The organism is Actinomadura fulvescens (genome assembly GCF_039533225.1).
Lineage (GTDB): Bacteria > Actinomycetota > Actinomycetes > Streptosporangiales > Streptosporangiaceae > Spirillospora > Spirillospora fulvescens.
Genome location: NZ_BAAATD010000004.1, coordinates 172,544 through 282,841, shown reverse-complemented (window position 1 = coordinate 282,841; position 110,298 = coordinate 172,544). Strand labels below are relative to the sequence as shown.

Here is a 110,298-nt window from a genome sequence, read left to right as displayed (position 1 = left end):
CTGCGGCAGGGCGACCGGTTCCAGCGCGGCCCCTGGCACCTCGGCAGGTGGGGGCGGCCGGTCGGGATCGTCGCGGTGGCCTGGGTGGTGTTCATCGCGGTGCTCTTCATGCTGCCGCCCGCCAATCCGGTCACCAGGGACACCTTCAACTACTCGCCGGTCGCCGTGCTCGTGGTGCTGGGCGGCGCGGGCCTGTGGTGGCTGGTTTCGGCACGCCGCTGGTTCACGGGCCCGAAGGTGCAGGGCAGCGCGGCCGAGTTGGCCGCGATCGAGGAAGACCTGAAATCCGTCGGCTAGTCCGGCCAACCGAAAGGCGATTCCGTGCCCCCACCGGTCACCCTGGAACAACTGCGGGTCGACGCCGAGGCCGGTCACCTCGACACCGTCATCATCGCGATCACCGACATGCAGGGCCGTCTGCAGGGCAAGCGGCTGTCGGCGCGCTACTTCCTGGAGGAGGTCGCCGGGCACGGCTCGGAGGGGTGCGACTACCTGCTCGCGGTGGACGTCGACATGAACACGGTGGACGGCTACGAGATGTCGTCCTGGGACCGGGGTTACGGCGACTTCGTCATGCGGCCAGACCTGAGCACCCTGCGCCGCCTCCCCTGGCAGGAGGGCGCGGCGCTGGTCTTCGCCGACCTGGTCTGGGCGGACGGCGCCCCGGTCGTCGCCTCGCCGCGGCAGATCCTGCGGCGCCAGCTCGACCGGCTGGAGGAACGCGGCTGGGGCGCGTACGCCGGGACGGAGCTGGAGTTCATCGTCTACCGGGACTCCTACGAGCAGGCCTGGGACAAGGCGTACCGGGACCTCACCCCGGCCAACCAGTACAACGTCGACTACTCGCTGCTCGGCGGCGCGCGGGTCGAGCCGCTGCTCCGCAGGATTCGCCACGGCATGACGGGCGCCGGGATGTACGTGGAGTCGGCCAAGGGCGAGTGCAACTTCGGGCAGCACGAGATCGCGTTCCGCTACACCGGCGCGCTGTCCACCTGCGACAACCACGTGCTCTACAAGACCGGCGCCAAGGAGATCGCCGCCCAGGAGGGCATGTCGATCACGTTCATGGCCAAGCCGGACGAGCGGGAGGGCAACTCCTGCCACATCCACCTCTCGCTGAGGGAGGCCGACGGCACGCCGGTGATGGCGGGCGACGGCCCGTACGGGCTCTCCAAGATCGGCGAACACTTCATCGCCGGGCAGCAGGCGGCCCTGCGCGACTTCACCCTGCTGTACGCGCCCAACATCAACTCCTACAAGCGCTACCAGCCGGGCTCGTTCGCGCCGACGGCGATCAAGTGGGGGGTGGACAACCGCACCTGCGCGCTCCGGCTCGTCGGCCACGGCCCGTCGCTGCGCGTCGAGAACCGTGTCCCAGGCGGCGACGTCAACCCCTACCTCGCGGTCGCCGGGCTGATCGCCGCCGGGCTGCACGGCATCGACAACGAGCTGCCGCTTGAGGAGCCGTACACCGGCAACGCCTACACAGCGCCTCAGAGTGAAAGTGAAGCGGAGACCGTCGCCGGCACGCTCCGCCATGCGGCCGACGACTGGAACCGCAGCCCCTTGGCCCGGGAGGCGTTCGGCAAGGAGGTCGTCGACCACTACGCCAACTACGCCCGGGTCGAGCTGGACGCCTACGACCGCGCGGTCACCGACTGGGAGCTGCGCCGCGGCTTCGAGCGCCTGTGACCGGGATTCGAACGCCCGTGACCGAAGGAGGCGTACCGGGGACCATGACGGACTTCGATGTGATCAACCCGGCGACCGAGAAGGTCGTCGAGACCGTCCGGCTGGCGTCGGCGGAGGAGACGGACGCGGCCGTGGCACGCGCCGCACGGGCGTTCCAGGTGTGGCGGTCGGTGGCACCGGGCGACCGGGCCCGGCTTCTGCGCGCGTTCGCCGCGGCGGTGGACGCTCATGCCGGCGAGCTCGCCGCGCTGGAGGTCGCCAACGCAGGCCACCCAGTCGGCCAGGCCCGCTGGGAGGCGGGCAACGTGCGCGACGTCCTCACGTACTACGCGGCGGCGCCGGAACGGCAGTTCGGACGGCAGATCCCGGTGCCGGGAGGGCTGGACGTGACGTTCGCCGAGCCGCTCGGCGTCGTCGGCGTGATCGTGCCGTGGAACTTCCCGATGCCGGTCCTCGCGTGGGGCGTGGCCCCCGCGCTCGCGGCGGGCAACGCCGTCATCGTCAAGCCCGCCGAGCTGACGCCGCTGACCGCGCTGCGGATCGGCGAGCTGGCCCTGGCGGCGGGCCTCCCCGAAGGCGTGCTCCAGATCCTGCCCGGCGCGGGCCCGGTGGCCGGAGCCCGGCTGGTCGGGCATCCGGACGTACGGAAGATCGTCTTCACCGGCTCGACCCGGGTGGGCACGCAGATCATGGCGGCCGCCGGACGGCAGGTGAAGCGGGTGACGCTGGAGCTCGGGGGCAAGAGCGCCAACATCGTCTTCGCCGACGCGGACCTGGAGAGGGCCGCGGCCACGGCGCCGTACGCCGTCTTCGACAACGCGGGCCAGGACTGCTGCGCCCGGTCCCGCATCCTCGTCGAGCGCACGGCCTACGACCGCTTCATGGAACTCCTCGAACCGGCCGTCCAGAACGTCGTCGTCGGCGATCCGGCCGATCCGCATACCGAGGTCGGGCCCCTCATCAGCGCCGCCCACCGGGACAAGGTCGCCGCGTACGTCCCCGAGGAGGCGGTGGCCTTCCGGGGAACGGCGCCGGACGGCCCCGGCTTCTGGTTCCCGCCGACCGTCCTCGCCACGTCCGCGTACGAGGACCTCCCGGCCTGGCACGAGGAGGTCTTCGGCCCGGTCGTGACCGTCGTCCCGTTCGACGACGAGGCCGACGCCGTACGGATCGCCAACGACACCCCGTACGGCCTGGCTGGCTCCATCTGGACCCGCGACCTCAGCCGGGGCATCCGCATGGCCCGCGGCGTCGAGGCGGGCAACCTCTCGGTCAACTCGCACTCGTCCGTCCGCTACTGGACCCCGTTCGGCGGATTCAAGCAGTCCGGCCTCGGCCGCGAACTCGGCCCGGACGCCCTGGACGCGTTCACCGAGACCAAGAACGTCTTCATCGCCACCGACTGAGGAGAGAGATGCAGCGTTTGCAGGACCGGGTGGCCGTCGTGACCGGCGGGGCGGGCGGCATCGGCCTCGCCACCGCGCGGCGGTTCGCCGCGGAGGGCGCCAAGGTCGTCGTCGCCGACATCGACGAGGCCGGGGGCAAGGCCGCCGCCGCCGAGGCCGGCGGGCGCTTCGTCAGGACGGACGTCACCTCCGAGGACGAGGTCGAGGCGCTCTACCGGGCGGCCCACGACGCCTACGGGCGCATCGACGTCGCGTTCAACAACGCCGGCGTCTCCCCGCCCGACGACGGCTCGATCCTGGAGACCGGCCTGGACGCCTGGCGGCGCGTCCAGGACGTCAACCTCACGAGCGTCTACCTGTGCTGCAAGCACGTGCTGCCCTACATGCGCGCCCAGGGCAGGGGTTCGATCATCAACACCGCCTCGTTCGTGGCGGTCATGGGCGCGGCCACCTCGCAGATCTCCTACACCGCCTCCAAGGGCGGCGTGCTGGCCATGTCCCGCGAGCTGGGCGTCCAGTTCGCCCGCGAGGGCATCCGCGTGAACGCGCTCTGCCCGGGCCCGGTCAACACCCCCCTTCTCCGGGAGCTGTTCGCCAAGGACCCCGAACGCGCCGCGCGCCGCCTGGTCCACGTGCCCGCCGGCCGGTTCGCCGAGGCCACCGAGATCGCCGCCGCGGTGGCCTTCCTCGCCTCCGACGACGCCTCGTTCGTCACCGCCGCCGAGTTCCTCGTGGACGGCGGCATCTCGGGCGCCTACGTGACCCCGCTCTGATCGGGCGGGTCCGGCCGGTGGTCGGGCGGTGTCGGCGCTGCTAGCCTGGGGCGAGCCGATGATCCCGTGCGGGAGAGTGCCCTGGCAGCCGGCCAGGGACGCCGAAGGAGCAAATCCTCCCCGGAACCTCTCAGGCCCACGGACCGCACGGACCAGGCGACCTCTGGAAAGCGGGGACCAAGCGTCCCCCGCCGAAGGTGAAAGCCCTCCGGGGTGAAGCTCTCAGGCGCCGATGACAGAGGGGGAGGCCCCGACGAGCCCGGTGCGCGGGTGGGACCATGGAGATCACGCGCGCCCGCCAACAAGGAGCCGACCCATGTCCGTCGATCCCAAGAAGACGCCGCTGTACGACGTCCATGAGGACCTCGGGGCCAACCTCGTCGACTTCGCCGGCCATCTGATGCCGCTGCGGTACGCGAGCGAGACCGCCGAGCACACCGCGGTGCGCACCGGTGCCGGGCTCTTCGACCTCTCCCACATGGGCGAGATCTTCCTCAACGGCCCCCAGGCCGGGGCCGCCCTCGACCACGCGCTCGTCGGCAACCTGTCGCCGATGGCGGTGGGCAAGGCCCGCTACACCATGATCTGCGCGCCGGACGGCGGCGTCCTCGACGACCTGATCGTCTACCGGCTGGCCGACGAGACCTGGATGGTCGTGGCCAACGCGGCCAACGTCGCGGTCGTGCGGGACGCCCTGGTCGAGCGGGTGGCGGGATTCGAGGCGCGGGTCGACGACCGGTCGGCCGAGTACGCGCTGATCGCCCTGCAAGGACCGCGGGCGCAGGAGATCCTCGCCGGGTTCACCGACGCGCCGCTGCCGGAGCTGCGCTACTACGCGATCTTCGCGGCCAAGGTGGCGGGGATCGACGCGCTGCTCGCGCGGACGGGCTACACCGGCGAGGACGGCTTCGAGCTGTTCGTCGACTCCGGCGACGCCGTGGCGATGTGGCGGGCGCTCGCCGAGGTCGACGGTGTCGTGCCGTGCGGGCTCTCCTCGCGCGACACGCTCCGGCTTGAGGCGGGCATGCCTCTGTACGGCAACGAGCTGACCGCCGAGACCTCGCCGTACGAGGCGGGCCTCGGCCGCGTCGTGAAGCTGGACAAGCCGGGCGACTTCGTCGGCAAGGCGGCCCTGGCGGCGCAGGCCCAGACCCCTCCTGGCCGTAGGCTCGTGGGACTGGTCGCGCGCGGCAGGCGGGCGCCCAGGAAGGGCTACGAGGTCGTCACGTCCGACGGCACGCCGTGCGGAGTGGTGACGAGCGGCGCCCCGTCGCCCACACTGGGCAAGCCGATCGCCATGGCGTACGTCGACAGCGGCGTCACGGAGACCGAACTCGCGGTGGACGTCCGCGGCCGGCGGGAGCCCGTCGACGTGGTCACCCTGCCGTTCTACAAGCGTTCCTGAGACGTGTAGACCTGAGTCCTCACTGAGACCTGAATCTGGGAGAGAGAAACATCGTGAGCGTTCCGGAGCAGCTCCGTTACAGCGAAGAGCACGAGTGGGTGTCCGGCCTCGAGAACGAGGGCGGCGTCGTCACGGTCGGCATCACCCAGCACGCGGCCGACGCTCTCGGCGAGATCGTCTACCTGGAGCTGAGCTCCGGCGAGGGCGACACCGTCGAGGCGGGCGAGACCTGCGGCGAGGTCGAGTCGACCAAGTCGGTCAGCGACCTGTACTCCCCCGTCAGCGGCGAGATCACCGCGATCAACTCCGCCGTGATCGACGAGCCCAAGGTCATCAACGACGACCCGTACGGCGAGGGCTGGATCTTCAAGGTCCGGGTCAGCGACGAGCCGGGCGACCTGCTCAACGCCGAGGCTTACACCAAGCTGATCGAGGAGAGCTGAGCATGACGATCCTGAACGATCCGCTGGCGGCGGTCGACCCCGAGGTCGCCGAGGCGGTCGCCCAGGAACTGAACCGGCAGCAGTCGACGCTCGAGATGATCGCCTCGGAGAACTTCGCCCCGGTCTCCGTCCTCGAAGCCCAAGGCTCCGTTCTCACCAACAAGTACGCCGAGGGTTACCCCGGCCGGCGCTACTACGGCGGCTGCGAGTACGTGGACGTCACCGAGCAGCTGGCCATCGACCGGGCCAAGGAGCTGTTCGGGGCCGAGCACGCCAACGTCCAGCCGCACAGCGGGGCGCAGGCCAACACCGCGGTCTATTTCGCGCTGCTCCAGCACGGCGACACGATCCTCGGCCTCGATCTCGCGCACGGCGGGCACCTCACGCACGGCATGCGGCTCAATTACTCGGGCAAGACGCTGAACGTGGTGCCCTATCACGTGCGCGCCGAGGACGGCCTGGTCGACATGGACGAGGTGGCCGCCCTCGCGGCCGAGCACCGGCCCAAGATGATCGTCGCGGGCTGGTCGGCCTACCCCCGGCAGCTCGACTTCGCCGCGTTCCGTGAGATCGCCGACTCGGTGGGCGCCCTCCTGATGGTCGACATGGCGCACTTCGCCGGCCTCGTCGCCGCCGGGCTGCACCCGTCGCCCGTCCCGCACGCCGACATCGTGACGACGACCACGCACAAGACGCTCGGCGGTCCGCGCGGCGGCCTGATCCTCGCCCGCGAGGAGTACGGCAAGAAGATCAACTCCGCGGTCTTCCCCGGCATGCAGGGCGGCCCGCTGGAGCACGTGATCGCCGCCAAGGCCGTGGCCCTCAAGGTCGCCGCGTCGCCGGAGTTCAAGGCGCGTCAGCAGCGCACCATCGACGGCGCGCGCGTCCTGGCCGAACGCCTCCTCGCCGAGGACTCGGCCAAGGCGGGCGTGAAGGTCCTCACCGGCGGCACCGACGTCCATCTCGTGCTGGTCGACCTGGTCGACTCGGAGCTGACCGGCCGCGACGCCGAGGACCGCCTCCACTCGATCGGCATCACCGTCAACCGCAACGCGGTGCCCAACGACCCGCGCCCGCCGATGGTGACCTCCGGTCTGCGGATCGGGACGCCCGCGCTGGCCACCCGGGGCTTCCAGGAGGACGACTTCCGCGAGGTGGCGGACGTCATCGCCCTGGCGCTCCAGCCGTCCTTCGACTCCGCGGCGCTCGCGGCCCGCGTCAAGGCGCTGGCCGACCAGCACCCCCTGTACCCCAACCTGTAGTGCCCGGACTCCCCGCCGGGGCCGACCCGGCGGGGAGCCGCTACAACGAGGTAGCACCCATGGCGATCAGCGTTTTCGATCTCTTCAAGATAGGGATCGGCCCGTCCTCCTCCCACACCGGCGGGCCGATGGCCGCCGCCCACCGTTTCGCCCGCGGCCTGGACCGCGACGGCGTTCTGGAGAAGACGGCGACCGTGCAGGTCGTCCTCTACGGTTCCCTGGGCCTGACCGGCAAGGGCCACGGCAGCGACAAGGCCGTCATCCTGGGCCTCGAAGGCGACAAGCCCGAACTGGTGGACGTCGACACGGTAGAAGACCGCCTGAAGAAGATCCGCGAATCCGGCGCCCTCACCCTCTTCGGCCACCACGAGATCCCGTTCGTGGTCAACGAGCACCTGATCTTCGAACGCAAGGAGTCGCTGCCCGGCCACCCGAACGGCATGCGCTTCACCGCCCACTCCGAGGACGGCACCGAGCTGCGCAGCAAGGTCTTCTACTCGGTCGGCGGCGGCTTCATCGTGGACGAGAACGCCACCGGCGCCGACCGCATCAAGGCCGACGACACGGTCCTGCCCCACCCGTTCGACACCGCCGCCGAGCTCCTCGACCGCTGCCACGAGACCGGCCTGTCCATCTCCGCCCTGATGCTGGAGAACGAGAAGGCCTTCGGCCGCACCGAGACCGAGATCAAACAGAAGCTCATCGAGCTCTGGCACGTGATGCAGGCCTGCGTGAGCCGGGGCTGCGCCAGCGAGGGCCTCCTGCCCGGCGGCCTCAAGGTCCGCCGCCGCGCCCCCCAGCTGCACCGCCAGCTGACCTCCGAGACGCCCTCGGACCCCCTGCACGCCATGGACTGGGTGACCCTCTTCGCCCTGGCCGTGAACGAGGAGAACGCCGCCGGCGGCCGCATCGTCACCGCGCCCACCAACGGCGCCGCCGGGATCATCCCGTCGGTCCTGCACTACTACGCCAAGTTCGTCCCCGGCGCGTCCGACGAGGGAGCCGTCCGCTTCCTCCTCACCGCCGGCGCCATCGGCGTCCTGTTCAAACAGAACGCCAGCATCTCCGGCGCCGAGGTCGGCTGCCAGGGCGAGGTGGGCAGTGCCTGCTCCATGGCCGCCGCGGGCCTCACCGAGGTGATGGGGGGCACCCCCGGGCAGGTGGAGAACGCCGCCGAGATCGGCATCGAGCACAACCTGGGCCTGACCTGCGACCCCATCGGCGGCCTGGTCCAGATCCCCTGCATCGAACGCAACGCGGTGGGCGCCACCAAGGCCATCAGCGCCACCCGCATAGCCCTCCGCGGCGACGGCAGCCACTTCGTGTCCCTGGACAAGGCCATCAAGACCATGCGCGACACCGGCCGCGACATGCTCGACAAGTACAAGGAGACCTCACGAGGCGGCCTGGCCGTCAACGTCATCGAGTGCTGACAGGCGTCGGGCGCCGCTCAGCGGAGGGCGAGCGTTGTGAGCTGGGCGGCGACGGCATCGCCTGAGCGCAGCAGCGGTGGTGTCAGCAGGCGGGCGTCTCCGCGGCGGTAGAGGCCGGCGGGGCGCCCGATGTCCGGCGTGCGGTGCGCGCCCGTGGCCACCAGGAAGCCCCGCGCTTTGGTGACCTTACGGCGGAAGTTGCTGGCGTCCAGCTTGAGGCCCCAGACGACCTCGTACACCTGCCGCAGTTCGGCGATGGTGAACGGCTCTCGGCAGAACGTCGCGGCGACCGTGGTGTATTCGAGCTGGGAACGGGCTCGTTCCAGGCCTTCGCGCAGGATCGCGCCGTGGTCGAAGGCCAGGTCGATCCGGCCGTCGAGGACGGCGTCCACCGGCTCCCAGCCGGCGGCGCGGGCGTCCGTCCCCGCACGGGCCACGGGCATGTCGGGGCCGAGAGCGAGATAGGCCACGGTGATGACGCGTCCGCGAGGGTCGCGTTCGGGGTCGCCATAGGTGCGGAACTGTTCCAGGTGCATCTGGCCGGCGTCCACGCCGGTCTCCTCGACGAGCTCGCGCCGGGCCGCCGCGTCCAGGTGCTCGCCGGCCCGGACGTAGCCGCCCGGCAGCGCGTGCCGTCCCTCGAAAGGCTCCTTGCCGCGTTCGATGAGCAGGACGTGCAGGCGTTCGTCGCGGACGGTGAAGATGACCAGGTCAACGGTCACGGCGACGCGCTCGCGATCGTGAGAGTGGCGCATACCGGCCAGCCTACCTGTTAAAGGTCCTATTGACCTTAACTCGTTCGCCCACTTAAGGTCATATCGACTTTAATCGGCTTCGTTGCGGGGGCGACGACATGCTCACTGCGCCCATCTCCAGGAACGACCCCGCTCAGTGCCCGCCGGACGGCACGCCGCGGGTGCCCGCGGTCTCCCTGACCAAGGCGCCCGACGATCTCGCCAACCGCGATACGCGGGCGACCAGGCATCTGTGTGCGGCCACCTATCTCGACCGGGCATTTCGCACCATCGTCCTGCGACAGATCTACGGCGACCCGTACCGCCGGGTCGCACCGTCCTACGGGTTCGACCTGGTGCCGGTCGTCGCGCACGCCTGGCGTTCGTGGGCCCTGGCGAGCCTCCAGCAGGTCGCCGTCCTGCTCGTCGTCCTCGTCGGATGCGCCATCCGGCCGGCCACCGTGGTCACGATGCTGTGCTGGCTCGGGATCTTCTTCGCTCTGCGCACCTTCGTGCGTGCCGTCCCCGATGTCTTCCGGCTGAAGCTGCGGCAGTGGGCCGACCGGCTGCTCCAGCGCATCTGGAGGGACAGGCGGCGGATCGAGGAGGACGAGCATCTGCGGCGGCAGTTCTGGGTGGTGCGGATCGGGTTCTGGACCTCGCTCGTCCTGCTGGTCGCTTCGCAGGTGGCGGCCGGTTGGGCGGGTACCTCACCGTCCACCGGCAGCCAGGCCGCCGCCGCGCTGCTGATCCCGATCGCCCTGGCCGTCATGGCGACGGCGGCGGTGCGCCAGGTGTCGCTGAACGGCCTTCATCACGCGTCCGAGCTCAGGCGAGCCGACCTCACGCGCCGGGAAGCCGTCATCGATCGCCAGCAGTCCTATCCCGTCGTCGTCTACCACCGGCCCGCCCCCGAGAAGGCCGACGAGAAGTGGGCCGAGTTCGATCCGTTCGAACGGGAACCCACGATCTTCGTGGGCAGCGGCCAGCTCGTGCACCGATGGCTGCCGCCGCTGGTGATCCAGCTGATGCGTCCCGGCGAGGAGGGCATGAGTGAACGCGAGTACGAGCGGCCTCCGTTCCGGACACACCAGCTCGTGGATCACCTGCGCAACGCCATGCGCCGCGTCTCCACGCCCGAGGACCCGCGCCGTCTGAAGCTCCTGGTCCAGGACCGCGTCTTCATCAACGAAAGGGACGTGTCAGCCGAACCCGACCTGCTGAGCGAACGGCCCGGACGGGCACGGCTGCGGCAGATCATCGATGACCCGCACCACGTCGCCCACCATTTTCTCCAGCTGCAGGTCACCACCGACGGCGAACTGGTGACCACGGTCTTCCTGCGAGCCGGTGTGCGCGGCCGTTCGCTCAGCCTCGACTTCGCGGCCTGTGCGCTGACCCGCACACCACCCGGCTACCACGACATCGATCTCTACGGCGAGAGCGGTGCCGGAGCCGTCGTCCGGGCGGTGCTGCGGGCCCTGTGGCGGCTCCCCGAGGAGACCGCGCAGGTCGTCTGGCTGTGCCAGGCGCCCTTCATCCTGAAAGGCGTCGCGCTCGCGGGCAAGGACCGCACTCTGGTCCCGCGCCGCCGGATCCTGGTCGGGAGCCGGGTCAGCGTACGGGAGCACGCCTCCCTGTCCTGGAAGGACTCGCGGTTCGACGAGACCAGGGTGCACGACGACATCAAGCTCGTCGAGCAGCGCCTCCTCAAGGCCACCGAGGACTTTCTCGACCAGCACAAGATCGACACCTCCACGTTCAAGAAGAAGGCCAGCAACATCATCAACAACAGCGGCGTGCTCAACATGGGCGGACGACTGGAGATGAGCCAGACGTCGGTCGGCGCCGGCGCCCAGACGCAGATTCAGGTACAGGCCCAGGCGAAGGCGGGCGGCACCGACAAGGGAGACGGCTGACCATGGAACGAGGACCGGTGCACAACGAGGGCGTCGCCACGTTCGGCGGCACGACCACGGTGCGGGAGTCGGCCGTGGGCTCGGGGGCGACCGTGACGGTCACGACGGCGCCCGGTGCCGGCGCCCGCCACGACGAACCCCGGCGCAAGGCCGATATCGGGATCATCACCGTCCTGGCCGTGGAGGCCAACGCCGTCCGCCTCGCTCTCGGCCTGCGCCGCGAGAACGCCGGTGGGCTCGCCTTCGATCTGGGTGAGGTGGATCTTCGAAGCGGGCGGCCCGCACGGATCGCGGCGACCAGGGCACTGGCCCAGGGACAGCGCTCCACCGTCATCGCCTTCGACAACCTTCGCCGTCACCATGATCCCGACGTGGTCGTCCTTGTCGGCATCGGCGGAGCGATCCAGCCGAAGACCGGCATCGGAGACGTCGTCGTCGCGACCCGGGTGGTCTACTACGACCTCCGTAAGGAACTGCCGCAGCAAACCCGGCACCGAGGCGAGGAGAAGGAGGCACCGGCCGCCGTCGGCCACGCCGTCAACAGCTTCTTCACCGACCACGGCGAGCCGGCCGAGCTCACCATCACCGATCCGGCGGGCGTCCGGCGCGACACCAGGGTCTTCAGCGGGCTCATCGGCTCCGGAGACGCGGTGATCGCCGACGCCGACTCCGAGATCGTGGCTTATCTCTCCCGGTTCAATGACAAGATCCTCGCCGTCGACATGGAGGCGGGCGGGCTCAGCCAGGCCTGCCACGAGCACTCCGCCGCCGCCGGCCGTTCCCAGAACTGGGTGGTCGTCCGCGGCATCTCCGACAACGCCGACCCCGGCAAGAACGACGACCACCAAGCCGTCGCCGCGTGGCACGCGGCGACGGTCGTCCACCGCGCACTGCCCTATCTGATCGGCCTCGGCGGCACCGCGACCTCGCGCACCTGACGATCGCCGACCCGGCCTCAGGACAGCGGAAGCCGGGACGCGGCGCAGTGGGCGTGAGGGCTAGACCGTGAGGGCCCGGAGCTCGCGGGCGGCGGGGAGGTTTCGATCCGTGTCGGGCAGGCACCTCAAGATCTGGCCAGACAGGTGGCGCCGGGTGGCGGGATCGATGTAGTGCGCCCGGCCAAGGGTCGTGAGGGCACTGTCGAGCCCTGCGCCGACCTCCCGCCGCGTGACCAGGCCCATGCTCCTGATCAAGTGAAGACTGCCGCCACTGGATCTGCCGGATGCCCCACCACGGCTGTGCGACAGGAGGTCGAGTCCACGATCGAGCGAACGGTCAGCCTCCTCATCTCCCAGGAGGGCATAGACGTAGGCCTCGTGCCACCGCAGGAAGGCTTCCCCGACGTGGCCTGACGGGTCAGCTGTCACATCCTCCGGCACCCGCTCCAGGACGTAGGCGAGATCGCGCAGTGCGGCGCGGGCGTTGTTCCTGTCTCCCTGCTCTGCCGCGAGATCCGCGCGGACCGTGTGCGCGCGGGCGAGTCCGTGGGATGGACGCCCCTGGGCCGCTGTGATCGCTTCGTTGACCAAGGCCGCGACGATCGGGAGTGGCGCCCCAGCCCACAGAGCCCCGTCGGCTTCCTTGGCGCGCACCCACACCGCCAGGTCGCGATCACCGGAGGCGTCGGCGGCTCGGGCGGCGGCGCCCCAGGCGGTACGTGCGGCCCGCCGCTCGCCCATGGCGTTGAACTCCATCGCCAGCAGACCCGAGAGCCCGGCGCTGACGCGCAACAGGCCTGCCGCCATCAGCGGGGGTTGTGCCCGGCTCAGCAGGCGGCCGATGGCGATGATGTCGGCGGTCAGGTCGTCGACCATACTCCCGGCCGGTCGACTGATATAGCTCTGTCCGTACTCCCAGACGGCCTGGTCCCACCGGCCGAGGTCCACCCGGCCATCGCCGAGGGCAGCGTGCTCGATATCGGCAAGGACCTCGTCCAGGGCGACGGTCGAGATGGCCGTTCCGGCACTGAGTGCGGCAAGGAGTTGAAGGGCGGCGCGGCGTTTCACATCGTCGTCCACTTCTCTGGACTGCTCCGACTCATCCACGCTACCCCGGCGCAGCTCGGGGAACAGCTCCGCCTCGTCCATCTCGAAGGCGGTGGCGTACGCGGAGGCCCACTGCTCGGGGTAGTGCTTGCCCTTCTCCCATTCGAGCATCTGGCGGTCCAGGGAGTCGACGCGCTTGCGCTCGGGCGGGGCGCCGATGGCCTTGAGCAGCTCACGCGCCATCCGGCGCTTGCCCCAGCCTCGTTTCTCGCGCTCCTCGCGCAGGCGCTGCCCCGTCCGGACTCTGTCCTCGGCGGTCGTCATTTCGGCACCTCGTCCCGCAGAGATTCGGATAACGCGAGCATTGCGCACTCTTCTGGATTATCCGGCTGCGCCGGACGGCAGATGACTGAGTGGACTGACTGTAACCAGGTCGCTACACCGCCGTAGTGGTCACCGCGGCCCGGACCGCCTGATTCGCGCTCCCGAGGGTTTACGGTGGGCGCCATGCGGTGCCAATTTCAGGCGGTCCTGCTCGTCACGTGCCTTGGCGTCCTGGGCTGTTCGGGCGAGAGCGGGACTGTGGCCACGCCACAGTCCGCGCCCGCCGCCTCGGTCCCCGCCACGACGGCACCTGCGACCTCGGCGCCTGCCACTCCTGGAACGGCCTCGCCGACGAGCACCGTGCTTACCGAACGGGACAGCGGGCGGGAGGCGACCGTACGGGGGGCCGGGCTAAGCATCCGGCTGGGCCACGGGTGGGTCTGGCAGGAGCCGAGGGTGCTAGGCGGCTCCGTACGGCTCAACCAGGTCAACTACATCGTCGATCCCGGCTACACCGAGTGGATCGTGGCTCCCGTACGGGCAGGCACGGCGACGGTCCACATCCAAGGACTGCCGAAGACCACGGGCGCCGCCAAGGATGTGACCTTCAGCTTCCATGTGAACTGAGCCAGATCGCGGTGTCCGGGGGCAGTTCACCGTTCCGCAGCGGGCCACTGGCCAGGAGCGTCTCGCCCGCGGGGACCGGATACGGGTGCTCGCCCAGGTTGACCACGCAGGTGAACGTGTCGCCTCGGTCGAACGCCAGGACGCCGTCTGGGGTGGCCCGCCAGGTGAACGACGCCGGGAGTTCGCGGCGAAGGCGCAGGGCCTGGCGGTAGAGGGTGAGCATCGAGCCGGGATCGTCGGACTGGGCCTCCGCGGTGAGCGTTCGCCAGTGGGCCGGTTGGGGCAGCCAAGAGTCGGCGCCGAAGCCGAACGGCGGCTCGTCGCCCGACCACGGAAGCGGCACGCGGCAGCCGTCGCGGCCCCGGTCGGTGTGGCCGGAACGGCGCCAGATCGGGTCCTGGAGCTTGTCGAGCGGTAGGTCTTCGACCTCTTCGAGACCGAGTTCCTCGCCCTGGTAGACGTAAACACTGCCGGGCAGCGCCATGGCCAGGAGCGCGGCGGCCCGGGCGCGGCGGGTGCCGAGGGCCAGGTCGGTCGGGGCACCGTGGTTGCGTTCGGCGAGGGAGAACCCGGTGTCGGCGCGGCCGAAGCGGGTCGGCGGGCGCGTCACGTCGTGGTTGGAGAGCACCCAGGTCGGCGGGGCGTTGAGCGGCGTGTGCGTGGCGAGGGTCTCCTCGATCGTCCGGCGGAGCGCCGGCGCCTCCCACGGACTGCTCAGGAAGTCGAAGTTGAACGCGGTGTGCAGCTCGCCCGGCGCCAGGTAGGCGGCGAACCGGTCCTGGTCGGGCAGCCAGATCTCACCGATCAGCGCCCGGCCGCCGTACTCGTCGGCGACCCGGCGCCACTCGCGGTAGATCTCGTGGACGCCGTCGCGGTCGGTGTAGGGGTCCAGGCCGTCGGGCGCCGCGTCCGGGTCCTTGACGAGCACGGCCGCCGAGTCGATCCGGATGCCGTCCGCGCCGCGGTCGAACCAGAAGCGCAGGATGTCGAGGAACTCCTCGCGGACCAGCGGGTCGCTCCAGTTGAAGTCGGGCTGCTCGGGCGCGAAGAGGTGCAGGTACCACTCGCCGTCGGGCACCTGCGTCCAGGCCGGGCCTCCGAAGATCGACTGCCAGTCGTTCGGCGGGCCGCCGTCCCGCCCGGGCCGGAACCAGAAACGGTCACGGAACGGCGAGCCCGGGCCCTCGCGGAGCGCCCGCCGGAACCACGCGTGCTGGTCCGAGCAGTGGTTGGGCACGACGTCGATGATGATGCGCAGGCCGAGCCCGTGCGCCTCCGCGATGAGCTTCTCCGCCTCGGCCAGCGTGCCGAAGACGGGGTCGATGTCGCGGTAGTCGGCGACGTCGTAGCCGCCGTCGGCCATGGGAGACGGGTACCAGGGGTTGATCCAGAGCGCGTCGACGCCCAGCTCCACCAGGTAGGGCAGCCGGGCGCGCAACCCGCCGAGATCGCCGATGCCGTCACCGGTGCCGTCCGCGAAGCTGCGCGGGTAGACCTGGTAGATCGCGGCGTCGCGCCACCACTCGGGGAAAGTCTCGGGCATGTCGAACTGACTCCTTCACGATGGGCCGCGGTCAGCCCTTGAGGCCGCCGGCGGTGAGGCCGGCCATGATGTGCCGCTGGAAGAGGAAGAACAGGACGATCGCCGGGATGCTGGAGATGACCAGCGCGGCGAGCAGGATGTTGTCGGGCGTCTGCTTCGAGAGCGAGGAGATCGCCACGGCCACGGTCATCTTGTCGGTGTCGGGCAGGACGAGCAGGGGCCAGATGAAGTCCTTCCACACTCCCACCACGGCGAAGATCGACACCACCGCGAGGATCGGCCGCGAGACGGGCATGATGACCGACCAGAGCACGCGCACCGAGGAGGCGCCGTCCAGCTGCGCCGCCTCCAGCAGCTCGGTCGGGATCGAGTCGAAGAACCGTTTGAGCAGGAAGACGCTGAACGCGTTCGCCGCCGCCGGAAACCAGATCGCCATCGGGGTGTTCAGCCAGTTGACGTGGAGGATCGGCACGTCCCGCACGGTCAGGTACATCGGCACCAGCAGGACCGTCGGCGGCACCATCAACGTCGCCAGCATCATGCCGAGCACCGCCCGGCCCAGCAGCGGCCGCAGTTTCGACAGGGCGTACGCCGCCGGCACGCACACCGCCATCTGCAACGCCCACGCGCCCGCCGCGTACCACAGCGTGTTGAGCAGGAAACGGCCGAGGTCGAGCCGGTCCCAGGCGTCCTTGTACACGCCGGGGTCGGGGTCTCGCGGGAAGAGGGTCGGCGGCGTCCTCGCCAGTTCGCCGGACGACTTCATCGCGCCGGTCACCATCCAGTAGAGCGGGAAGACGAACACCGCCGTGAACAGCACCAGCACGAAGATGAGAACGGTCCAATAGATGAGGCGGCCGCGCGGCGTGTTGAGCTGCCGGGGCGAGATGAGCGTGCGCGGCCCCGCCTGGCGCGCTTTCAGCGGCTTCATCGGTTTCATCGGCTTCATCGACGTGCTCCTCCCGCTCATGCTCGCTCGTCCCGGGTGACGCGGAGGTACGCGGCGGAGAAGACCATGAGGACGACCATCAGCATCAGCCCGAGGGCACTGCCACCGCCGTAGCTGTTGAAGTTGAAGGCGTACTGGTACATCAGGTAGACCACCGAGACCGTGGCGTCCTCGGGGCCGCCGCCGGTGAGCAGGTACGGCTCGACGAACACCTGCATGGTGGCCACGACCTGCAAGAGCAGCATCACCAGCAGGATCAGCCGCGTCTGCGGGATCGTGACGTGCCAGATCCGCCGCAGCAGCCCGGCCCCGTCCAGCTCGGCCGCCTCGTACAGCTCGCCGCGGACGCTCTGCAGCGCGGCCAGGTAGATCAGCGTGCCGCTGCCCATGTTCATCCAGGTGGCGACGATGACCAGCGACACCAGCGCCGTGCTCGTCGAGTCGAGCCAGCTGAGCCCCGGCAGGTGCACCAGGCGCAGGAGCTGGTTGAACAGCCCCGGACCCGGGTCGTAGAACCACTTGAACAGCAGGACCGCCACCGCGGGCGGCAGCATGACCGGCAGGTAGACCACGAAGCGCAGGTAGGCGCGGGCGTGCCGGAGCTCGTTCAGGACGAGCGCGGTCACGAACGGGATCACGTAGCCGCACGCCAGCGCCAGGACGGTGAAGACGATCGTGTTGGTCCACGCGGCGCCGAAGGCGGGGTCGGACGTCACTCGTTCGAAGTTGTCGAGGCCCACCCACGTCGATTCGCCGACGAAGTTCGTCTCCTGGAAGCCGAGCATCGCCTGCCGGACGATCGGATACCAGGAGAAGAGCGCGAAGCAGATCAGCGCGCCGCACAGGAAGCCGTACGCGGACAGGTTGCGCCGCACGGCGCGCCCCGGGCGGGGCGATCGCCGGCGTCGTACGCGCGGCGGCGCCGCCGGCCGCCGCGCGGTGCCCTTCACAGTGGTCGTCATGAGCGGCGCCGGTCAGCCGGCCCGGAGCAGGATGTTGTTGACCTTCTTCTCCGCGTCGGCGAGGAGCTGGTCGAGGTTCGCGTCACGCCGGGTGAGGACGGCCGACATCACCGTGTCGAGCGTGGCGTAGATCTCCTGCGCGTTCGGCGGCTCCAGCTTGCCGGGAATGGTCGCGACGCTGCTCTGGTACGGCTTGTAGTTGCCGACGGGGACGTTCGCGGACTTGGCCCGCAGTGCCTGGTCGGTGGCGGCGGTCTGGCCGACGTAGAAGTTGGGCTGCGGCAGCCCGACCGCGCGCTTGTTGGCGGCGGCCCGCGGGTAGTTGAACTGGCCCTGCCCCGGGGTGAGCACGTAGTACTCCAGCCAGAGCAGCCCTGCCTTGATCTTGGCCGGCGACGCCTTGGCGTTGAACATGTAGCCGTCGCCGCCGAGCAGGGTGCCCTTCGCCTCGGGCAGCGGAGCGAGCCCGTAATCGGCGTACTCGCCTTGGAACTGGTCGACCAGCGCCGTCACCTCGTCGGGCGCCGACACGTACATGCCGACCTTCCCGGCGGCCATCATGCGCTGGACGTCCGATCCCTGGAGCAGCTGCTTGCTTCCCATCGAGTCGTCGGTCCAGCGCATCTGCTGGAGGTTGTGCAGGACGGCCCGGCCCTGCGGGCCGTTGAACGCGGCCTTCTTGCCGTCGGGCGTCACCACCGCGCCGCCCTGGCCGTAGATCTCGGTGGTGAAGTGCCAGCCGCCCTGGTTGCCCGCGCTGAGCTCGGCGTAGCCGACGGTGCCGTCGCCCAGCCCGGAGATCTTCTTGGCGTACTCGCGGAGCTGGGCCCAGGTCGCCGGCGGCGCGTCGGGGTCGAGCCCGGCCTTCTTGAACAGCGCCCGGTTGTAGATCAGGCCCATCGCGTAGTTCTGCCGGGGCAGGCCGTAGAGCTTGTCGCCGTCGCTGTAGAGCTGCTTGACCGAGGGCATCAGGTCGGGGAACTGCTTGACCGAGGAGGCGTACTTGCTGATGTCGGCGGCCTGACCGGCTTTGATGACCTTCTGGACGTCGGTGAAGTAGGTGTAGAAGACGTCCTCCAGCTGGCCGCCGGCGAGCTTGGCCGTGAAGGTCGTGGGGTCGGCGCAGGGGAAGGCGTCCTTGCCGACCACGGTGATGTCGGGGTGCAGCTTCTGGAACGCGGCGACGTCCTCGTTCCACTCCCTGCGCTGCGCCGGCTGGCTCTTGGCGGGCATGCAGCCGACCGTGATCGTGACCTTGCCGCCCGCGGCCTCCGAGGAGTCGTCGTCACCGCCCCCGCAGGCGGCGGTGACGACGGCCAGAGTGAGGCCGGTGAGCACGATCGTGAACTTTCGGGATCTCATCGTCGGATTCCCTTCTCGCGGGCACCGTGGGGTGCCTCGGACCGAAAGCCGGGGTGCACGATCCGGTGCGAGAACGATATAGAGACCCGCATCACACTGCAAGACTCTGAATAGAATCCTGCAAAAAACCGACAGCTAACGTCCTGACGGTGCCGGCCCGGTCGAGCCGCGCACCACGAGCTCCGGCTCGAAGAGCAGCTCCTCGTCCACCGCGCTGGCCCCCTCGATCTGCCGGACGAGCAGCGTCACCGCCGCCCGCCCCATCGCCTCGATCGCCTGCCGGACCGTGGTGAGCGGCGGATCGACGCAGCTCATCAGCGCCGAGTCGTCGAACCCGACCACCGAGACGTCGTCCGGCACCCGCATGCCCCGGCGCCGCACGGCCTTGATGGCTCCGAGGGCCAGGGGATCGCTGCCGCAGACGACCCCGGTGATCCCGTCCTGGAGCAGCCGGGTGGTCGCGGCCTGGCCGCCCTCCAGGGAGAACAGCGTGTGCTCCACCCGGCTCAGGCCGAGGCCCGCCGCGACCCGTTCGAACGCCGCCACCTTGCGCCGCGACGGCATGTGGTCCTCGGGCCCGACGACCAGCCCGATCCGGTCGTGGCCGAGCGAGCGCAGATGGCCGTACGCCTGCTCCACGGCGACCGCGTCGTCGGTCGAGACCCGCGGAAAGCCGAGATCGTCGATCGCGGCGTTCACCAGCACCACCGGCATGCCGCGCTCGCGCAGGACCAGATAGTGGTCGTGCGGCGCGTTGGCCTCGGCGAACTGGCCACCGTCGAACACCACTCCGGACGCCTGCTGGTCGAGCAGGAGCTGCACGTAATCGGCCTCCGACAGCCCCGCGACGGCACGGGTGCACAGCACGGGCGTGAAGCCGAGCTGGGCGAGCGTGCCGCCGACGACCTCGGCCAGCGCGGGGAAGATGGGGTTCTGCAGCTCGGGGAGGACGAGGCCCACCAGCCGGGCACGGTCGCCGCGCAGCTGCGTGGGCCGCTCATATCCCAGCACGTCGAGCGCGGTCAGGACGTTGGCGCGGGTCGTCTCGGAGACCCCCGGCTTGCCGTTGAGCACCCGGCTGACCGTGGCCTCGCTGACGCCGGCCTTGCGCGCGACGTCCGCAAGTCTTCGTGACATGGTGAAAGCATAGAACGAATCACGCAAGCCACTTGCATCACTTGCAGAAACTCAGTCGATTTGCCCGCAATCAGTCGGCCAGCGCGCCGCGTCCGGTCGGGGTGCCGCCGTCGCGGGCGGGCTTGCCGCAGTGGGCGCAGACGACGACCGGGTCGAGCACCTCGCCGCACGTGTGGATCCAGCGGACGGGCGGGTCCTCGGTGTTGATGTGGCGGTCCCCCCATTTCATGAGCATGGACAGCACGTCGCTCAGCTCACGGCCCGACGAGGTGAGGTGGTACTCGTACCGGGCCGGATGTTCGTTGTAGAGCTCGCGGCGGATGATGCCCGCCGCCTCCAGCTTGCGCAGCCGCGCGGTGAGGATGTCGCGGGACGCCCCGGTGTTGCGCGCGATCCCCTCGAAGCGGCGGACGCCGTAGAGCAGTTCGCGGATCACCAGGAGCGTCCACCGCTCTCCCACGACCCGCAGCGCGTCGGCGACCGAACATTCGCGCGGGTGTACGTCCTTGGTCGGCACGTGGGCGGGCATGGCGTCCAGCCTAGGGCGAGGCCCGAGGTCGCCGCCCGTACCGGCAGGGCGGCTGACCTCGGGATCCAGCGCGGACGGGTCAGAGGAGCTCAAGGATGGTGGCATTGGCCAGGCCTCCGGCCTCGCACATGGTCTGGAGGCCGAAGCGGGCGCCGCGATCCTCCATGCTGTGCAGGAGCGTGGTCATGATGCGGGCACCGCTCGCGCCGAGGGGATGGCCGATCGCGATCGCGCCGCCCCGCACGTTCACCTTGTCGAGGTCGGCACCGAGCTCGTGCTGCCAGGCCAGGACGACCGGCGAGAACGCCTCGTTCACCTCGAAGAGGTCGATGTCGGACACGGCCAGGCCGGCGCGGGCGAGGGCCTTCTCGGTGGCGGGGACGATCGCGGTGAGCATGAGCAGCGGGTCGTCACCGGCGACGGCGAACGTGTGGAACCGGGCGCGCGGCCGCAGGCCGAGGCGGGTGGCGGCGTCGAAGCTCATGATGAGCAGCGCGGCGGCGCCGTCGTTGATCGGCGAGGCGTTGCCCGCGGTGATCTGCCAGCCGATCTCCGGGAAGCGTTCGGCGTAGGACGGGTGGTAGTAGGCGGGCTTGAGCCCAGCGAGCGCCTCCATGGAGGTGCCCGGGCGCACGGTCTCGTCGCGCCGGCCCGTCCAGGCGACCTCCCGGTCGAAGTCGCCGCGTTCCCAGGCCGCGGTGGCGCGCCGGTGCGACTCGTAGGCGAACGCGTCGAGATCGGTCCGCGACAGCTTCCAGCGCGCGGCGATGAGCTCGGCGCTGATGCCCTGCCCGACCAGGCCCTCCGGGTAGCGGGCGTGCACGCCGGGGCCGAACGGGTCGCTGCCCGGCAGCACGTTGGATCCCATGGGCACGCGCGACATCGACTCCACCCCGCACGCGATCACGACGTCGTACGCGCCGCTGATCACGCCCTGCGCGGCGAAGTGCGCGGCCTGCTGGGACGAGCCGCACTGCCGGTCGACGGTCGTGGCGGGCACGCTCTCGGGGAATCCGGCGGCGAGCACGGCCGACCGGGTCACGTTCATCGCCTGGTCGCCCACCTGGGTCACCACGCCGCCGATCACGTCGTCCACCAGCGCGGGGTCGATCCCGCTGCGTTCGACCAGGGCCTGGAGCGTCCTGGCCAGCAGGTCCACCGGATGCTCCGCGTGCAGCGCTCCGCCCGGCTTGCCCTTGCCGACCGGGGTGCGCACGGCCTCGACGATCACTGCGTCCCGCATGGTGTCCTCCTCAGTTGGAAAACCAAACTCTCTGATCCGACTATCCGGCGGTAAGTTGGAAAACACAACCCACGCCGTCCATGACGGTCGTCACACCGCGTGCGGGCGCGGCACGACAGGACAGGACAGGACACTGGACGCACAACGGCTCGGAGGCCGTGGCGTCTATCGCCACGGCCTCCGAGTGGGACGAGCCGCTAGTGGAAGGGGCCCGAGAAGTGGTTCGTCATATCCCCCCGTACGTCGAAGGGCTCCGACCCGGAGCCGGTGGATTCCTGAGCGTCTATCAAGCGTTTGCCCTCCCGTCCCCTCGACGTCTGAAGCGGTCACTCCGGACAGTAGCCCAGTGACCAGGGGATTTGTGGATTCGGAAGCCCAATATCCACCAAAGCCCTCACCAAGCTCACGGGGTGACGGCCAGCCCTGCCAGCACCCGCGTTCCCAGCTCGGCGTCGCCCTCGACCCCGACCTCGACGTCCGCCGCCGCGCACCGGCCGGCCGCCAGCCGCACGAAGGTCTCCCAGTCCATGCTCAGCGTCGTGGTCGGCGGCCCCTCCGGACCGTCGGCCAGCCGACCGCGTCCGTCCACCCCTACCTGCACGTACTCCGCGCCGCTCCGGACGATCCTGAACTCGACCGACTGTCCGGGCGCCGCGCCGGCCCGCTTGGCGACGACCATGGGCAACCCCTGCCGCAGGATCATGCGGGCGCACTCCGCGCCGGGAGCGTGCAGATTGCCGGGGCGGCCGACAGCGCGGCGGACGTCCTGCTCGTGAGTCCAGCAGTCGAACGCGCGGAACACCATGAACATCGCGTACGGGACCATCCGGCCCGTCGGCGCCATGGTCTGCTCGTCCGGGTCCGTCGTGGCGAGCGCCGCCAGCCTGCGTTCGAGCACGTCGCGCAGCTCGGCGAGCACCTCCGCACCCGGCACCGCCCGGCGCGCGTCCACGCCGAGTTCCAGCATGCGCCCCATGTCACCGCGCACGTGCGGGAGTTCGTCCGGCAGGATGTGGCCGGGTGCCGGGTCCTCGCCCAGCAGCAGGATCTCCACGCTGACGATGTGCGAGACGACGTCCTTGACGCTCCAGCCCGGACACTCGGTCGCCAGTGCCCAGTCGGCCTCGGTGAAGGTCTCCGCGAGAGCGATCGTGGACCGCACCGTCTGCTCGAACGCATCGACATGCTTCTTCATAGCGAGCTGTGCCCTCATTTCGGGCTTCGCCGTCATATCGTTGCTCACGGCAGCACCCTAGGTGCTCAGCCTGGTGACCGGTAGAAGCGGACTTCCGGCCGCCCGACCTGGCCGTAGTGCGGACGGCGTTCCGCCAGGCCGTTCTCCGCGAGGTACTCCAGGTAGCGGCGGGCCGTCACGCGGGACACCCCGGTGAGCGACGCCGCCGACGCCGCCGACAACCCCTCGGCGGCGCCCGTCAGCGCCTCGGTGATGGTCTGCAGCGTCTCGCCGCTCATGCCCTTGGGCAGGGAACGCAGCTCCGGGGTGCGCAGCGCGGCGAGCATGCGGTCCACGTCGGCCTGGCCGGTCACCTCGCCGGGCAGCCCCGCCCGGCGCCTGAACCGCGCGTAGCTCTCCAGCTTGTCCCGCAGCGAGGCGAACGTGAACGGCTTGAGCAGGTACTGGACCACCCCGATCGAGACGGCCGACCTGATCACGGCCAGATCCCGCGCGGACGTCACCGCGATCACGTCCACCGGCACCCCGGCCGTCCGCAGCGCCCGGCACACCGTGAGCCCGTGCGTGTCCGGCAGGTAGAAGTCGAGCAGGACGAGGTCGACCGCATCGCGTCGCTGCTCGCAGAACCGCAGCGCGTCGGCGCCCGAGTGCACCACGCCCGCGACCGCGAATCCCGCGACCCGTTCCACATAACGCCGGTGCGCCTCGGCGGCCACCGCGTCGTCCTCCACCACCAGCACACGGATCACGACGCGCCCTCCGGGGCCCGCGCCGGCACGGGGGCCAGCGGAAGGCGAACAGTGATCACCGCGCCGATGTCCCGTTCCACCGTGATGGCGCCGCCGTGGCGCCGCACCGCCCTGCCGACCAGCGCGAGCCCGAGGCCGCGCCCCACCGGCCCGTCCGGCGGCTTGGTCGTCCAGCCGCGCCGGAACGCCGCCGGGACCAGGCCGGGATCGATTCCGGGTCCCGTGTCGGCGACCCGCAGCACGAGCTCGGTGCCCGTCGCCTGGACGCTCACCTCGACCCGCGGCGGGCCCTCCCCCGCCACCGCCGCGTCGAGCGCGTTGTCGATCAGGTTGCCCAGCACGGTGACCAGATCCCGCGGATCGATCGCGCCGTGCGTGCCGTCCATCGCCGTGTCCTCGGTGACGCGCAGCTCGACGCCCCGTTCGGCCGCCTCCGCGGACTTGCCCAGCAGGAGGGCGGCCAGCACCGGTTCGCTCACCGCGCCCACCACCCGGTCGGTCAGCGCCTGCGCGGTCGCCAGCTCCGCGGTCGCGAAGTCGACGGCCTGCTCGGGACGTCCCAGCTCGACCAGCGACACCACCGTGTGCAGCCGGTTGGCGGCTTCGTGCGCCTGCGCGCGCAGCGACTCGGCGAATCCCCGCACGGTGTCGAGCTCGCCCATCAGCGCCTGCAGGTCGGTGTGGTCGCGCAGGGTCGCCACGGTGCCCATCGGCCGGCCGCGCGAACGCACCGGCACGGTGTTGACGACCAGGACGCGGGTGTCGGCCACGTGGATCTCGTCCGACCTCGGTTCAGCCGACACCAGCGACTCCGCGAGCCCGGGCGGGAGCCCGAGGGCATCGGCGGGCGTCCCGACGGCGCCGGTGCCCAGGTCGAGCAGCTCGCGCGCGGCGTCGTTGCACAACACCACCCGGCCCGCGCGGTCGAGGATCACCAGGCCCTCGCGCACCGCGTGCAGGATCGCCTCGTAGTAGTCGAACATGCGGCGCAGCTCGTCCGGCGCGACGCCGCGCGTCTGCCGCCGCAGGCGCGCGCTCACCAACCAGCTGCCGGCGATCCCGGCGGCCAGCACGGCGGCGGCGATCGCGGCCAGCCACAGCAGGCGGACGCGCAGCTCGGCGGTGATCGCGCGGACCGTGATGCCGACCGCGACCAGCCCGGCCACGCGTCCGTCGGCGACGATGGGAACGACGGTGCGGACAGAGGGACCGAGCGTGCCGGTGTAGGTCTCGGTGAACGGGCGGCCGGCGAGCGCGGGCGCGGTGTTGCCGAGGAACCGCTGCCCGATGCGGGCCGGATCGGGATGGGTGTGGCGGATGCCCGCCGGGCTCATGATCGTGATGAAGTCGACGCCGGTGCCCGCGCGCACCCGTTCGGCGAACGGCTGCAGCTCGCGGCTCGGTGCCGGGGAGGCCAGCGCGGCGCGCACGCCCGGCGCCCCGGCGACCGTGGCGGCGACGGCGGTGACGGTCTCGCGGGCCCGGTCACCGGCGGCGTCGCGCGCGTCCAGGTAGGCGGGCACGGTGCCCGCGGCCACCAGCAGAGCGACGATCGCCGCCTGGAGCACCAGCAGCCGCCGGGCGAGGCTCCAGCGCCGCACCGGCGCCCATCTCCACCGCCGCACCGGCGCCCTACTCCACCGCATCCGCGCTCACCTTCGGCGTCGCCGGCACATCTCGGTCGTGAACGAAATGTACACAAGGGTGACCCCGGTCACATGAACGCCGATATTCGCGGAACAGGGAACCACGACGGACCCCGTGAACCGCGAAGGAGGCGACCCCCGTGCCAGCCAGCCCGCAGGCCGACGGTCCCGGCCGTTCAGGTGCCCATCCCGGCGGCGCGCCCGCACCGCGCCGCGACCGTATGCACTACCTCTACGTCTCGGTGATCGTCGCGGTGGTGCTGGGCGTCATCGTCGGGTTCGCCGCGCCGGACGTCGCCAAGGAGCTCAAGCCGCTCGGCACCGGCTTCGTCAACCTGATCAAGATGATGATCTCGCCGATCATCTTCTGCACGATCGTGCTCGGCATCGGCTCGGTGGCCAAGGCCGCCAAGGTGGGCAAGGTCGGCGTGATCGCGCTGACCTACTTCCTGGTGATGTCCACGTTCGCCCTCCTCATCGGGCTCGTCGTCGGCAACCTGCTGCGTCCGGGCGAGGGGATGCACCTCGACCCGTCGGCCGCGGCCAAGGCGCATGAGCAGGCCGAAGGCGGCGAAAGCCTGTCGGAGTTCCTGCTCGGGATCATCCCCACCTCGTTGCTGTCCTCGCTCACCGAGGGCGAGGTCCTGCAGACGCTGCTCGTGGCGCTGCTCGCCGGGTTCGCGCTGCAGCGGCTCGGTCCCGCCGGGGAGCCGATCAGGCGCGGCGTCGAGATGGTCCAGCGCTGGGTGTTCCGCATCCTGTCAATGATCATGTGGGCCGCGCCGGTCGGGGCGTTCGGCGCGATCGCCGCGGTCGTCGGCGAGACCGGCTGGGACGCGCTGCGCAGCCTCGCGGTGATCATGCTGGGCTTCTACGTGACGTGCGTGCTGTTCGTCTTCGGCGTGCTCGGCGCGGTGCTCTGGATCGGCGCCCGGATCAACATCCTGAGCCTGCTGCGCTACCTCGCCCGCGAGTTCCTGCTGATCCTGTCGACCTCGTCCTCCGAGACGGCGCTGCCCCGTCTGATCGCGAAGATGGAGCATCTGGGCGTGAGCCGGCCGGTGGTCGGCATCACGGTCCCGACCGGCTACTCGTTCAATCTCGACGGCACCGCCATCTACCTGACCATGGCCACGCTGTTCATCGCCGCCGCGCAGGACAGCCCGCTGTCGATCGGCTCCCAGCTCACCCTGCTGCTCTTCATGATCATCGCGTCCAAGGGCGCGGCGGGGGTGAGCGGCGCCGGGCTGGCCACGCTCGCGGGCGGCCTCCAGTCGCACAAGCCCGAACTCGTCGACGGCGTCGGCTTCATCGTCGGCATCGACCGCTTCATGTCCGAGGCGCGGGCGCTGACCAACTTCGCCGGGAACGCGGTCGCCACGGTCCTGGTCGGCACCTGGACCAAGGAGTTCGACGCCGGCCGCGCCCGCGCGGTACTCGCCGGCGAGGACCCGTTCGACGAGGCCGCCCTCGTGGACGCGCCGGCCCACGGCGAGACCGGGCCACCGGCGGCCGGCGCCAAGCCGCCCGCCGACACCGTCATCGACGGCCAGAATCCTCTATCCAGCGCCCGTTCCTAGGCGCGCCCCCCGAACAGCCGCGTACCCGGCGACCCCCGTGCGCCGGGTACGCGGCACCGCACCCGATGCGTTCCGTCGGCGGCCGGTCAGCCGTTGACCTTGCTGATGCCCGCGTTGGGCGCGTACTGGTTGCTGCCGTCGCGGATGGGCTCGGGCTTGCACTTGGCGCCGCCCTCGAACGACTGACCCGAGACGGTCGGCTTGCCCTTGAAGTTCTTCGTCACCATCTTGCCGGTCGCCTTCGAGCGCCGCGGGTGCCCGTTGCCGTAGGTGTTGCCGGAGAACGTGCTGCCCGTGCTGCAGGTGTGGTCGCGCGGGAAGCGCCAGAAGCTGAAGACGCCGTAGTAGCCGGTGCTCTTGAAGATGTTGCCGGTCACCTTGATGCCGCCGGCGCCGTCGCTCGCCCGCACCGGGTCACCGGTGATCTTGTAGAACGTGTTGCCGGAGACCGTGCTGCCCCGGCCGCCGCCCTCGGAGAAGTAGACGGCGTGGACCTGGCCGGGGTTGGTGCCGGCCGCCTCGTCCTCACGGTTGCGCAGGTCCCAGAAGTCGTTGTCCGCGACATCGATGTTGTTGGTGTTCTGCAGGTGGAGCGCCGCATAGCCCCTCTCGCCGCGCTTGATCGTGCCCATCCGCTCGAAGATCATGTTGCGGACCGAACCGCCGTTGAAGCCCTCGCCGCCCGTGCTGCCGTTGAAGTGGATCCCGCCGGTGACGTAGTTGCGGACGGTCATGCCGCGGAAGTGCAGCTTCGCCGGGCCCGGCGACACGGAGGTCCAGTAGCCGTCCTGCCAGCCACCGTCGAAGACCGGGCGCCCGGTGCCCGGCTGCGGCTTGATGGTGAACTCCCCGCCCGCCGGCATGTAGCTCCAGGAGAACGACCGGCCCTTGTAGGTGCCGCCCTTCACCAGCACGGTGCCCTTGGTCGCGCCCTTCTCGCGCAGGGCGGCCTCCGCCTCGTCCAGCGACGTCACGTTCAGCTTCGAGGAGCCGCCGCCCGATGAGCCGCCGCCGTTCCCGGCCGAGCCGCCGCCGTTCCCGGCCGCACCTCCGGAGGAGCCCTCGCCGGGCGGGCTCACGTGGACCACGACCTCGCCACCGGAAACCGGGACCAGGCTCGACGACCCGGGTGTCCAGGCGGCCACGCCGAGGCCGCCCGCGCCCACGATCGCGGCGGTGGACAGACCGATCAACATCACCGGCTTGCGCATGTCTCGCTCCTTGCTGGGTCGCGTACGACTGGTCAGCAGGAACGGTACGAAGGCGGGACGGCCCGCCCCCAGGGCCCTAGGGCCCCGCCGAGGGCGGGCGCCGACCCCAAATCAGCGGAAGACGACCGTCTTCGCCCCGTTGAGCAGGACCCGGTGCTCGGCGTGCCAGCGCACGGCGCGCGCCAGCGCGAGGCACTCCATGTCGCGGCCGACGGCCATGAGGTCCTCGGGGCTCTGGGTGTGGTCGACGCGGGCGATCTCCTGTTCGATGATCGGCCCCTCGTCCAGGTCGGCGGTGACGTAGTGCGCGGTCGCGCCGATCACCTTCACGCCGCGGGCGTGCGCCTGGTGGTAGGGCTTGGCGCCCTTGAAGCTCGGCAGGAACGAGTGGTGAATGTTGATCACCCTGCCGGGCAGCTTGGCGCAGAACCCGTCGGAGAGGATCTGCATGTAGCGGGCCAGCACCACCAGGTCGGCGCGGTAGTGCTCGACCAGCGTGAGGACCTCGGCCTCCTGCGCCGCCTTGCCACCGGGTCCGATCGGCAGGTGGTGGTAGTCGATGCCGTACGACTGGGTCAGCGGGCGCAGGTCGGGGTGGTTGGAGACGACCGCGACGATGTCGATGTCGAGCAGACCCGAGCGCTGCCGGTAGAGCAGGTCGTTCAGGCAGTGGCCGCCTTTCGAGACCATGATCAGCACGCGCTCGCGCGTGGCGGTGGCGTCCAGCCGCCACTCAAGTCCGAGGTCGGCGCCGAGGGCGGCGAACGCGCCGCGCAGGTCGTCCTCGCCCGTGCCGGACAGGGCGGCGAACTGCACGCGCATGAAGAACGTGCCGGTGTCCCGGTCGCTGAACTGCTGGCTCTCCAGGATGTTGCACCCGCGCCCGGCGAGGAGCCCGGACACCGCGGCCACGATGCCGGGGCGGTCCGGGCACGAGAGCGTCAGCACGTATTCGGTCACGATGTCACTTTCACTGCCGTCGGGTCGCACGGCGCCAGGCCCGTCCGAATGATGGACGTACGAGCTTACGCTGGGTGTCCTCGTGCCGCTGCCCGCCGCCACCGATGATGGAGGTCCTGTGACCGATCAAGACGACGACGTGCAGACCCGGCCGGCCGTACGGATCATCTGCGTGGACGGCGGCGGGCGCGTCCTGCTGATGCGCTGGCGCGACACCGTGAACGGGCGGGTCTTCTGGGAGCCGCCGGGCGGCGGGATCGAGGGGTCGGAGACGCCGCTCGGAGCCGCCCGGCGCGAGCTGTACGAGGAGACCGGCCTCTCCCCGGACGCCGTCGAGGACGTCTCGATCCCGGTCACGCGCGACTCCTACTGGCTGGGCCGGCACTTCAGGAAGGTCGAGCCGTTCTTCCTCGCCCGCTTCGACGGCAGGCCGGAGGTGCGGCCGGCCGGCTTCACCCCCGAGGAGGACGAGACGTTCGTCGCCTTCGGCTGGCACACCCTCGACGAGCTCGCCCGGCTCGACGAGCTGGAGCCTCCCGATCTCCTCGACGCGATCTCCAAGCTCCTCGCCCGCCACGCCCGGCCCTGACGTCCCGGCCCTGACGTCCCGGCCGAACGCGCCTAGCCGGTCAGGACGCCGTGCGCCAGGCGGGACAGGGCCGCGGTGATCTGGCCGGGCGTGCGGCCACGGTCGCGCTGGTGCAGGTACGACTCTGACGCGAGGGGCGCCAGCAGGACGTCCACGAGCGCGTCCGGCTCGGCGACGCCCGCCTCCACCAGGAGCGCGCGAACGTGCGCGCTCCAGAAGCCGTACGCCCCGGTCGAGTAGCGCAGCCGGCCGCTCTCGGCCCCGAGCACCAGTGGAGCGTGGGTCTCCAGCAGCTCGACCATCGCGGCGTAGAACGCGGCGAGCCGTTCGGCCGGTGGGGCACCCGGGCCAAGGGGCGGCTCACCCCTCAGGAGCCGCTCTTGGAGCTTGCGTTCGTGCTCGTCGAGGAGCGCGCGCGCTATGGAGGCGGTGTCGGGGTAGCGGCGGTACAGAGTGCCTCGCCCGACCCCCGCCGCCTTGGCGACGTCGTCCATCGTGACCTCGCGCGGATCGCGGGCGGCGAACAGCCCGGCGGCGGCGGCCAGCACCTTCGCGCGGTTGCGCGCCGCGTCGGCGCGCTCGCGGGGCGGGGCCGCCGGCTCGGCCAGCAGATCCCTTCGGCTCTCCATGCGGTGACCCTAGCGGACCCCGGAATAAGTGGACAACATGTCCGCTTATGGTTAGTGTCCAACCGGACATGTCGTCCGCTTAGTGAGGAGAGATCCATGACCACGTTGCTGCACCTGGAAGCCAGCGCCCGCCGCCGTTCGATCAGCCGCCAGGTGGGCGAGGCGTTCGCCGCGTCCTGGCGGGCCGCCCATGCCGATGGCACCTACCTGCACCGCGACCTCGCGCTCGATCCCGTGCCGTTCATCGGCGAGGCGTGGACCGAGCTGTGCGACCACGTGCTGGCCAACGGCATCACCGAGATCGGCCGTTACAAGGAGGCCGTCCGGACGCCCGGGCAGGCCGCCGCCTGGGCCGTCGTCGAGCCGCTGCTGAACGAACTGGTCGCGGCGGACGTCGTCCTGATCTCGACGCCGATGTACAACTACTCGATCCCCGCGTCCCTCAAGGCGTGGCTCGACCAGGTGACGTTCCCCAAGATGTCCCTGACCGGCCGCCGCTTCGTCGTGGCCACCGCGCGCGGCGGCGCCTACTCCCCCGGCGCGCCGAAGGCCAGGTTCGACTACCAGGAACGTTTCCTGCGCGACTTCTTCGCCGGTCACTTCGCCGTCGAGGACACCACGTTCGTCAACGCCGAGCTGGCCAACTCACGCCTCGACCCCGCCCTGGCCCACCTGCGGCCCGCGCACGACGAATCCCTCGCCGCCGCCCTTCGGACCGCCCACGACCTGGGAAAGGAGTACTGACATGCCCTGGGCCTTCCTCGCCCTGGCCGGACTGGTCGAGATCGCCTGGTCGCAGAGCATCAAGCCCACGCAGAACTTCACCCGGCCCCTCCCGACCCTCCTGTGCTTCGTGCTCGCCGCGATCGCCGTCTACTTCCTGTCCCGTTCGATGCAGACGCTCCCGGTCGGCACCGCGTACGCCATCTTCACCGGCATCGGGGCCGCCGGCGCGATCGGGCTCGGCATCGTCGTCCACAAGGACCCGGTCACCGCCGGCCGGACGATCGCCCTCGCCCTCATCCTGGGCGGGGTGGTCCTGGCACGCCTCACCAACCCGGAATGACGCGCGACCTGCGGCGTTGAAATGATTATGAACTCGACGCGGTTCTCGATCCTCGACCGGTCACGTACGCGGGCGGGCGAGAGCCACCCGGAGGCGCTGCGCGCCACGGTGGCCTTCGCCCGGCAGGCCGAGGAACTCGGCTACCACCGCTTCTGGGTCTCCGAGCACCACAGCGTGCCCGGAGTCGCCGGGTCGGCGCCCACCGTCCTGGCCGCCGCCGTCGCCGCCGCGACCTCCCGCATCCGCGTCGGAACGGGCGGCGTCATGCTGCCCAACCACCGCCCGATGGTCGTCGCGGAACAGTTCGGCGTCCTGGAGGCGCTCCACCCAGGCCGGATCGACATGGGCCTCGGACGGTCCGTCGGCTTCACCGGCGGTGTACGGCGCGCCCTCGGGCACGGCAAGGACGACGCCGACGACTTCGCGAACCAGTTGACCGAACTGCTCGGCTACTTCTCCGGCGATCAGGACGCCTACCCGGGCGTGCACGCCTGGCCCGCCGACGGCCTGCGCGTGCCCGCTTACATCCTGGCCACCGGATCGGGCGCCGACCTGGCCGCCGAGTTCGGGCTGCCGCTCGTGATCGCCGCCGCCCGCGGCGAGGACCGGATGGTCGAGGCGATCCGCAGGTACCGCGCGAACTTCCGGGGCCGCACCCCGTACGTGATCGTGTCGGGCACCGTGGCGATCGCCGGCACCACCGAGGAGGCCCGCCGCCTGCTCGTCCCGGAGGCCTGGTCGAACGCCTACTCCCGTACGCGCGGCGAGTTCCCGCCGCTCTCCCCGCCGGAGGAGATCCTCGCCCGCGAGATGACCGACCGGGAACGGCGCGTCTTCGAGGACTCCATGCGCGGGCACGTCCACGGCACCGAGGAGGAGGTCGCCGAGCAGCTCGAAGGCCTCATCGAACGCACCGGAGCCGACGAGATCCTCGTGCACACCAGCACCTACGACCGCGAGGCCCGCCTCGACTCGCACCGCCGCCTGGCCCGCCTCGCGGGCCTGCGCGTCCCCCTCCGCTCCGCGAGCTGAGCACCACACCCGGCGCCGGCACCGGGCGCGGGACCTCAGGCCCTGACCGACTGGCCGATGCCGAGCAGATTGCCCTCGCTGTCACGGAACCAGACGGCGCGCTCGCCGACGCCGCCGTGCGAGGGATAGTCGCCCTCCACCTCGGTGATGCCGCCGACGGGACGGAAGCCGGGCGCGTCGAACTTCTCGAACACCACGCCGCGGCCCCGGAGCTCGGCGACCACCCGGTCGAGGTCGTCGACACGCCACGCCATCTGCGTGTGCTCGCCGGAAGGCTTCCCGGCGGACGCGAACAGCGCGAAGCTCCCGCTCTGGCAGTGGTACAGAAGACCGCCCGGACGTTCTTCGGCGGGCTCCAGGCCCAGCTTCTCGGCATAGAAGCGCCGCGCCCGTTCGAGGTCTTGGGTGGGCAGCCGCGACGCGACCGCCGCGGCCCCCAGCAGCCCGCTGTGCCCTCGCCCCAAGCGCTCACGCCGCTTGACCCAGTAGTCGGGGGTCAGCTCGATGAGCTGGACGAGATTGCCGTCCGGGTCGGTCAGGGTCGCGAACCACGCTCCGGCCTGATCGCGGTATTCCAGCTCGGCGACCCACGTGACGCCGGCCGCGTCGAGCCGCTGGACGAGCCCGCGCGCGTCCTTGACATGCAGATTGATGATCACCCGGCCCGGTTCGGCCGTCCGCGCGGCGACGTCGTCCCGGCCGTCGATGAGCACGGCCACGTCACCGAACTGCACGAACCCGTCCCCGTTCGCCTCGACGCCGAAGGCCCGCTCGTACCACGCGCGCAGCCGGTCCGGATCAGTGCTGGCGAGCAGGATGCTGCCGATGGCCGGAGCTTCTGAAGTCATGTCCACGTCCTCCACGTTCACGTCAGATCTCCCCTCCCGGCTCACCGATGGTGAAGCCGAAGGCGGCGGCGACGGTCGCCGCCTGCCGGGAGTCGATGAGGGCGGCACGGAACCGGGCGGTGTCGAGGTTCAGCACGTTCAGGTCGCTGCCGCGCAGATCGCATTCGGCGAGCTCGGCCTGGTGGAACCAGGAGGCCGACAGATCACAGTCACGGAACACGGCCTTCTCCAGCCGGGCACCGGTGAGGTCGACCTCGCGCATCCGCACCCGGGAGAACGCCGCGCCTCGCAGATCGGCCCCCGGCAGGCCGGTGAAGGACCAGTCGCCGCCGGCGACCTTCAACGCCCCGAACGTGCAGCCGTCGAACATGCTTCCCGTGAGCTTGCATCCGGTGAAGGTGGCGTCGAAGAACGAGCACCGGGTGAACGTGCAGTTCACGAACGCGGTGTCGGTGCTGACCGAGCAGTTGAAGCGCACGCCCCGAAAGGCGCACTCCTCGAAGACCGCTCCCTTGGCGACGGTCTCGGTCAGGTCGACATCGACGAACAGCACCCGCGTGAACGTGTCCCCTTCGAGATCACGGAACTCCCAGTCGCCGGACCGGACCGTCGTCTCGGTCGGCGCGGGCTGGACGCCGTACCTGCGTTCGGCCATGACGTCCTCCATGGTGCTCCTGTGGCGGCTCCCGCCCTCGCCTCCACAGGAAACACCATGCCTAGGACAGTGAGGGCTCAGCCGAGCTTGCGGAAGAACTCGCGGAGGTCGCCGACGAGCAGGTCGGGGGCGTCGTGCGCGGCCCAGTGGCTGCCGCGCTCGTACTCGTTCCAGTGCACGATGTTGGAGTGGTCGCGCTCGGCGAACTTGCGCGGCGCCTTGAAGTCGTAGGCGAACGCCGCGAGGCCCATCGGCACGGTCGTCGGCTCGGACGGCTGCTCCGAGTGGTGGTTCTCGTAGTAGAACCGCGCCGACGAGGCCGAGGTGTTGGTGAACCAGTAGATCGACGCGTTGGTCAGGATGTCGTCGGGCGCCACCGCGTCGCCGAGCAACTGCCCCATCCAGGCGAGCTGCCCCGCGGGCGAGTCGGAAAGGGCGTGCGCGAGGGTCTGCGGCTGGGCCTGCTGCGACCTGTCGTGGATCGCGTGCTCGACGAACGCCTGCCCGAACTGCAGCGCCTGGAAGTCCTCGGGCGCGAGGCCGTCGAACTCGCCCTCGTCGCCGCGGGGGAACGAGAAGATCTGGTTGACGTGCACGCCGGCGACGTGCTCCTTGTCGGCCTCGCCCAGCAGCGGGCCGATGATGGCCCCCGCGTCGTTGCCGTGCACGCCGTACCGCTCGTAGCCGAGGCGGCTCATCAGCTCGGCCCAGGCCTTGGCGGTGCGGGCCGCGTTCCAGCCGCGGGTCGTGGTCGGCCCCGAGAAGCCGAAACCGGGGATCGACGGGATCACGACGTGGAACGCGTCGGCCGGGTCTCCGCCGTGGGCGCGCGGGTCGGTCAGCTCACCGACCAGGCCCAGGTATTCCACGAAGGTGTTGGGCCAGCCGTGCGTGAGGATCAGCGGGGTGGCGCCGGGCTCGGGCGAGCGCACATGCACGAAGTGGATGTTCTGCCCGTCGATCTCGGTGGTGAACTGCGGGTACTCGTTCAGCCTGGCCTCGTGCGCACGCCAGTCGAACTCGTCGCGCCAGCGCTCGACCAGCGGCCGGACGTAGGACAGCGGGACGCCGTACTCCCAGCCGGGAGGCGCCGGGACGCCCTCGACCTTGCCCGCGACCTCCTCGCCGGGCAGCTCGTCGGCCCATCGCGTCCGGGCGAGCCGGCTCTTCAGGTCGTCCACCTCGGCCTGCGGGATCTCGATGCGGAACGGCTTGATCTCGGTCATCCTCAACTCCCTGAACGGAACCAACGGCTTCGATTATAGCAGAACGAAACGTTCCGTTCCAAATATTGTGATCATGGCTGGCGGCGCCCCCGTCCGGTGCCGCCAGGGTCGTCCAGTCTGCGAGCCCTCCCTGCCCCGATCAACGGCGGATCGTTTATTGTGCCGATCACCTGGGCTTATGGATCGGAGGGGGCACATGGAGCTACGCGACATCGAGATCTTCCTGACCCTGGCCGAGGAACTGCACTTCGGCCGGACCGCCGAACGGCTGCGCGTCTCGCAGGCCAGGGTCAGCCAGTCCATCAAGCTCCAGGAACGGCGGTTCGGCGCGGCGTTGTTCGACCGGACCAGCCGGACCGTGCGGCTCACTCCCCTGGGCGCACAGCTGCGCGGCGAGCAGCCGGCGGACGGCGCCGGGAGTGCGGCCCAGCTCGGCGCGCATGACGCGGCTGAAGTGCGCCTGGTCGCTGAAGCCCAGGGACAGCGCCAGCGCGGCCAGGCCGGTCTCGCCGTCCTCGATGGCGGTCAGCGCACGGCTGACGCGCACCCGGTTGCGGTAGCGGCTCACCGTCATGCCGACGTGGTGGCGGAACGTCCGGCTCAGATGCGACGGCGAGGTCTCCAGCAGCCGCGCCAGCGCGACCAGATCCGTCGCCTCCGGCTCCGACGCGACGATCGCCTCCCGTGCCCGCTCGGCCAGAACGGCGCGCCCGGGCGTGCCCCCGCGCGCCGTACCCCGGCGTCCACGAAGCGCGAGCGTCAGCAGGTCGAGCACCGCCTCGGCCTCACCGAACGCGGGATCGTCGCGGTAGCGCGGCAACAGCCGATGAGCGAGCTCCAGCCGGGCGTCCACGGGCACCGCCGGTGACACGGCCGGCGAGCCGCCGCGCGTCGCGCCGCGCGTCGCGCCGCGTGCCGGGCCGCGTGGCTCGCCGCGTGCCGGGCCGCGCGTCGCGCGGACGGTGGTCACCGCGGGCCTCGGCCACAGGTCGTCGATGAGCGCGTCACCGGTGAACGTGATCACGGTGCAGACGTCGCCGCCCGCCGGATGGGCGAAGCGCTGCTCCGTTCCCGGGCCGTGCAGGTAACCGACGGTGGGATCGGCCATCAGCTCGCGGCCGCCCGAGGAGAGCCGGAACCGCCCCCGCCTCACCAGGATGATCTGCGGGGCCGCCGACCACTCCGGCGCGGACCACCCGGCATGGTCGTCCGCACACTCGACCGTCTGGACCCTGTAGTACGGGCTCTCGGCCACCACCCGCCCATTAAGCACGACTGCGACCCTACGCGCCGCCTCTGACATCCCAGCAGGCGCATATTTGTTCAAGACCCCGGCCACGCGCCCCGGTGATGCTCTGGCGCATGACCGCACATGTTCCCCCGGTCACCGCGGCGGTGCGCCGAGGACCGATGCTGGCCGTGCTGCTCACCGGACAGGTGATGGCGTCCATGGACGGCTCGATCGTCTCGGTGGCGGCGCAGACGATCCGCGACGACCTGAACGCGGGCGGCGCGGCGATCCAGCTGATCGTGTCCGGCTATCTCCTGACGACCGGGGTGCTCCTGGTGACCTGCGCCCGGCTGGGCGACATCCTCGGCCACCGCCGCGCGTTCCTGCTGGGCCTCGCGTGGTTCACCGCGGCCTCCCTGCTGTGCGGCCTGGCTCCCGGCGCCCTCGTCCTGGTGCTCGCCCGCATCGCCCAGGCCGTCGGCGCCGCGCTGCTGATGCCGCAGGTCTTCTCGCTCATCCAGGTGCACTGGGAAGGGGCTGCCCGCAGGAGGGCCATCGGCGTCTACAGCATGGTCCTGGCCCTCGGCGTCGCGCTCGGCCAGATCGTCGGCGGCCTCGTCGTCGGCGCCGACCTGTGGGGCCTGAGCTGGCGGCCCGCCTTCCTCGTCAACGTCCCGATCGGCGTGGCGCTGCTGGTGGTGGAGCCGCGCGTCCTGGCCGGGGCGCGTTCGGAGGGCGGGCCCCGGCTGGACGTCGCCGGAGTGGCCGCCCTGACCATCGCCATGACGGCGTTCACCGGCCCGTTGATCTTCGGTCCGGAGTACGGCTGGCCCCTCTGGTGCTGGGTCTCGCTCGTCTGCGGCGCCGCGCTGCTCGCCGCCTTCGTACGGTACGAGGCGAAGGCGCGGCAGCCGCTGCTCGATCCGAGGGCGGTGCGGCCCCCCGGCGTCAAGCCGGGCATGGCCGCGTGCTGGATCATCATGGGCTGCTACACGGTCTTCTTGCTGACGCTGACCCTGCATCTGCAGTCGGCGCTGCGGTTCTCGCCGTTCGAGGCCGGGCTCGCGTTCGTTCCGTACGCCGTGGGCTTCGGCTCGCTGAGCCTGAGCTGGAACCGGTACCACCCGCGCCTCCAGAGGCTGCTCCCCCTCCTCGGCCCGCTCGCGTTCGCGGCCGGAGCGGCCACGATCGTGGTGCTCGCACGCGACCGGTGGCCGGGCCTGGTCTCCGTGCCGATCCTCGCGTTCGCCGGGGCGGGCCACGCCGCCGGCTACAGCCCGCTGATCGCCCAGGTGTCGTCGCTCGTGGACACCAGGTTCGCCTCGGCCGTCTCGGCGCTCAACTCCACCGGCCCGCTCCTGGCGAGCGTGACGGCCGTGGCGGGGCTCGGCAGCGTGTACTTCGCCGCGCCGGCCTCCGCCGACGGCCTGGTCCGCGTCATGGCCGCGATCACCGTCCTGCTCGTCCTCGGCGCCGTCTGCGCCCAGCGGGCGCGGACGGCGAGCCCGCCGTCCGCCGGAACGTCCGCCGGGACGTCCGCCGGGGCATCCGCCGCTACCGGCGGGTAGTTTGCGCGGCACCTGAACGGTTAGATTCGCACCCATGCGGCGAATCCTGCTCCTCGCGCTGGCCGTGGCCCTCGTGCTCACCGGCTGCACGGAGAAGACCAAGGAGAGCGGCGGCGGCAAGGGCAAGGGCACCGCCGACGGCAAGCGGCCCGCCAAGGTGGCGGGCATCCCGACCGCCACCGGCACGCACAAGCAGAAGCTGGAAGTGGGAACCCCCGGCCACCGCGAATACCTGCTCCACGTTCCGCCCAAGCTCACCAAGGGCACCTGGCGGAACGGCAAGCCGGCCAAGAGGCTGCCCCTCGTCCTGGCGCTGCACGGCGGGCTCTCCGACATGAACGCCTTCCGGGCGCTCACCGGATTCGACGAGGTGTCCGACGACAAGGGTTTCCTGGTCGCCTATCCCAACGGCTTCATGACGACCTGGAACGCCGGGAGCTGCTGCGGCGCCGCCAAGCTCGGCGACATCAAGGACGTCGACTTCCTCGGCAAGCTGATCGACAAGCTGACCGGCGCGGGGCTGGCCGATCCCGGGCGGGTGTACGTGGCGGGGTTCTCCAACGGCGCGGGCATGGCGTACCGGATGGCCTGCGAGCGCCCCGAGAAGGTCGCCGGGATCGGCGTGGTCGAGGGGGCTCTGGTCACCCCGTGCGAGCCCGGCCGCCCGGTCTCTGCGATGATCTTCCACGGGACCGCGGACCGCAGCGTGCCGTTCAACGGGGGCGGGCGCCGGGACTTCAACGACAGCCGGGGATTCCCGCCCGTCTCGTACGCGGTGGACTTCTGGCGCAAGGCGGGGAGGCTCCCGGAGATGCGCCGGCCCGTGCGCGCGCAGGGCGGGGCGGAGTGCAGTTCCACCGGCAAGGGAACCCGCGGGGCCGAAGTGACGTTCTGCAAGATCGTAGGGGGCACGCACCGCTGGCCCTCCGGGGCGAGCCGTACGCTCTGGGACTTCTTCGCCGCCCATCCGCAGGGCTAGCCGGCCCCCTCCCCGGCAGACATGAAGAAGTTTCATATCTGGCGTTTTCTATGGCAACCTGGCTGGTATGAACCTCCGGGAACGCTACGACGCCGCCACCGCCGGCCTTGAGGCGCCCTTCGCGGTCGTCGACCTGCGGGCGTTCCGCGACAACGCCGCCGATCTCGTCCGCCGCGCCGCCGGCAAGCCCATCCGGGTGGCGAGCAAGTCCGTGCGGTGCCGCGCCCTCCTGGCGGAGGTCCTGGCGATGGACGGCTTCGCCGGGATCATGGCGTTCACCCTGCCCGAGGCCCTCTGGCTGGCCGAGCACGAGGTCAGCGACGACATCCTCGTCGCCTATCCCACCACCGACCGGACCGCCCTGCGCGCGCTGGCGGCGGACGGCCGCGCGGCCGCGACGATCACCGTCATGGTCGACTCGGCCGACCATCTCGACCTGATCGAGGAGTGCGCCGAGGGCCGCCCGGTGCGGGTCTGCGTCGACATCGACGCCTCCTACCGGGCGCTCGGCGGCAAGGTCAGGGTCGGGGCTCGGCGATCACCACTGCACACTCCCGAGCAGGTCCGGGCGCTGGCCGAGTCGGTGCTCAAGCGGCCCGGACTCGACCTCGTCGGCCTCATGGCGTACGAGTCACAGATCGCGGGCGTGGGCGACGTGCCGCCCGGCAAGCCCGCGATGGGGCGGACGATCCGCGCCATGCAGAAGCGCTCGCGGCTGGAGCTGGCCCGCCGCCGCGCCGCCATCGTCACGGCCGTCCGCGAGCTCACCGATCTTGAATTCGTCAACGGCGGCGGCACCGGCAGCGTCGAGAAGACCACCGCCGAGCGCGCCGTCACCGAGGTCGCGGCGGGCTCCGGGCTCTACCAGCCGCACCTCTTCGACTACTACTCCAACTTCCGGGGCCGCCCGGCCGCGCTCTTCGCGCTGCCCGTGGTGCGGCGCCCCGGCCCGGGGGTCGTGACCTGCCTGGGCGGCGGCTACCTGGCGTCCGGACCGGGGGACGAGATCCGCCTGCCGCAGCCGTACCTGCCCACGGGGTTGTCGTTCGACTCCAACGAGGGCGCCGGCGAGGTGCAGACGCCGCTCCTCGGCGACGCCGCCGACCTCCTGCGGCTCGGCGACCGGGTCTGGTTCCGCCACACCAAGGCCGGTGAGCTGTGCGAACGCTTCGACGCCCTGCATCTGATCGAGGACGGCCGGGTCGTGCGCACCGTGCCCACCTACCGCGGCGAGGGCCGCACGTTCCTCTAGAGGCCGTGATCGCCTCCGTCCTCGGGGGGAGCGCTCCCGTGGCTGATCCTGACCTTGCCCTGACCTCGTCCGACAACGACCGGTTCGGAGCTGGACCGGTTAAGTTGGCCTTTATGACCGACGCACCGTTGATCAGCGTGCGCGGCGAGGCCGTGCTGGAGGTCGAGCCGGAGATCGCGCGCCTCCACGTGCACGTGCAGACCCAGGAGAGCGACCGGCGCCGGGCACTGGACCGCCTCGTCGAGCGCAACGAGCAGTGCCTCGACCTGGTCAGGTCGTACGGGGAAGCGATCGAGAAACTGGAGACGGGCGGGCTCTCGATCACACCGCTGCTGAAGTACCGGCGGCGCGAGGGCGACATCCGGGCCTACCGGGGCACCGTCTGGATCAAGATCACGGTCGCCGACTTCACCGTTCTGGGCGAGCTGGTGACCCGCCTGGGCGACCTGGAGCGCACCTACGTGAACGGCCCCCACTGGCAGCTCCGCCGCGACAGCCCGGTCTACAAGGACGCCGCGCGGCAGGCGGCGCACGAGGCCGTGTCCCGCGCCCGCAGCTACGCCGAGGCGCTCGGCTCCCGGCTCACCGGGCTGGTCGAGCTCGCCGACGAGGGCCTCACCACCGATCCCGGCCGGAACGGCCCCCACGAGTACGCGATGATGGCCGCCGCGCCGGGGATCGCCGAAGCGGCCGACGGCGGCGGGCCTGAGGCGATCGACCTGGAGCCCGAGACGCAGACCGTCCGCGCCGCCGTCGAGGCGCGCTTCCGCGCCACCGCGCCCGACCTGGAGTCCCCATGAAGGCCGGTACGACGGGAGCGCCGGGCGCGCCGCCGCGGCCGTCACTGGAGGATCCCTGCGCCGAACGCGGGCCCGGTGTCCCCGCCGGGCCGCGCGGGCCCGGCGCCGGAGGGCTGGACGTCTTCCTGACCGGCCAGGTCTTCATGGACATGATCTTCACCGGGCTGCCCGGCCTGCCGCCGCCCGGCACCGAGCTGGTCACCGACGGGCTCGGCTCGGCGCCCGGCGGCATCGCCAACATCGCGGTCGCGATGAGCCGCCTCGGCCTGCGCACCGGCCTCGCCGCCCCGTTCGGCGACGACATGTTCGGTGCGTACCTCTGGCGCACGCTCTCCGAGCAGGAGGACGTCGACCTCAGCTGGTCGCGCCGGGTCAACGGCTGGTCCACGCCGGTCACGGTCTCGCTGGCGTACGCCGCCGACCGCAGCATGGTGACCTACACCAAGCCGCTGCCGATGCCCGCCGACGACCTGGTCAGCGACCTCCCCACCGCCGCCACCTGCTTCATCGACATCGACCGGGAGGTCCCGGGCTGGGCCCTCGCCATGCGCGACAGGGGCGCCCTGGTCTTCGCCGACCTCGGCTGGGACCCGACCGAGACGTGGTCCACCGACGTGCTCGACCGCCTGCGGCACGTGGACGTCTTCCTGCCCAACGCGGTCGAGGCGATGGCCTACACGCGCACCCGCACCCCCGACGCCGCGCTTGAGGCGCTGGCCGAGCGGGTGCCCGTCGTCGTGGTCAAGCAGGGTTCGCGCGGCGCCATCGCCATCGACTCCACGACCGGCGAACGCGCCGCGGCGCCCGCCCTCCCCGTCGACGCCCTCGACCCCACCGGGGCGGGCGACGTGTTCGCCGCCGGGTTCGTCTTCGGCACGCTCGCCGACTGGCCCCTCGGCCAGCGGCTCTCGTTCGCCAACCTCTGCGCCGGGCTGTCCGTCCGGCACTACAGCGGCTCCCTCGGCGCGCCCTGCTGGGGCGAGATCGCCGCGTTCGGCGAGACCGGCGAGGTGCCGGCGGAGGTCCTGGAACGTTACGACTTCGTCGTCCCCTACATCCCCGAGGCCGAGCTGGAACGCGGGCCCGACTCGGTGACCCGCGCCGAGCCGACACTAAGGTGAACCCGAGGCGACGCTTGAGGTGAGCACCGAGGTGACCATGAAGATCGCGATCATCGGGGCCGGCAGCGGCTACATGCCCGGCGTCATCCGCGGCCTGCTGCACCGCGCGGACGACCTGGCCGGGGCCGAGCTCGCCTTCTACGACGTCGACGCCGCCAATCTCACCGTCATCGCCCGGCTCGCGACCAACATGTTCGCCGCGCGCGGCGCCGCGTTCACCGTCACCGCCCACACCGACCTCAAGCCCGCCCTCGACGGCGCGGCCTACATCTTCACCACGTTCCGGCCCGGTGGCATGGCGGCCCGCCACCTCGACGAGTCGATCCCGCTCAAGCACGGCGTCGTCGGCCAGGAAACGGCCGGTCCCGGCGGCTTCCTCATGGCGTGCCGCTCGATCCCCGTCCTTCTGGAGATCGCCGCGCACGCCGAGCCCGACGCGTGGATCGTCAACTACACCAACCCGACCAACATCGTCACCGACGCCGTGACCCGCAACACCGGCATCCGGATCATCGGTCTGTGCGACCAGTTCGTAGGTGACACCGAGATGTGGGCCCAGTTGCTAGGCCTTCCCTACGAACGCCTCGAAGTCGACTGGATCGGCCTCAACCACGCCACCTGGGCCGAACGCGTTCGCCTCGACGGCAAGGAGGTCGACCTCCCGGCACTCCTCGCCGACCTGGAGGTTCCCGGCGGCGGCGCCACACCATGGCGCGACCCCTCCCGCATGGCCGAGCTCGCCAAAGCCCTCGGTTTCCTGCCCAACTCCTACTCCAAGTACTACTTCTTCCACGACCAGGTAGTGGAAGAACTGCGCGCCAAGGGCACCACGCGCGCCGAAGACATCCAGGCGATGCTGCCGGGGTTCCGCGCCCAGGTCACCGAGGAGTCGTACAAGCCCGACCCCGATCCCAGCCGGGAACGCGGCGGCGGCGAGCACGGCGAGTTCGCCATCGACGTGATCTGCACGCTGCACCTGGGCGAGAGCCGCCGCGTCATCGTCAACACCACCAACAACAACGCGATCTCGTCCCTCCCCCCGGACGCCATCGTCGAAGTGCCCTCCCTCCTCACCGCCGCGGGTCCCGTCCCGCTCGTCCAGGGCCCGCTGCCCCGCGCCGTCCGGGGCCTCACCCAGGCGATCCACGAGTACGAGCGGCTGGCCTCCGACGCCGCCGTCACCGGATCGCGCCGGCTCGCCCTCCAGGCCCTGATGGCGCATCCGTTCGTGACCGGCAAGCACACGGCGGAGAAGATCCTCGACGAGGGCCTGGCCGCCCATCGCGCATACCTCCCGCAATTCGGCTGAACGCGGAGACAGGTGCGCCGCGTACCCAAGGATGTGCGAGGAATCTGCGGCTACGAGCTCGATCTCGGTGTCTACGCCCTGGGCCGGATGACCGGCCCGGAGGCCGCCGACCTGCGGGCGCACCTGCCGAGGTGCGCCTCCTGCCAGGCCGAGCTGACCGTGCTCCAGGGCGTCGTCCGCGTCCTCGCCCGGACACGCGGAAGCGCCGGCCGCGGATCGCGGTCCGGCGCCTCCGCACGGCGTCTCAGCGGCGCCTGCGCCGCCTCACGAGGACCAGAGCCGTCAAGGTGACCGCCACGCCGACACCGACGGCCACGGCCTTCGGATTGATCTGCCCGGGTTCGCCGTCCTTGGGCTCCTGGAGGTAGAAGAACGACCGCGCAGTCCTGGCGACCTGCTCGGCCTCCTCCTTCAGACGCCGCTTGCTCCGCTCCGCCACCTTCCGCGGACTGACCCGGTCCGCCAGCTCGTCGATCGTGCGTGCGAGCTCCAGGCGGGTGCGCTCGATCTCCCGCTCCAGCGCCTCCGGGTCGCGCCTGTCAGCCATGCCGTCTTCCCATCGTCCGAGCATCAGCAACGCATGATCCGCATATCTTGTCAGGTCTGCCGGGGAAACGCCGCCCCACCCCAGCCGGTACGGTGGACCTGACATCACAAGCGAAAGGCGGATCACCGTGTCCGAGCGGCTGCAGCCAGGCGACGTCGCCCCTGAGTTCGAGCTTTCCGACGCCGACGGCGACCCCTTCTCGCTCGCGTCCCTGCGCGGCCGCCGCGTGATCCTCTACTTCTACCCGGCCGCCATGACCCCGGGCTGCACCAAGGAGTCGGTCGACTTCCAGAGCAACCTCGCCGACCTCGACGCCGCCGGCGTCGCCGTCGTGGGCATCTCCCCCGACGAGCCCGCCAAGCTCGCCAAGTTCCGCGAGAAGGAAGGCCTGGCCTTCCCCCTGCTCTCCGACCCCGACACCAAGGTCCTGCAGGCCTACGGCGCCTACGGCGAGAAGAAGCTCTACGGCAAGCTGGTCGTCGGCGTCATCCGCTCCACCTTCATCCTCGACGCCGACGGCAAGATCGAGAAGGCGTACTACAACGTGAAGGCCACCGGCCACGTAGACCGCCTCCGCCGCGACCTCGGCCTGTGACGACGAGCCTCTAAGATCTGAGAACAAGGCTCCGGGCGCGACGCCCGGCAGCTGGCGGACGTGGCGAAATCAGGCATACGCGGCAGGTTTAGGTCCTGTTGGTGGAGACACCGTGGGGGTTCGAGTCCCCCCGTCCGCACCTGCGCCTCCCCTCACCGGCCTGTGCCGGCCGTGGGGACGGCTGGTCGTCATCATCTGAAAAACGTCCTCGGCGGCGGGCGGGGGCTCGGCTTACGCTGGGGTGGCCCGTTCGGTGAGCGGGCGGTAGCGCTCTGATCATGACGCAGGTGGGGCCTCTTGAGCGAAACCTTCTCCCATCGCGTGCTTCCCTACGATGGGATCGACGACTTCCTCGCCGGCGCCGTGCCGTTCCTCAACGAGGGGATCGACGCGGGTGACCGGGTGCTGGCGGTGACCGGCCTGAGCACCGAGGTGCGGCTGCGCGAGGCACTGGGATCCGGGGCCGACGGAGTGGAGTTCGTCGAGGCCAACGGATGGTACGCGCATCCGTCGCGGACACTGGCCGACTGCTTGGCCGACGCCGACCGGCTGCGCGAGCAGGGACGGCGGCTGCGGGTGCTGGGCGAGCCTGCCTGGACCGGGCGGCGCCCACTGGAGGTCTTGGAATGGCAGCGGATCGAGGCCATCGTCAACGTGGCGTTCGCGGAGACCGGCGCCGCGCTCCTGTGCCCGTACGCACGGACGCTGCCGCCCGGAGTCGTCGCGGCCGCGCGCCGGACGCACCCGGAGACCCTTCGCGGGAGCCGTGCCGTCGACAACCCGAGCTATGTCAACCCGTGGACCTACAGCGCCATGTGCGACGAGGAGGCGCTGCCAGATCCGCCCGCGTGGGCCGCAAGGCTCGACATCGAACAGCCCGACCTGTTCTGGCTGCGGGCGTGGGTGACCGAGTGCGCGCGGCGCACCCCGCTGGCCGAGGACGATCTGCAGCGGCTGCTGGTCGCGGTCACCGAGGTCGTGACCAACGCGTTGCGCCACGGCGCGCCACCGATCGTGCTCCGGCTGTGGACCGAGCCAGGAGAGCTCGTCTGCGAGGTCAGGGACGGCGGGCGCTGGACCGCGGGATCGGGCTTCGGACTGCTGCCGCCGCGGGCGGACGGGCCCGGCAGATTCGGGTTGTGGGCGGTGCGGCTGCTGTGTTCGATCGTGCAGATCCGCACGGGTGCCGGCGGCACCACGGTACGGCTCCGGCTGGCCCTGCCGAGCGTGCCCGCGATGGTGAGGGCGTAGCCATGGGGGTGGACGCAGCGTGAGGGACTCTGCGCAAAGGGCTTCCAAAAATCCTCCGGCGGCGTACGCTGGTCAGATCCACGCCAACCTTGATGGGCAGGCCATGGACAGCTGGTTCGCCGAACGGCCCGTGAACGCGATGCGACCTGGTGACCACGCATGGCTGGCCTTTTCCGGCGAAGAAGAACGCGCACACATCATCGGGGACTTCGTGTACGACGGGCTCGCCACGGAGGAGAAGGTCGTCTACGTGACGGACGCTCCCGCCGACCGGCTTCCCGGCGTGCGGCCGAGACGCGGCGTCGACCTGTGCGGCTTCACCGGTTCCCGACAGCTGCGGGTCATTCCCGGGCGCGTGCCTGCCTCAGCGGCCGAGGCCGGTTCGATCCCGACCGGATGCTGCGGACGCTGGAGCGCGAGGTCGACGAGGCGTTCGACCAGGGTTTCCGTGCCGTGCGTCTCACCACGGACTTCAGCTGGGTGCTGGGCGAGCCCGGCCGGTCCGACCTTTCCCAGATGCTGGGTTGCGAGCACCAGGTCGGCGAGGCGGTCTCGCCCAGCACCATGGCGATGGCGATCTGCCAGGTGGACAAGCACGCGTGTCCCCAGGACGAGCTCGTCGCCCTACGGAACACTCACGAGGTCCTCGTGGAAGTGAACCCCGAATTCGACGACGGCATCCTGCGGATCGTCCGTACCTTCGAGCCGCACGGGCTGCGGGTCGAAGGCGAGCTGGACGCCGCGCGGCACGCGGTCTTCGCGGAGAAGCTGTCACAGGTGACCTGTGAGCGGAGGCGGATTCACCTCGACTTCTCCCGCCTCGGCTTCATCGACCTCGGCGGCCTGAACCTGCTGGCCCACCACGCGACCGGGCTGCGCTCCGACGACGCGCTGGTGCTCGACCATCTGCCGCCCGACGTGGAGAACGTGATCGACATGGTGGGCTGGCATCGGCTGCCCGGTCTGGCCCGCGGGCGGGAACGGACCTCCTCCGGCACGGGAGGGCTGGGCTCATGAGACTGGAGCACAGGGCGTTCATCTACGGCGAGCTCCAGCAACTGCTGGACACGGCCGTGCCGTGGCTGCGTGAGGGACTGGAGCAGGACGACGAGGTCGTCGTGGTCATCCGGGAGTCGGGGATGAGCCCGTTGCGCGACGAGCTGGGCGCCGACGCCAAACAGATCCGGTTCGCCGCGTCGGAGGACTTCTACGAACATCCGGTGCGTACGCTGCGCGACTACCACGCGATCGTTCAGAACGCGCTGCCCCGTACCGTACGCGCGCTGGCCGAGCCGGTCTGGCGCGACCAGGATTCGCGCCAGACCCGGGAGTGGGCGCGGTACGAGTCGCTGATCAACGTGGCGTTCCGGGACTCCGGCGCGTCGGCGTTGTGCCCCTACGACGAGACCGCGCTGCCCCACGAGATCATTGAGCAGGCCCGCCGTACCCACCCGATGATCGCGCACGACAGCGGCACACGGGCCAACGGCGCCTACGTGCAGCCCGTCGAGTTCGGCCACGCCTGCGACAGCATGATCCGGTTCGAGCGGCCGCGCCACGCGGAGTACCGGACGATCGAGAGCGACGATCTGCACGACCTCCGCTTCTTCGTCGGGCAGCGCGCCCTCGGGCACGGGCTCGGCGCGACCGTCGCACGCACCCTGGTGACCGCCGTCAACGAGGTGGCGACCAACGCCGTCCGCCACGGCACCCCGCCGATGGGCCTGTGGCTGTGGAGCGACGACGACGAGTTCGTCTGCGAGATCGGCGACAACGGCTTCTGGCGTCCCGACCCGCTGGCCGGCTTCGTCCCGCCGGAGTCCGCGCTGCAGCGCGGGTTCGGTCTGTGGACCGTCCGGCTGCTCGTGGACCTCGTCGAACTGAAGGCCGGCTGGGACGGTACCTTCGTCCGCCTCCACGTGCGCCGCTGACATGTCCGTGCGGCAATCTCATAAGCCGGTAAAAGCTCGTAAGGGTACTGCTACTCACCGTGGCTAGCTGGACGTAGGCTGGGACTCACGAAGTGCCGTCCAAGCTCAGGCACGTTGGTGGGAGGCTTCGAGCTCGGCTCGTCCGTTGATGGGGCGGTTGGGTGGGGGCTGAGGGAAGGCGATATGGAGACCTTGGTATCCGTCCGCCGGCCGGTTCGTGAACTGCGACCCGGCGATCACGCCCTGCTCACCTTCGCCAACGACGAGGAGCAGCGGAGCGTCATCGGCGCCTTCGTCCGCGACGGGCTGGCCGCGGGCGACAAGGTCATCTATCTGGCCGAGACGGCGCAGGCCAGGGTTCCCGGCCGGGTGGCCACGCCACCGGGCCGGCTCAGCGTGGTGGCGCTGGACTCGTTCAACGGGCGGTCGTTCCAGCCGGGCGCCGTCATCGAGGCACTCGCGAAGGAGATCCGGCGTGCCGAGGACGAGGGTTACGGCGCCATCCGGGTGACCGCCGACATGACCTGGGCGGTACGCCGGCCCAACGGCCTGGAGCTGCTGCTCGGCAGCGAGCAGCGGATCGAGCACGCCATCGGCCCGAGCACCAGCGTCATCGCGATCTGTGGTTACGACCGCCGCCGGTGCAGCCCCGACGAGCTCGGCGCGCTGCACCGGGCACACGGCGTCGTGGCGGTGGCCGACCCCGTGTTCGAGGACGGGGTGCTGCGCATCGTCCGCACCTTCGAGCCGACCGGGCTCGCGCTGAGCGGCGAGCTCGACGCGTCCCGGCACACCGTTCTGGAGGACGTCCTCACCCGGCTGATCTCGTCGCTCAACGGCAGCGAGATCCATCTCGATCTGTCCGGCCTCGGCTTCATCGATCTGGGCTCGATCAACGTGCTGGCCGACGTGGCCGCGCGCCGCGCCTTCCACGGTCCGCTGGTGCTCGACCGGATGTCACCGCAGTTCCGCACCGTGATGGAGACGGTGGGCTGGCACATGCTGCCGGGCCTGCGCATCGGTGACGAGGGCTGACGCGCGGATCGCCCGGTGCGTCGCCGGCCTCAGCGCTGCGGCGAAGGTTTCGCCGTGGGCGCGGGGAGCCCTGGCAGAGGCGGCGAGCCTCCCGGTCTGGGAGTGTCGTTCCCGCCGGGTCCGGGGTCGGGCTTGTCGCCCGGCCGGAGGGTCGGACGCCCGTTGCCCGAGGTGGGCGGCGTCTCCGGCGGCCGCGCGGTCGGCGACACGGGGACGGGTTTGCCGGGCTTGAAGGGTGGTCTGCTGACGGGCGTCGGCGCGCCGGTGGTGGAGTCGGGTGGAGGCGCCACGGGCCGCACACGTTCGGGGGCGGGCCAGAGGACCATCGTCACCGCCACGATCACGGCCACGGTGACCGCCGCCGCGACGGCCGGAACCGTCCAGCGGCGCAGCCACGGCCCGCGTCCCCGCAGGTCGCCCGTACGACCGGCGGCCTGGGCACGTTCGACCACGTCGCGGGTGGCGTGGATGTCGTCGGCCGCGCGCCGGTAATGCCCGCGCAGCAGGGTCTCGAGCTCATCGTCCATCGGCCCGGCCCTCCTCCATGTGCGCCCGCAACGCGGCCATCGCCCGTGCGGTGTGACTCTTCACCGTTCCCCGGGAGATCCCGAGGGTCTGTGCGATCTCGTGCTCGCTCAGGTCGCACCAGTAACGGAGCACGACGACCGCCCGTTGTTTGGCCGGCAACGCCCTGAGCACCTCGTCGAGCTCTCCGGCGGGTACGCCGCCGGCCACGGGTGGCGGCGCGAGCCGTTCGACATCGGCGAGCGAGCCGACCGGCAGGTCACCGCGTCGCGCGCGCCGCTTCTTCTCGTCGATGGCGAGGTTGACCAGCACCCTGCGCGCATAGGCCTCGGGGTTGCCCTTGGCGAGGCGCGTCCACCGTTTCGCCACCCGTTCGTACGCCACTTGCAGCAGGTCTTCGGCCAGATGCCGGTCGTACACGAGAAAGACGGCGGTACGCAGCAGCCGACCCGCGGTGGCGGCCACGAACTCCTCGAACGTGGCCTCCACCCCGCGGATCTCCTGAGCGCTCAGCGTGGACAGACCGCACCTACTCCACGGACGTGGGCTTGGCGGGAACGGGCTTCGGCACCCCCGGCCTGCTCGGCGGACGCGGCGCAGGCAGGGCACGTCCAGGCGGACAGACCGCCGGAACCGGCTTGGCCGTCGGCGGCCGGTTCGGCCGCGGTTCAGCGGTCGGCGCTCCAGGGCGCGGCTTGGCTGTCGGCGGCTGGCTCGGCCGCGGCTTGGCGGTCGGCGCCCCAGGGCGCGGCTTGGCTGTCGGCGGCTTGGGTCTCGGCTTGGCTGTCGGCGGCTGGCTCGGCCGCGGCTTAGCGGTCGGCGGGCAGACCGCGGACGGGCGAGGTGCCGGTGGACGTGCCGGCTTGGCCGAGGCCACCGGCTTGGCCGTGGCGGCCACGGGCTTCGCCCCCGCCGATCCGGAGGCGGAGGTCGCCCAGATTCCCACGGCCAGGGCTCCGCCGCCGCCGATGCCGGCCAGCACGATCGCCATGCGGCGACGGCCGGTACGACCCTTTTCGATCATGTCGCTCCTCGGGGTGAAGGTCCTTACACCCCTTCAACCCCGGGCGACGGCGGCGCGGTTGTCATCCGGCCTGAATATTCGCGAGCGCGTCCGGAAGGAGGTCGGCGAGCGTGCGGAACGCCCGGCCCCGATGGCTGATCGCGTCCTTCTCCGCGGGCGTCAACTCCGCCGCGGTCCGCGAGCCGCCCTCGGGAACGAAGATCGGGTCATAGCCGAAGCCGCCGGACCCGCGGGGTTCCCTGACGATCCGGCCGTGCATCCGGCCTTCCACGCAGTGCTCGACACCGGTGGGCAGCACCAGCGCCGCCGCCGCGACGAAGTAGCCGCCGCGGTGCTCGTCGCCGACGTCGGCGAGCTGGTCCAGGACCAGGTCGAGGTTGGCCCGGTCCTTGTCGCCGGACGCCGCGCCGAACCGGCCCGACCAGCGCGCCGACAGCACGCCGGGCATGCCGTTGAGCGCGTCCACGCACAGGCCGGAGTCGTCGGCCACCGCGGGAAGACCGGTGTGCGCGCAGATGGCGCGTGCCTTGAGCAGCGCGTTGCCCTCGAAGGTGAGCTCGGTCTCGGGAACGTCGGGAGCGTCCGGATAGGCGTCGAGCCCCACGACCTCGATGCCCTGCCCTAGGGGGGACGACCCTCCTGACCCCCCGACAGCGCTCACGGCATCCCTTGCTTCGCTGCGGGTGACGTTCGCGAGAATGCGATACAGCTCAGCGATCTTGCCGGTGTTGCGGGTGGCGAGGACGACCCTGGTCATGCGCCGAGCGCTTCGCTCTGCAGGCGGGCCAGCTCGGCGCAGCCGCCCGCGGCGAGGTCGAGGAGCGCGTCCAGCTCCGCCCGGTCGAACGGCTGGCCCTCGGCGGTGCCCTGCACCTCGACGAACCGCCCGTCGCCGGTGCAGACGACGTTCATGTCGGTCTCGGCCGCCACGTCCTCCTCGTAGCAGAGGTCGAGCCGCGCCTCCCCGTCCACCATGCCGACGCTGATCGCGGCGATCGAGGTGACGAACGGGTCGCCCTTGACCAGGCCCTTCTCGCGCATCCAGGTCACCGCGTCGGCGAGCGCCACATAGGCCCCGGTGATCGCGGCCGTACGAGTGCCGCCATCGGCTTGCAGGACGTCGCAGTCGAGCTGGACGGTGTTCTCGCCGAGGGCCTTGAAGTCGATGGCCGCGCGCAGGGACCGGCCGATGAGCCGGGAGATCTCGTGGGTGCGCCCGCCCAGCCGCCCCCGCACCGACTCGCGGTCACCACGGGTGTGCGTGGCGCGGGGCAACATCGCGTACTCGGCGGTCACCCAGCCGAGCCCGCTGTCGCGCCGCCAGCGGGGCACCGAGTCCTGGACGGACGCGGCGCACAGCACCCGGGTGCCGCCGAACTCGATGAGCACCGATCCTTCGGCGTGGTCGAGCCAGCCGCGCTGGATGCGGACGGGACGGAGCTGGTCAGGTGCACGATCGTCAGGGCGAGCCATGCGTCTCACCCTATCGACCCGGCGGCCTTGATCAGGCGCGGCCGGGGCGGATCAGAGCTCGTAGACGGCGCCGACGTGGGCGAGTTCGATGGCCCCGCCGAACCCGCTGCCCTTGGCCTCGACGAGCGACTGGTCCGCATCGTTCCACGGCACGAGATGCGTGAGCACGAGCCTGTCCGCGCCGGCGCGGGCGGCGTGCTCGCCCGCCTCCCGGGCGGTCAGGTGCAGCTCTGGCGGCAGGTCGGGGGCGTCGAGGAAGGACGCCTCGCAGAGGAAGAGGTCGGCGTCGCGGGCGAGCTCGACGAGCGCGTCGGACTCCCCGGTGTCGCCGGAGTAGGCGAGCACCCTGCCGTCGTACTCGATGCGGAAGCCGTACGCCTCGATCGGGTGGGACATCAGCGCGGTCGTCACCCGGAACGGTCCGATCTCGTACGGACCGTTGCGGAGCGCGTGGAAGTCGAACGCTTCGGTCATGCCCGGATCGGCCGGCAGGTCGTAGGCCTCGGCCATCCGCCGCGGGGTGACCTCGGGCCCGTGCACCGGAATCCGCGGCGCCATCCCCTCGGGCCGGTAGCGCCGCGCCACCCAGTAGCCGCACATGTCGTGGCAGTGGTCGGGGTGCAGGTGCGACAGGCAGATCGCATCGATGTCGTACAGCGGGTGGAACCGCTGCAGCGAACCGAGCGCGCCGCTGCCCAGATCGAGCAGCATCGAGAAGCCGTCGGCCTGGATCAGATAACAGGACGCGGGGCTGTCCGGTCCGGGAAAGCTGCCGGAACAGCCGATCACAGTGACCCGCACGCTCACTCCTCCTCCAGTGTTCCCCGAGGATCAGGTGGTCAGAGCCTTGCTCGACCTGGTCTCCACCAGACCGATCTCCGGTCCCAGGAACCGGCGGCCGAGCGCGGCGAACACGGCGGGGTCACCGGTCGCGCGGAACCGATGGCCGGGCGGCGGAATCGCTTCCGCACGGGCGAGCCCCTGGTCGTTCAGCACTCGATAGACGTCCTTGGCGGTCTCATCGGCACTTGAGACCAGTGTGACTCCGTCGCCGACGACATACGAGATGACGCCGGTAAGCAATGGGTAGTGCGTGCAGCCGAGGATGAGGGTGTCGCAGCCGCGCTCGACGATGGGCTCCAGATAGGCGCGCGCCGCGTCGAGCACCTCGTCGCCCATCGTCACGCCCTGCTCGACGAACGCGACGAAGCGCGGGCAGGCGGCGCTGGTGAGCTCGATGTGCGGGGCCGCGGCGAAGGCGTCCTCGTAGGCGCGGCTGGTGACGGTCGCCTGGGTCGCGATGAGGCCGACCCGCCCGTTGCGGGTGGCGCGGGCGGCCCGCCGGGTCGCCGGGTTGATCACCTCGATGACGGGCACGTCGTAGCGCTCGCGAGCGTCGCGCAACATCGCCGAGCTGGCGCTGTTGCACGCGATCACGAGCATCTTCACCCCTTCGGCGACGAGTTCGTCCAGCATCTCCAGGGCGAAGGCGCGCACCTGCGCGATCGGGCGCGGGCCGTACGGCTGGCGCCCGGAGTCGCCGAGATAGACGATCGGCTCGTTCGGCAGCTGGTCCAGGATGGCGCGGGCCACGGTGAGGCCGCCGAAGCCGCTGTCGAAAATCCCGATCGGCGCGTCTGACATGGTCCTCAAGGCTAGGCGAACTCTCGGCCTGGCAACGCGTCATGCGTTGTACATCACATGGTCACATACCCGAAACGCAGCACGTCACCACGTCGTGTGTGACCAAGCGCACGTTCACCCGGGCAGGCCGCGGCCCACCCGGGCGAGCTGGCGGCTCTGGGCGACGAGCCGGCCGGCCGAGTCCCAGACCTCGACCTCCTCGTCGAACCAGCCGCCCGCGACCAGCCGCCCGCCGCCGTGCACGGCGAGCCGGCCGGGGCGCGGGACGGCCCTCATGTGCCAGGTCAGTTCGACCGTCGGGGCCCAGCCTTTGGCGCCGAGGTTCAGGACCACCGGCGGCAGGGCGTCCACGGCGAGGGCGAGCGCGCACCCGTCGTTGGGATGGTCCGGCAGCCGCAGCCACGCCCGTGCCTCCAGCCGCCCGCTCGGCTGCCCGTCGAGCCAGCCCATCGCGGCGGGATCGAAGAGCATCTCCACGTTGTCGGCGAAGCCACGGTCGTCCTTGCCGGAGGCGAACGTGGAGCACTCCTCCGGCGAGGGCATCGCCGGCGGCGCCTCCCCGGTCCAGTACGGCTCCGCGTCATCCCGCAGCGTTCCAGTGGTGATGAGTGCGTCCACGACGGGCTCGCCGGCCTGGACGAGCGACACGCGCGACATGGCGGCGGTACGGCCGGTCTTGCGCGTCTCCACCAGCACCTCGGCGGGACCCGGCTTGGCCACCCGCAGGAAGGTGGCCGCGGTCGAGACGGGGTGCTCGTGCGGCGAGGCGTCGACGGCCGCCCGGGCCAGAACGGCCATCAGGTAGCCGCCGTTGAGCGCCTCGGCGAATCCGAACCCCTGGTCGAGGTCGGCCTCGTACCGGCCCTCGGCCACCCGCCGGGCCGCGGTCGCGTCGCCGAACCTGCTCATCCGCACCCTCCGGGCCACCGACTTCTAGAATCCCGTTCGAGTACGCACCCTACCGCGTGCCGGCTCAGGCCCAGAGCTGCCCTTCGAGGCGTTGCTCGGCCTCGTCGAGGGTGCCGTCGTAGGCGCCGGTGGAGAGGTATTTCCAGCCGCCGTCGGCCACCACGAACGCGATGTCGGCGCGCTCACCCGCCTTGACGGCCTTGGCGGCCATGCCGATCGCGGCGTGCAGGGCCCCGCCGGTGGAGATGCCGGCGAAGATCCCCTCCTGCTCCAGCAGCTCGCGGGTGCGCCGGAGCGCGTCCGCCGAGCCGACCGAGAACCGGGTGGTCAGCACCGAGTCGTCGTAGAGCTCCGGGATGAAGCCCTCGTCGATGTTGCGCAGCCCGTACACCAGCTCGCCGTACCGCGGCTCGGCAGCGACGATCTTGACGTCGGGCTTGTGCTCGCGCAGGTAGCGGCCGACGCCCATGAGCGTCCCGGTCGTCCCGAGCCCGGCCACGAAGTGCGTCACGGTCGGCAGGTCGGCGAGGATCTCCGGCCCGGTCGTCTCGTAGTGGGCGAGGGCGTTCGCCTCGTTGCCGTACTGGTAGAGCATCACCCAGTCGGGGTTGTCGGCCGCCAGCTTCTTGGCCACCCGGACGGCCTCGTTGGAGCCGCCGGCGGCGGGCGAGGAGATGATCTCCGCGCCCCACATCCGCAGCAGCTGGCGGCGTTCCTCGGAGGTGTTCTCCGGCATCACGCAGATCATCTTGTAGCCGCGCAGCTTGGCGACCATGGCCAGCGAGATGCCGGTGTTGCCGGACGTGGGCTCCAGGATGGTGCACCCCGGGGTGAGCAGGCCCTCCTTCTCCGCCTTGTCGATCATGAAGAAGGCGGGCCGGTCCTTCACCGAGCCGGTGGGGTTGCGGTCCTCCAGCTTGGCCCAGAGCCGCACCTGCGGGCCGGGCGACAGCCGGGGCAGCCCCACCAGCGGGGTACGGCCGAGCGAGTCCAGCAGCGAGTCGAAACGCATGGGCACGGGTTCCGGGCTCAGCCGCCGGCGACGGCGGGGAGGATGGTGACGTTGTCACCGTCGGAGACCTCGGTCTCCAGGCCGCCGAGGAAACGTACGTCCTCGTCGTTCAGGTAGACGTTGACGAACTTGCGCAGGCCCTTGTCGTCCACGAGCCGCGCGCGCAGGCCGGGGTGGCGGACGTCCAGGTCGGCGAACAGCTCGTCCAGGGAGCCGCCCTTGCCTTCGACGGCCTTGGCGCCGTCGGTGAGGGTGCGCAGGATCGTGGGGATCCGGACTTCGATCGCCATCGCGATGGTCTCCTTCGGGTTCGTACGGGCTTGCCCGCCACGGCGTCACAACAGGGCGGGGCGTGGGGGAATTCCAGGCAGGTCGGCGCGTCAGCGACAGTCGTAGACGACCTCGGCGCGCGAATGCCCGAACAGGAAGCTCTGTACGGGAGACATCACGAGAACGGGGCCACGGCGCCTGGGCGCGCCCGTCCGCTGCTCGATCGTCCACATGACGGTCAGTTTACCGACCCCGGCAAGGCCGCCCGTGTGCCGCCTCAGGCGTAGACATCGACGATCTTGACCTCTTCCTCGGTCACCGTGCCGTCCACGATGCGGTACGAACGGAACTCGATCTCCTCGGGGTCGCGGGTGGAGACCAGCACGTAGTGCGCGCCCGGCTCGGACGCGTAGGAGATGTCGGTACGCGAGGGGTAGGCCTCGGTGGCGGTGTGCGAGTGGTAGATCACCACCGGCTCCTCGTCCCGGTCGTCCATCTCCCGCCAGACCTTGAGCTGCTCCAGCGAGTCGAACCGGTAGAACGTCGGGGACCGCTCGGCGTTCGTCATGGCCACGTACCGGGTGGGCCGGTCGGATCCGGCGGCGCCGGCGATCACGCCACAGGCCTCGTCGGGGTGGTCGGCGCGCGCATGCGCAACGATCTTGTCCACCAGAGCACGCTCGATCGTCAGCATGTCCGAAGGCTACCCGGAGGCTAGCCACGGACGCCGTCCGCCCCGGCGCCCAGCGCGCGTGGCAACTTGAGGTGCATGCGGACGAGGACGCCGTGCTCGCCGGAGCGGATCTCGACGATGTGGCAGAGCAGCCGCACGGCCCACATCGCGGCGCTGCCCGGCTGGTGGGGACGCGGGCGCAGGTAGCCGAGGAACCGGTCCTCCATCGGCCGGCCGGGGTCGGCGACGTCGCAGAGCAGCTCGCCGTCCTGCGCCCACAGCCAGATCACGCCATGCCCGCCGCCCCGGCGGATGATGTTGGTGGCGACCTCGTTGACCGCGAGGACGAACGGCAGCACCCGGTCACTGGGCAGCCCGTACCGGATGGCCTCCGCGGTGAGGAACGCGCGCAGGCCCGGCAGCTCCCCGCTGGCGAACGGGCGGCGTGCCGCGCCGGCGGGCGGCGGCTCCAGCGGCGGCGCGTTGCATCCGGCGTAGAACTCGGCCGGGTCGACGAAGTGCTCGCTCGCCCGCGCGCCGTGGCCGTCGACGAGCTCGGGATGGGTGTGGGCCGCGTCGACGATGACGTGCGCGTCGAGCGTGGAGGTGTCGTAGGCGCACACGATCGTGCTCGGCGTGCCCGCGAACGCCACGTTCAGGATCGCCTCGTGGCGCTTCCACTCCCGGACCTCCAGCGGCGTGAACCCCGTCCACACCGGCTCGGCCAGCAACCGCAGCCTGCCGCGCGGCCACCAGTCGCGGCGCGTGCGGTCGTAGTAGTCGGCGAGCGTCTGCATCGGGGCCCGGAACCAGTCGGCCTGGGCGATGAACTCGATCCGGTCGGCCGCCTCGGTGCCCAGCTGTCCGCGCAGGAGCGCGGTGTTGGCCGCCGAGGTGATCACCACCACGGCGTCGCCCGCCTTCACCCCCGCACGCAGGTAGGGAACGGCGACGTCGGTGAAGTCGCGCTCCGACCCGTACATCAGCGCGCGGTGGAGCAGAACGCCGCGTTCGTGGCCGGTCTCGACGCCGGGAGTGGTCCCCTGCAGGCCGTTCATCGCGTCACGCCCTCGACGAACACGCCCGGCATCGTCTCCCACTCGAAGATCCGCATCATCAGCCCGAGAAAGGGCGGCACACCGCGCAGCACCACCTGCCGGTCCATCCCCGTGCCGCTCTGGCTCGCGCCGACCAGGACCTGCAGCCCCTCCATGTCGCAGAACTCCAGCGCCGACAGGTCGAGGCACAGGTGCGATCCGCGCCCGCCGACCCGCCGCAGTGCCCGCCGCACCGCGGGCAGCGTCGACTCGTCGACCGCGCCCGCCAGACGCAGGCCCGGCGGTGTGAACGTGGGCGTGATCGTCAGCACGCCGTCGGCGTACACGTCGTCCACCCCGACGCGGCCGTCATGGCACGCCTCCAGCCGCCGCAGCTGCTCGTCGTCGAACCAGCGCCGGTCGTACTGGCAGATGGCCATCGCCCGCACGCCCGGCGCCCCGAACGTCCGCCGGCACCCGTCCTCGAACGTGCCGAACCGGCCGCTGCCGCGCAGGGCGAACGAGTTGTCGCCGGTGATGCGCGCCCCGGCGTAGCCCTGCGCGAGCGCCTGGTCGATCTCGGCGCCGAGCAGGGCCACCGACGCGCCGGGATCGAACCGGCCGGTCGCCAGGAACGCCTCGACGACCGGCCGTATCGTCAGCTGCCCGGTCTGGGCGGCGCCCGCCAGCACCGCCGCCTCGTCCGGGCCGGGCGCGGCGCGGACCAGGCGCGCGAGCGTCTCGTCCGGCCGCCGTTCGCCCGCCAGGTAGACGACCTTGTGCCGGGCGCGCAGGCCGTCGCGGATGTAGGCGAGCAGCACCGCATGGCGTTCGGCGTCGTTGTCGCAGGCCAGGCAGAGGTGATCGCCGAACTTCATGCCGCCCACGGCGGTGCGGGCCGGGCTTGAGGACATCAGGAGCCTGCTCTCTCCTGTGCGGCTGTGCGTGAGGCTATTGTGCGCTCTCCTCGACGGAGACGCCCGGCAGCGCGTCGAGCCCGAGCTCGTGCAGCTGCGCGGCGAGCCGGGGCGGCACGCCGCGCAGCAGCAGCTGCCGCCGCATGCCGGTCGGCGTCTCGCGCGCGCTGACCACGAGCCGGAGGCCGTCGGTGTCGCTGAACTCGACGGCCGACAGGTCCAGGCACAGGGTGCCGCCGTGCTCGGGCAGCCCGTCGAGCGCCCGGGCGAGCGTCGGGCGCGAGGAGCCGTCGATGGCACCGGCCAGGACGAGCCCGGGCGGCGCGAACAGGGGCGAGACGCGCAGCACCCCGTCGTCGTGCAGGTCGTCGGCGCGCACCCGGTCGACGTGGTAGGACTCCAGCTGCTCCAGGCGGGCCTCGTCGAACCAGCGCCGGTCGTACTGGCAGATCGCCATCGCGTTGACCCGCGACGTCCGGAACACTTCGTCGATCTTGCGTTCGAACTCGGCGAACCGCTCGGTGCCCGGCCAGCCGCGCAGCGAGAACGTCTCCTCACCGGTGACCCGGACGCCCTTGTAGCCCTGGACGAGGGCGAGCTCGATCTCGGTGGCGAACAGGCTGATGATCTCGTCCGGGTCGAACCTGCCGGTGGCCATGTAGGCCTCCTCGGCGGTGCGGACCACGAACCGGCCCTCGTCCAGCGCCCCGGCGAGGTCGAGGCCCGCCGCGCCGGGCACGGCGCCCATCCAGCCGAGCACCTTGTCCGGCGGGTCCTGATCGGACAGGTAGATGATCTTGTGGTCGGCGGCGAGCCCGTCCCGGACGTACGAGAGCAGGATCGCCAGACGCTCCTCGGCGTTGTCGTACGAGAGGCAGAGGTGGTCGCCGAACTCCATAGTCCCGACCGTCTTGCCCGCGGTTGAAGAAGGCATTCGCGTCTCCCGTGCAGGTCTCCGGCCCGCGACGGGCGGGCCCGTGCACCCCCGGAGAGCACCCCCCGACGAGCTCTCGCCGTCAACGTACCAACACTGAACGCGACGTATGCGGAACATTGCGTAAGGACCAACGAGAAGCCTTGGCCTAACACGGCCACCCCCTTCAACGACCTCAGTCCGCACGCGAGCGCGCGGCGCTGAGCGGGGAACGAGCCGAAGGCGAGGTTCCCCGCGAAGATCGCGAAGCGATGTCGCCCGCCCGCTACACCCCCCACCCAGCCGCCCTTTGCGGTTCGGGGGCGAGCCGCCAGGCGAGCCCTCGAGGCCGTGAAAGCCTTAAAACACAGCCCGCACGCGAGCGCGCTAACGGGTCGTGAAGCGAGCCGAAGGCGAAGCTTCACGAGAGATCGCGAAGCGATGTAGCGCTCGCCGCTTTTGCGGTTCGGGGTCCGAGCCGCCAGGCGAGGACCCCGAGGCCGCGAAAGCCATAAACACAGCCGAAAAAGCTCTAAAATACGACTCGGACGAGGCTCTCCTGGAGCATGGTCAGCCAGTCGTACGCGGCGAACATCGCCATCCGTGGGTCGCGCGGATCCATCTCCGCGGCCTCCTCGTACCACTCCTCGGAGATGTCCAGCCGGGTGCCGAGGGCCAGCCGCACGTCGTTGAGCGCGCGCAACCAGGCCTGCGCCTGGTCGTCGTCCAGGACGGTGTCCACGCCCGCGGCGGCGCCCAGCGACGCCAGCACGGTCCCGGCGGCCTCGCGCTTGCCGTCGCGCAGGCCCATCTCGGTGTAGCGGCGGAACTCCCCGGCCGCGTCACCGTCATCGTGGTAGGCGTCGGGGAACAGCCGGGCCAGCACCGGATCGTCCGGCTTCTTTGCGTCGCCCGAGATGCCCAGCGCGGCCAGTTCGTCGTCCACGTCCGGCGTGTCGCCGAGGAGCTCCAGCAGCTGCTCCATCAGCGCTCGCACGAGCGCGGCCTCCTCCGGCTCCAGCCGCAGGACGACACCCTTGCGGGTCCTCTTGACGGCGCTCACGTGATGGTCATCCGGTCGCTCACGTTCATCGGCTCGCTCATGTTCATCCGGTCGCTCACGTTCAGGCGGTCACCCACTCAGTCGTCCCGCTTCACGGTGGCCCAGAGGCCGTACGAGTGCAGGATCTCGACGTCGCGCTCCATTTCCTCACGGGTGCCGTTGGCCACGACGGCACGGCCCTTGTGGTGCACGTCCAGCATCAGCTTCTCGGCCTTGGACTTGGGATAGCCGAAAACGGTCTGGAACACGTACGTGACGTACGACATCAGGTTGATGGGGTCGTTCCAGACGATCGCCAGCCAGGGCCGGTCGGAGCTCAGGTCCTGTTCGACGTCCGGCCGGTCCAGCTCGACCGGTGCAGGCGCAGTCATCGCCGCGAATCCCCTCTTCCCCACAGCGTCTCCCCGCGGAGCCTCTCCGCGGGAACGGGTCGCCCACGACACCGATGTTATTCACCCCGTCCACCGGCCTGTGTGGCGGGCCGTACGTCCATGGTGCACACACCGGGCCTTAGGGTTCCACTTGTGGACCTTGGTTACAGCACCGCGCTGCTCACTGACCAGTACGAATTGACCATGCTCCAGGCGGCCCTCCAGAGCGGAACGGCGACCCGGCGCGCGGTCTTCGAGGTGTTCGCCCGGCACCTGCCGGCCGGACGGCGGTACGGCGTCGTGGCCGGTACGGGACGGCTTCTGGACGCGATCGAGGCGTTCGGCTTCGACGCGCCCGCGCTGGAGTTCCTGGCCTCCCGCGGGGTCGTCGACGAGCCGACCGCGGAATGGCTGGAGGGATACCGCTTCTCCGGGAACGTCTGGGGATACGCCGAGGGCGAGTGTTATTTCCCGAACTCGCCGATCCTGGTCGTGGAAGGCACTTTTGCGGAGGCCGTCCTCCTGGAGACGCTCGTCCTGTCGATCCTCAACCACGACTGCGCGATCGCCTCCGCCGCGTCCCGGATGGTCCAGGCCGCCGAGGACCGGCCGCTGATCGAGATGGGCTCGCGGCGCACGCACGAGAAGGCGGCCGTCGCCGCGGCGCGCGCCGCCTACGTCGCGGGCTTCGCCACGACCTCCAACCTGGAGGCGGGCCGTTCGTACGGCGTGCCCACAGCCGGCACCAGCGCGCATGCGTTCACGCTGCTCCACGACAGCGAGCGGCACGCCTTCGCGGCCCAGCTGGAGGCGCTCGGCGAGAGCACCACCCTGCTCGTCGACACCTACGACGTGGAACGGGCCGTCAAGACGGCGGTCGAGCTCGCCGGACCGGGCCTCGGCGCGGTCCGGATCGACAGCGGCGACCTCGGCGTGGTGGCCCGGCAGGTGCGGGCGCAGCTGGACGCCCTCGGCGCCCACGACACCCGCGTGGTGGTCACCGGCGACCTGGACGAGTACGGCATCGCCTCCCTCGCCGCCGCGCCGGTGGACGGCTACGGCGTCGGCACCTCGCTCGTCACCGGCTCGGGCGCGCCCACCGCCTCGCTCGTCTACAAGCTGGTGGCCCGCGCGGACGGCCCGGCCGACACCGACCCGATGCGCCCGGTGGCGAAACGTTCGACGGGCAAACCCAGCCGCGGCGGCCGCAAGGCGGCGGTGCGCCGCGTCGACGGGCACGGCACAGCGTGCGTCGAGACCGTCACCACGGGAGAGCCCACGCCGGGCCCCCGCGACCGCGTGCTGCAGGTGCCGCTCGTCCAGGACGGTGTGATCGTGGGACGCGAGCCGCTGGAAGCCGCCCGCGAACGCCACCGGCGTTCCGTGGGAGAGCTCCCGGCCACGGCACGCCAGCTGTCGCGGGGGGAGCCCGCGCTGCCGACCGAGTTCGTCGACGGCGGCCCACGGCGATGAGGCGCCGAGGCGGGCGGGTTAACGTCACTGTTGTCCGGGGACGTACGGGGCAAGCGGATCAAGGAGCGAGCGGTATGGGCAAGGCTCTGGTCATCGTCGACGTGCAGAACGACTTTTGCGAGGGCGGGTCGCTCGCGGTGAGCGGCGGCTCGGCGGTGGCGACCGCGATCTCCGACCACGTCGCGGCGAACGGGTCCGCCTATGCGCACATCGTGGCCACCCGGGACTTCCATCTCGATCCCGGCGCGCACTTCTCCGAGGCGCCGGACTTCGTCGACAGCTGGCCGCCGCACTGCGTGATCGGCACGCCGGGCGCGGACTTCCATCCCAACCTGAAGCTGGCGCCGATCGAGGCGGTGTTCAGCAAGGGCCACCAGACCGCCGCCTACAGCGGCTTCGAGGGGCAGGCCGACGACGGCACGCCGCTCGCCGACTGGCTGCGCGACAGGCAGGTGGACGCGGTCGACATCGTCGGCATCGCCACCGACCACTGCGTGCGGGCGACCGCGGAGGACGCGGTGCGCGCCGGGCTGCGCACCACGGTCCTGCTCGACCTCACGGCGGCGGTCGCCGGGGACACCGCCGAACGCGCGCTGGACCGCCTGCGCGCCGAAGGCGTCGAGCTGACCGGCACGCCGGTCGTCCAAAGCTGACGAACCACCGGCGGCGCAGCCGGCCGGAGCAGCCGGCCGGAGCAGCCGACCGGAGCAGCCGAGACCGAGGAGGAGCTACGTGGCGAACGCACGGCCGGAGGTCATCGTGGTCATGGGCGTCTCCGGCAGCGGGAAGACGACCGTCGGCGAGAGGGTGGCCGAGCTCCTCGGCTGGGAGTACGCCGACGCCGACGCGTTCCACCCGCCCGCCAACATCGAGAAGATGGCCGCCGGGCATCCGCTGAACGACGCCGACCGCCTGCCCTGGCTGCGGGCGATCGCCGGGTGGATCAGCGACCACCTCGACTCGGGGACCCCCGGCGTGGTGTCGTGTTCGGCGCTCAAGCGCCGGTACCGCGAGCTGCTGGCCGGCGGGCGGCCCGAGGTGCGCGTCGCCTATCTCGAAGGCGAGCGCGACCTGATCGCGAGCCGGATGCGGGAACGCCGGGGCCACTTCTTTCAGGCCGAGATGCTGGACAGCCAGTTTCGCGATCTTGAGCCGCCCGCGCCGGACGAGAACGCTCTGTACGTCCCCATCACCGGCACGCCCGACGAGACCGCGGAGCTCATCGTGAAGGGCTTCGACCTGAGCTGACGCCGCGTTCCAGCACGCCCCCCGGACTCGCCAGGAGCCGGGCGGCCCCAGCGCGTCAGCGGCGTCGGGCCGCCCATTCTCGGATCTTGTCGATGCGCTTGCGCACGTCGTCGGCGGAGGCCTGCGCGATCGGCGGGCCGCCGCAGCTCTGCCGCAGCTCGGTGTGGATGACGCCGTGCGGCTTGCCGGTGCGGTGGTTCCACGCGCCGACCAGGCCGTTGAGCTCCTTGCGCAGCGCGGCGATGTCCTCGGCGGCCGTGCGGTCGTCACGGTCGGCGCGGTCGGCCCTGGGGTCGCCGGTCTTGCGCTTGCGCTCGTTGGCGATCTGCTCGGCCTGCCGCTTGCGCAGCAGCGCGGTCACCTGCTCGGGCTCCAGCAGCCCCGGGATGCCGAGGAAATCCTCCTCCTCGGCCGAGCCCGGCTGGGCCTGCATGCCGAACTCGCCGCCGTCGTAGAGCACCCGGTCGAACGTGGCGGACGCCTCGACCGTCTCGAACGGCAGCTCCTCCCCCACGTCGGGAGAGTCCTGCTTGCGGTTGGCCTCGGCGAGCAGCTCGTCGTCGAGCCCGTCCTCACGGACCGGGCGGTCGAGGACATGGTCGCGTTCGGTCTCCATCTCGTTGGCGTGCCCCATGAGGGTCGGCACCGACGGCAGGAACACCGACGCGGTCTCGCCGCGCTTGCGCGCCCGCACGAAACGCCCGACCGCCTGCGCGAAGAACAGCGGCGTGCTCGTCGAGGTCGCGTAGACGCCCACCGCCAGCCGCGGGATGTCGACCCCCTCGGAGACCATGCGGACCGCGACCATCCAGCGGTCCTCGGACTCGGTGAACCGCTTGATCTTCTTGGACGCGGTCGGGTCGTCGGAGAGCACGACGGTGGCTCCCTGGCCGCAGACCTCGCGGAGCATTCTGGCGTAGGCGCGCGCCGACTCGTGGTCGGAGGCGATGACCAGGCCGCCCGCGTCCGGAATGGCGCGGCGCAGCTCGGTGAGGCGCTTGTCGGCGGCGGCCAGCACCTGCTTGATCCAGTTGCCCTTGGGGTCGAGCGCGGCCCGCCAGGCCTGCGCCGTCTGGTCCTGGGTGAGCGGCTCGCCGAGCGTGGCGGCCAGCTCGTCGCCGGCCCGGGTGCGCCAGCGCATCTCGCCGGAGTAGGCCAGGAAGATCACCGGCCGGACGACGCCGTCGGCCAGGGCCGGGCCGTAGCCGTAGGTGTAGTCGGCGCGGCTGCGGCGGATGCCGTCCGGACCCTCCTCGTACTGCACGAACGGGATCGGGTTGATGTCGGTGCGGAACGGCGTGCCCGACAGCGCCACCCGCCGCGTGGCCGGCTCGAACGCCTCGCGCACCGCGTCACCCCAGGACAGGCCGTCGCCCGCGTGGTGCACCTCGTCGAAGATGATCAGCGTCTTGCGGGCCTCGGTGCGGTTGCGGTGCAGTGCCGGGCGGGCGGCCACGGTCGCGTAGGTGACGGCGACGCCGTGGAAGTCCTTGCCGACCCGGCCCTGCGCGTTCTGGAACTCGGGGTCGATCTTGATGCCGACGCGGGCCGCCGACTCGGCCCACTGGCGTTTGAGGTGCTCGGTGGGGCACACCACGGTGATGGCCACGATGATCCGGCGCTCCAGGAGCTCACGGGCCAGCCGCAGGGCGAACGTGGTCTTACCGGCACCGGGCGTCGCGACCGCCAGGAAGTCGCGCGGCCCTGGGTCCTCGCCTCTCGGGCCGAAGTACGCCTCCAGCGCCTGCTGCTGCCAGGCGCGCAGGGACGACGCGGTCCCCCACGCGGCCCGTTCGGGGAAGGCGGGGGGCATGCTCGATGCGGCGAAAGTGCTCACGGTCATCGAAGGCTACCGAGCCCCAGCGACAGAACGCGCCGCCGGCGACGCACTGTGCCGACGTTCACTCTCGGGTCCCGTCGCCCGGAACGCGGCCCACGCTGCACGGATGCGGCGTCCCTGACCAGGAGTGAACTCGTGCATGCAGTCGTCCCATCCGTAGTTCATGAAGTTGTGCACCGGGTCGGTCCCCGGCTGCAGGCAGGTGTCCCTGAACGGCGGGCACCCCTCGGTCGGCGCCGCTTCGTAGGGCGTGTCGGCCACTCCGTCGCCGGGCTCGTCGCAGGCGTTCTCGAACGTGTGGAAGAGCCCGAGCCAGTGTCCTATCTCGTGCACCGCCGTGTAGCCGAGGTTGAAGTGCCGGAACGCCCCGCCAGGCATGCTGCGGTAGTCGACCACCACTCCGTCGATGTGCGGCTCCTTGCGGAACCACTGGGGGAACGTCGAGAACCCCAGCATGTCGGAGCCGACCGAGGCGGTGTAGAGGTTCAGGGTGCCGGCCCCGCCCCGCCGCAGCGCCTTCTTCATCGCGACCTCGTGCTGCTGGGGCGCCCGGAACCACTCGCTGTTGTCCCTCACGCCATACTTTTCCAGCCGGAACGTGACGCCGGTGTCGGCCCCGCCCTTCCCACCCCCGTACGCGGCGTTCAAGATGGCGATCAGCTGCCGGGCGGCCCCGCGGGCCAATCGGCCTCTGTCGCCGTCCGTGATGACATGGAGCCGGACCGGCACCTCGATCCTCGCGGCCCGCCTGCGCGTGGAGTCCAGAGCGCGTTCGTCCGCCCCGTACCGGCTCCGCAGGGTCCGGTGCAGGTCGGTCAGCATCGCCTCCACCTGGGCACGTCCCAGGTCCGCGCGATCCCGCTCCGGGCCGGCCCGGCCGCGTGCACCCGATCGCGTCACCCCGCCTGGCGCACAATCGGTGGCCGCGACACGTTCCCCCTGCCGATCGCGCGCCGACAGCGTGCCAACACCTACCGAACTCGAACCGGCACACACCGTCACCAACAGTGCGCACGCCAAAACCCCGACACCCCGCCCCATGACTCCCCGTACCCGAACGTAAGGCCGTCTCGCCGCCCCGCCCGGCCGCCGTTCCCACCGGCGGCCCGCGCTCGGCCCTCGCAGCCGCCGGAACGGCGGTTACAAGATCATGACAGTGTCGTGCCCCCGCGCGGCGGCGTTTACTCGTCCCCGCCGCCCTTGCCCGACTGCATGGACTCGTAGATCTCCTTGCACTCCGGGCAGACCGGGTACTTCTTGGGGTCGCGGTTGGGCACCCAGATCTTGCCGCACAGCGCCACCACGGGCGTCCCGCTGACGGCGCTCTCGGTGATCTTGGCCTTCTTCACGTAGTGCGCGAACCGCTCGTGATCGCCGTCGCCGTGCGAGAGATCCGGCTTGACATCACTCTGTGTGTCGCTGTCGGGAAGAATTCTCGTACTCACAGCATCACCTTAGTTGAGCGTCGGGTCGTCGGGGAAAGTGGAGACGAAGGCCAGGTCGCCGCCCTGACGGCGGAGCACCTCCTGCCAGAGCCGGTCCGGGTCGCCCGCGAAGACGTCGCCCGCCTCGGCCGGTACGAGGTACCAGGCGCCGTCCTCCACCTCTGACCGGAGCTGGCCAGCCGACCAGCCGGCGTATCCGGCGAAGACGCGCAGCTGCAAAAGCTCGGGCGCGAGCAGCCCGGGCGGGGCGTCCAGGTCCACCAGGCCGACCCGCGCCACCGACGGATCACCGTCCAGCGCCCGCCAGCCGAGCGGCTCGTCCTCGCCCGGCAGCCGGGCCAGCGCGAGCGCGTTGTCGAGTGCCACCGGACCGCCCTGGAAGACGACGGACGGGCCGGTCACAAGCTCGGCCCAGGGCGGCAGCACCCGGTCGACGGGCACCTCGGTGGGCCGGTTGAGGACGACTCCCAGCGTGCCGCCCTCAAGGTCGTGTTCGACCACGAGCACCACGCTCCGCTTGAAGTTGGGGTCGTCCAGCTGCGGCGTCGCGACCAACAGAAGACCCACCCTGATGCCGTCGTCCATGCGTTCCATGATGCGTTGCCCATACCTCCGGCGGCACATGCCCCCGCTCGTTAACCTGTTAGGCATTCCTATCTCTGGGGAAATCGACAGAATACGGTCCCACGTTAAAAGATGATCTAGGGAGTGCCGGGAGAATCCCGGTACAGACCGGCGAGCGGAAGGAACTGCGATGCAGTTGCCGAGGGTCGTCATCGCAGCCGTGTTCTTCGTCATCGGGGCGCTGATCGCGATCCCCGCCATCATCAGGACCACCGGGGACTCCAACGCCTCCACCACCCCGGCCGGGTCGACGACGAGCCCTTCGCCCACGGGCACCAGCCCCAGCCCGACGACCACGCGCACCACCACCGCGTCCCCGACGCGGACGACGTCGCCGACCCCCACGCGCACAAGCTCCACGCCGGCGCCGACACCGACCCGGACGACTCCCGCACAGCCGCTCACCGCGACCATCGGCACGCCGTCCTGTCCCGGCCGCAAGGTCACGATCACGGTGCGCAACACGGGCGCGCAGGCCGAGGATTACGCGATCGAACGCGACGACGGCTCGGCGTCCATCCCCGGCCGCATCGCCGCCGGCGCGACGCGCGAGAGCACCCTCACGCTGCGCGAAGACCGCTCCACCCGCGTCGAGGTCACGCACGCCAACGACTCGGTGCTGGTCAGGACCCGCAAGGCCAACTGCAAGGCCGCCCCGCCCCCCGAGAACCTGCCGGTCACCGGAGCCGACGACACCGTCCTGTGGGCCCGCGCCGTGACCGGCGGCGCCGCCATGGTCACCGGGATCATCATCTTCTGGTACGGCGGCATCTGGCCGCGCCGCCGCGCGGAGCTCTTCGACAAGAAGTGATCCGCGCGGCGACGACCGGCGGTCAGGCCTCGGTGCGCGGGCGGCCTCCGGCGGCCTCCCGGACGGCGCCCGCGACGCGGGTGCTCACGTCCGGGTGGAAGACGCTCGGCACGATGTAGTTGGGGCCGAGCTCGGCGTCGGTCACGACCTCGGCCAGCGCCTTGGCCGCGGCCAGCAGCATCTCCTGGGTGACCCCGTCGGCCTGCGCGTCCAGCAGGCCGCGGAAGACGCCGGGGAAGGCCAGCACGTTGTTGATCTGGTTGGGGTAGTCGCTGCGGCCGGTGGCCACCACGGCGGCGTGCTCGCGCGCCTCGTCCGGCGAGACCTCGGGCTCGGGGTTGGCGAGCGCGAAGACGATCGCGTCGCTCTTCATGGTGGCGATGTCGTCGCCGGTGAGGATGTTGGGCGCCGACACCCCGACGAACACGTCGGCGTCCTTGACCGCGCCCTTGAGGTCGCCCGCGTAGCCCTCGGCGTTGGTGTGCTCGGCGATCCAGCGCAGCGAGTCGTCCAGATCCTCGCGACCCAGGTGGACGGCGCCGTAGTAGTCGCACACGACCACGTCGCCGGCGCCCGCGTGCAGGAGCAGGCGCAGGATCGCGCTGCCCGCCGCGCCCGCACCCGACATGGCGATGCGGACCTGGCTCAGATCCTTGCCGACGACGCGGAGCGCGTTGGTGAGCGCGGCCAGGACGCAGATCGCGGTGCCGTGCTGGTCGTCGTGGAACACCGGGATGTCGAGCAGGTCGCGCAGCCGGGCCTCCACCTCGAAGCAGCGCGGCGCGGAGATGTCCTCCAGGTTGATGCCGCCGAACGCCGGCGCGAGGATCTGGACGGTACGGACGATCTCGTCGGTGTCCTGGGTGTCGAGGCAGATCGGCCAGGCGTCGATCCCGGCGAACCGCTTGAACAGCGCCGCCTTGCCCTCCATGACCGGCAGCGCCGCCTCGGGGCCGATGTTGCCGAGGCCGAGCACCGCCGAGCCGTCGGTGACGACGGCGACGCTGTTGCGCTTGATGGTCAGCCGCCGGACGTCCTCGGGATTGCGGGCGATCGCCAGTGAGACCCGGGCGACGCCGGGCGTGTAGGCCATGGACAGCTCGTCGCGGTTGCGCAGCGGCACCTTCGACATCATCTCGATCTTGCCGCCGAGGTGCATGAGGAAGGTCCGGTCGCTGACCTTGTGGATGCTGATGTCGTCGATCGTCTCGAGCACCCCGGCGATCGCCTCGGCGTGCTCGGTGTCGCGGGTCGCGATCGTGACGTCGATGCGCAGCTTCTCGTGCCCGGCCGTGTTGACGTCGAGCGCCGTGACGATGCCGCCGGCGTTCTCGACGACGTGGGTGATCTGGCTGACGGCCTTGCCGCCGGCCGGGACCTCCAGCCGGACGGTGATGGAGTACGACACGCTGGGCACGCTGGCCACGTCACTAGCTCCCTTGCTACGACCTGTATCGGGCCGCCGCCCGGCCTCTCCGCGCGGCTCAGACCGCCCCGGCCGCGGCGACGATCAGATCCACGACGGCGGGCTCGGGGAGCCTCGTACTGTCGATCACGAGGTGGTAGAGCCGCGGATCGGCGGAGTCGACCCCGTAGAAGTGCTTCACGTAGGCCGCCCGGGCGCGGTCATTGTCATCGAGCATACGCTCCAGATCGCGCTGGGACGTCCTCGTCCGTGCGGTTGGCCGCGCGTTTGGAGGTTCGACCGAAGAGCCGGCGGCCTCGGCGGAGCGCCGCAGTTCCTCGCGGGCGCGCGCGAGGCGGCGCTCCTTGGACGCGTCGAGCCGTACGTGCAGGGCGTCCACCCGCCTCTTCAGCACCACCGCCCCGGCCCGGCCGAGGAGCACGCCGCCGTCCGTCTCCGCCGCCCTGGTCATCACCTGCTCGGTCCGGGCCACGAACTCCTCTTCGGGCAAGATCGTGCGATCGGGCAGGTAGACGTCCATGCCGCCGAGCGTGACGTTCGGCAGCCGTGCCGCGCCGGCCAGGATGCGGCCGATTCCGCTCTCGGCCCGGCCGTCGTGGGCCAGGGCCTCCTCCAGGGAACAGCCGATCTCGGCCGCGACCGTAACGGGAATCGCCCGGTCGATGAAGGGCAGCCCCAGCCGTTCGGCGACGGCGGGCCCAATCGAGGCGCCGCCCGCGCCAAATGTGGCCGAGACCGTCACCACCCGTGCACTCACACGAGAGTCATGCCCTCTTTTATTGCTTTCACGGCCTCGGGTCCTCGCCTGGCGGCTCGGACCCGAACCGCCATCCCACAGCGCCCCGCCCGCCACCCATCAATCGACAAGCTCCGCTTGACGTCCATAGCGGCGAGCGCGACATCGCTTCGCGATCTTTCGTGGAGCATCGCCTCCGGCTCGCTCCACGACCCGTTAGCGCGCTCGCGTGCAACCTGGGCACGTACATAGCGTCAGAAGAGGGCCGATTGGAGGGCTCGGCGGGCACGGCCGACGCGGGGGTCGTCCGAGGGCAGGATCTCGAACAGCTTCAGCAGATGCTTGCGGGCGGTGTCGCGGTCGTCGCCGGCGGTGCGCTTGACCGTGCCGATCAGCCGGTCGAACGCGGCGTCGACCCGGCCCGTCACGACCTCGACGTCGGCGGCGCGGGTCTGCGCGAGCACGTCGCCCGGGTCGGCGTCCGCCTCGGCGATGGCCTTCTGCGCGTCGAGGTCGCCGATCCGCCGTCCGAGCTCGATACGGGCCAGGCCGGTCTTGGCGTACTCGTCGCGCGGGTCGGTGTCGAGGATGCGCTGGAACGCGGTGGCGGCGGCGTCGAGGTCGCCGCTGTCGAGCGCCTCCTCGGCGGCCGCGTACACCGGGTCGACGCCGGGCTGCTCGGCCTCGTCCGGCACCTCCTCGCCCTGGGGGGCCTCGGGCAGGATGCCCTCCTGCCGCAGCGCCTCGAAGAGCTGGTCGATGGCCTGCCTGACCTGCGGCTCGGGCGCGGCGCCGTTGAGGAACGGCATGAGCTGCCCGGCCACCACGACCGCGACGAACGGGATGCCCCGGATGCCCATCTGCTGCATGTAGGCACCGAGCTGCGGGTTGGCGTCGATGTCGACCTTGGCCAGCACCCACTTGCCCGCCGCCTCGGTGGCGAGCTTCTCCAGGATGGGACCGAGCTGCTTGCACGGCCCGCACCATTCGGCCCAGAAGTCGACCAGGACCGGAACGGCCCGTGACCGCTCCACCACCTCGGTGTTGAAGGTCTGGTCGGTGACGTCCAGGACGTACGGGCCGCCTGCCGCGCCCGCTCCCGCCCCCGGCGCGGCGCCGCCCGCCGCGCGGCGCTCCTGCTGCTTCTTCGCGGCGGCCTGGCGGGCACCCAGATCGACGGCACCGTACAAGGAAAAGTCCCGAGAAGACATGGGTCCATCCTGCCTCATGACGGGCCGCCCCCGTACTCCCGTCCGCTCCCAGCGGAGCGCGACGCGGCCGGCGGGCCGCCTCCCGCTTCCCGGCAGAGCCGAACATTCCCACTGAATCAACCCTTTACTGGACGGGCAAAGGATTCAGACCATCCGCCGTAAGAGGAGAAAGACTGCTGACAGCGATCACCAAGCCTGGTTATAGTCACGATGTCGATGCATGGTGCGACGGCAAAAGGGGGTGCCGTCCGAAAGCCGGGGAGGGCGATCGGACGGCCGGGGCGAACGCCGCGTGACGGGAAAGGTCACCGGAGTTCGCCGCCTGTCGCTTGAAGCATGACGAATCAATGGGGGGTTCAAAGTGATCGCGGAGCATTCCGCGATCGTGGCCCGTGGGATGGGTGTCCGCCGCAGGGGGCGGTGGTGCCTACGCCCGGTGACCTTCGGTGTCTCCGAAGGCGTGGCCGGCCTGGCCGGTCCACCTGGTGTCGGTAAATCCACCCTGCTGGCCACGCTCGCGACATTGCGCCGACCGCATGTCGGCACATTGAAGATTGCCGGATACGACACCGGGAATAACACCGAACTGCGTGCGGTACGGGCCCGGATCGGTTATCTGCCGGGCGATGTCTCCTGGGCCGACAATCTTACGGTCGGGGAGTTCGTCTCCTATGCGGCCTATTACAAACGCGTACGTCCCGATGCGACGCGTTCAGTACTGAAACGGCTCGATCTCCTCGAATCCGAATCGACCGAGCTGGGCCTCGTACCGCCGGACGTCCGCCTCCGCGCCGGTCTGGCGGCGACGTGCGTGCACGAGCCCGAACTCGTGGTCCTCGACGAACCGCTGAACGGGGTGGACGACGCCGAGGCGAGCGAACTGGTCCCCCTCATCGCCGCGCTGGCGCCGACCGTCCTGGTCTCGGCCCCGACGGCACACGCGCTCACCGGATGGTGCGACCGCGTACTGACCCTGGCCCGAGGCAGGCTGACCGAATTCGCCCCCCGGCCAGTGCCCGCATGGACAGCAGGAAGGGGCCCAGTGGCTGCCATGGGAACGGAGCCCTCCGGATTCGCAATGCCCGACCCGCACCGCGAGCGCGCGGCGCTGAGCGGAGAACGAGCCGAAGGCGAAGTTCCCCGCGAAGATCGCGAAGCGATGTCGCGCTCGCCGCTTTTGCGGTTCGGGGGCGAGCCGCCAGGCGAGCCCCCGAGGCCGCAAGAGCCAAAAATACAGCCGCGAAGGCAGACCAGACTCGCCGGTGTCTGAGCTCGGACGGGTACTCCGGGTGGAGGCCCGCCGGACGGCACTGCTCATCGCGGTGCCGTTGCTCACTGCCGTCGGCGTGGTGACGGCTTGGCTTTCGCTGGTGCCCGGGGTCGCCTACTGGGACAACACGGTGGTCGCGCTGGTCAACTCGGTGCGGGTGCTGGGTCCGCTGGCGGCCGGGCTGACGGCCTGGGCCGCGGTGCGGGAGCGCCGGCTCGACTACCTGCGCGATCTGACCTCCCGGGCCCCCGCCACCGGGGCGCTCGTGGACATGGCGCTGCTCTCGGCGGCCGCGCTGCTCGCGTACGGGACGGTCACGGCCGTGGTGGCCGTCGACACGCTGCTGCGCGAACAGGCGGGCGCCGCGCAGCCGATGGGAATCCTGGCGGGCGCGACGGCCCTGGTCATGCACGTCGTCATCGGCTACCTGGCGGGCCGGCTCGTACCGCGCCCGGCGACCGCCGTCGTGGTGCTCGCGGGGACGTGGCTGTGGGCGGCCGCGCGGGGAACGAGCACCTCCTGGTGGAGTCTGCTGCCGCCGGCCGCGCTCAACGAGGTGGAACTGTTCACGGGCCTGCGACCGTGGGTGCTGGCCGCCGAGGTGTCGTGGTCGGCCGGGCTGACCGTCACGCTGGTCCTCGCGTACGTGTGGTGGGTGAACCGGCGCCCCTGGACGATCGTGCCCCTGCTGGCCGCGGTCTCCCTGACCGCCCTCGCCACCCTCGGGCTGGAGTCGTCGGACGGCCGCGCCGTGAGCCCGGTGCCGACCGCCCCGTCCTGCCGCGAGTGGCCGCTCACGATCTGCGTGCATCCGGCGCTGCGCGGCGCGCTGCCCGCGCTGATGACCGCCACGACCCCGCTGGCGGCCCGGCTGAACGGTACGCCCGGCGCGTTCACGAGGATCGAGCAGCGTCCCGGCACGGCACCGGCCGGGGTGTCGAAGGGCGTGGCCGGCGTTCATCTCGACGATCTGTCACCGGGCTACGAGGCCCAGGTCGTCCGCCAGATCAGGGACGGGCTGGTGGACCGGCGGGCCTGCGCGGGCCAGCGGCGGCGGGCGGCGGCCGAGTACCGGGCCATGATCGACGCGTGGCTGCTGGGCACCGAGCAGCCGGACGTCTCCGACCCGTGGGCCGCCCGCGCGTTCGGCGGCTGGACCGAACAGCAGCGCCGCGCCTGGCTGCGGGCCAACTTCGCCGCGTACCACCGCTGCGCGCTGACCGCGCGCGCGTTCCGCTGAGGAACCCTCTGCATGACCACGACGGAACCCCCCAGATCCGCCGTGATCATGCAGAAGCCTTTATCGTGCGGCGGTCACCGGCTCCCGGAGCCAGTTCCGCTCCACGAAGTACGGGGCGAGCGGGAGGACGGACGCGATCAGCGCGAGCACCGTGCGCTTGACGTCCCAGCCGAGCGGTCCCCGGACCACGAAGACCAGGGCCACGAACGCCAGGAACAGCACCCCGTGGATCGGCCCCATGATCTGCACTCCCGCCTCGAACTCCGACGTGCGCTTGAGCACGGAGCAGAGCAGCAGGATCAGGAACGAGGTCGCCTCGGCGATCGAGACGTACCGGAAGATGCGCACGGTGTCCACGATCGACCAACGTACCGCTACCCGCGCGGTGTTTCCGCCAGCGGCATGACACCGATCACACCGGCCTTAGGGGCCTTAGGGCGGCCCGATACGACCGGCACCGCGAAGTGAGGTGAGGAGCGGGCGATGCCGGGAATGCCTCGTACATGGCCCGATCCGAACGCGAGGCTAAGGCCCGCGAGGACGACACCAAGCCCGAGCCGACCCCTGCCGCCCCGGTCCCCGCGCCCGCCCAAGGCGCCCGCCGCGGCGGTGGCCTGCGCGTCTCCCTCCTCCTGGTCGTGGCGACCATCGCGCTGGTGCTGCTCGCGCAGCAGACGCTGCGGATGTTGCCCGACTGGATCAACCCGTTCGACGAGAAGCCCAAGGACCGCAGCGGCCCGGTGCTGCTGCAGTCGATCCGCGATCTCTCGCGGTACGAGGCGGCCAGCGGCAACTTCCAGGTGATCGTGGACCTGGAGAAGGACGCCCAGTTCCTGCCGAGCGCGGTGCGCGGCTCCCGGACGTTGTTCGTCGGGCACGGTTCGGTCGACGCCTACGTCGACTTCGGCAAGCTCGCCGACGGTGCGATCAGCGTGAACGCCGACCGCACCGCCGCGACGGTACGGCTGCCCAAGGCGCAACTGGAGCCGACCAACCTCGACACCAAGAAGAGCTACGTGTTCTCCTCGCAGCGCGGCCTGATCAATCGTTTCGGGGACTTCTTCGGCAACAACCCCAACAACCAGCAGCAGCTCTACGTGCTGGCGGCGCAGAAGATCCAGACCGCCGCCAACGAGAGCGGCCTGCCCGCCCGCGCCGACCAGAACACCAGGCAGATGCTGGAGCAGCTCCTGAAATCCCTGGGCTTCACGACCGTCAAGATCGAGCCCGCCGCCCAATAACTCCCACGCCCCACGACTCTGCCGCCCCGCGACCCCGCCGCCCAACGGACCCCGGCCGTCACGCGATCTTGCCGCCCCATGACCCCGGCCGCGCACCGCGAGCGCGCTACCTGAGCTTGGAGCGAGCCGAAGGCGAAGCTCCAAGCGAAGATGGCGAAGCCATGTCGCGCTCGCCCTTCTGCGGTCTGAGTCGTGAGCCGCCAGGCGAACGACTCACACCACAGAAGAAATAAGCAGAGCATCACCCTGGCCGCCGCCGCCGCAGAGGCCCGCGGCGCCGAGGCCGCCGCCGCGCCGCTTCAGCTCGTACGCCAGGTGCAGGACGATCCGGGCGCCCGACATGCCGACCGGGTGGCCGAGCGCGATCGCGCCGCCGTTGACGTTGACCTTGTCGGGGCCGACGCCGAGGTCCTTCATCGACTGGAGCCCGACCGACGCGAACGCCTCGTTGATCTCGATGACGTCCAGGTCGTCCACGCTCAGGCCCGCCTTGCCGAGGGCGTGCTTGATCGCGTTGGACGGCTGCGACTGGAGCGAGTTGTCGGGGCCCGCGACGTTGCCGTGCGCGCCGATCTCGGCCAGCCAGGTGAGGCCGAGCTCCTCGGCCTTGCGCCTGGACATCACGACGACCGCGGCGGCGCCGTCGGAGATCTGCGAGGACGACCCGGCGGTGATCGTGCCCTCCTTGGAGAACGCGGGCCGCAGCCGGGCCAGCGACTCGGCGGTGGTGTCGCCGCGCACGCCCTCGTCGGTGTCGAAGACGATGGGGTCGCCCTTGCGCTGCGGGATCTCGACCGGCGCGATCTCCTCCGCGAACACCCCGTTCTTGATCGCCTCGGCGGCGCGCCGGTGCGAGCGGGCGGAGAAGCCGTCCTGGTCCTCGCGGGAGATGCCGAGCCGGGCGTTGTGGCCCTCGGTGGACTCGCCCATCGAGAGGCCGTCGAAGGCGTCGGTCAGCGCGTCGAGGGCCATGTGGTCGAGGACCTCGATCGAGCCGTACTTGTAGCCGCCGCGCGACTTGGGCAGCAGGTGCGGCGCCTGGGTCATCGACTCCATGCCGCCCGCCACCACGATGTCGAACTCGCCGGCGCGGATCAGCTGGTCGGCGAGCGCGATCGCGTCCAGGCCGGACAGGCAGACCTTGTTGATGGTGATCGACGGAACGCGCATCGGGATCCCGGCCTTGACCGCGGCCTGCCGGGACGGGATCTGCCCGGCTCCGGCCTGCAGCACCTGGCCCATGATCACGTACTCGACCTGCTCGCCCGTGATCCCCGCACGTGCCAGCGCGTGCTTGATCGCGTGGGCGCCGAGGTCGGCGGCCGGGAAGTCCTTGAGCGAGCCGAGCAGGCGCCCGATCGGCGTACGTGCTCCGGCGACGATCACGGACGGGTTGGTGCTCATAAGAGGGGGCCTCCACAAGGGTTCGGCGGCGACATTTGTCACGATACCCACGACGACCCGAACCTCTTCCGCCGGGAGAACCCATGCTGACGCGCATCGACCACATCGGCATCGCCTGCCACGACCTGGAGGCGACCGTGGAGTTCTACAGGGAGACCTACGGCTTCACCGACGTGCACTTCGAGGTGAACGAGGAGCAGGGCGTGCGCGAGGCCATGCTCAAGATCAACACCACCGGGGACGGCGCGGCGAGCTACCTCCAGCTGATCACGCCGATCCGGGACGACTCGACGGTGGCCAAGTGGCTGGCCAAGAACGGCGAGGGCGTGCACCACATCGCGTTCGGTACCGACGGCGACGTCCAGGAGGAGGCGGACGGCATCGCGGGCAAGGGTGTCCGCGTGCTCTACGACCAGCCCCGGCACGGCTCGCTGGGGTCGCGGATCACCTTCCTGCACCCGAAGGACTGCCACGGCGTGCTGACCGAGCTCGTCCAGAAGCCGTGAGTGCGTCGTGACGGCCCGCGAGATGATCCAGGTAGCCTCCCGCAGATTGTGACGTGTTTGAAATCACACGGCCGTTTCGCGGGTCCCGGGCCCGCCGCTCTGTAGCCGTTCCTGCGCGAATGGTGGTTTTGAGGGCGGTACACCTGCGCACCTGGGGTGCCACGAGGCAAACTCACAAAAACGACAAAACCACGCAGCGCGTCAAGATGAGCCCCCAACACGGCAGCCACGGGAGTACGCTTCATTCGCCGGAAGAGGTCTGGGGCCGCGCGCCCGTCAAAGCCAGGCGATCAACCGGTCCCCGGAACCGACCGCAGCCCCGTCACATCAGGATTGAGCCACATGCAGTCCGACATCGACGCCCAGCTCAGCAACTTCTTTGAAGACACGCCCCCGCGCGAGTTCGACGTGGTGCTTCGCGGCTACGACCGGCACCAGGTCGACGAGCACATCAAGCAGCTCGACAACGAGGTCCGGCAGTCCCGCGAGTCGACACAGGCGCTGCAGCGCGAGCTGTCGGACGCCCATCGCCAGCTCCAGGAACAAGAGCGCCCCACCTATTCCGGTTTGGGCGCCCGTATCGAGCAGCTGCTGCGGCTCGCCGAGGAGCAGGCCACCGAACTCGTCCAGGCCGCGCGCTCCGAGGCCAACGAGATCAAGGCGGCCGCCAAGGTCGACGCGGCCGAGCTGCGCGCCACCGCCGAGAACGAGGCCTCCGAGCTGCGCGCCACCGCCCAGCGCGAGGGCGAGGACCTGCGCAACGCCGCCGAACGCGAGGCCGAGGAGGTGCGCACCTCCGCCCGGCGTGAGTCGGACGAGCTGACCTCCACGACCGAGCGCGAGGTCGCCAAGCTGCGCGCCACCGCCGACCACGAGGTCGCCGAGAAGCGCGCCGCCGCCGAGCGCGAGATCGCCAAGCTGCGCACCACGACCGAGCGCGAGGTCGCCCAGCTCCGGGCGTCCACCAAGCGCGAGCGCGACGAGATCCTCACCACCGCCAAGCGGCAGGCCGACGAGATGCGCGCGCAGGCCCAGCGCATCCTGGAGGAGAGCGAGGCCCAGCGCGCCCAGGCCGAGGCCGAGTTCGAGATCCAGCTGGCCGCCCGCCGCGAGGAGGCCGACCGCCAGGACGCCGAACGGCACGCCGCCGCGCAGGCCGCCACGCAGAAGCTGGTGGCCGAGGCCGAGCAGCGCGCCGCGTCCGCCGAGCAGCGGGCCGCCAAGGCCACCCAGCAGGCCGAGCAGACCCGGCGCGAGGCCGACTCGCACGCCAAGCAGCTCATGGCCAACGCGCGCAAGAACAGCGACCAGGTCATCGCCGAGGCCAAGGCCCAGGCCGAGCAGCTGCTCGCCGAGACCAAGGCCGAGGCCGACCGCGTCCGCACCTCCGCGCAGCGCCAGGTGGACGAGCTCACCCGCCAGCGCGACAGCATCACCAGCCACCTCAACCAGCTGCGCCAGCTGATCGGCGGCATGCAGCCGCCGATGGGCGCCGTGGAGGAGCTGCCCACCGCCGAGAAGCCCGCGCTGGAGGCCAAGCCCGGCCCGCAGCAGCAGCAGCCCAAGCAGCCCGCCGCCGCCAAGGCCGCACCCGCGAAGGGCCAGAAGAAGAACGAGGACGACGAGGACTGGTGGCAGGAGTAGCGGCCACCTGACTCAATCCGTACGAGGCGGAAAAGCCTAGAGGTAGCAACTACCTCTAGGCTTTTCGTCATCTGAACGCGGACACCCCGTGACATGGCCGCCCGCTACGGACAGCGAACGGAAAGAAGGAGCGCGACGTGGCCGAGGAGACTCCCCGCAAGGACAGATCGCCGGCACCCGGCGACGAGCCGCCTGCCACGGTGCCTCCGCCCTCCCCACCCGCCGACGACACAGACGACGCCGAACCCACAGGCGCACCCAACACCACAAGCAGCGGCACTGACACAAGCAGCGCCACCAACGCGAGCGGCGCGGGCAGCGCGACTGGCGCAGGCAGCGGCACCACCACGAGCAGCGCCACTGGCGCGAGCGCCACCACGAGCGGAAGCGGCACCACCGGCGCGGATAGCACGACCGGCGCGGGCAGTGGCACTAGCGCGAGCGGCACCACAGGTGCGCACAGCACGACCGACCCAGGCAGCGGCGCAGACGCGCGCGGCACCACCGGCGCGGGCAGCGGCACTAGCGCGAGCGGCACCACAGGTGCGCACAGCACGACCGACCCAGGCAGCGGCGCAGACGCGCGCGGCACCACCGGCGCGGGCAGCGGCACTAGCGCGAGCGGCACCACAGGTGCGCACAGCACGACCGACCCAGGCAGCGACGCAGACGCGCGCGGCACCACCGGCGCGGGCAGCGGCACTAGCGCGAGCGGCACCACAGGTGCGGGCAGCGCGACTGGCGCGGGCAGCGGCACTGGCGTGAGCGGCACCACGGGTGTGGGCGGCACCACAGACTCAGACAGCGCGACCGAAGCAAGTGGCGGCACAGACGCGGGCGGTGGCGCAGATGTGAGTGGGGCCACAGGTGCGGGTAGTGCGGGTGGGGTTCGCGCGGGCGATGCCGATGCCACAGGCGAAGGCAGCGGCGCTGCGGGTGGTGGCGGCACCACGGCGGACGCGGGCGGTACCACTGGTGGGGAGCGTGTTCCTGCGGTGGTTGAGCGGACCGTTGTTGAGAAGACGACGGTGCAGGAGGATGTCGCGGCGACGCCGGATCCGGCGCACGATTTGGAGCAGCGCAAGATCGAGGCGGGGGTCGATCATCGGTTCCCGTTCGGGCGGCCCGGGGAGCCGCTGGGGAGGGCGCATCCGTTCGTGTTCGGGTTCGTCGCGGCGCTCGGGGTCATCACGGCTTGGCAGCTGTTCAACGCGGCGTTGAACGCCAAGTCGGTGCTGGTGATGATCACCGTGGCGATGTTCCTGGCGGTGGGGCTCAACCCGGCGGTGGAGCGGCTTCGCAGGGTCGGGCTGCCGCGGGGGCTCGCGGTCGGGATGGTGTTCCTGGGCGTGATCCTCTTTTTCGCGGGGTTCGTCGCCTCGCTCGTGCAGCCGGTGTCGGAGCAGACCACCGAGTTGCGCAAGAACATCCCCGGGTACGTGAAGCAGCTTCAGGAGAACGAGCGTCTCGCCGAGTGGGACAAGCGCTACGGTCTGCTGGACCGGGCTGAGAAGACGGTCAACAGCGAAGGGTTCCAGGACCAGCTCACGTCGTGGGCGACCGGCATCGGCAAGGTCGCGGTCAACGGCCTCTTCCAGACGCTGACCATTCTGATCCTGACGCTCTACTTCCTGAGTTCGCTGCCGCAGATCAAGACGTTCTTCTACCGGCTCGCGCCACGTTCACGAAGAGCGCGGGTGGCGCTGCTGGGCGACGAGATCCTGGACCGGATCGGCGGGTACGTCGCGGGGCAGTTCACGATCGCGTTCATCGCCGGCCTGACGACCTATATCTTCCTGTCGATCATCGGCATGAAGTACGCGCTCGCGCTGGCGCTGATCGTGGCGGTGACCGACCTCATCCCGCTGATCGGCGCCACCATCGGCGCGGTGGTCGTGACCCTGGTCGCCTTCCTCACCGGGTCGCTGACCGACGGGATCGTCTGCATCGTCTTCTACATCATCTACCAGCAGGTGGAGAACTATCTGGTCTATCCGCGCGTGATGAAGCGCACGGTGGACGTCCAGCCCGCGGTGACCATCGTGGCCGCTCTCATCGGCGGCGCGCTGCTGGGTGTGGTGGGTGCGCTGCTGGCGATCCCCACCGCCGCTTCCATCGCGCTGCTCATCCGGGAGGTGGTGGTGCCCCGCCAGGAGACGATGTGACTCCTGGCGGGGCTCCGCCTCACTTGCGCCAGATGGCGGCGTAGCGCGAGGACGCGCCCGTGCCGCCGCCCGCGATCTGGATCGGGTAGTAGCCCTTGGCCTTGGCCTGCTTGAGCCGGGCGGTGAGCCCGGCGGAGGTCATGCCGGTGAGCTCGACCCAGGGGCCGATCTTGTCGCTGCGCCAGATGGCGGTGTAGCCGCTGCCCACGGCGACGAAGGACGGACGCCAGCCCTTCTTGACCTGCGCCTTGAAGAGCTTGTCGTGCGCCGCGAAGCTCTTGTTCAGCGAGACGCTCCACTTCACCTTGCGCGGGTTGGCCACCCACACGGCGAGGAAGCGCGGCGCCTTCGCGGTGCCGTAGGCGTCGATCGAGATGGGGATGAAGCCCTTGCGCTGCGCGTAGGTGTTGTGCTTCGCCAGCTTGGCGGCGGTCAGGTCACCCCAGGCGAAGAAGTTGCCCTTCTTCTTCTCGAAGATCCCCGAGTAGAGACCCGAGGCGCCCGAGCCGGTCGCCGTGATGGTGATCGGCTGGTAGCCCTTCTTGCGCAGCCCGTTGAACGACTTCTGGAACGTGGCGCGCGTCTGGCCGACGATCTGGGTGAACGCCGGGCCCTTGCGCTTGACCCAGACGGCGGCGTACTTGGGGTTGGCCCGGTCCGAGACGTTCAGCGAGATCGGCCGGTAGCCGCTGCGCGCCAGCTTGGTGCCGGTCGCCACGTGGTAGGCCTTGGACTTGGCGTGGTACTCGACGTACGCCGGTGCCTTGGCCACGGCGGCCACCGGCTCGGCCGAGGCGGTGTTTCCGGTGACGACCAGCGGGACGGCGACGCCCGCGGCGGCCACCACCGCGATGACGCGGCCCGTTATGTGCTTGTTCATTGACCCTCCAGTTCGGGACATGCCTAAAAAGTCCTATCAGACCTGTCGTGAACGGGAGGGACGACCCCTCAGCCCGCCATGCGGGCGATCGCGGCGGTGAACTCGGCGACGGCCTGGTTGAACAGGTCGGGTTGCTCGACCGCGCACAGATGACCGGCCCGCGGGATGACCAGCAGTTCCGCGTTGGGAATCGTGTCGACCATGGCCCGCGCGTCGGCCTCGGTGGTGAGCGTGTCCTCGGCGCCCACGACGACGAGCGCGGGGACCTTGAGTGTGCGCAACGTCTCGAAACTCTCGCCGCGCGCCGCCATCGCGCGCAGCGCCCACGCGGCCGCGCGCGGCGGGGTGGCCTGCACGAGACCGCGCACCCGTCCGTACACCAGGGCCCGCTGCCGGAACGTCGTCGGACCCACCAGGTGCGGGAGCACCTCGTCCAGCAGCACCCGTACGGTGTCCTCGGTTTCCAGCCGTTCCACCTGCGCGAGCCGCGCGGCGCGGATCTCCGCGGAGTCCTCTCCGGCGCGGGTGTCGGCCAGCACCACGCCCATGACGAGGTCAGGGTGGCGGCGGCACAGCGCCATCGCGACGTACCCGCCCATCGACAGCCCGCCGACCACCGCCCGCGCCACGCCGATCCGCCGGAACAGGCGCGCCACGTCGTCGGCCATCTCGTCCACCGACGGCTCCTCGGTGCCCAGCACCGAGCCGCCGAAGCCGCGCAGATCCGGAGTGATCACACGGAAGCGCGTGGCCAGCCCCTCGCGCTGGTTGAGCCACATCGCCGAGGACAGCGGGAAGCCGTGGATCAGGACGAGCGGCGTGCCGACACCCACATCCCTGGCGTAGAGCTGCACGGTCATCGCGGCGCCCACCTCCCAGGGTCTTCAGCCCGTATGCCGCCGTGCACACGGCGGCTACGCAATCGTCACCCCGATGGGCCGAATCCCGGAGAGGAGTGGCCGTGTCCGGCCGATCCGGTTTAGTTGTCCGATTCATCCCATTCGGTGGGGAGCGGGAAGGCCCGCGGCGCGACCCGCCGCACGACCTCGTTGAGCACAGTGCGCACATAGGGCTCGCCGACCCACAGGTGTTTCGCGCCTTCCACGGCGACGACCTCCGCCTGCGGGACGCGCTTGAACCGTTCCCGGGCCTCGGCGGGCCGGAGGTAGTCGTCGAACTCGGGCACCAGCGCGACGACCGGCCGCCCGTCGGCGCCCCAGGCGTCCAGGTCCGCGTCCTGAGCCCGGTGGAGCGGCGGCGAGAGCAGGATCGCGCCCTCGACCAGCGGATCACGGCCCCACTTCAGGGCCAGCTCCGTCCCGAACGACCAGCCCAGCAACCACGGATGCGGCAGGTCGTGGAACTCCGCGTACTCGATCGCCGCCGCGACGTCGTGCCGCTCGGTCTCGCCCTCGCCGAACTCGCCCTGGCTCGTTCCCCGCGCCGAGGTGGTCCCCCGGGTGTTGAACCGCAGCACCGCCACGTCCGCCAGCGCGGGCAGCCGGAACGAGGCCTTGCGCAGAACGTGGCTGTCCATCATCCCCTCGGCGGTGGGCAGCGGGTGCAGGCAGACCAGGGTCGCCACCGGGGGCCGTTCCAGCGGCAGGGCCAGCTCGCCCACCAGCTCCAGCCCGTCGGCGGTGTGGAGGGTGATCTCCTCCCGCCGGGCGGGCAGCACCGTCGCAGCCCTGATCTCCGCCATGCGCCTGGTCTCCTCGCTGTCGCTCACGTGTGTCGGCCGCGGCCCGGATGTCAGTAGCGGGGCGCGTTGCGCGACCGCTGGAGGTTGGGGGTCCGGCGGTCGCGGGCGTTCCAGCAGGGACGGTGCCAGTGCCGCCGGTCGCCGGCGCCGCCGCGTTCGTCGGCGGGCCACACCACGAGGTGCCCCACCCCCGGCGGGATCTCCTGATCGCAGCCGGGGCAGCGGTACGCCTTGACCGCGTTGGCCCCGGCGATCGTACGGACGATCCACTCGCCGTCCGCCCCCTCCTCGGTGCTCTGGTCCCAGTACGAACCGCCGCCCGCCGCCGGTCCGGGATTGGGGGCGGAGCGGCGGTTCTTACGCGGACTCATGATGACCAGGATATTGGCGGATCAGCACGTCTCGTTCAGCGCAGGGTGCGGCCCGCGGTGACGTACTCCTCCAGCAACGGCGCAGGCGCCAGGGCGGGCTCGCGGCTCTCGGCGTAGAGGGCGCGCAGTACCGCGACGGCCCGGTCGAGGCCGAGCCGGTCCAGGTCGGCGATCGGACCGGTCGGGTAGCCGCATCCCAGCGTCATCGCGGCGTCGATGGAGTCGGCGTCGGCGTAGCCGGCCTCCAGCATGGCGGCGGCGTCGTTCAGGTAGGGGAAGCGCAGCGCGTCCACGATGAACCCGGCACGGTCGCGGCAGCGGACGGCCGTCAGGCCGAGCCTGCCGGCCAGCGCCGCCGCCTTGTCGACGACGCCGGGCGCGGTCACGACCGTTCCGGCGATCTCCACCAGTCCGCCGCCGGCCTCGGGAAAGTGCAGCCCGACCACGTCGCCGGGCCGGTCGGTCGCCATGGCCAGGTCGATGACCGGCACCGTCGACGCCGTGGTCGCCAGCACCGCGTCCGGTGCCGCGACGTCGTCGACCGCCGCGAACAGCGACCGCTTGACCGAGACGTCCTCGGCCACCGCCTCGATGACGAGTTCGCAGCCGGCCAGGTCCGCGAGCTCGGACCCGCCGCGCACCCGTGCCAGTGTCTCGGCGTCCAGGGCCTTCTCCAGCTCGGTGCGCGCCGCCTGGGCCTTGTCGTCGTCGCCCGCCACGTACCGGACCTCGCTGCCCGCGCGCGCGGCGGCGACGACGATCGCGACGGCCTGCGTGCCCGAGCCTGCGACGCCGACGACCGGCCGCGGCGCCTCGTCCGCCGTGGCCTGCGCGGCTCCTGCGTCGGCCTGGGCGGCCTGGGCGGCCGTCTTGTCGTAGGAGTAGAAGCCGCGGCCGGTCTTGCGTCCGAGCAGCCCGGCCGTGACCAGCTCCCGCAGCACCGGGGCGGGCGCGTGCCGCCGGTCGCGCGACTCCTGGTAGATCGCCTCCAGGACCTCCAGACAGGTGTCTAGCCCGATGAGGTCCATCAGGGTGAACGGGCCCATCGGCAGGCCGCCGCCGACCTTCATGGCAGCGTCGATGTCGTCGCGGGTCGCGTGCCCCGACTCCAGCATGGCCGCGGCCTGGTTGAGGTAGCCGAAGAGCAGCCGGTTGGCGACGAACCCCGCCCGGTCGCCGACGGTGACCGGGGTCTTGCCGAGGCCCCGGACGAGGTCGGCCACCCGCGCGACGGCGCCGTCCTCGGTGAGCACGGTGCCGATGACCTCGACCAGCTTCATGACCGGCGCCGGGTTGAAGAAGTGCACGCCGACGATCTTGGCGGGCCGGTTGGTGGTGACGGCGATGTCGGTGACCGAGAGCGACGAGGTGTTGGTGGCCAGCACGGCGTCCGGCCGGCAGACCCGGTCCAGCTGCTCGAACACGCGCCGCTTGAGCTCCAGCCGCTCCGGCACCGCCTCGATGACCAGGTCGCAGCCGGCAAGCTCGGCGAAGTCCGTGGACAACGCGATCCGGTCGAGGATCTCGCGCCGCGCCTCCTCGGTGAGCCTGCCGCGCTTGAGCGCGCGCCCCGTCGAGCCCTCCAGGTTGCCGCGGCCCCGGTCGAGGGCCTCCTGGTTGATCTCGATGCCGACGACGGCGAGCCCGCCGCGGGAGAGGACCTCCGCGATCCCCGCGCCCATCGTGCCCAGTCCGACGACTCCGACCCTGCTGAACGAACCACCACTCATGCCTGGCAGTCTCCCAGAGGCGCGCACGGCACCCCAAGCGCGGGTACCACGTGCATGTGCGCTTCGGAATCTTTCTCCTCGCGACCCGCTATCCCGGCCAGACCGACGCCGACGCCCTGGCCCGTACCGTCGAGGCCGCCCTCACCGCCGAACGGGCCGGCTTCGACGACGTGTGGATCGCCGAACACCACTTCATGTCGTACGGCGTCTGCCCGTCGGCGCCCACGCTCGCCGGCGTCCTGCTCGGCCGGACGAGCCGCATCCACGTCGGAACGGCCATCAGCATCCTCTCCAGCCAGCACCCGGTCATGCTCGCCGAACAGGCCGCCCTCCTGAGCCTGGTCTCCGGAGGGCGCTTCCATCTGGGGGTGGGCCGTGGCGGCCCCTGGCGTGAGCTGGAGGTCTTCGGTACCGGCCTGCCCCGCTACGAGAAGGGCTTCGCCGAGTCGCTGGACCTGCTGCTCGCCTGGCTCCGTTCCGACCGCCTCGGCTGGTCCGGCGAGCACTTCGAGTTCCGTGAGGTGCCGGTCGTTCCGCGTACGGCCACCCCTCCCCCGGTCGCGGTGGCCTGTGCGTCACCCGCCACCGAGGCGCTGGCGGCGGCGCGCGACCTTCCCATGCTGCTGGGGATGCATGTGGGGAACGCCGACAAGGCGGAGGCGGTCGCCCGTCACGGCAGGCCCGCCCCGCACATCTCCACCCATCTCGCGCAGGTCGCCGACTCGCGTGCCGAAGCCGTCGAGACCATCCTGCGGCGGATGCCGCCCTGGCTCGGCCCGGGCCTCGACTCGTACGTCGCGGTGGACGACCGCCCGCGTCCCAAGCGAGATCCCGTCGCCTACGTGCGTCACCTGTGCGAGCTCCAGCACCCGATCGGCTCGCCGGACGACTGCGCGGAGGCGCTGCTGGCCACGGCCGAGCACACCGGCATCCAGCACATGATCATGCACGTCGAGGCGGGCGGCTCCCGTACGGCCACCCTCGACAACATCGCCCGCCTGGGAAGCGAGGTCATCCCCAAGGTCAGGGCCGCGCAGCCTACCTCCGGGTACGGCTGACAGAGGTCGCGCCGGGCCGGAAGGAGCCACGCGCCCTCCGGCCCAGCATGACCGGTGGGTCGTTCAGCAGTCGCGCAGTTCCGGCGACTGGTTGAGGATCTGCTCGCGCGGGGTGACGAAGCGCCGGTAGGTCTCGGAGTCACCCGTCGGGAACACCGCGACGCGATGGCAGTTCTGGAACGCCAGCTTCACTCCGAAGTAACGCTCCAGCGTGCCGCGCATGGAGTCGCTCGCCAGCACTCTCAGCAGCTGGCCGCGTGCCTGCTCGTCCGGCGGCGGGGTGTGGTTGTCGGCGAGGTCGCCGCCGTCGACCTGCAGCCGGGCCACCAGCCCGCTGATCATCTCCCAGGCGTACGGGAGCGAGGTCCGGATGCAGTCGACGAAGGCCGCGTCGTCGATCTCTCCCCGCTGCGCCGTCTCCAGGAGCTCCGGGGTCACGTCAAGGGACATTCGTGTGTTCCTTTCACGAGCTGTGACGAACACCTATCTCTTGGGACGCTAAGTCCGGTTCTCGGAGAATTCCAGGCCTTGACAGCCGCGTTCTTGCCGGTCGCCCTCAGCGGCCCTCGGCGGCCAGGCGCACCCTGCGCGAACGGCGCGAGGCCACGCGCGGTGCCCGCTCCTCCCAGAACCTGCGGGCCCTGCGGACGATGGCGGCGTCACGGTCGGCCTTCGCCGCGGCCCGGAGGTCCCGGGCGCGCTCCTGCATCACCGAGTACATGATGTCGTTGTGGAACATGACCCCTCCTTGTGGTGCGGGCCGTTCTCCCTGGCCCGACATCCTCAAGGTTCGTCCTAAGGCCCCCGGCGCCACATCGGGACGACGCCTTACTTACGCCACCGCGCCGCCTTAGGCCGGCCAAGACGCCTTAGACCAGCTCAGACGCGTTCGCTCGGCCGAGACGTGCCGATCAGCGGACGCGTTCGATCAGCGGACCGGGCCGACGGCTGCGATGAACTCGGCGAGCAGGTACTGGAACGCCACCGTGGTGTCACCGACTCCCATGGGCACCCGACCACGGACCTCCAGGTCCAGGAACCCGTAGAGGCGGATGGAGCAGCTGAGGAACACCATCGAGGTCTCGGCCGACCGGACGGTGAGACGTCCTCCCGAGCCCGGGCGCTGCTGCCACAACTCTTCGAAAAGACCGAGGAACACCTTGGCGACCCCGGCCGAGAAGCCGCGCTCGATCATGGCACTCCGCACGAGCTCGTACTCGTGCTCGTGGGACAGCGCCCACGTGCGGAGTCCGTTGCCGGCGCTCCTCAATCTGTCACCCGGGTCGTCCACGGGGCGTGCGCCCAGCGCGGCCCGGAGATCGTCGGCGAGCGAGTCGTCGATCTCGTCGGCCAGCCGGCGCAGCAGGTCGTCGCGCCCGGCGAAGTAGCGGTACAGGGCCGGAGGCGTCATGCCGAGCTCGTCCGCGACCGCGCGCATCGTCACGCTCGCGGGCCCCGCCCGGTCGAGCACCCGGCGGGCGGCCCGAGAGATCTCGCGCCGGGTCGCGGCCCGCACCCGATCTCGCCGATCACCCTGAACCCGGCGTATCGCCTCTGTCACCGGGGCCGCCGCTCAGCGGGCGGCGCCGAGGGATGCGGAACGCGAGGGCGGGAGGTGTCCCCGGTACGCGGCCGGGCGCCAGACCCGCCGACCATGCGGTGCAGCACCGGCAGCACCGGCAGCGCCAGGAGCGCCAGGCCCGCGACCCCAAGGCCACCCGTGAAGATCCATTCGCGGGTGCCGGCGTACCGGTAGACCTGGCCGCTCCGGCCGACGTCCCTGGCCCGGGTCCGCCCGCCCTGGACGAGGTCACCCGCGCCGCCGTAGAGGGACACCTGGGTCTTCACACGGGTGCCGTCATCGGACAGGAACCCGCCCTCCCAGCCGCACGCGGTGTGCCCGGGGTGGTTGACGCAGTTGAGGCGCTCGGCGGTAAACGTCCCCGGGACCCCCGTCCCCGCCCGCGCCGACTTCATCACCGGCCGAAGATTGGGCACCGCCAGGTAGAGCAGGAACATGCCCAGCAAGGCGACGAGCAGGCTCCCGGCGCCGAAGCGCCGGGAGCCCGCTCGGCCAGGGCGTGCGGACCCGGTCGCCACGTCAGGCCACCTCGGCGGCGGCGCGGCGCGGTGCCCGGGCGTCGCCACAGGTACAGTCCATGGCCGCCCGTTCGGCCGCGTTGGGCCGCATGTGCAGGATCATCGCGACCACCATCGGGGCGAACACGACCGCGTTGTAGAACAGGTGCAGTTCCACGCGGGGGAACGCCAGTTGCAGGATGCTCGTCGGCGCGGGGCGGCCGGCCAGATTGCTTCCCGTGACGGCTTGCAGCAACAGCAGCAGGTGCTCCAGGTGGTGCCAGATCTGGATGATCAGTGACACGTTCCACCAGGTGCGGGCACGTCCGGTGAAACCCCGCCGCAGCAGCAGCAGGCCGCCGAGCATGACCAGCGCGTAGCCGTAGTGCAGCCACTCGGACTTGATCAGCCACGGGAAGGGGACGCCGAGCACACCGCGGGCCTTCGGAACGGGCCAGCCCAGTGCCCAGATCTGAATCGCCTGTGCCACATGCTCGGCCCAGTGGGCCACCACGATCACCATGAAGGCCGCCAGCGCGGCCTTGTGGAAACGTGTGTTCACCGCGGTGATCCCGCCCTGGAACGTGGCCATGGTTTACCTCGCTCTCCTCGGTCGTGCCATGTCGGGTCGTTCGTCGTTGGTCGTTGGTCATTGGTCGTGAGGGCGCGGCGGCTCAGGCCCAGGGCGCGACCGGGTACCAGATCATTTCCCGGCGCGCGAGGATCCGGACGTCCCAATAGAGCAGCGTGAAGACGCCGGCCACGAGGAAGGCGACCGCCACCAGCGTCGCCGCCCGGCCCGGCTTGGCGGCGATCCAGCGCTGCAGGCACGGGCCCGCGATCAGGGCCATGAGCAGGAAGAGGACCGCCATGATCACGATGTTGCCGAGGGACTGGAGGGCGAAGGCCAGCGCGCCGTAGAACGGATTGTGGCTTTCGGCGGCGTCCCGGAACATCTGGCGGAACAGGCCGAACGGACGTCCGATCAGGAAGCCGCCGATCAGCACGCCCATCAGGATCATCGGAGCGTTCGGGAACCGCGCGGTGATCCGGGCCATGGGGTCGGGGATCAGCCCCAGCGCGGCCAGGCCGAGCGCGATCATCACCAGGCCGATGAGGCCGAACACCACCATCGACTGGACCATCCGCGGCGAGAATCCCGTCCTGGCGGTGGCCGTGGAGAACTGCGGCATGTGCGTGCCGACCAGGCCCACGATGACGCCGTACGCCGCCGATACCGTGAGCATGCCGGCCGAGAGCCAGGCGAGCGGCTTGACCACCTGCAGCATGCGGCCCCGCGCCGTGGTCGGCCGGCCGACCAGGGGGGCGAGGGCACCGAACACCGCCACGTTGCACGCGGTGAACGTCCCGGCGACCCCGGTGGCGAACGCGAAGGCGAACCCGGCCATGATGCCCGCGATCGGCGTGCCCTTGGCGTGGTGCCCGAGCATGGAGTCGGCGACGTTGTCACCGATCGTCTGGTCGACGAACTCCGCCGACCAGACGACGGTCAGGAGGAAACCGGCGAGCGAGCTGAGGGCGAGGATCAGAAGGCGCCGCCGGGGGAAGTCACCGGTGACGAACGTGGTGGCCGCCGGGCGGACGCCCGCGACGGGTTTCGCGGTCTGGACCATGACGTGCTCCTGTCGGTGGGACGACCAGGGCTCTCAGGATCGGCTTTCGCGGCCCTTTGATATGGCCACCCATATCGGGCCTCAATCGCCGAGAACGATCGGCCCGTATTACCGCGAACGCCAACTTCACTGCCACGTCATCGTAACCAGAGCCACCGAGCCATGGCCTTATTCAAACGTGCGCTTCTGCCGCGCACCAATCAAGATCGGCATCGTGCCGATGAGCGTCCCTGTTTATTTCACGACCATTAACGGCTATTGCTTCGGGCCCGCTGCGGCCGAACCGGCGAAGACGTCGCGCAGAAATGGCAGCATCGTGGCGCCGAAGCGCCGTGGATCATCAATGAAGGGCCAATGCCCGGAGTCCGGAAAGACCTCGACGCGGGCCTGCGGGAAGGTCGCGCGCTGGCGCTGCGCGAGGCGGGCCGGCAGGTAGGGGTCATGGGCGCCCCAGATGACCAGAACCGGACAGTGGCAGGACTTGAGCGCCTGATGCCATTCTGCCGACGCACCGGCCGGGTCCGAGGTGGCGCGATAGAGCCGCAGCACCGCGCGTTTCGTCCCGGGATCAAAGTCGTCGTACATCCGGTCGGCGAATTCCCTCGGCAGCCGCCAGGGGTTTCCGTGGCGCAGAAGTGCTCGGAAAGCAACCCGAGTGGTCGTCGCCATGAACAGCTCACCCAGAAGCGGCGTGCGCCAAATGCGAGCCAGGTAATGCCACCGGTATCCCATGAGCACACCCGTGTTCACGAGGGTGAGACTGGCCAGCCGCCCGCTGTTGGCCGCCGCCCATGACAGACCCCATGGCCCGCCGAAATCATGCAGTACCAAATGAACTTTGGCGATGCCGAGTGCCGCGAGCACGCCTTCGAGGTGTGCGGCGTAACCCGAGACGGTGTAGTCGAAGTCCGCGACCTTGGCGGCACTGCCGAAGCCCGGCATGTCCATCGCCACGGCCGGGGCGAAGGCGCCGACGCGGCGGACGAGATCGGCCCAGTCCGCGCCCGAGCCCGGATTGCCGTGCACGAAGACGACGGCCTCGCTGAGATCAGCCGAATCCAGGCGCGCTGCCTCCAGATCCGCTGACTCCAGATCCGCTGCCTCCGCTGGCTCCAGAGCCGCGGTGGGCACCGTGATCATCGCCGGTGTGCCGACGCCGCCGACGTCGAGTCGCCGCCGGATCACTACCCCGCCCGCGCGCTGCGCATACCCCATGGGGCGAGCGTGCACCACAACACCCTGGCCCGTCCTCTTCCATTGTGCGGGCCCCGCTTCACGAGGCCGACGGCATCCACACCGTGCGCCACCCGTCCGGCAGCGGCACGGGTAGGCGCACCACCGCGCGGGGTGGCGCCTCGGGACGGAGCGCGTCGTGCACTCGCAACTCGTGCCGCCCGTGCGATGGGTTCCGGGCGACGAAGAGCAGCCAGCCGCCGCCTTCCGCGTCGCTGCGCGGGTCGGGCGCGAACACGGGATCGCCCATCCGCCAGCCCGCCCCGAGATCGCCCGTCCGCGACGTACCGTCCGCAAGATCGTGGTGGACGAGCTCCGCGTGACCGCGACGGCCGAACACGTGACGATGGCGGCGGCCACTGACCCGCTCGTCCACGATCGCGTGCTCCGGCACGCCCGGCAGGGCCACGCCGTGAACGGTGCCGCTCGTGAGGTCGAACGTCCAGCGGTACGGTCCGCGGGCCCGGATCGTGTCCAGAACGACCCGGTCCCCGTCGTCATAGGCGTTCACGACATGCGTGACATGACACGGCTCAACGGGGAACCAGCGCGGCTCGCCGCCACCTCTCGGCAGCAGCCCGACCCGGGCGCCGTGCTCGTCTCGCCAGACGTAGGGCAAGCGAGCGCCGACCAGGGCGGCCGCCCGCGAGAAGACCAGGGGCTGGTCGAGCACCACCAGGAAACGCGGGGTGACCGCGACCGCCTCGATGAGCGGCGCGCCGTCCAGCGCGAACGCCTCGGCGGCGACCAGCGTGCCGTCCGGGGCGGCGACCAGGTGCTCGGCGTATCCAAGTCCGGGGTACGTGGCGACGGTGTGCCAGTTCGCTGATCCGGCCTCACGGACGGGACGGGCGATCGCGGCGGCCCCTGGCTCGTCGGAAGTGGCGTCGTCGGCGTCGCCGAGCCAGACCGAGGGGGCGAGCGCCGGCAAGGGACGCAGCGGCTCGCTACGGCGAACCGGCGTCTCGGCGCGATACCACTGGGCGGCGCCTCCACTCAGCCTGATGCCGCGGACGTGGTGGGGGCCGCTGCCAAAACGTCCGATCGGATGGGGGCCCGCCTGGAGGAAGGAACCGTCGAGCCCGTCCGGTAGCAGTCCGTCGACCGCCAGCGCGTCCGCCGTGGCCGTACGGGCGATCGTCGTCGCGGCCAGTGCCGTTCTCGGGTCGAGTGCGCGGATCGCGGTGGCCATCCCCACCGCCCCCTCTCGAAGACGCGCGGCATGCTCAGGCATAACAGCGTTGTGCTTCAAAAAATATCGGTGTTATGCAACGCTGTCAATGGATGAGCCCGGGTCCATGAGGACCCGGGCTCCAGCGACGTCCCGGCGGCTTCCCCGGCGACATCCCCGCGACTTCAGGAGGGCAGGCGCACGATCCGGAGGAAGGACGGCAGGGTCCAGGGGCGTCGGCCGCCCCGCACGACCACCTTTCCGGTGAGCGCCGCCCGCAGCTTGCTGATCCGGCCGAACAACATCAGGTTGAGCGTCACCGGATCGAACCACAGGCGCACATCGGCAGGCCCTCCCGGCTTCTCCACCGTGACGAAGCCGTCGGTCAGCACCATCACCACCGGCGTGGTGTGGCGGGACCGGAACTCCACCGCGACGCGTCCCTCCGGAGCGGGCCCGTGCCCGTCGAGCAGGCGCCCGTAGCCGTAGTGCGTCACCCCGACGAGGAACAGGTCGAGGAACAACCCCGCCTCCTCGGGCGCCACCTTCCACGGCGACCTGACGGAGAGCGCGATGTCGCGCCCATGGATCTGCAGTTCGTTCAGCAGGTGCGCGAGCACCCCCGCGAGCGGCACCTCGGAGCCGCCCAGCCACGCCACGGCGCGCGCCGGATCCTCTCCATCGCTGGACCGGAGGATCTGGTCGATGTCCGCCCGGATCAGCCGCCCGAGCTCGCGCGGGTCGCGCTCGGTGAACTCGCTCAGCAACGCCTCGTTGAACCGGTGGACGGTGTCGACCGTGGTCGCCTCCACCAGGCCGGCGGCCGCCGACTCGGGGAACGGGGCCGTGACGCCCTCGGGGTCCAGCAGGTGGGTGTAGGAGCGGGCGAGGGTCAGGACATGAGCGGCGGTGTCGGCCACCGACCAGTGCACGGTCGCCCTGGCCCCCGAACGGGAGGCGGCGTCCAGCAGTTCGGCGAAGCGGTCACCGGTCTCGGCTAGCGCCTTCCTGGCCAGTGTCCACTTGTCCTCCGTGAGCGGTACGACCATGTTTCCTCCCGTGCGTAGGCTCCTCGACGGGCGTGGCCGGCGGGGTGAACGGCCCCCAGGAGAAGGCCGGCAACCACGCTCCGGGATCGCGGCTCCAGGACAGCGCCGCGATCTGTTCATGGGTGCGCCGTCCCGTGAGCGTCCGGTAGAGATCGTGCCGATCCGCGGCGGCCAGGGTCACCGCCGGACGCTCCCCCTGGTTCGTCCAGCGCGCACCCGGCGTCACGATCTCAAGAGGAGGCAGCCCCAGCGTGCTCACCTGGGCGAGTACCGCGTTCGCGACGAAGTCGAGCATGCCGGGATAGGCGGGATGCCCGGCCGGTGGCGGCGACCCGAGGGCGTGCCGCAGATCGAGCTCGTGGGTGAACGCGTCCATCACCAGCACGTCGCTGAGCCGATCGGTGCTCGCGGCGACGAGCTCGTCGAGCCGCTCGCCGCGTTCGGCCCAGGAGTCCAGGAGCCGGGGCAGCGCGGGCGCGCCCGGCGTGGGCACGCGGCCAGGCCGCACGAACTCGCCCGTGGTCAGCCGTCTGGTCGCCACCGTACAGACGTCAGCGAGGTGATCCACCAGATCGCGCACGGTCCACTCCGGGCACGCGGGCACGGGGAGGACGGCCGCGTCGGGGCGGTCGGCGACCAACCGGGCCACGTCGTGCCGGATCCGCCGGTAGAGGACATGGTTGGGCACCCGCTCCCAGTCCGCGGGACGGTCTGCCGCGCCGGATCCGTTCATCGCCATGGGCACGCTCCCTCGGCCGACCTCGGCCGGCCCTCTGCCGACTCGTCACAGTGGGGTATTGCCGTGCTTGCGCCGGGGTGCCGGCTTGCGTTTCTCGCGCAGCATCTCCAGGCCGCGGGCGACGACGGAACGGGTCCGTGCGGGGTCGATCACGTCGTCCACCAGACCGCGTTCCGCCGCGTAGTACGGATGCATGAGCTGCGCGGAGTACTCCTCGATGAGCTCGGTGCGCAGGGCCGCGGGGTCCGCGGCGGCGATCAGTTCCTTGCGGAACAGCACGTTCACCGCCCCCTCGGCGCCCATGACCGCGATCTCGTTCGTCGGCCACGCCAGCGACAGGTCACAGCCGATGGAGCGCGAGTCCATCACGATGTACGCGCCGCCGTAGGCCTTGCGGATGATGACCTGGATCCGCGGCACGGTGGCCTCGCAGTAGGCGTACAGGAGCTTCGCGCCGTGCCGGATGACGCCCGCGTGCTCCTGGTCGACCCCCGGCAGGAAGCCGGGCACGTCGACCAGCGTCACCAGCGGGATGCCGAACGCGTCGCAGAACCGCACGAACCGGGCCGCCTTCTGGGCCGCGTCCGCGTCGAGCACGCCGGCCAGCACCATCGGCTGGTTGGCGACGACTCCGGCGACCTCCCCGTCGATACGGCCGAACGCGCAGATCACGTTGGGCGCCCAGTTCTCGTGCAGCTCGATGAACTCCTCGTCGTCCACCAGCTCGGTGATCACCTGCCGCATGTCGTACGGCTTGTTCGGCTCGACGGGGACGATCTCGGCCAGCCGGGGCCGCTCGTCGGCGGTCGCCCCGGTCCGCGCCGCGGCGGGCGCCGGCTCCACGTTGTTGCTCGGCAGCAGCGAGAGGAGGTAGCGGACCTCTTCCAGGCAGGTCTCCTCGTCGTCGTACACGAACGTCGCGACCCCCGTGCGACCGCCGTGCACGTCCGCGCCGCCCAGTTCCGCGTGGGTGACCCGCTTGCCGCTCACCGCCTCGACCACGTCGGGACCGGTCAGATACATCTGCGCGGTGTCGCGCACCATGAACGTGAAGTCGGTCAGCGCCGGCGAGTAGGCCGCGCCGCCGGCGCACGGTCCGAGGATCACGCTGATCTGGGGGATCACCCCGGACGCCTCGACGTTCCGGCGGAAGATCCCGCCGTACCCGTCGAGGGCCATCACGCCCTCCTGGATCCGGGCCCCGCCGCTGTCGTTCAGCCCGATCAGCGGCGCCCCGTTCTCCAGCGCCAGGTCCATCACCTTGTGGATCTTGCTCGCGTGCGCCTGTCCGAGCGAGCCGCCGAAGACGGTGAAGTCCTGGGCGTACACGAACACCCGGCGGCCGTAGACCGTACCCGAACCCGCCACGACGCCGTCGGTGGCCGGGCGGTTGCCCCCCAGCTTCAGGCCGTGCGCCTGGTGCCGGCGGAACATCTCGATCTCGATGAACGAGCCGTCGTCCAGCAACATCTCCAGACGTTCCCGCGCGGTCCGCTTGCCGAGACCGTGCTGGCGTTCGATCGCCGGCTCGTGCCCGGCGACCGTCAGCGCCCGCAGTCGCTCGCGGTCCTCGCGCAACCGCCGCATCGACGGTGCCGCCGCGGCGGCCTGGTCCTCCGGCGCGGCCTCCCGTGCGATGGCCGTGGTCCCGGTGCCGCGTGCCCGCCCGTTCGGCCTGGGCACCGGCACCGGGACGAAATCGAGCTCCGGAGCGCTCACCGCCCCTCCTCTCCCACAGCTGCCACGGGTGCCGGGCGGCAGGCGGCAAGGCCCGCCTGCCGCGCCGACAGATGCCCGTGCTGATGAAGCCAGCGCACCGTGTCCGCGAAGGTCTCCGCCGCCGGACGCGAGCCCGCGCCGCGGTCGCCTCGGAGATCGGCGGCGCAGGTGTAGACGGCGCCGTACTCGGCCGGGATGTGCCACGGCCAGACGCGCTGCACGACGGAGACCAGTGCGCCGGCCGGCAACATGGCGCGTGCGGGGAGGAACACGGTGGGCAGCCTGCGCCCGGTCACCTCTCTCAAGGCCGCGACGTACTGCCGGGTCGACAGCCGGCCGCCCGGGGTGAAATGCCGGCCCGGGGTCTGCGGACCGCCGAGACGATCCGCGTGGTACTCCGCCGTGTCCCGGACGTCCCCCACCGGGAACCCGCCGGACGGCCACATGGGCATCAGGCCCCGCAGCGCGTTCCGCAGCCGGGTGGTCTGGTCGCCCAGCTTCGGGTCGTGCGGGCCGAGGAGCGCGGGCGGGTACGTGATCACCACGGGTGCGCCGTCCGCCTGATGGCGGCGTGCGATCCGTTCGGCGCCCGCCTTGGTCGCCATGTAACGTTCCCGCGGCCTGCCGACCGGAGAGCCCGGCCGGACCTCACGCCCGGCCCCGGGCGCCAGCACGCCGAACGTCGAGACGTGGACGATCACGCCGTCCACCCGCCGCCGCGCCGCCGCGAGCACGACCTCGGTGCCCCGCTCGTTGGTGCGCCGCATCTCGCCGTGCCGCCTGCTGTCGAACGAGTAGACCGAGGCCGCGTGCAGCACGGCGTCCGTGCCGCGAACGAGACGTTCCGCGGCCGCCTCGTCGGTGACGTCACCGGCCACGACGTCGACGGCGGCGAGGTCGACGCCGAGCGGAGCCAGTGCGCGCTCGGCCTTCGCCTCGTCCCGGACCAGCATCCGCACACGATGCCCGCGCCGCGCCAACGCGGCGACGGAATGAGCCCCGACGAACCCGGTCCCGCCGGTCACGCCCACCAACATCGGATCATCCCCCTCGTCGAGCGATGCGACCTTCGGCCGAGCCCAAGCCTGACCGACGGCAGATCGTCCGGGCATCTCCCAGCATGCGATGACCACCGGGCGCGAGGGCGCCGTGCCGGGCTCAGGAGGAGATGTTGACGTTGCTGTTGTGGTACGCGGTGATGAGCCATTCCGCGTCCTGCCGGCTGAGCACCCACGTCGCGCGGATGGCCTGCTCGTCGGACACCTTCGTCTCGCCCGGCATGAGGACGCCCCCCTGCGTGACCAGGACGCAGACGTCGTCGGAGACGAACTTGACGTCGAGGGGCTCGCCGAACACCCGGCTGTCCTTGTAGGGCCCCTGGTAGCCGGCCGCCATGAAGTCCCGGATCGCCGCGCGGCCCTTCAGGTACACGTCACCGGGAAGGACCAGGGTGGCGTCCTCGGCACAGACGGCGGCGAAGGCGTCAGCGTCGTTGTCGGCCCAGGCCGCGATGATGCGCCGAAGAGTCTGCGCGGCGCCGGCCTGATCCGCGGAGGTCAGTGCGGACATGAGATCCCCTGTCGTTGGACGATCCATTCGCGGACCGATCGCTCTGGCATCGTCGGGCGGGCCATCTCGCGCCGCAACTCTCAAATTGCTTTGCCGACACCGCCAATGGCCGGAGCCGGTCCGTGCGCCGCCGCCGGTTTCGCCTACAGAACGGCCTTTCCATGCGACCGTAGGCGGGGTGAGCGATAAGAGCAGCGACATCCACGACGCCGTCACCGACTACTGCGAGAACCGCCTGGGCAGCCCCAAGGAGTTCCCCTTCAAGACGACTTCCCGCGTCTACAAGGTCGCCGGAAAGATGTACGCCTGCATCGCGGAAGACCGCGATCCGCGGCTCCTGAGCATCAAGCTCCCACCCGAAGAGGGTCTCGCGCTGCGCGCCGAACACCCCGACCACATCATGCCCGGATATCACCTCAACAAGCAGCACTGGAATTCGATCGTTCTCGACGGGACGCTGGACGACGACTTCGTGCTCGCACTGGTACGCCAGTCCTACGACACGGTCGTCGCGGGACTGCCGAAGAAGCAGCGCCCGCCCGAGCCGCCGGGCTGAACGTCCGCGACCCACCCCGGCTGAACGTCCGCAACCCAGGAGATGCGCCTGCCGGCGGCCGATGCGACGGTGAGCACGTCCAACGGCCCGGCAACGCGACAGACAGGAGCGCGGCATGCAGTCCTTCCGTGTCACCATCCCCGAGGCCGCGTTGGACGACCTGCGCCGACGGCTCGCCGACGTCCGCTGGCCCGAGGCTCTGCCCGTCGCGGGCTGGGACCGCGGCGTCCCCATCGACTACCTCAAGGACCTGGCCGAATACTGGCGCGCCTCCTACGACTGGCGTGCGGCCGAGGCCAGGCTCAACGAGTTTCCCCAGTTCACCACCACCCTCGACGGCGCCAACGTGCACTTCCTGCACGTCCGGTCGCCCGAGCCCGACGCGCTGCCTCTGCTCATCACCCACGGCTGGCCGGGCGCGGTCACGGAGTTCCTCGGCGTCGCCGGTCCGCTGACCGACCCGCGGGCGTACGGGGGCGACCCGGCCGACGCGTTCGACCTGGTCATACCGTCGATGCCCGGCTTCGGCTTCTCCGGTCCGACCCGGGAGACGGGCTGGAACCTCCCCCGCCTGGCGATGGCCTGGGCCGAGCTCATGCGCCGGCTCGGCTACGAACGCTACGTGCCGCAGGCTGCCGACTTCGGCTCCGCGGTCTCCCTGGCCCTCGGCATGGTGGATCCCGAACACGTGGCGGGCGTCCATCTCAACACGCTGGTCACGATGCCGAGCGGCGAGCCAGGCGAGCTCGACGGGCTCAGTGGCGACGATCGGGCACGGCTCGCCCGCACGGAGCGGTTCGTCCGGGAGCTGTCGGGCTCCATGAAGCTCCAGTCGACGCGTCCGCACACGGTGGCGTACGCCCTGGCCGACTCCCCCGTCGCCCTGCTGGCCTGGATCGTCGAGAAGTTCAGGGACTGGACCGACTCGGCCACGGCGCCCGAGGACGCGGTGAGCCGCGACGAGATCCTCACCATCGTCTCGATCTACTGGCTCACCGGGACCGGCGGCTCGTCCGCCCAGCTGTACTACGACCTCGCCGACGTCCTTCCCATCGCGCAGGCCGAGTTCCGGTATGACCCGATCACCCCGCCGCTCGGGGTGGCCGTCTTCCCGCACGCGCCGTTCGTGCCGATCCGCCGGTTCGCCGACCGTGACTTCCCGACGATCGTGCACTGGTCGGAGTTCGACCGCGGCGGCAACTTCGCCGCGCTGGAGGAGCCCGACCTGTTCGTCGGCGACCTCCGGGCGTTCGGCCGGCTGCTCAAGGAGCGCTGACCCGTCGGTCAGGCCTGCGACTCCTCGAACTTGCGCAGCTCGTAGGTGTCGAAGACCAGCTCATCTGACTTGATCTTGCCGTCCTGGACGACGAAGTGGTCGGCCGCCCGCAGGGTGCCGAACGGACCGGTCTCCATGTCGTACATGACCAGCGCGCGCTCGTCGTCGCCGTACGCGGCGATCAGCTTGACGCTGATGACCGCCTGGGCGAACTGCCCCATCGCCTCCACCACGGCCTGCGCGCCGGTGAGGCGGACCTTCGGGCTTTCGAAGACGACGTCGTCGGCCACGTAGCCGGCCACGGCGTCCATGTCGCGGCTCGACCAGGCTTCCAGGAACGCGACGGCGACGTCGACGGGTGCGGTCTTGGCGCTCATGACCAGCCTCCAGCGGCAGGTTGGTGTCATTGCTCGGATGCAGCTGAAACTTGTTGAAAGCAACCATACTCTGCCAGGTCAAGCACAGGGGCGTAGAATCGAAACATGGCAAGGAAGCGGAGTTACGGGCAGTACTGCGGCTTGGCCCACGCGCTCGAGCTCGTCGGCGAGCGCTGGGCGCTCTTGGTGATCCGCGACCTCGTCCTGGGCCCCAAGCGGTTCACCGATCTCCGGATCGGGCTTCCGCGCATTCCGACGAACGTGCTGTCCTCACGCCTCAAGGAGCTCGAACAGGCGGGGGTCGTCCGCCGCCGCACGCTGCCGCGCCCCGCCGCCTCGGTGATCTATGAGCTCACCGACTACGGCGCGGAGCTGGAGGACATCGTCCTGCGCCTCGGCCGCTGGGGCGCCCAAACGCTCGGCGACCCCGCGCCGGAGGACATCGTGACCCCGGACGGGGAGGTCCTGGCACTGCGGGCCACCTTCCGCCCGGAGGCCGCCCGGGGCGTCCACGCCCGGTTCGAGCTGCACGTCGGCGACGTCACCGTGCACGCGATCGTCGACGACGGCGTGCTCACGGCCGGCGAGGGACCGCTGCCCGAGCCCGGCCTCGTCATCGTCATCGCCGAGATCAGCGCGCTCAAGCCGCTGCTGACACGCGAGGTCGGCGCCGCCGAGGCGGTCGCGAGCGGGTTCGCCGAGCTGACCGGCGACCCCGCCGAGTTCGAGAAGTTCGTCGAGCTCTTCAGTGTCGCCCCCACTCCCGCGGACGTCGGCCAGGTGGCCTGACGCGTCTCCGGCGTCACGCCTTTCCGCGCAGTCACACATCCGCCATCGGATCTGGCCATATTGGGCCGTCACCGGGCAATCAGGTGAAGGACATATCCGTGCCGGATATGGTTCATGCGGAATCTCTTATCGGGATATCGACGAGCCGAGCGGTTGGGGACCGCCGAAGAATTCTCACCGGCTCAGACAGATCGATGCCGCCTGCATTCAGGTGGTCAATTCCGACCCGGATCGCCGCCCCGCATTCCCGGCGTTCCGTGGCAGTGAGATCGCATCTCTCCACACGAGGGGCCACAGATGAACCTCACTCGAACAGTACAGGCGGCGGCGGGGGCCGATCCGAGGACCAGACGCCGTCGCACCCTGATCGCCGTCTTGGCGCTGATCGCGCTGGCGGTGGCCCTGCTGGTGGCGCTCCCCTCGAAGGCCAGGGGGATTCCCGCCGCACCCGGCATGGCCTTGACCCAGCTGCCGTTCTTCATGACGGCACCGGTGCAGGACGGGTTCGGCGACGGCGGGCCCGGCACGGCCACCGTCAACGCGGCGGTCAGCGCCAAATGCAACAAGGGCACCAAGATCTACAACCCGCAGTGGTTCCAGCTGCCCCCGCAGGGACTCGGCCCGATGATCGCCGCCTCGGTCGCGGAGTCCCACCCGGCGAAGGGGCCGGTGACGGTCTTCCCTTCCGGCTCCGCCTGGGTGTCGACCAATACCGGCGAGGTCGTCTCCTGCGGGGAGGCGCCGGTGACGCCGACTCAGGCGCTCTCCCTGGTCGCCTACTACGCCGACCCCGCCGCGATGGCGAAGTGCGTGCCGCCCGACAGCCCCTGCCACGACGCCACGCTCCGGATGTACACCACGCCTACGAGCGGCAAGGTTCCGCCCAACGACTCGTTCAGCCAGCCGACACCGATCTACGCGCCGTCGCACACCGAGGCCGTCGACACGACCTACGGCACGCCGGACGGCCCGCTCCTGGCCGACTACAAGGAATGCCGCCCCGAGGTGGTCACGCCACGGCAGCACAATTCGGTGTGGTGGCAGTTCAAGCCCTCCACCACGGGACCGGTCGCGCTCAGCGTGGAACCGCTGCACATCCCCCCGATCCAGCAGTTCTTCCCTCTCAACATCGCCTGGGTCGAGCTGACCGACACGGGCCCGGTCCTGGCGCCGCGGTCCGGGCCTGGCTGTGACGCCCCCGTCGTGCTCACCGCCGGCCGCACCTATCTGGTCGGCGTGAGCGTCGAGGACGACGCGTTCAGCCAGGCCCGGCGGATCACCGGCGGGCCGGTCTCCCTGCGCGTCGGGGCGGTGCCGACGCCGTCGGCTCCCTTCGTGGCGGGTGTGAGCACCGACGAGAAGGCGCGTACGGCCACCATCACCTGGGAACCGCCGGCGACCTCCGGTGCCTCCCCGGTCACCGCCTACAAGGTCGGGCTGGCCGACCTGCGCACGGGAGAGGCCAAGCTGGTGACCCTGCCGGCGACCGCCCGTTCGCACACCTTCACCGACCTTCCCGCCGCGACGGCGAAGGGTCTGGTCGTGAGCGCGGTGAACGTGGCCGGTTCGGGCCCGCAGGCCAGGCGCGCCGCCGCCCTGATCGGCAATGTGATCACCGAGGGTGTGGCGGAGCGGAGTCTTCCGGCCTGGTGACGTAACGGCTGACCGGGCGGGGCTTCGCATTTCAGAAGATGCGGGGGGATCGGCTCCTGGCGATCCTGATGAGGACCTCGATCAGGCCGCCGATCCGCCTCTCCAGGAGGTAGCCGCAGTGAACACCCTTACCGGACACCGCGCCGTGGTGCTGGGCGGGAGCATCGCGGGGGTCCTCGCCGCGCGGGTGCTCGCCGAGTTCTACGGCGAGGTGGTCGTGGTCGACCGCGACGCACTGCTCGGGATCCGGGTGCCGCGCCGCGGCGCCCCGCATACGGTGCACGCGCACGGACTGCACGCCCGCGGGCATCTGATCATGGAGGAGCTGTTCCCCGGTTTCACGGCGGAGCTCAGCGCGGCCGGCATCCCGACCGGCGACCTCGGTGAAATGCGTTGGTTCTTCGACGCCCGCCGGCTGCGGCCCGCCCGAACCGGCCTGACCTCGGTCACCGCTCCCCGGCCGGTGCTCGAGGAGCACGTGCGCGCCAAGGTGGCCGCACTCGGCAACGTGACCTTCCTGGAACGCCACGACATCGAGGGCCTCGTCGCCGACGCGCGGCGCGGCCGGATCGTCGGCGTGCGGGTCCGGCGGCAGGCCGAGGGCGCCGACGAGGAGACGCTGGAGGCCGACGTCGTCGTCGACGCGACCGGACGGGGCTCGCGCACCCCCAGCTGGCTGACACAGCTCGGGTACGAGCGCCCGGCGGAGGAACGCGTCAAGATCGGCCTGGCCTACACCACCCGGCACTACCGGACGACCCCGGAGATGTTCGACGGGGTGCAGTCGATCAATCCCGTGGCCTCGCCGGCCCATCCGCGCGGCGCCTTCTTCGGCCAGGTCGGGCGGGACATCTGCATCCTCTCGCTCACGGGGATCCAGGGTGACCGGCCGCCCACCGAGCCGGCGGCGTTCCTGGAGTTCGTCCGTTCACTGCCGGTGCCGGACGTGTACGAGGCCGTCCACGACGCCGAACCGCTCGACGACCCGGTCAGCTTCGGCTTCCCGGCGAGCGTGCGGCGCCGTTACGAGCGGCTGTCGCGCTTCCCTGACCGCCTTCTCGTCGTGGGCGACGCGGTGTGCAGCTTCAACCCGGTCTATGGCCAGGGAATGAGCGTGGCGGCCCAGGAGGCCCTGGCGCTCCGCCGCCACCTGCGAAGCGGCGGACCGCCGAGCCCCCGACCGTTCCTCAAGGAGCTCGCCGGCATCATCGACACGCCCTGGGAGATCTCCGCCGGCGGCGACCTCGATTTCCCCGCCGTCGAGGGACGGCGGACGGCGAAGGTCCGGGCCGGGAACGCCTACATGGCCCGCCTGCAGTACGCCGCGACGAAAGACGCGGCGGTCACCGACGCCTTCATGCGGGTGGCGGGGCTCGTGGACCCGCCGCAAGCGCTCATGCGGCCGCGCATGGTCCTGCGGGTACTGCGGCACGGCCTGCGCCGGCCTGAGCCCGGCCCGTCACGGTCCGCGGCTCCCCGTCCCCACGCCCGTCTTCTGAACGACCACGACCGAAAGGGCATCGCGTGAACGTTCTGTGGGTGTTCGCCCACCCCGAGAAAGAGTCGCTCGGCGGATCGCTGTTCGACGACGGTGTCCGCTTCCTCGGTGAGACAGGCCACGACTGCCAGGTCTCCGACCTGTACGCGATGAAGTGGAAGGCGACGGTCGACCGCGAGGACTTCACCGAGGAGCCGGACGGGCGGCTGATGGTCGCGCACGCCTCCGGCCGCGCCTACGAGTCCGGGACGCTCAGCGCCGACATCCGCGCCGAGCAGGAGAAGCTGGAATGGGCCGACACGGTGGTCTTCCAGTTCCCGCTCTGGTGGTACGGGATGCCCGCCATTCTCAAGGGCTGGTTCGACCGCGTCTTCGTCAAGGGTTTCGGCTATCTGGTGCCGGACCCCGAGGTGGAGGGCCGCTTCCTCCGCTACGGGGAGGGCAAGCTGCAGGGCAAGCGCGCTCTGGTCCTCATCACCAGTGGCAGTTCCGAAGAGTCGCTCGGACCGCGCGGCATCAACGGGGAGCTCGACCAGATCCTGTTCGCGCTGCTGCACGGGACGCTGTTCTACGCGGGGATGGAGGTCCTCCCTCCGCTGGTGGTCTACCGCGCCGACTGGTGCACGCCGCAGCAGTACGACGAGACCATGGCCCGGCTGCGTGACCAGCTCACCCGCATCGACGAGATGGACCCGCTTCCCTACCGGCTGGAGAGCGGCGGCGACTACGACCATCTGGACGGCGCGCTGCGGCCCGAAGTGGCCTCCGGCAGGTCGGGCCTGACCGTTCACTACCTCGACTGAGCCCACCGTTCCGGCGCGCTCCACCCGAAGGACGTGATGGACATGGTGAGGGCGACGCTCGGCGGACGCGCGGTCGTGCTCGGCGGCGGCATCGCCGGACTTCTCGCCGCCCGGGTACTGGCGGACGCCTACGAGGAGGTGCTGGTCCTCGACCGCGACACGCTGGCCGGGGTGACCACCCCCCGGCGTGGCGTCCCGCACGGACACCACGTGCACGGGGTGCTCGCCCGGGGGCATGAGGTCCTGTGCGAGCTCTATCCCGGCTTCGAGGCGGACCTGGTGAACGCCGGCGTCCCGATCGGGGACTTCGCGGCCGACCTCCGCTGGTACGTGAACGGCCGGCGGCTGCCCCGCGTGCACAGCGGGCTGGTCAGCCTGGGCTCCATCCGGCCGGTCCTGGAGGCCTACCTCCGGGACCGGACGGCGGCGCTGCCCAACGTGAAGCTCGTCGAGCGCTGCGACATCCTGGAGCCGGTGGCCACCCCCGCGGGCGACCGGATCGTCGGCGTCCGGGTGCGCCGCGACACCGCTGGCGGGGCGGCCGAGGTACTGCACACCGACCTCCTGGTCGACGCCACCGGCCGCGGTTCGCGCCTGCCGGCCTGGCTGGCCGGTCTCGGTCACCAGCGTCCCGAAGAGCAGCGGATCAAGGTCGGGCTGGCCTACACCACCCGCAACTACCGGCTCCGGTCGGACCCGTACCACGGCGACCTCACCATCAACCTGGTGCCCTCACCGCGGTTCCCGCGCGGGGCGTACTTCCAGAACCGGGGCGACGGCACGGCGATGCTGACCCTGACCGGCATGCTGGGAGACCACCCCCCGGCCGATCCCGATGGTTTCCTGGCGTTCGCGCGGAGCCTCGCGGTGCCCGACATCCACGCGGCCCTCCTGGACGCCGATCCGCTCGACGATCCGGTGACCTTCCGCTTCCCCGCGAGCCTGTGGCGCCGGTACGACCGGATGGACTTCCTCCCGGACCGCATGCTCGCCGTCGGCGACGCCGTCTGCTCGTTCAACCCCGTCTACGGACAGGGCATGACCGTGGCAGCGCTGGAGGCCCTCGCGCTCCGCGCGCACCTCCGGTCGGGCGCCCCGCCGACTCCGCGCCGTTTCTTCCGCGACATCACCGGCGTCATCGAGACGCAGTGGCGGCTCTCCGCGGCCGGAGACCTCAGCTTCCCCGGTGTCGAAGGACACCGGACCATGCAGATCAGACTGGGGAACGCCTACATGAGGCGTCTGCAGGAGGCGGCCCTCCGCGACGCGATGATCACCAAGGCCTTCTTCCGCGTCATCGGCCTGGTCGATCCGCCCCAGGCGATCATGCGCCCGGCCATCGTCCTGCGGGTCCTGCGAAGCCTGGCGCGCAGGCGCACGCCCGTCCCGGCGCCCACGCTCGACACCAGGGCGAGGCCCGGCCATCGCGTCTGATCCGGCTCGCGCCGTGCCGCTGCGCCCGGGCGCCCCGCTCCATAGACTACTTGCTCATTGCAACTGTATGATGCGCATTAACAACTACACAGGAGGGCGGGTGGGACCGCACGTCCTGCCCAATTCCGGATGGAGCTCAGCATGAGCAGGACCGTCGTCATCCGTTATACGACCAAGCCCGACCACGCCGACGAAAACCAGCGCCTCGTCACCGAGGTCTTCGACCAACTCGCCAGGGAGAATCCCGACGGGCTGCGCTATGCCAGCTTCCGCCTGGCGGACGGCGTGAGCTTCGTCCACATCGCCGAAATGGACGACGACGCGGACCCGCTGCCCGAACTCGCCGCCTTCCAGGATTTCCAGAAGGGGTTCAAAGACCGATTGGAAGGCAAGCCGGACCGCAGCGAGGCCACCATCATCGGTTCCTATCGCTTCGTTTAGACGGACCCCGCAGCGTGGCAGGGGCCTGCTCCGACAGCGTGCGGCCCCTGCCACACGAGCATTGGCTGACGTATGGGACGAACGAAACAGGAACGGGCAGACCAGACGCGGCGCGCCCTCCTCCACGCGGCCGCCGAAACGTTCGAGGCGCGTGGTTATCACGGCACGTCCCTTCAGGACATCGTGACGGGACGAGGTGTCAGCAAGGGCGCGCTCTACTTCCATTTCCCGTCCAAGAAAGACCTGGCGGTCGCGATTCTCGAAGAGCAGCACGCGCTCTGGCCGCGCCTGCTCACCGACCTGCGCGGTCGCGAGCGGAACGCGCTCCGTCTCCTGCTGGAGCTGCTGATGGAGGCGGCAGGGAACATCCGCGACGACGTCGTCGCGCGCGCCGGCACCCGGCTGGCCTGTGAGAAGGACCAGATAGGCACCGCCGTTCCGGCGTTGTTCACCGGCTGGGTGGAAATCGTGGAAGGGCTCCTGATCGAGGCCCACAACCAGGGCGACCTGAGGCCCGACGTCGCCCCCCGCATCGTTGCCGAGTTCCTGGTGGCCGGTTTCGCCGGACTGCAGCGTATGCGGACCATCAAGGGACTCGACGGCGATATCCACCCGCACTTGACGGCGATGCTCGAACATCTGCTGCCGGGGCTGGTCAAAGCGGAGAAGATGGCGGAAGTCCTGGCCGCTCTGAACGCCATCGGGCACCGGACACTCCGCAATTCTTCCGATGTGCTCCCGGTGAGTCTCCTGGAGCGCAAGCCACGAGATGCGGCGCGTCTCCTTTCGGCGGACCATTCAAAGGGACCAGCCGCCCTCGGCGGCGATGGAATTCCCGGTTCCGGCCGGCATGAAAGGAGCAGGGTGTGACAGATCTGCACGAGGTGTTCTCAGATCTCACCGCGGAAGGCGACGAGCTCGACAAGGTACTCGCCGGCCTGGACGCCGACCAGTGGAGAACCCCCACCCCGGCCCCCGGCTGGACCATCGCACACCAGATCGCCCACCTGTCGGCGACGTTCCGGATGGCCGGCCTGTCCGCCGGTGACCCGCGGGCGTTCGAGGCGCTGGTCGCGCGGCTCGGCCCCGACTTCAACGCCAACGTCGAGGCCGCGATGGCACCCTTCCTCGCCGAGGCTCCCGCGACGCTGTTCGCGCGCTGGCAGACGGAGAAGAAGACGGCGACCACCGCCCTCGCCGCGGTGCCCCCGGACCAGGTGGTGCCCTGGCTCGTCCGGCCACTGCCACCGGCCATCCTCGCCTGCGCGGGCCTCATGGAGCTGATCGGGCACGGGCAGGACGTGTACGACGCGCTCGGCGTCCAGCGCACCTGGACCGACCGGATCAAGCACCTGGTCGGTTTCGCGGTCCTCGTGAAGGAGTTCGCCTACACCGAGCGCGGGCTCACTCCGCCGCCCGACGAGTTCCGTTTCGAGCTCACGCTGCCGTCCGGAACCGCCTGGGAGTTCGGCCCGGAGGACGCCGCCCAGCGCGTCACCGGCCCGGCCGCCGACTTCTGCCTCCTGGTGCTCCGCCGCCGCCACCGCGACGACCTCGACATCGAGGCCACCGGCGAGGTGGCCGACGCGTGGCTGGACATCGCCCAGGCCTACCGCGGTCCGGCCGGCGAGGGACGTGCTCCGGGTCAGTTCGCCGCCCTGCGCGGCTGAGCCGCGTCCTCGCGGGCCCGGGCAGGTGACCGATCACCCGGGCCCGCGGGCCGCCGCTCCACGAAGACGGCCGCCACGGCGCCGGCCACGAGGACGACGGCCACCACGCTCAGCGTCGGCCGGGTCGCGGCGACGAAGCCCTGGCCGAACGCCTCCCGTACCAGCGCCGCGAAGCGCTCCGCCAGGCCCGGCGGCAGATCCTCGGACGCGCCCACGCCGCCGTGCTGCCCGCGGCCCAGGTGGAGGCCCGCCGCGGCCGCTTCGTCGAAGCCGCTCAGGTAGGACGCGCGTGCCGACGGCGGCAGCCGGCCGGCTCGTTCCGCCGCCTCGCGATGCAGCGCCTCCACCAGGCGATTCTGCAGGACCGCTCCGATCACCGCGGCGCCGAGCGCCGCGCCCAGCTGGCGTGCCGTGTTGAGCACGCCCGACGCCGCCCCGGCCAGCCGCGGCTCGACCGAACGCATGGCCTCGGTGGTGGCGGGCGCGATCGTCAGGCCCATGCCGAGGCCGACGAGGAGCATCGGCAGGATGAAGGTCGTCCCGGTCGACGAGGTGGTCGGGACGAACGCGAGGCCCAGCACGCCCGCCGCGTACAGGACCAGGCCGGCGGCCAGCGGATACCGGCCGCCGACGCGGTCGGCGAGCCTGCCCGCCACCGGCGCGACCGCGCTCAGCGACAGGGTGAGCGGCAACGCGGCGACACCCGACCTGAGCGGGCTCATACCGAGCAGTGTCTGGGTCTCGATCACGAAGACGAGCAGCAGGCCGTAGAGCGAGAACGACGTGACGAGGGTGATGCAGGTGGCGAGGCCGAAGTTGCGGTCGCGGAACAGCCGTCCCGGGACCAGCGGCTCGGGCTGCCGCCGCTCCCAGAGGACGAAGGCGGCCAGCACCGCCACCGCGGCGGCGAAGACGCGCGGGATGGTCACCGGACCCGCGACCGGTCCCCAGTCGTGCCGCTGTCCTTCGACGAGACCGTAGACGATCCCCACCAGCCCCGCGGTCGCCAGCGTCACGCCGACGACGTCGAAGCTGTGCGCACGGGCGGGGCGCAGGTCCGGGACGAACCGGAAGGCCAGCACGAGCCCGGCGAGGCCCACCGGAACGTTGAGATAGAAGATCGACTCCCAGCCGGTCGCGGTGATCAGGAAACCGCCCAGCGTCGGACCGCTGACCGCGGCGATGCCTGCGGTCGCCGTGAAGACGCCGAAGGCGGCCCCGCGCCGGTCGGCGGGGAAGAGCACGGTGATCAGGACGAGCGCCTGCGGCACCAGTGCCGCGGCGCCGAGTCCCTGGCCGACCCGCGCCGCGACCAGCTGCTCGGGCGTCTGCGCCACCGCGCACAGCAGCGACGCGACGGTGAAGATCACCAGTCCCCAAGCGAACACGGTGCGCGGGCCGGCGACGTCGCCGAGCCGGCCGCAGACGATCAGCAGCGAGGCGAAGGTGAGCAGGTAGGCGTTGAGCACCCACAACATCTCGTCGATCCCGGCATCGAGCGTCCGCATGATCTCCGGGGCGGCGGTGGTGACGATGGTGGTGTCGAGGAGGATCAGGAAGTTCGCGACGCACAGGACGAGGAGGGCTCGCCACGGGCTCGTGACCCCGCGCTTCCCACGGCTCATTCCACGCCCTCCGCGCCCTCCGCGATGCCGCCCGCCAGGTCCCGGGACAGCGCTCCGGCGCGGCGCGCGGCGGTGAAGGCGGCCCACGAGACGAACTCGACGAACCGCGCGTCCGCCGGGTCATCCCGCCGGAAGGCATCGATGACAGCCTGGTCGACGCGGTAGGAGGCCATCGCGGTGAGCATGGCCAGCCGGCCCGCCGGGCGGTCCGCGGCGGGCAGCCCGGCCACCGCGTCATCGAAGCGGCCGCGTCCGAGGCCGGGCGGCCGGCCGTCCCACGCTTCCAGTTCGGCGGCGAGCAGATCCCGGACCGATGCCGGGACCACCCGCTTCCCCGCCTCGTCGATGGCTGTCGCCGAACGAGCGAAGGCGTCGGCGACCATGCCGTTCGCCT

At 70.9% G+C, this 110,298-nt stretch carries 114 protein-coding genes, 1 tRNA gene, 2 pseudogenes and 2 riboswitches (2 of these 119 only partly in view); of the genes and pseudogenes, 51 read left to right on the top strand and 66 right to left on the bottom strand.

The features are described from left to right. The 8 genes from ABD333_RS17065 to ABD333_RS17030 form a co-directional block, all read left to right on the top strand. Positions 1-297, top strand: partial view of an amino acid permease gene (locus ABD333_RS17065; protein WP_344542007.1) — the end only. The gene continues 1,242 nt to the left of window position 1, outside the view; 297 of the gene's 1,539 nt are visible here — the last part of the coding sequence; its start codon lies off the left edge, out of view; the stop codon is at positions 295-297. A 24-nt stretch (positions 298-321) separates the two neighbouring features. After that, on the top strand, positions 322-1,692 hold the full coding sequence (locus tag ABD333_RS17060; RefSeq protein ID WP_344542005.1) for a glutamine synthetase family protein: 1,371 nt from the start codon (positions 322-324) through the stop codon (positions 1,690-1,692). Positions 1,693-1,736: 44 nt separating this feature from the next. Continuing rightward, positions 1,737-3,098 carry an aldehyde dehydrogenase family protein gene (locus ABD333_RS17055; protein ID WP_344542003.1) on the top strand — a complete coding sequence of 454 codons (1,362 nt, stop codon included), beginning with the start codon at positions 1,737-1,739 and terminating at the stop codon, positions 3,096-3,098. 8 nt (positions 3,099-3,106) lie between these two features. After that, entirely contained in the window at positions 3,107-3,871 is a 765-nt protein-coding gene (locus ABD333_RS17050) for a 3-oxoacyl-ACP reductase (protein WP_344542001.1), read from the top strand. Positions 3,872-3,930: 59 nt separating this feature from the next. Next, positions 3,931-4,027: riboswitch (glycine riboswitch) on the top strand. Between the two features lies 1 nt (position 4,028). Continuing rightward, a riboswitch (glycine riboswitch) is annotated at positions 4,029-4,120 on the top strand. A gap of 67 nt (positions 4,121-4,187) precedes the next feature. After that, positions 4,188-5,276 (top strand): glycine cleavage system aminomethyltransferase GcvT, encoded by a 1,089-nt coding sequence (gene gcvT / locus ABD333_RS17045; protein WP_344541999.1) that lies wholly within the window; start codon positions 4,188-4,190, stop codon positions 5,274-5,276. A 53-nt stretch (positions 5,277-5,329) separates the two neighbouring features. Next, positions 5,330-5,719, top strand: coding sequence for a glycine cleavage system protein GcvH (gene gcvH, locus ABD333_RS17040; protein ID WP_344541997.1), 390 nt, complete (start codon positions 5,330-5,332; stop codon positions 5,717-5,719). A 2-nt stretch (positions 5,720-5,721) separates the two neighbouring features. Continuing rightward, positions 5,722-6,981: a serine hydroxymethyltransferase gene (gene glyA, locus ABD333_RS17035; protein WP_344541995.1), complete on the top strand. Its 1,260-nt coding sequence runs from the start codon at positions 5,722-5,724 to the stop codon at positions 6,979-6,981. Positions 6,982-7,040: 59 nt separating this feature from the next. Beyond that, positions 7,041-8,414 carry an L-serine ammonia-lyase gene (locus ABD333_RS17030; protein WP_344541994.1) on the top strand — a complete coding sequence of 458 codons (1,374 nt, stop codon included), beginning with the start codon at positions 7,041-7,043 and terminating at the stop codon, positions 8,412-8,414. Between the two features lie 17 nt (positions 8,415-8,431). Here ABD333_RS17030 and ABD333_RS17025 read toward each other — a convergent pair whose 3' ends face one another. After that, positions 8,432-9,169, bottom strand: a complete 738-nt coding sequence (locus tag ABD333_RS17025; RefSeq protein ID WP_344541992.1) for an NUDIX domain-containing protein — start codon at positions 9,167-9,169, stop codon at positions 8,432-8,434. Between the two features lie 98 nt (positions 9,170-9,267). Between ABD333_RS17025 and ABD333_RS17020 the strand changes: the two genes are divergently transcribed. Beyond that, positions 9,268-11,067 (top strand): hypothetical protein, encoded by a 1,800-nt coding sequence (locus ABD333_RS17020; protein WP_344541990.1) that lies wholly within the window; start codon positions 9,268-9,270, stop codon positions 11,065-11,067. A 2-nt stretch (positions 11,068-11,069) separates the two neighbouring features. Next, positions 11,070-12,005 (top strand): 5'-methylthioadenosine/S-adenosylhomocysteine nucleosidase family protein, encoded by a 936-nt coding sequence (locus ABD333_RS17015; RefSeq protein WP_344541989.1) that lies wholly within the window; start codon positions 11,070-11,072, stop codon positions 12,003-12,005. 60 nt (positions 12,006-12,065) lie between these two features. Here ABD333_RS17015 and ABD333_RS17010 read toward each other — a convergent pair whose 3' ends face one another. Continuing rightward, positions 12,066-13,376 carry a helix-turn-helix domain-containing protein gene (locus tag ABD333_RS17010; RefSeq protein ID WP_344541988.1) on the bottom strand — a complete coding sequence of 437 codons (1,311 nt, stop codon included), beginning with the start codon at positions 13,374-13,376 and terminating at the stop codon, positions 12,066-12,068. Positions 13,377-13,736: 360 nt separating this feature from the next. On the opposite strand from ABD333_RS17010, the gene ABD333_RS17005 reads away from it, so the two are divergent. Next, positions 13,737-14,003, top strand: coding sequence for a hypothetical protein (locus ABD333_RS17005; RefSeq protein ID WP_344541987.1), 267 nt, complete (start codon positions 13,737-13,739; stop codon positions 14,001-14,003). Here the strand turns inward: ABD333_RS17005 and ABD333_RS17000 are convergent. The 10 genes from ABD333_RS17000 to ABD333_RS16955 all read right to left on the bottom strand — a co-directional run bounded on the left by ABD333_RS17000 (position 13,984) and on the right by ABD333_RS16955 (position 25,318). Next, the gene (locus ABD333_RS17000) at positions 13,984-15,546 is read right to left on the bottom strand and encodes a glycoside hydrolase family 13 protein (protein ID WP_344541986.1); all 1,563 of its coding nucleotides are present in this window, start codon (positions 15,544-15,546) and stop codon (positions 13,984-13,986) included. The genes ABD333_RS17005 and ABD333_RS17000 overlap by 20 nt on opposite strands. A gap of 31 nt (positions 15,547-15,577) precedes the next feature. Further along, on the bottom strand, positions 15,578-16,495 hold the full coding sequence (locus ABD333_RS16995; protein ID WP_344541985.1) for a carbohydrate ABC transporter permease: 918 nt from the start codon (positions 16,493-16,495) through the stop codon (positions 15,578-15,580). Between the two features lie 17 nt (positions 16,496-16,512). Further along, a complete protein-coding gene (locus tag ABD333_RS16990; RefSeq protein ID WP_344541984.1) occupies positions 16,513-17,457 on the bottom strand; it encodes a carbohydrate ABC transporter permease in 945 nt (314 codons plus the stop codon). Positions 17,458-17,469: 12 nt separating this feature from the next. Then, entirely contained in the window at positions 17,470-18,819 is a 1,350-nt protein-coding gene (locus ABD333_RS16985) for an ABC transporter substrate-binding protein (protein WP_344541983.1), read from the bottom strand. A 135-nt stretch (positions 18,820-18,954) separates the two neighbouring features. Then, positions 18,955-19,956: a LacI family DNA-binding transcriptional regulator gene (locus ABD333_RS16980; RefSeq protein ID WP_344541982.1), complete on the bottom strand. Its 1,002-nt coding sequence runs from the start codon at positions 19,954-19,956 to the stop codon at positions 18,955-18,957. 70 nt (positions 19,957-20,026) lie between these two features. Next, the gene (locus ABD333_RS16975; RefSeq protein ID WP_344541980.1) at positions 20,027-20,485 is read right to left on the bottom strand and encodes a winged helix-turn-helix transcriptional regulator; all 459 of its coding nucleotides are present in this window, start codon (positions 20,483-20,485) and stop codon (positions 20,027-20,029) included. A 79-nt stretch (positions 20,486-20,564) separates the two neighbouring features. Beyond that, positions 20,565-21,728 carry a thiolase family protein gene (locus ABD333_RS16970; RefSeq protein WP_344541977.1) on the bottom strand — a complete coding sequence of 388 codons (1,164 nt, stop codon included), beginning with the start codon at positions 21,726-21,728 and terminating at the stop codon, positions 20,565-20,567. A 403-nt stretch (positions 21,729-22,131) separates the two neighbouring features. Continuing rightward, positions 22,132-22,971, bottom strand: coding sequence for a maleylpyruvate isomerase family mycothiol-dependent enzyme (locus ABD333_RS16965; RefSeq protein WP_344541975.1), 840 nt, complete (start codon positions 22,969-22,971; stop codon positions 22,132-22,134). Between the two features lie 17 nt (positions 22,972-22,988). Then, positions 22,989-23,672: a response regulator gene (locus ABD333_RS16960; protein ID WP_344541973.1), complete on the bottom strand. Its 684-nt coding sequence runs from the start codon at positions 23,670-23,672 to the stop codon at positions 22,989-22,991. Then, complete coding sequence (locus ABD333_RS16955) at positions 23,669-25,318, bottom strand: sensor histidine kinase (protein ID WP_344541971.1); 1,650 nt, start codon at positions 25,316-25,318, stop codon at positions 23,669-23,671. The genes ABD333_RS16960 and ABD333_RS16955 overlap by 4 nt, the downstream gene beginning before the upstream one ends. A gap of 140 nt (positions 25,319-25,458) precedes the next feature. Here ABD333_RS16955 and ABD333_RS16950 point away from each other — a divergent pair, with 140 nt between their 5' ends. Then, on the top strand, positions 25,459-26,898 hold the full coding sequence (locus ABD333_RS16950) for a cation:dicarboxylate symporter family transporter (protein ID WP_344541969.1): 1,440 nt from the start codon (positions 25,459-25,461) through the stop codon (positions 26,896-26,898). An 86-nt stretch (positions 26,899-26,984) separates the two neighbouring features. On the opposite strand, the gene ABD333_RS16945 is transcribed toward ABD333_RS16950, so the two are convergent. Both ABD333_RS16945 and purU read right to left on the bottom strand, forming a co-directional pair. Then, a complete protein-coding gene (locus tag ABD333_RS16945) occupies positions 26,985-28,109 on the bottom strand; it encodes a right-handed parallel beta-helix repeat-containing protein (RefSeq protein WP_344541967.1) in 1,125 nt (374 codons plus the stop codon). Between the two features lie 111 nt (positions 28,110-28,220). Further along, entirely contained in the window at positions 28,221-29,072 is an 852-nt protein-coding gene (gene purU / locus ABD333_RS16940; protein WP_344542647.1) for a formyltetrahydrofolate deformylase, read from the bottom strand. 115 nt (positions 29,073-29,187) lie between these two features. On the opposite strand from purU, the gene ABD333_RS16935 reads away from it, so the two are divergent. Beyond that, positions 29,188-29,658, top strand: a complete 471-nt coding sequence (locus ABD333_RS16935) for an NUDIX hydrolase (protein WP_344541965.1) — start codon at positions 29,188-29,190, stop codon at positions 29,656-29,658. A gap of 32 nt (positions 29,659-29,690) precedes the next feature. Here the strand turns inward: ABD333_RS16935 and ABD333_RS16930 are convergent, their stop codons facing one another. Beyond that, on the bottom strand, positions 29,691-30,287 hold the full coding sequence (locus tag ABD333_RS16930) for a TetR/AcrR family transcriptional regulator (RefSeq protein WP_344541963.1): 597 nt from the start codon (positions 30,285-30,287) through the stop codon (positions 29,691-29,693). A 96-nt stretch (positions 30,288-30,383) separates the two neighbouring features. Between ABD333_RS16930 and ABD333_RS16925 the strand changes: the two genes are divergently transcribed. The 3 genes from ABD333_RS16925 to ABD333_RS16915 are packed head-to-tail and all read left to right on the top strand — an operon-like array spanning position 30,384 to position 32,385. Further along, positions 30,384-31,031 carry an FMN-dependent NADH-azoreductase gene (locus ABD333_RS16925; RefSeq protein ID WP_344541961.1) on the top strand — a complete coding sequence of 216 codons (648 nt, stop codon included), beginning with the start codon at positions 30,384-30,386 and terminating at the stop codon, positions 31,029-31,031. A gap of 1 nt (position 31,032) precedes the next feature. Continuing rightward, positions 31,033-31,353, top strand: coding sequence for a DMT family transporter (locus tag ABD333_RS16920; protein ID WP_344541959.1), 321 nt, complete (start codon positions 31,033-31,035; stop codon positions 31,351-31,353). Between the two features lie 27 nt (positions 31,354-31,380). Further along, positions 31,381-32,385 (top strand): LLM class flavin-dependent oxidoreductase, encoded by a 1,005-nt coding sequence (locus ABD333_RS16915; protein WP_344541957.1) that lies wholly within the window; start codon positions 31,381-31,383, stop codon positions 32,383-32,385. Positions 32,386-32,420: 35 nt separating this feature from the next. Here ABD333_RS16915 and ABD333_RS16910 read toward each other — a convergent pair whose 3' ends face one another. From ABD333_RS16910 to ABD333_RS16900, 3 genes are all read right to left on the bottom strand, one after another. Next, positions 32,421-33,233 (bottom strand): VOC family protein, encoded by an 813-nt coding sequence (locus ABD333_RS16910; protein ID WP_344541955.1) that lies wholly within the window; start codon positions 33,231-33,233, stop codon positions 32,421-32,423. A 22-nt stretch (positions 33,234-33,255) separates the two neighbouring features. Next, positions 33,256-33,900: a pentapeptide repeat-containing protein gene (locus ABD333_RS16905; protein WP_344541953.1), complete on the bottom strand. Its 645-nt coding sequence runs from the start codon at positions 33,898-33,900 to the stop codon at positions 33,256-33,258. A gap of 65 nt (positions 33,901-33,965) precedes the next feature. Next, a complete protein-coding gene (locus ABD333_RS16900; protein WP_344541951.1) occupies positions 33,966-35,114 on the bottom strand; it encodes an epoxide hydrolase family protein in 1,149 nt (382 codons plus the stop codon). A gap of 196 nt (positions 35,115-35,310) precedes the next feature. Here ABD333_RS16900 and ABD333_RS16895 point away from each other — a divergent pair. Then, positions 35,311-35,506, top strand: a pseudogene (locus ABD333_RS16895) (LysR family transcriptional regulator); the annotation flags it as partial. A gap of 53 nt (positions 35,507-35,559) precedes the next feature. Here the strand turns inward: ABD333_RS16895 and ABD333_RS16890 are convergent. Further along, positions 35,560-36,222 (bottom strand): annotated as a pseudogene (locus ABD333_RS16890) (helix-turn-helix domain-containing protein); the annotation flags it as partial. A gap of 254 nt (positions 36,223-36,476) precedes the next feature. Between ABD333_RS16890 and ABD333_RS16885 the strand changes: the two are divergent. The 7 genes from ABD333_RS16885 (at position 36,477) to ABD333_RS47515 (ending at position 43,665) form a co-directional block, all read left to right on the top strand. Beyond that, the gene (locus ABD333_RS16885; RefSeq protein ID WP_344541949.1) at positions 36,477-37,913 is read left to right on the top strand and encodes an MFS transporter; all 1,437 of its coding nucleotides are present in this window, start codon (positions 36,477-36,479) and stop codon (positions 37,911-37,913) included. A gap of 34 nt (positions 37,914-37,947) precedes the next feature. Beyond that, the gene (locus ABD333_RS16880; protein ID WP_344541947.1) at positions 37,948-38,892 is read left to right on the top strand and encodes a CE1 family esterase; all 945 of its coding nucleotides are present in this window, start codon (positions 37,948-37,950) and stop codon (positions 38,890-38,892) included. Positions 38,893-38,959: 67 nt separating this feature from the next. After that, on the top strand, positions 38,960-40,144 hold the full coding sequence (locus ABD333_RS16875) for an amino acid deaminase/aldolase (RefSeq protein WP_344541945.1): 1,185 nt from the start codon (positions 38,960-38,962) through the stop codon (positions 40,142-40,144). Between the two features lie 113 nt (positions 40,145-40,257). Further along, complete coding sequence (locus ABD333_RS16870; RefSeq protein ID WP_344541943.1) at positions 40,258-40,944, top strand: SIMPL domain-containing protein; 687 nt, start codon at positions 40,258-40,260, stop codon at positions 40,942-40,944. Continuing rightward, positions 40,941-42,065, top strand: coding sequence for a carbohydrate kinase family protein (locus tag ABD333_RS16865; protein WP_344541941.1), 1,125 nt, complete (start codon positions 40,941-40,943; stop codon positions 42,063-42,065). The genes ABD333_RS16870 and ABD333_RS16865 overlap by 4 nt, the downstream gene beginning before the upstream one ends. A 19-nt stretch (positions 42,066-42,084) precedes the next feature. Next, positions 42,085-43,374 (top strand): family 4 glycosyl hydrolase, encoded by a 1,290-nt coding sequence (locus tag ABD333_RS16860; RefSeq protein ID WP_344541939.1) that lies wholly within the window; start codon positions 42,085-42,087, stop codon positions 43,372-43,374. A gap of 12 nt (positions 43,375-43,386) precedes the next feature. Beyond that, a complete protein-coding gene (locus ABD333_RS47515) occupies positions 43,387-43,665 on the top strand; it encodes a zf-HC2 domain-containing protein (protein ID WP_425546916.1) in 279 nt (92 codons plus the stop codon). Here ABD333_RS47515 and ABD333_RS16855 read toward each other — a convergent pair. Further along, positions 43,619-43,921 (bottom strand): DUF3618 domain-containing protein, encoded by a 303-nt coding sequence (locus ABD333_RS16855; protein WP_344541937.1) that lies wholly within the window; start codon positions 43,919-43,921, stop codon positions 43,619-43,621. The genes ABD333_RS47515 and ABD333_RS16855 overlap by 47 nt on opposite strands. A 127-nt stretch (positions 43,922-44,048) precedes the next feature. Between ABD333_RS16855 and bcp the strand changes: the two genes are divergently transcribed. The 6 genes from bcp (at position 44,049) to ABD333_RS16825 (ending at position 48,733) form a co-directional block, all read left to right on the top strand. After that, on the top strand, positions 44,049-44,516 hold the full coding sequence (gene bcp / locus ABD333_RS16850; RefSeq protein WP_344541935.1) for a thioredoxin-dependent thiol peroxidase: 468 nt from the start codon (positions 44,049-44,051) through the stop codon (positions 44,514-44,516). A 54-nt stretch (positions 44,517-44,570) separates the two neighbouring features. Continuing rightward, positions 44,571-44,655: transfer RNA gene (locus ABD333_RS16845), tRNA-Leu, on the top strand. Positions 44,656-44,813: 158 nt separating this feature from the next. After that, positions 44,814-45,767 carry an anti-sigma factor RsbA family regulatory protein gene (locus ABD333_RS16840; RefSeq protein WP_344541933.1) on the top strand — a complete coding sequence of 318 codons (954 nt, stop codon included), beginning with the start codon at positions 44,814-44,816 and terminating at the stop codon, positions 45,765-45,767. Between the two features lie 396 nt (positions 45,768-46,163). Continuing rightward, positions 46,164-46,784, top strand: coding sequence for an STAS domain-containing protein (locus ABD333_RS16835; protein ID WP_344541932.1), 621 nt, complete (start codon positions 46,164-46,166; stop codon positions 46,782-46,784). Next, complete coding sequence (locus ABD333_RS16830) at positions 46,781-47,698, top strand: anti-sigma factor RsbA family regulatory protein (RefSeq protein WP_344541930.1); 918 nt, start codon at positions 46,781-46,783, stop codon at positions 47,696-47,698. The genes ABD333_RS16835 and ABD333_RS16830 overlap by 4 nt, the downstream gene beginning before the upstream one ends. A 183-nt stretch (positions 47,699-47,881) precedes the next feature. Continuing rightward, on the top strand, positions 47,882-48,733 hold the full coding sequence (locus ABD333_RS16825; protein WP_344541928.1) for an MEDS domain-containing protein: 852 nt from the start codon (positions 47,882-47,884) through the stop codon (positions 48,731-48,733). Between the two features lie 29 nt (positions 48,734-48,762). On the opposite strand, the gene ABD333_RS16820 is transcribed toward ABD333_RS16825, so the two are convergent. From ABD333_RS16820 to clpS, 16 genes are all read right to left on the bottom strand, one after another. Then, positions 48,763-49,260 (bottom strand): hypothetical protein, encoded by a 498-nt coding sequence (locus tag ABD333_RS16820; RefSeq protein WP_344541926.1) that lies wholly within the window; start codon positions 49,258-49,260, stop codon positions 48,763-48,765. Next, positions 49,250-49,747: a SigE family RNA polymerase sigma factor gene (locus tag ABD333_RS16815; protein ID WP_344541923.1), complete on the bottom strand. Its 498-nt coding sequence runs from the start codon at positions 49,745-49,747 to the stop codon at positions 49,250-49,252. Before ABD333_RS16815 ends, ABD333_RS16820 begins: the two co-directional genes overlap by 11 nt. A 596-nt stretch (positions 49,748-50,343) precedes the next feature. Further along, positions 50,344-51,039 (bottom strand): RdgB/HAM1 family non-canonical purine NTP pyrophosphatase, encoded by a 696-nt coding sequence (gene rdgB, locus ABD333_RS16810; RefSeq protein ID WP_344541921.1) that lies wholly within the window; start codon positions 51,037-51,039, stop codon positions 50,344-50,346. Further along, positions 51,036-51,755 carry a ribonuclease PH gene (gene rph / locus ABD333_RS16805; RefSeq protein WP_344541919.1) on the bottom strand — a complete coding sequence of 240 codons (720 nt, stop codon included), beginning with the start codon at positions 51,753-51,755 and terminating at the stop codon, positions 51,036-51,038. The genes rdgB and rph overlap by 4 nt, the downstream gene beginning before the upstream one ends. A 51-nt stretch (positions 51,756-51,806) precedes the next feature. After that, entirely contained in the window at positions 51,807-52,556 is a 750-nt protein-coding gene (locus ABD333_RS16800; protein WP_344541917.1) for an MBL fold metallo-hydrolase, read from the bottom strand. Between the two features lie 30 nt (positions 52,557-52,586). Continuing rightward, positions 52,587-53,399 carry a glutamate racemase gene (gene murI, locus ABD333_RS16795; RefSeq protein ID WP_344541915.1) on the bottom strand — a complete coding sequence of 271 codons (813 nt, stop codon included), beginning with the start codon at positions 53,397-53,399 and terminating at the stop codon, positions 52,587-52,589. A gap of 114 nt (positions 53,400-53,513) precedes the next feature. After that, positions 53,514-54,308: a thioesterase family protein gene (locus ABD333_RS16790; protein ID WP_344541913.1), complete on the bottom strand. Its 795-nt coding sequence runs from the start codon at positions 54,306-54,308 to the stop codon at positions 53,514-53,516. Positions 54,309-54,372: 64 nt separating this feature from the next. Then, a complete protein-coding gene (locus ABD333_RS16785) occupies positions 54,373-55,320 on the bottom strand; it encodes a PLP-dependent cysteine synthase family protein (protein WP_344541911.1) in 948 nt (315 codons plus the stop codon). Positions 55,321-55,337: 17 nt separating this feature from the next. Beyond that, complete coding sequence (locus tag ABD333_RS16780) at positions 55,338-55,610, bottom strand: MoaD/ThiS family protein (RefSeq protein WP_344541909.1); 273 nt, start codon at positions 55,608-55,610, stop codon at positions 55,338-55,340. A gap of 90 nt (positions 55,611-55,700) precedes the next feature. Then, complete coding sequence (locus tag ABD333_RS16775; RefSeq protein ID WP_344541907.1) at positions 55,701-55,823, bottom strand: hypothetical protein; 123 nt, start codon at positions 55,821-55,823, stop codon at positions 55,701-55,703. A gap of 44 nt (positions 55,824-55,867) precedes the next feature. Beyond that, on the bottom strand, positions 55,868-56,284 hold the full coding sequence (locus ABD333_RS16770) for a M67 family metallopeptidase (protein WP_344541906.1): 417 nt from the start codon (positions 56,282-56,284) through the stop codon (positions 55,868-55,870). A gap of 20 nt (positions 56,285-56,304) precedes the next feature. Next, positions 56,305-57,321, bottom strand: coding sequence for an anti-sigma factor RsbA family regulatory protein (locus ABD333_RS16765; RefSeq protein ID WP_344541904.1), 1,017 nt, complete (start codon positions 57,319-57,321; stop codon positions 56,305-56,307). Further along, entirely contained in the window at positions 57,318-58,214 is an 897-nt protein-coding gene (locus ABD333_RS16760; protein WP_344541901.1) for an MEDS domain-containing protein, read from the bottom strand. Before ABD333_RS16760 ends, ABD333_RS16765 begins: the two co-directional genes overlap by 4 nt. A 37-nt stretch (positions 58,215-58,251) precedes the next feature. Then, the gene (locus ABD333_RS16755) at positions 58,252-59,151 is read right to left on the bottom strand and encodes an MEDS domain-containing protein (RefSeq protein ID WP_344541899.1); all 900 of its coding nucleotides are present in this window, start codon (positions 59,149-59,151) and stop codon (positions 58,252-58,254) included. Between the two features lie 511 nt (positions 59,152-59,662). Beyond that, entirely contained in the window at positions 59,663-60,193 is a 531-nt protein-coding gene (locus ABD333_RS16750) for a DUF2017 domain-containing protein (RefSeq protein ID WP_344541897.1), read from the bottom strand. 77 nt (positions 60,194-60,270) lie between these two features. Next, a complete protein-coding gene (clpS, locus tag ABD333_RS16745) occupies positions 60,271-60,564 on the bottom strand; it encodes an ATP-dependent Clp protease adapter ClpS (RefSeq protein WP_344541895.1) in 294 nt (97 codons plus the stop codon). 120 nt (positions 60,565-60,684) lie between these two features. Between clpS and ABD333_RS16740 the strand changes: the two genes are divergently transcribed. The 3 genes from ABD333_RS16740 (at position 60,685) to ABD333_RS16730 (ending at position 63,285) form a co-directional block, all read left to right on the top strand. After that, positions 60,685-62,037 carry a nicotinate phosphoribosyltransferase gene (locus tag ABD333_RS16740; RefSeq protein WP_344541893.1) on the top strand — a complete coding sequence of 451 codons (1,353 nt, stop codon included), beginning with the start codon at positions 60,685-60,687 and terminating at the stop codon, positions 62,035-62,037. Positions 62,038-62,111: 74 nt separating this feature from the next. Further along, on the top strand, positions 62,112-62,690 hold the full coding sequence (locus tag ABD333_RS16735; RefSeq protein ID WP_344541891.1) for an isochorismatase family protein: 579 nt from the start codon (positions 62,112-62,114) through the stop codon (positions 62,688-62,690). A 79-nt stretch (positions 62,691-62,769) separates the two neighbouring features. Continuing rightward, complete coding sequence (locus ABD333_RS16730; protein WP_344541890.1) at positions 62,770-63,285, top strand: gluconokinase; 516 nt, start codon at positions 62,770-62,772, stop codon at positions 63,283-63,285. 55 nt (positions 63,286-63,340) lie between these two features. On the opposite strand, the gene ABD333_RS16725 is transcribed toward ABD333_RS16730, so the two are convergent. The 4 genes from ABD333_RS16725 to ABD333_RS16710 all read right to left on the bottom strand — a co-directional run bounded on the left by ABD333_RS16725 (position 63,341) and on the right by ABD333_RS16710 (position 67,155). Further along, positions 63,341-65,098, bottom strand: a complete 1,758-nt coding sequence (locus ABD333_RS16725; RefSeq protein WP_344542645.1) for a DEAD/DEAH box helicase — start codon at positions 65,096-65,098, stop codon at positions 63,341-63,343. A 36-nt stretch (positions 65,099-65,134) separates the two neighbouring features. Further along, positions 65,135-65,947: a zinc metalloprotease gene (locus ABD333_RS16720; protein ID WP_344541889.1), complete on the bottom strand. Its 813-nt coding sequence runs from the start codon at positions 65,945-65,947 to the stop codon at positions 65,135-65,137. A 359-nt stretch (positions 65,948-66,306) separates the two neighbouring features. Further along, on the bottom strand, positions 66,307-66,570 hold the full coding sequence (locus ABD333_RS16715) for a DUF3039 domain-containing protein (RefSeq protein ID WP_344541888.1): 264 nt from the start codon (positions 66,568-66,570) through the stop codon (positions 66,307-66,309). A 9-nt stretch (positions 66,571-66,579) separates the two neighbouring features. Next, complete coding sequence (locus ABD333_RS16710; protein ID WP_344541887.1) at positions 66,580-67,155, bottom strand: YqgE/AlgH family protein; 576 nt, start codon at positions 67,153-67,155, stop codon at positions 66,580-66,582. Positions 67,156-67,324: 169 nt separating this feature from the next. On the opposite strand from ABD333_RS16710, the gene ABD333_RS16705 reads away from it, so the two are divergent. Next, positions 67,325-68,005 (top strand): hypothetical protein, encoded by a 681-nt coding sequence (locus ABD333_RS16705; RefSeq protein WP_344541886.1) that lies wholly within the window; start codon positions 67,325-67,327, stop codon positions 68,003-68,005. Between the two features lie 22 nt (positions 68,006-68,027). Here the strand turns inward: ABD333_RS16705 and ABD333_RS16700 are convergent, their stop codons facing one another. The 3 genes from ABD333_RS16700 to ABD333_RS16690 all read right to left on the bottom strand — a co-directional run bounded on the left by ABD333_RS16700 (position 68,028) and on the right by ABD333_RS16690 (position 71,378). Further along, the gene (locus ABD333_RS16700; RefSeq protein ID WP_344541885.1) at positions 68,028-69,431 is read right to left on the bottom strand and encodes an NAD-dependent malic enzyme; all 1,404 of its coding nucleotides are present in this window, start codon (positions 69,429-69,431) and stop codon (positions 68,028-68,030) included. A gap of 58 nt (positions 69,432-69,489) precedes the next feature. Next, complete coding sequence (locus ABD333_RS16695) at positions 69,490-70,188, bottom strand: cytidylate kinase-like family protein (RefSeq protein ID WP_344541884.1); 699 nt, start codon at positions 70,186-70,188, stop codon at positions 69,490-69,492. 233 nt (positions 70,189-70,421) lie between these two features. Next, the gene (locus ABD333_RS16690) at positions 70,422-71,378 is read right to left on the bottom strand and encodes a tetratricopeptide repeat protein (RefSeq protein WP_344541883.1); all 957 of its coding nucleotides are present in this window, start codon (positions 71,376-71,378) and stop codon (positions 70,422-70,424) included. A 436-nt stretch (positions 71,379-71,814) separates the two neighbouring features. On the opposite strand from ABD333_RS16690, the gene ABD333_RS16685 reads away from it, so the two are divergent. Both ABD333_RS16685 and ABD333_RS16680 read left to right on the top strand, forming a co-directional pair. Continuing rightward, the gene (locus ABD333_RS16685; RefSeq protein WP_344541882.1) at positions 71,815-72,648 is read left to right on the top strand and encodes an ATP-binding cassette domain-containing protein; all 834 of its coding nucleotides are present in this window, start codon (positions 71,815-71,817) and stop codon (positions 72,646-72,648) included. Beyond that, entirely contained in the window at positions 72,641-73,888 is a 1,248-nt protein-coding gene (locus ABD333_RS16680; RefSeq protein WP_344541881.1) for a hypothetical protein, read from the top strand. Before ABD333_RS16685 ends, ABD333_RS16680 begins: the two co-directional genes overlap by 8 nt. A gap of 60 nt (positions 73,889-73,948) precedes the next feature. Here ABD333_RS16680 and ABD333_RS16675 read toward each other — a convergent pair whose 3' ends face one another. Further along, positions 73,949-74,245 (bottom strand): DUF3817 domain-containing protein, encoded by a 297-nt coding sequence (locus ABD333_RS16675; protein ID WP_344541879.1) that lies wholly within the window; start codon positions 74,243-74,245, stop codon positions 73,949-73,951. A gap of 146 nt (positions 74,246-74,391) precedes the next feature. Between ABD333_RS16675 and ABD333_RS16670 the strand changes: the two genes are divergently transcribed. Further along, a complete protein-coding gene (locus tag ABD333_RS16670) occupies positions 74,392-75,129 on the top strand; it encodes a DUF4230 domain-containing protein (RefSeq protein WP_344541878.1) in 738 nt (245 codons plus the stop codon). Positions 75,130-75,342: 213 nt separating this feature from the next. Here ABD333_RS16670 and ABD333_RS16665 read toward each other — a convergent pair whose 3' ends face one another. After that, on the bottom strand, positions 75,343-76,533 hold the full coding sequence (locus ABD333_RS16665; RefSeq protein ID WP_344541876.1) for an acetyl-CoA C-acetyltransferase: 1,191 nt from the start codon (positions 76,531-76,533) through the stop codon (positions 75,343-75,345). A gap of 83 nt (positions 76,534-76,616) precedes the next feature. On the opposite strand from ABD333_RS16665, the gene mce reads away from it, so the two are divergent. From mce to ABD333_RS16650, 3 genes are all read left to right on the top strand, one after another. Next, positions 76,617-77,039, top strand: coding sequence for a methylmalonyl-CoA epimerase (gene mce, locus ABD333_RS16660; RefSeq protein ID WP_344541874.1), 423 nt, complete (start codon positions 76,617-76,619; stop codon positions 77,037-77,039). Between the two features lie 342 nt (positions 77,040-77,381). Next, positions 77,382-78,683, top strand: a complete 1,302-nt coding sequence (locus ABD333_RS16655) for a DivIVA domain-containing protein (RefSeq protein ID WP_344541873.1) — start codon at positions 77,382-77,384, stop codon at positions 78,681-78,683. A gap of 137 nt (positions 78,684-78,820) precedes the next feature. After that, positions 78,821-80,848: an AI-2E family transporter gene (locus tag ABD333_RS16650; protein ID WP_344541872.1), complete on the top strand. Its 2,028-nt coding sequence runs from the start codon at positions 78,821-78,823 to the stop codon at positions 80,846-80,848. 19 nt (positions 80,849-80,867) lie between these two features. Here the strand turns inward: ABD333_RS16650 and ABD333_RS16645 are convergent, their stop codons facing one another. From ABD333_RS16645 to ABD333_RS16625, 5 genes are all read right to left on the bottom strand, one after another. Further along, complete coding sequence (locus ABD333_RS16645; RefSeq protein WP_344541871.1) at positions 80,868-81,728, bottom strand: hypothetical protein; 861 nt, start codon at positions 81,726-81,728, stop codon at positions 80,868-80,870. Between the two features lie 68 nt (positions 81,729-81,796). Next, complete coding sequence (locus tag ABD333_RS16640; protein WP_344541870.1) at positions 81,797-82,588, bottom strand: alpha/beta fold hydrolase; 792 nt, start codon at positions 82,586-82,588, stop codon at positions 81,797-81,799. Between the two features lie 119 nt (positions 82,589-82,707). After that, positions 82,708-83,430, bottom strand: a complete 723-nt coding sequence (locus ABD333_RS16635; RefSeq protein WP_344541869.1) for an alpha/beta hydrolase — start codon at positions 83,428-83,430, stop codon at positions 82,708-82,710. Positions 83,431-83,480: 50 nt separating this feature from the next. Next, entirely contained in the window at positions 83,481-83,801 is a 321-nt protein-coding gene (locus tag ABD333_RS16630; protein ID WP_344541868.1) for an ATP/GTP-binding protein, read from the bottom strand. A gap of 35 nt (positions 83,802-83,836) precedes the next feature. Continuing rightward, a complete protein-coding gene (locus tag ABD333_RS16625) occupies positions 83,837-85,531 on the bottom strand; it encodes a 3-hydroxyacyl-CoA dehydrogenase family protein (protein WP_344541867.1) in 1,695 nt (564 codons plus the stop codon). A 56-nt stretch (positions 85,532-85,587) separates the two neighbouring features. On the opposite strand from ABD333_RS16625, the gene ABD333_RS16620 reads away from it, so the two are divergent. Beyond that, positions 85,588-86,589 carry an LLM class flavin-dependent oxidoreductase gene (locus ABD333_RS16620; protein WP_344541865.1) on the top strand — a complete coding sequence of 334 codons (1,002 nt, stop codon included), beginning with the start codon at positions 85,588-85,590 and terminating at the stop codon, positions 86,587-86,589. 63 nt (positions 86,590-86,652) lie between these two features. Here ABD333_RS16620 and ABD333_RS16615 read toward each other — a convergent pair whose 3' ends face one another. The 13 genes from ABD333_RS16615 to ABD333_RS16555 form a co-directional block, all read right to left on the bottom strand. Next, positions 86,653-87,039 carry an SCO5389 family protein gene (locus ABD333_RS16615; protein WP_344541863.1) on the bottom strand — a complete coding sequence of 129 codons (387 nt, stop codon included), beginning with the start codon at positions 87,037-87,039 and terminating at the stop codon, positions 86,653-86,655. A 106-nt stretch (positions 87,040-87,145) separates the two neighbouring features. Continuing rightward, entirely contained in the window at positions 87,146-87,328 is a 183-nt protein-coding gene (locus ABD333_RS16610; RefSeq protein ID WP_344541861.1) for a hypothetical protein, read from the bottom strand. Between the two features lie 189 nt (positions 87,329-87,517). Further along, a complete protein-coding gene (locus tag ABD333_RS16605) occupies positions 87,518-88,105 on the bottom strand; it encodes a TetR/AcrR family transcriptional regulator (protein WP_344541859.1) in 588 nt (195 codons plus the stop codon). Positions 88,106-88,146: 41 nt separating this feature from the next. Continuing rightward, the gene (locus tag ABD333_RS16600; RefSeq protein ID WP_344541857.1) at positions 88,147-88,689 is read right to left on the bottom strand and encodes a hypothetical protein; all 543 of its coding nucleotides are present in this window, start codon (positions 88,687-88,689) and stop codon (positions 88,147-88,149) included. 1 nt (position 88,690) lies between these two features. Next, positions 88,691-89,260, bottom strand: a complete 570-nt coding sequence (locus tag ABD333_RS16595) for a hypothetical protein (RefSeq protein ID WP_344541855.1) — start codon at positions 89,258-89,260, stop codon at positions 88,691-88,693. 82 nt (positions 89,261-89,342) lie between these two features. Continuing rightward, positions 89,343-90,302, bottom strand: a complete 960-nt coding sequence (locus ABD333_RS16590; protein WP_344541853.1) for a hypothetical protein — start codon at positions 90,300-90,302, stop codon at positions 89,343-89,345. Between the two features lie 255 nt (positions 90,303-90,557). Next, on the bottom strand, positions 90,558-91,517 hold the full coding sequence (locus ABD333_RS16585) for an alpha/beta fold hydrolase (RefSeq protein WP_344541851.1): 960 nt from the start codon (positions 91,515-91,517) through the stop codon (positions 90,558-90,560). A gap of 58 nt (positions 91,518-91,575) precedes the next feature. Beyond that, a complete protein-coding gene (locus ABD333_RS16580) occupies positions 91,576-92,727 on the bottom strand; it encodes a carotenoid oxygenase family protein (protein ID WP_344541850.1) in 1,152 nt (383 codons plus the stop codon). A 164-nt stretch (positions 92,728-92,891) separates the two neighbouring features. After that, entirely contained in the window at positions 92,892-93,755 is an 864-nt protein-coding gene (locus tag ABD333_RS16575) for a maleylpyruvate isomerase N-terminal domain-containing protein (RefSeq protein WP_344541848.1), read from the bottom strand. After that, positions 93,691-94,494 (bottom strand): maleylpyruvate isomerase family mycothiol-dependent enzyme, encoded by an 804-nt coding sequence (locus tag ABD333_RS16570; protein ID WP_344541846.1) that lies wholly within the window; start codon positions 94,492-94,494, stop codon positions 93,691-93,693. The genes ABD333_RS16575 and ABD333_RS16570 overlap by 65 nt, the downstream gene beginning before the upstream one ends. A 45-nt stretch (positions 94,495-94,539) precedes the next feature. Beyond that, complete coding sequence (locus ABD333_RS16565) at positions 94,540-96,213, bottom strand: acyl-CoA carboxylase subunit beta (RefSeq protein WP_344541845.1); 1,674 nt, start codon at positions 96,211-96,213, stop codon at positions 94,540-94,542. After that, positions 96,210-97,250, bottom strand: coding sequence for an NAD-dependent epimerase/dehydratase family protein (locus tag ABD333_RS16560; protein WP_344541844.1), 1,041 nt, complete (start codon positions 97,248-97,250; stop codon positions 96,210-96,212). The genes ABD333_RS16565 and ABD333_RS16560 overlap by 4 nt, the downstream gene beginning before the upstream one ends. A gap of 121 nt (positions 97,251-97,371) precedes the next feature. After that, positions 97,372-97,782: an SgcJ/EcaC family oxidoreductase gene (locus ABD333_RS16555; RefSeq protein WP_344541843.1), complete on the bottom strand. Its 411-nt coding sequence runs from the start codon at positions 97,780-97,782 to the stop codon at positions 97,372-97,374. 178 nt (positions 97,783-97,960) lie between these two features. Between ABD333_RS16555 and ABD333_RS16550 the strand changes: the two genes are divergently transcribed. Continuing rightward, a complete protein-coding gene (locus tag ABD333_RS16550; RefSeq protein ID WP_344541842.1) occupies positions 97,961-98,338 on the top strand; it encodes an MmcQ/YjbR family DNA-binding protein in 378 nt (125 codons plus the stop codon). A gap of 115 nt (positions 98,339-98,453) precedes the next feature. Continuing rightward, a complete protein-coding gene (locus tag ABD333_RS16545; protein WP_344541841.1) occupies positions 98,454-99,614 on the top strand; it encodes an epoxide hydrolase family protein in 1,161 nt (386 codons plus the stop codon). 8 nt (positions 99,615-99,622) lie between these two features. Here ABD333_RS16545 and ABD333_RS16540 read toward each other — a convergent pair whose 3' ends face one another. Beyond that, positions 99,623-99,991 carry a nuclear transport factor 2 family protein gene (locus ABD333_RS16540; protein ID WP_344541840.1) on the bottom strand — a complete coding sequence of 123 codons (369 nt, stop codon included), beginning with the start codon at positions 99,989-99,991 and terminating at the stop codon, positions 99,623-99,625. 105 nt (positions 99,992-100,096) lie between these two features. Here ABD333_RS16540 and ABD333_RS16535 point away from each other — a divergent pair, with 105 nt between their 5' ends. The 8 genes from ABD333_RS16535 to ABD333_RS16500 all read left to right on the top strand — a co-directional run bounded on the left by ABD333_RS16535 (position 100,097) and on the right by ABD333_RS16500 (position 108,279). Then, positions 100,097-100,780: a winged helix-turn-helix transcriptional regulator gene (locus tag ABD333_RS16535; RefSeq protein ID WP_344541839.1), complete on the top strand. Its 684-nt coding sequence runs from the start codon at positions 100,097-100,099 to the stop codon at positions 100,778-100,780. Between the two features lie 297 nt (positions 100,781-101,077). Beyond that, positions 101,078-102,433 (top strand): fibronectin type III domain-containing protein, encoded by a 1,356-nt coding sequence (locus ABD333_RS16530; protein ID WP_344541838.1) that lies wholly within the window; start codon positions 101,078-101,080, stop codon positions 102,431-102,433. 118 nt (positions 102,434-102,551) lie between these two features. Next, positions 102,552-103,961 (top strand): FAD-dependent oxidoreductase, encoded by a 1,410-nt coding sequence (locus ABD333_RS16525; RefSeq protein WP_344541837.1) that lies wholly within the window; start codon positions 102,552-102,554, stop codon positions 103,959-103,961. Further along, complete coding sequence (locus ABD333_RS16520; protein ID WP_344541835.1) at positions 103,958-104,734, top strand: NAD(P)H-dependent oxidoreductase; 777 nt, start codon at positions 103,958-103,960, stop codon at positions 104,732-104,734. Before ABD333_RS16525 ends, ABD333_RS16520 begins: the two co-directional genes overlap by 4 nt. Positions 104,735-104,770: 36 nt before the next feature. Next, positions 104,771-106,168 carry an FAD-dependent oxidoreductase gene (locus ABD333_RS16515; RefSeq protein ID WP_344541833.1) on the top strand — a complete coding sequence of 466 codons (1,398 nt, stop codon included), beginning with the start codon at positions 104,771-104,773 and terminating at the stop codon, positions 106,166-106,168. A gap of 141 nt (positions 106,169-106,309) precedes the next feature. Beyond that, a complete protein-coding gene (locus tag ABD333_RS16510; RefSeq protein WP_344541831.1) occupies positions 106,310-106,609 on the top strand; it encodes a hypothetical protein in 300 nt (99 codons plus the stop codon). Positions 106,610-106,681: 72 nt separating this feature from the next. Then, positions 106,682-107,479, top strand: a complete 798-nt coding sequence (locus ABD333_RS16505; protein WP_344541829.1) for a ScbR family autoregulator-binding transcription factor — start codon at positions 106,682-106,684, stop codon at positions 107,477-107,479. Then, positions 107,476-108,279: a TIGR03084 family metal-binding protein gene (locus tag ABD333_RS16500; protein WP_344541827.1), complete on the top strand. Its 804-nt coding sequence runs from the start codon at positions 107,476-107,478 to the stop codon at positions 108,277-108,279. The genes ABD333_RS16505 and ABD333_RS16500 overlap by 4 nt, the downstream gene beginning before the upstream one ends. Here the strand turns inward: ABD333_RS16500 and ABD333_RS16495 are convergent. Together ABD333_RS16495 and ABD333_RS16490 are read right to left on the bottom strand one after the other, a co-directional pair. Next, positions 108,255-109,904, bottom strand: coding sequence for an MFS transporter (locus ABD333_RS16495; protein WP_344541825.1), 1,650 nt, complete (start codon positions 109,902-109,904; stop codon positions 108,255-108,257). The two genes, ABD333_RS16500 and ABD333_RS16495, sit on opposite strands and share 25 nt — an antisense overlap. Then, positions 109,901-110,298: the final stretch of a carboxymuconolactone decarboxylase family protein gene (locus ABD333_RS16490; RefSeq protein ID WP_344541823.1), read on the bottom strand. The gene runs 703 nt beyond the window's last position; only the last 398 of its 1,101 coding nucleotides appear in the window; its start codon lies off the right edge, out of view; the stop codon is at positions 109,901-109,903. Before ABD333_RS16490 ends, ABD333_RS16495 begins: the two co-directional genes overlap by 4 nt.

What these genes read in the sequence shown, in the direction of transcription:
- ABD333_RS17055 (WP_344542003.1), top strand. Translation starts at nt 1,737, where the DNA reads ATGACGGACTTCGATGTGATCAACCCGGCGACCGAGAAGGTCGTCGAG.
- ABD333_RS17050 (WP_344542001.1), top strand. Translation starts at nt 3,107, where the DNA reads ATGCAGCGTTTGCAGGACCGGGTGGCCGTCGTGACCGGCGGGGCGGGC.
- gcvT (WP_344541999.1), top strand. Translation starts at nt 4,188, where the DNA reads ATGTCCGTCGATCCCAAGAAGACGCCGCTGTACGACGTCCATGAGGAC.
- glyA (WP_344541995.1), top strand. Translation starts at nt 5,722, where the DNA reads ATGACGATCCTGAACGATCCGCTGGCGGCGGTCGACCCCGAGGTCGCC.
- ABD333_RS17030 (WP_344541994.1), top strand. Translation starts at nt 7,041, where the DNA reads ATGGCGATCAGCGTTTTCGATCTCTTCAAGATAGGGATCGGCCCGTCC.
- ABD333_RS17025 (WP_344541992.1), bottom strand. Translation starts at nt 9,169, where the DNA reads ATGCGCCACTCTCACGATCGCGAGCGCGTCGCCGTGACCGTTGACCTG.
- ABD333_RS17020 (WP_344541990.1), top strand. Translation starts at nt 9,268, where the DNA reads ATGCTCACTGCGCCCATCTCCAGGAACGACCCCGCTCAGTGCCCGCCG.
- ABD333_RS17015 (WP_344541989.1), top strand. Translation starts at nt 11,070, where the DNA reads ATGGAACGAGGACCGGTGCACAACGAGGGCGTCGCCACGTTCGGCGGC.
- ABD333_RS17010 (WP_344541988.1), bottom strand. Translation starts at nt 13,376, where the DNA reads ATGACGACCGCCGAGGACAGAGTCCGGACGGGGCAGCGCCTGCGCGAG.
- ABD333_RS17000 (WP_344541986.1), bottom strand. Translation starts at nt 15,546, where the DNA reads ATGCCCGAGACTTTCCCCGAGTGGTGGCGCGACGCCGCGATCTACCAG.
- ABD333_RS16995 (WP_344541985.1), bottom strand. Translation starts at nt 16,495, where the DNA reads ATGAAGCCGATGAAACCGATGAAGCCGCTGAAAGCGCGCCAGGCGGGG.
- ABD333_RS16990 (WP_344541984.1), bottom strand. Translation starts at nt 17,457, where the DNA reads ATGACGACCACTGTGAAGGGCACCGCGCGGCGGCCGGCGGCGCCGCCG.
- ABD333_RS16985 (WP_344541983.1), bottom strand. Translation starts at nt 18,819, where the DNA reads ATGAGATCCCGAAAGTTCACGATCGTGCTCACCGGCCTCACTCTGGCC.
- ABD333_RS16980 (WP_344541982.1), bottom strand. Translation starts at nt 19,956, where the DNA reads ATGTCACGAAGACTTGCGGACGTCGCGCGCAAGGCCGGCGTCAGCGAG.
- ABD333_RS16975 (WP_344541980.1), bottom strand. Translation starts at nt 20,485, where the DNA reads ATGCCCGCCCACGTGCCGACCAAGGACGTACACCCGCGCGAATGTTCG.
- ABD333_RS16970 (WP_344541977.1), bottom strand. Translation starts at nt 21,728, where the DNA reads ATGCGGGACGCAGTGATCGTCGAGGCCGTGCGCACCCCGGTCGGCAAG.
- ABD333_RS16955 (WP_344541971.1), bottom strand. Translation starts at nt 25,318, where the DNA reads ATGCGGTGGAGTAGGGCGCCGGTGCGGCGGTGGAGATGGGCGCCGGTG.
- ABD333_RS16945 (WP_344541967.1), bottom strand. Translation starts at nt 28,109, where the DNA reads ATGCGCAAGCCGGTGATGTTGATCGGTCTGTCCACCGCCGCGATCGTG.
- ABD333_RS16930 (WP_344541963.1), bottom strand. Translation starts at nt 30,287, where the DNA reads ATGGAGAGCCGAAGGGATCTGCTGGCCGAGCCGGCGGCCCCGCCCCGC.
- ABD333_RS16925 (WP_344541961.1), top strand. Translation starts at nt 30,384, where the DNA reads ATGACCACGTTGCTGCACCTGGAAGCCAGCGCCCGCCGCCGTTCGATC.
- ABD333_RS16920 (WP_344541959.1), top strand. Translation starts at nt 31,033, where the DNA reads ATGCCCTGGGCCTTCCTCGCCCTGGCCGGACTGGTCGAGATCGCCTGG.
- ABD333_RS16915 (WP_344541957.1), top strand. Translation starts at nt 31,381, where the DNA reads ATGAACTCGACGCGGTTCTCGATCCTCGACCGGTCACGTACGCGGGCG.
- ABD333_RS16910 (WP_344541955.1), bottom strand. Translation starts at nt 33,233, where the DNA reads ATGACTTCAGAAGCTCCGGCCATCGGCAGCATCCTGCTCGCCAGCACT.
- ABD333_RS16905 (WP_344541953.1), bottom strand. Translation starts at nt 33,900, where the DNA reads ATGGAGGACGTCATGGCCGAACGCAGGTACGGCGTCCAGCCCGCGCCG.
- ABD333_RS16900 (WP_344541951.1), bottom strand. Translation starts at nt 35,114, where the DNA reads ATGACCGAGATCAAGCCGTTCCGCATCGAGATCCCGCAGGCCGAGGTG.
- ABD333_RS16885 (WP_344541949.1), top strand. Translation starts at nt 36,477, where the DNA reads ATGACCGCACATGTTCCCCCGGTCACCGCGGCGGTGCGCCGAGGACCG.
- ABD333_RS16880 (WP_344541947.1), top strand. Translation starts at nt 37,948, where the DNA reads ATGCGGCGAATCCTGCTCCTCGCGCTGGCCGTGGCCCTCGTGCTCACC.
- ABD333_RS16875 (WP_344541945.1), top strand. Translation starts at nt 38,960, where the DNA reads ATGAACCTCCGGGAACGCTACGACGCCGCCACCGCCGGCCTTGAGGCG.
- ABD333_RS16870 (WP_344541943.1), top strand. Translation starts at nt 40,258, where the DNA reads ATGACCGACGCACCGTTGATCAGCGTGCGCGGCGAGGCCGTGCTGGAG.
- ABD333_RS16865 (WP_344541941.1), top strand. Translation starts at nt 40,941, where the DNA reads ATGAAGGCCGGTACGACGGGAGCGCCGGGCGCGCCGCCGCGGCCGTCA.
- ABD333_RS16855 (WP_344541937.1), bottom strand. Translation starts at nt 43,921, where the DNA reads ATGGCTGACAGGCGCGACCCGGAGGCGCTGGAGCGGGAGATCGAGCGC.
- ABD333_RS16835 (WP_344541932.1), top strand. Translation starts at nt 46,164, where the DNA reads ATGCTGCGGACGCTGGAGCGCGAGGTCGACGAGGCGTTCGACCAGGGT.
- ABD333_RS16830 (WP_344541930.1), top strand. Translation starts at nt 46,781, where the DNA reads ATGAGACTGGAGCACAGGGCGTTCATCTACGGCGAGCTCCAGCAACTG.
- ABD333_RS16825 (WP_344541928.1), top strand. Translation starts at nt 47,882, where the DNA reads ATGGAGACCTTGGTATCCGTCCGCCGGCCGGTTCGTGAACTGCGACCC.
- ABD333_RS16820 (WP_344541926.1), bottom strand. Translation starts at nt 49,260, where the DNA reads ATGGACGATGAGCTCGAGACCCTGCTGCGCGGGCATTACCGGCGCGCG.
- rdgB (WP_344541921.1), bottom strand. Translation starts at nt 51,039, where the DNA reads ATGACCAGGGTCGTCCTCGCCACCCGCAACACCGGCAAGATCGCTGAG.
- rph (WP_344541919.1), bottom strand. Translation starts at nt 51,755, where the DNA reads ATGGCTCGCCCTGACGATCGTGCACCTGACCAGCTCCGTCCCGTCCGC.
- murI (WP_344541915.1), bottom strand. Translation starts at nt 53,399, where the DNA reads ATGTCAGACGCGCCGATCGGGATTTTCGACAGCGGCTTCGGCGGCCTC.
- ABD333_RS16790 (WP_344541913.1), bottom strand. Translation starts at nt 54,308, where the DNA reads ATGAGCAGGTTCGGCGACGCGACCGCGGCCCGGCGGGTGGCCGAGGGC.
- ABD333_RS16785 (WP_344541911.1), bottom strand. Translation starts at nt 55,320, where the DNA reads ATGCGTTTCGACTCGCTGCTGGACTCGCTCGGCCGTACCCCGCTGGTG.
- ABD333_RS16780 (WP_344541909.1), bottom strand. Translation starts at nt 55,610, where the DNA reads ATGGCGATCGAAGTCCGGATCCCCACGATCCTGCGCACCCTCACCGAC.
- ABD333_RS16775 (WP_344541907.1), bottom strand. Translation starts at nt 55,823, where the DNA reads ATGTGGACGATCGAGCAGCGGACGGGCGCGCCCAGGCGCCGTGGCCCC.
- ABD333_RS16770 (WP_344541906.1), bottom strand. Translation starts at nt 56,284, where the DNA reads ATGCTGACGATCGAGCGTGCTCTGGTGGACAAGATCGTTGCGCATGCG.
- ABD333_RS16765 (WP_344541904.1), bottom strand. Translation starts at nt 57,321, where the DNA reads ATGAACGGCCTGCAGGGGACCACTCCCGGCGTCGAGACCGGCCACGAA.
- ABD333_RS16760 (WP_344541901.1), bottom strand. Translation starts at nt 58,214, where the DNA reads ATGTCCTCAAGCCCGGCCCGCACCGCCGTGGGCGGCATGAAGTTCGGC.
- ABD333_RS16755 (WP_344541899.1), bottom strand. Translation starts at nt 59,151, where the DNA reads ATGCCTTCTTCAACCGCGGGCAAGACGGTCGGGACTATGGAGTTCGGC.
- clpS (WP_344541895.1), bottom strand. Translation starts at nt 60,564, where the DNA reads ATGACTGCGCCTGCACCGGTCGAGCTGGACCGGCCGGACGTCGAACAG.
- ABD333_RS16740 (WP_344541893.1), top strand. Translation starts at nt 60,685, where the DNA reads ATGGTGCACACACCGGGCCTTAGGGTTCCACTTGTGGACCTTGGTTAC.
- ABD333_RS16735 (WP_344541891.1), top strand. Translation starts at nt 62,112, where the DNA reads ATGGGCAAGGCTCTGGTCATCGTCGACGTGCAGAACGACTTTTGCGAG.
- ABD333_RS16725 (WP_344542645.1), bottom strand. Translation starts at nt 65,098, where the DNA reads ATGCCCCCCGCCTTCCCCGAACGGGCCGCGTGGGGGACCGCGTCGTCC.
- ABD333_RS16720 (WP_344541889.1), bottom strand. Translation starts at nt 65,947, where the DNA reads ATGCTGACCGACCTGCACCGGACCCTGCGGAGCCGGTACGGGGCGGAC.
- ABD333_RS16710 (WP_344541887.1), bottom strand. Translation starts at nt 67,155, where the DNA reads ATGGACGACGGCATCAGGGTGGGTCTTCTGTTGGTCGCGACGCCGCAG.
- ABD333_RS16705 (WP_344541886.1), top strand. Translation starts at nt 67,325, where the DNA reads ATGCAGTTGCCGAGGGTCGTCATCGCAGCCGTGTTCTTCGTCATCGGG.
- ABD333_RS16690 (WP_344541883.1), bottom strand. Translation starts at nt 71,378, where the DNA reads ATGTCTTCTCGGGACTTTTCCTTGTACGGTGCCGTCGATCTGGGTGCC.
- ABD333_RS16670 (WP_344541878.1), top strand. Translation starts at nt 74,392, where the DNA reads ATGGCCCGATCCGAACGCGAGGCTAAGGCCCGCGAGGACGACACCAAG.
- ABD333_RS16665 (WP_344541876.1), bottom strand. Translation starts at nt 76,533, where the DNA reads ATGAGCACCAACCCGTCCGTGATCGTCGCCGGAGCACGTACGCCGATC.
- mce (WP_344541874.1), top strand. Translation starts at nt 76,617, where the DNA reads ATGCTGACGCGCATCGACCACATCGGCATCGCCTGCCACGACCTGGAG.
- ABD333_RS16655 (WP_344541873.1), top strand. Translation starts at nt 77,382, where the DNA reads ATGCAGTCCGACATCGACGCCCAGCTCAGCAACTTCTTTGAAGACACG.
- ABD333_RS16645 (WP_344541871.1), bottom strand. Translation starts at nt 81,728, where the DNA reads ATGAACAAGCACATAACGGGCCGCGTCATCGCGGTGGTGGCCGCCGCG.
- ABD333_RS16640 (WP_344541870.1), bottom strand. Translation starts at nt 82,588, where the DNA reads ATGACCGTGCAGCTCTACGCCAGGGATGTGGGTGTCGGCACGCCGCTC.
- ABD333_RS16635 (WP_344541869.1), bottom strand. Translation starts at nt 83,430, where the DNA reads ATGGCGGAGATCAGGGCTGCGACGGTGCTGCCCGCCCGGCGGGAGGAG.
- ABD333_RS16630 (WP_344541868.1), bottom strand. Translation starts at nt 83,801, where the DNA reads ATGAGTCCGCGTAAGAACCGCCGCTCCGCCCCCAATCCCGGACCGGCG.
- ABD333_RS16625 (WP_344541867.1), bottom strand. Translation starts at nt 85,531, where the DNA reads ATGAGTGGTGGTTCGTTCAGCAGGGTCGGAGTCGTCGGACTGGGCACG.
- ABD333_RS16615 (WP_344541863.1), bottom strand. Translation starts at nt 87,039, where the DNA reads ATGTCCCTTGACGTGACCCCGGAGCTCCTGGAGACGGCGCAGCGGGGA.
- ABD333_RS16610 (WP_344541861.1), bottom strand. Translation starts at nt 87,328, where the DNA reads ATGTTCCACAACGACATCATGTACTCGGTGATGCAGGAGCGCGCCCGG.
- ABD333_RS16595 (WP_344541855.1), bottom strand. Translation starts at nt 89,260, where the DNA reads ATGGCCACGTTCCAGGGCGGGATCACCGCGGTGAACACACGTTTCCAC.
- ABD333_RS16590 (WP_344541853.1), bottom strand. Translation starts at nt 90,302, where the DNA reads ATGGTCCAGACCGCGAAACCCGTCGCGGGCGTCCGCCCGGCGGCCACC.
- ABD333_RS16585 (WP_344541851.1), bottom strand. Translation starts at nt 91,517, where the DNA reads ATGGGGTATGCGCAGCGCGCGGGCGGGGTAGTGATCCGGCGGCGACTC.
- ABD333_RS16580 (WP_344541850.1), bottom strand. Translation starts at nt 92,727, where the DNA reads ATGGCCACCGCGATCCGCGCACTCGACCCGAGAACGGCACTGGCCGCG.
- ABD333_RS16575 (WP_344541848.1), bottom strand. Translation starts at nt 93,755, where the DNA reads ATGGTCGTACCGCTCACGGAGGACAAGTGGACACTGGCCAGGAAGGCG.
- ABD333_RS16570 (WP_344541846.1), bottom strand. Translation starts at nt 94,494, where the DNA reads ATGGCGATGAACGGATCCGGCGCGGCAGACCGTCCCGCGGACTGGGAG.
- ABD333_RS16560 (WP_344541844.1), bottom strand. Translation starts at nt 97,250, where the DNA reads ATGTTGGTGGGCGTGACCGGCGGGACCGGGTTCGTCGGGGCTCATTCC.
- ABD333_RS16555 (WP_344541843.1), bottom strand. Translation starts at nt 97,782, where the DNA reads ATGTCCGCACTGACCTCCGCGGATCAGGCCGGCGCCGCGCAGACTCTT.
- ABD333_RS16545 (WP_344541841.1), top strand. Translation starts at nt 98,454, where the DNA reads ATGCAGTCCTTCCGTGTCACCATCCCCGAGGCCGCGTTGGACGACCTG.
- ABD333_RS16540 (WP_344541840.1), bottom strand. Translation starts at nt 99,991, where the DNA reads ATGAGCGCCAAGACCGCACCCGTCGACGTCGCCGTCGCGTTCCTGGAA.
- ABD333_RS16535 (WP_344541839.1), top strand. Translation starts at nt 100,097, where the DNA reads ATGGCAAGGAAGCGGAGTTACGGGCAGTACTGCGGCTTGGCCCACGCG.
- ABD333_RS16530 (WP_344541838.1), top strand. Translation starts at nt 101,078, where the DNA reads ATGAACCTCACTCGAACAGTACAGGCGGCGGCGGGGGCCGATCCGAGG.
- ABD333_RS16515 (WP_344541833.1), top strand. Translation starts at nt 104,771, where the DNA reads ATGGACATGGTGAGGGCGACGCTCGGCGGACGCGCGGTCGTGCTCGGC.
- ABD333_RS16510 (WP_344541831.1), top strand. Translation starts at nt 106,310, where the DNA reads ATGAGCAGGACCGTCGTCATCCGTTATACGACCAAGCCCGACCACGCC.
- ABD333_RS16505 (WP_344541829.1), top strand. Translation starts at nt 106,682, where the DNA reads ATGGGACGAACGAAACAGGAACGGGCAGACCAGACGCGGCGCGCCCTC.
- ABD333_RS16495 (WP_344541825.1), bottom strand. Translation starts at nt 109,904, where the DNA reads ATGAGCCGTGGGAAGCGCGGGGTCACGAGCCCGTGGCGAGCCCTCCTC.